This is a genomic window from Janthinobacterium sp. SUN211, from assembly GCF_030587315.1.
GTDB lineage: Bacteria > Pseudomonadota > Gammaproteobacteria > Burkholderiales > Burkholderiaceae_D > Janthinobacterium > Janthinobacterium kumbetense.
This window is the reverse complement of record NZ_JAPWIC010000002.1, coordinates 403,574-517,073: the sequence shown is the minus strand read 5'-3', so window position 1 is coordinate 517,073 and position 113,500 is coordinate 403,574. Positions and strand designations below refer to the sequence as shown.

Annotated in this window: 111 protein-coding genes (2 of these 111 cut by a window edge); 67 read left to right on the top strand and 44 right to left on the bottom strand. The window is 62.6% G+C overall.

Features of this window, described 5'->3' with window-relative positions:
* From coaD to O3301_RS08030, 5 genes are all read right to left on the bottom strand, one after another.
* On the bottom strand, positions 1-1,039 hold the 5' portion of the coding sequence (coaD, locus tag O3301_RS08050; protein WP_305056061.1) for a pantetheine-phosphate adenylyltransferase. It extends 107 nt beyond the left edge of the window; the window shows 1,039 of its 1,146 coding nt (coding positions 1-1,039); it begins with the start codon at positions 1,037-1,039; its stop codon lies beyond the left edge, outside the window.
* An 87-nt stretch (positions 1,040-1,126) separates the two neighbouring features.
* Positions 1,127-2,467, bottom strand: coding sequence for an ATP-binding protein (locus O3301_RS08045; RefSeq protein ID WP_289911481.1), 1,341 nt, complete (start codon positions 2,465-2,467; stop codon positions 1,127-1,129).
* Positions 2,468-2,469: 2 nt separating this feature from the next.
* Positions 2,470-3,129, bottom strand: coding sequence for a response regulator transcription factor (locus O3301_RS08040; RefSeq protein WP_034783312.1), 660 nt, complete (start codon positions 3,127-3,129; stop codon positions 2,470-2,472).
* A gap of 51 nt (positions 3,130-3,180) precedes the next feature.
* Positions 3,181-4,695 carry a Do family serine endopeptidase gene (locus O3301_RS08035; protein WP_305056060.1) on the bottom strand — a complete coding sequence of 505 codons (1,515 nt, stop codon included), beginning with the start codon at positions 4,693-4,695 and terminating at the stop codon, positions 3,181-3,183.
* A 278-nt stretch (positions 4,696-4,973) separates the two neighbouring features.
* Entirely contained in the window at positions 4,974-5,435 is a 462-nt protein-coding gene (locus O3301_RS08030) for an Hsp20 family protein (RefSeq protein WP_099666924.1), read from the bottom strand.
* 221 nt (positions 5,436-5,656) lie between these two features.
* Here O3301_RS08030 and O3301_RS08025 point away from each other — a divergent pair, with 221 nt between their 5' ends.
* Positions 5,657-6,007 (top strand): hypothetical protein, encoded by a 351-nt coding sequence (locus O3301_RS08025; protein ID WP_099668403.1) that lies wholly within the window; start codon positions 5,657-5,659, stop codon positions 6,005-6,007.
* Between the two features lie 196 nt (positions 6,008-6,203).
* Here O3301_RS08025 and O3301_RS08020 read toward each other — a convergent pair whose 3' ends face one another.
* From O3301_RS08020 to imuA, 4 genes are all read right to left on the bottom strand, one after another.
* Positions 6,204-6,962: a S9 family peptidase gene (locus tag O3301_RS08020; RefSeq protein ID WP_305056059.1), complete on the bottom strand. Its 759-nt coding sequence runs from the start codon at positions 6,960-6,962 to the stop codon at positions 6,204-6,206.
* Positions 6,963-7,046: 84 nt separating this feature from the next.
* The gene (locus O3301_RS08015) at positions 7,047-7,751 is read right to left on the bottom strand and encodes a glutathione S-transferase N-terminal domain-containing protein (RefSeq protein ID WP_305056058.1); all 705 of its coding nucleotides are present in this window, start codon (positions 7,749-7,751) and stop codon (positions 7,047-7,049) included.
* Between the two features lie 79 nt (positions 7,752-7,830).
* Positions 7,831-9,318 carry a DNA polymerase Y family protein gene (locus O3301_RS08010; protein ID WP_305056057.1) on the bottom strand — a complete coding sequence of 496 codons (1,488 nt, stop codon included), beginning with the start codon at positions 9,316-9,318 and terminating at the stop codon, positions 7,831-7,833.
* Positions 9,248-9,958, bottom strand: coding sequence for a translesion DNA synthesis-associated protein ImuA (gene imuA, locus O3301_RS08005; protein WP_305052876.1), 711 nt, complete (start codon positions 9,956-9,958; stop codon positions 9,248-9,250). The genes O3301_RS08010 and imuA overlap by 71 nt, the downstream gene beginning before the upstream one ends.
* A 205-nt stretch (positions 9,959-10,163) precedes the next feature.
* Here imuA and O3301_RS08000 point away from each other — a divergent pair, with 205 nt between their 5' ends.
* Positions 10,164-11,429 carry a putative Na+/H+ antiporter gene (locus tag O3301_RS08000; RefSeq protein ID WP_099666919.1) on the top strand — a complete coding sequence of 422 codons (1,266 nt, stop codon included), beginning with the start codon at positions 10,164-10,166 and terminating at the stop codon, positions 11,427-11,429.
* Positions 11,430-11,495: 66 nt separating this feature from the next.
* Here O3301_RS08000 and O3301_RS07995 read toward each other — a convergent pair whose 3' ends face one another.
* The 3 genes from O3301_RS07995 to O3301_RS07985 form a co-directional block, all read right to left on the bottom strand.
* Positions 11,496-13,535, bottom strand: coding sequence for a GNAT family N-acetyltransferase (locus tag O3301_RS07995; RefSeq protein ID WP_305056056.1), 2,040 nt, complete (start codon positions 13,533-13,535; stop codon positions 11,496-11,498).
* An 83-nt stretch (positions 13,536-13,618) separates the two neighbouring features.
* Positions 13,619-14,833, bottom strand: coding sequence for an MFS transporter (locus O3301_RS07990; protein ID WP_305056055.1), 1,215 nt, complete (start codon positions 14,831-14,833; stop codon positions 13,619-13,621).
* A gap of 305 nt (positions 14,834-15,138) precedes the next feature.
* Entirely contained in the window at positions 15,139-16,335 is a 1,197-nt protein-coding gene (locus O3301_RS07985) for a PHB depolymerase family esterase (protein ID WP_305056054.1), read from the bottom strand.
* 239 nt (positions 16,336-16,574) lie between these two features.
* Between O3301_RS07985 and O3301_RS07980 the strand changes: the two genes are divergently transcribed.
* A complete protein-coding gene (locus O3301_RS07980) occupies positions 16,575-17,165 on the top strand; it encodes a PRC-barrel domain-containing protein (protein WP_305056053.1) in 591 nt (196 codons plus the stop codon).
* 48 nt (positions 17,166-17,213) lie between these two features.
* On the opposite strand, the gene hrpA is transcribed toward O3301_RS07980, so the two are convergent.
* Entirely contained in the window at positions 17,214-21,428 is a 4,215-nt protein-coding gene (gene hrpA, locus O3301_RS07975) for an ATP-dependent RNA helicase HrpA (protein WP_305056052.1), read from the bottom strand.
* A 56-nt stretch (positions 21,429-21,484) separates the two neighbouring features.
* Here hrpA and argA point away from each other — a divergent pair, with 56 nt between their 5' ends.
* Complete coding sequence (gene argA / locus O3301_RS07970; RefSeq protein WP_046685875.1) at positions 21,485-22,795, top strand: amino-acid N-acetyltransferase; 1,311 nt, start codon at positions 21,485-21,487, stop codon at positions 22,793-22,795.
* A 47-nt stretch (positions 22,796-22,842) separates the two neighbouring features.
* Here the strand turns inward: argA and kdsA are convergent, their stop codons facing one another.
* The gene (gene kdsA / locus O3301_RS07965) at positions 22,843-23,688 is read right to left on the bottom strand and encodes a 3-deoxy-8-phosphooctulonate synthase (RefSeq protein ID WP_034750794.1); all 846 of its coding nucleotides are present in this window, start codon (positions 23,686-23,688) and stop codon (positions 22,843-22,845) included.
* Positions 23,689-23,907: 219 nt separating this feature from the next.
* Between kdsA and O3301_RS07960 the strand changes: the two genes are divergently transcribed.
* Positions 23,908-24,180: an oxidative damage protection protein gene (locus tag O3301_RS07960; RefSeq protein ID WP_034750797.1), complete on the top strand. Its 273-nt coding sequence runs from the start codon at positions 23,908-23,910 to the stop codon at positions 24,178-24,180.
* Between the two features lie 119 nt (positions 24,181-24,299).
* Entirely contained in the window at positions 24,300-24,872 is a 573-nt protein-coding gene (locus tag O3301_RS07955) for a DUF6622 family protein (protein ID WP_369812190.1), read from the top strand.
* A 32-nt stretch (positions 24,873-24,904) separates the two neighbouring features.
* Here O3301_RS07955 and rpiA read toward each other — a convergent pair whose 3' ends face one another.
* Positions 24,905-25,582 (bottom strand): ribose-5-phosphate isomerase RpiA, encoded by a 678-nt coding sequence (rpiA, locus tag O3301_RS07950; protein WP_305056050.1) that lies wholly within the window; start codon positions 25,580-25,582, stop codon positions 24,905-24,907.
* A gap of 206 nt (positions 25,583-25,788) precedes the next feature.
* Between rpiA and O3301_RS07945 the strand changes: the two genes are divergently transcribed.
* The 21 genes from O3301_RS07945 to O3301_RS07845 all read left to right on the top strand — a co-directional run bounded on the left by O3301_RS07945 (position 25,789) and on the right by O3301_RS07845 (position 43,510).
* Entirely contained in the window at positions 25,789-26,157 is a 369-nt protein-coding gene (locus O3301_RS07945) for a response regulator (RefSeq protein ID WP_077407710.1), read from the top strand.
* Positions 26,158-26,159: 2 nt separating this feature from the next.
* Positions 26,160-26,786: a chemotaxis protein CheC gene (locus tag O3301_RS07940; protein ID WP_034786994.1), complete on the top strand. Its 627-nt coding sequence runs from the start codon at positions 26,160-26,162 to the stop codon at positions 26,784-26,786.
* A gap of 5 nt (positions 26,787-26,791) precedes the next feature.
* Complete coding sequence (locus O3301_RS07935) at positions 26,792-27,763, top strand: sensor domain-containing diguanylate cyclase (RefSeq protein WP_289898622.1); 972 nt, start codon at positions 26,792-26,794, stop codon at positions 27,761-27,763.
* Between the two features lie 150 nt (positions 27,764-27,913).
* Positions 27,914-29,581 carry a sensor histidine kinase gene (locus O3301_RS07930; protein ID WP_305052886.1) on the top strand — a complete coding sequence of 556 codons (1,668 nt, stop codon included), beginning with the start codon at positions 27,914-27,916 and terminating at the stop codon, positions 29,579-29,581.
* Positions 29,578-30,279 (top strand): response regulator transcription factor, encoded by a 702-nt coding sequence (locus tag O3301_RS07925; RefSeq protein ID WP_305052887.1) that lies wholly within the window; start codon positions 29,578-29,580, stop codon positions 30,277-30,279. The genes O3301_RS07930 and O3301_RS07925 overlap by 4 nt, the downstream gene beginning before the upstream one ends.
* Positions 30,280-30,535: 256 nt before the next feature.
* Positions 30,536-30,682, top strand: a complete 147-nt coding sequence (locus O3301_RS07920) for a hypothetical protein (RefSeq protein ID WP_158300249.1) — start codon at positions 30,536-30,538, stop codon at positions 30,680-30,682.
* Between the two features lie 70 nt (positions 30,683-30,752).
* The gene (locus O3301_RS07915) at positions 30,753-30,935 is read left to right on the top strand and encodes a Flp family type IVb pilin (protein ID WP_305052888.1); all 183 of its coding nucleotides are present in this window, start codon (positions 30,753-30,755) and stop codon (positions 30,933-30,935) included.
* Positions 30,936-31,028: 93 nt separating this feature from the next.
* Positions 31,029-31,202, top strand: coding sequence for a Flp family type IVb pilin (locus tag O3301_RS07910; RefSeq protein WP_305052889.1), 174 nt, complete (start codon positions 31,029-31,031; stop codon positions 31,200-31,202).
* Positions 31,199-32,269 (top strand): phosphatase PAP2 family protein, encoded by a 1,071-nt coding sequence (locus tag O3301_RS07905; RefSeq protein ID WP_305052890.1) that lies wholly within the window; start codon positions 31,199-31,201, stop codon positions 32,267-32,269. The genes O3301_RS07910 and O3301_RS07905 overlap by 4 nt, the downstream gene beginning before the upstream one ends.
* Entirely contained in the window at positions 32,266-32,853 is a 588-nt protein-coding gene (locus O3301_RS07900; RefSeq protein ID WP_305052891.1) for a prepilin peptidase, read from the top strand. Before O3301_RS07905 ends, O3301_RS07900 begins: the two co-directional genes overlap by 4 nt.
* A gap of 40 nt (positions 32,854-32,893) precedes the next feature.
* Entirely contained in the window at positions 32,894-33,514 is a 621-nt protein-coding gene (locus O3301_RS07895) for an isoprenylcysteine carboxylmethyltransferase family protein (protein WP_305052892.1), read from the top strand.
* 30 nt (positions 33,515-33,544) lie between these two features.
* Complete coding sequence (locus tag O3301_RS07890) at positions 33,545-34,891, top strand: ATP-binding protein (protein ID WP_305052893.1); 1,347 nt, start codon at positions 33,545-33,547, stop codon at positions 34,889-34,891.
* Positions 34,888-35,721, top strand: a complete 834-nt coding sequence (cpaB, locus tag O3301_RS07885) for a Flp pilus assembly protein CpaB (RefSeq protein WP_305052894.1) — start codon at positions 34,888-34,890, stop codon at positions 35,719-35,721. The genes O3301_RS07890 and cpaB overlap by 4 nt, the downstream gene beginning before the upstream one ends.
* Positions 35,722-35,769: 48 nt before the next feature.
* Entirely contained in the window at positions 35,770-37,563 is a 1,794-nt protein-coding gene (locus O3301_RS07880; protein ID WP_305056049.1) for a type II and III secretion system protein family protein, read from the top strand.
* 10 nt (positions 37,564-37,573) lie between these two features.
* The gene (locus O3301_RS07875; RefSeq protein WP_305056048.1) at positions 37,574-37,864 is read left to right on the top strand and encodes a pilus assembly protein; all 291 of its coding nucleotides are present in this window, start codon (positions 37,574-37,576) and stop codon (positions 37,862-37,864) included.
* A 38-nt stretch (positions 37,865-37,902) separates the two neighbouring features.
* Positions 37,903-39,093, top strand: coding sequence for an AAA family ATPase (locus O3301_RS07870; protein WP_305056047.1), 1,191 nt, complete (start codon positions 37,903-37,905; stop codon positions 39,091-39,093).
* Positions 39,090-40,475, top strand: coding sequence for a CpaF family protein (locus O3301_RS07865; protein ID WP_369812179.1), 1,386 nt, complete (start codon positions 39,090-39,092; stop codon positions 40,473-40,475). The genes O3301_RS07870 and O3301_RS07865 overlap by 4 nt, the downstream gene beginning before the upstream one ends.
* Before the next feature lie 11 nt (positions 40,476-40,486).
* Positions 40,487-41,464 carry a type II secretion system F family protein gene (locus O3301_RS07860; RefSeq protein ID WP_305056046.1) on the top strand — a complete coding sequence of 326 codons (978 nt, stop codon included), beginning with the start codon at positions 40,487-40,489 and terminating at the stop codon, positions 41,462-41,464.
* A 22-nt stretch (positions 41,465-41,486) separates the two neighbouring features.
* Entirely contained in the window at positions 41,487-42,419 is a 933-nt protein-coding gene (locus O3301_RS07855) for a type II secretion system F family protein (protein ID WP_305052899.1), read from the top strand.
* Between the two features lie 235 nt (positions 42,420-42,654).
* A complete protein-coding gene (locus O3301_RS07850) occupies positions 42,655-43,161 on the top strand; it encodes a transposase (RefSeq protein WP_305056045.1) in 507 nt (168 codons plus the stop codon).
* 4 nt (positions 43,162-43,165) lie between these two features.
* Positions 43,166-43,510, top strand: coding sequence for a hypothetical protein (locus O3301_RS07845; protein WP_305056044.1), 345 nt, complete (start codon positions 43,166-43,168; stop codon positions 43,508-43,510).
* A gap of 108 nt (positions 43,511-43,618) precedes the next feature.
* On the opposite strand, the gene O3301_RS07840 is transcribed toward O3301_RS07845, so the two are convergent.
* From O3301_RS07840 to edd, 6 genes are all read right to left on the bottom strand, one after another.
* Positions 43,619-45,001, bottom strand: coding sequence for a vWA domain-containing protein (locus O3301_RS07840; RefSeq protein ID WP_305052900.1), 1,383 nt, complete (start codon positions 44,999-45,001; stop codon positions 43,619-43,621).
* Between the two features lie 50 nt (positions 45,002-45,051).
* Positions 45,052-45,639, bottom strand: coding sequence for a TadE/TadG family type IV pilus assembly protein (locus O3301_RS07835; protein WP_305056043.1), 588 nt, complete (start codon positions 45,637-45,639; stop codon positions 45,052-45,054).
* A complete protein-coding gene (locus tag O3301_RS07830; protein ID WP_305056042.1) occupies positions 45,639-46,121 on the bottom strand; it encodes a TadE family protein in 483 nt (160 codons plus the stop codon). The genes O3301_RS07835 and O3301_RS07830 overlap by 1 nt, the downstream gene beginning before the upstream one ends.
* Before the next feature lie 200 nt (positions 46,122-46,321).
* A complete protein-coding gene (locus tag O3301_RS07825; RefSeq protein WP_305052903.1) occupies positions 46,322-46,834 on the bottom strand; it encodes a Rhs element Vgr protein in 513 nt (170 codons plus the stop codon).
* Positions 46,835-47,022: 188 nt separating this feature from the next.
* Positions 47,023-47,652 (bottom strand): bifunctional 4-hydroxy-2-oxoglutarate aldolase/2-dehydro-3-deoxy-phosphogluconate aldolase, encoded by a 630-nt coding sequence (gene eda / locus O3301_RS07820; RefSeq protein ID WP_035821279.1) that lies wholly within the window; start codon positions 47,650-47,652, stop codon positions 47,023-47,025.
* A 3-nt stretch (positions 47,653-47,655) separates the two neighbouring features.
* Positions 47,656-49,569 (bottom strand): phosphogluconate dehydratase, encoded by a 1,914-nt coding sequence (edd, locus tag O3301_RS07815; RefSeq protein ID WP_305056041.1) that lies wholly within the window; start codon positions 49,567-49,569, stop codon positions 47,656-47,658.
* A 336-nt stretch (positions 49,570-49,905) separates the two neighbouring features.
* Between edd and pgi the strand changes: the two genes are divergently transcribed.
* Together pgi and O3301_RS07805 are read left to right on the top strand one after the other, a co-directional pair.
* Positions 49,906-51,570 carry a glucose-6-phosphate isomerase gene (pgi, locus tag O3301_RS07810; protein WP_305056040.1) on the top strand — a complete coding sequence of 555 codons (1,665 nt, stop codon included), beginning with the start codon at positions 49,906-49,908 and terminating at the stop codon, positions 51,568-51,570.
* 14 nt (positions 51,571-51,584) lie between these two features.
* A complete protein-coding gene (locus tag O3301_RS07805) occupies positions 51,585-52,481 on the top strand; it encodes an SMP-30/gluconolactonase/LRE family protein (RefSeq protein ID WP_305056039.1) in 897 nt (298 codons plus the stop codon).
* Positions 52,482-52,552: 71 nt separating this feature from the next.
* Here the strand turns inward: O3301_RS07805 and O3301_RS07800 are convergent, their stop codons facing one another.
* Entirely contained in the window at positions 52,553-53,506 is a 954-nt protein-coding gene (locus O3301_RS07800; RefSeq protein ID WP_070281275.1) for a chemotaxis protein, read from the bottom strand.
* A 171-nt stretch (positions 53,507-53,677) separates the two neighbouring features.
* Here O3301_RS07800 and O3301_RS07795 point away from each other — a divergent pair, with 171 nt between their 5' ends.
* The 3 genes from O3301_RS07795 (at position 53,678) to O3301_RS07785 (ending at position 56,606) form a co-directional block, all read left to right on the top strand.
* Entirely contained in the window at positions 53,678-53,971 is a 294-nt protein-coding gene (locus tag O3301_RS07795) for a hypothetical protein (protein ID WP_305056038.1), read from the top strand.
* Between the two features lie 96 nt (positions 53,972-54,067).
* On the top strand, positions 54,068-55,540 hold the full coding sequence (zwf, locus tag O3301_RS07790; RefSeq protein WP_034750861.1) for a glucose-6-phosphate dehydrogenase: 1,473 nt from the start codon (positions 54,068-54,070) through the stop codon (positions 55,538-55,540).
* Positions 55,541-55,751: 211 nt separating this feature from the next.
* Positions 55,752-56,606 carry an SIS domain-containing protein gene (locus tag O3301_RS07785; RefSeq protein WP_034750862.1) on the top strand — a complete coding sequence of 285 codons (855 nt, stop codon included), beginning with the start codon at positions 55,752-55,754 and terminating at the stop codon, positions 56,604-56,606.
* Between the two features lie 163 nt (positions 56,607-56,769).
* Here O3301_RS07785 and O3301_RS07780 read toward each other — a convergent pair whose 3' ends face one another.
* Positions 56,770-57,390 (bottom strand): DUF3304 domain-containing protein, encoded by a 621-nt coding sequence (locus O3301_RS07780; RefSeq protein WP_305056037.1) that lies wholly within the window; start codon positions 57,388-57,390, stop codon positions 56,770-56,772.
* Here O3301_RS07780 and O3301_RS07775 point away from each other — a divergent pair.
* The gene (locus O3301_RS07775; RefSeq protein ID WP_289916794.1) at positions 57,389-57,628 is read left to right on the top strand and encodes a hypothetical protein; all 240 of its coding nucleotides are present in this window, start codon (positions 57,389-57,391) and stop codon (positions 57,626-57,628) included. The genes O3301_RS07780 and O3301_RS07775 overlap by 2 nt on opposite strands.
* Before the next feature lie 140 nt (positions 57,629-57,768).
* Here the strand turns inward: O3301_RS07775 and O3301_RS07770 are convergent, their stop codons facing one another.
* A complete protein-coding gene (locus tag O3301_RS07770; RefSeq protein WP_305056036.1) occupies positions 57,769-58,392 on the bottom strand; it encodes a DUF3304 domain-containing protein in 624 nt (207 codons plus the stop codon).
* Between O3301_RS07770 and O3301_RS07765 the strand changes: the two genes are divergently transcribed.
* The gene (locus O3301_RS07765; protein ID WP_289916800.1) at positions 58,391-58,615 is read left to right on the top strand and encodes a hypothetical protein; all 225 of its coding nucleotides are present in this window, start codon (positions 58,391-58,393) and stop codon (positions 58,613-58,615) included. The genes O3301_RS07770 and O3301_RS07765 overlap by 2 nt on opposite strands.
* Before the next feature lie 156 nt (positions 58,616-58,771).
* Here O3301_RS07765 and O3301_RS07760 read toward each other — a convergent pair whose 3' ends face one another.
* The 8 genes from O3301_RS07760 to O3301_RS07725 form a co-directional block, all read right to left on the bottom strand.
* Positions 58,772-59,395, bottom strand: coding sequence for a DUF3304 domain-containing protein (locus O3301_RS07760; protein WP_305056035.1), 624 nt, complete (start codon positions 59,393-59,395; stop codon positions 58,772-58,774).
* A gap of 235 nt (positions 59,396-59,630) precedes the next feature.
* Positions 59,631-59,774 carry a hypothetical protein gene (locus O3301_RS07755; RefSeq protein ID WP_305056034.1) on the bottom strand — a complete coding sequence of 48 codons (144 nt, stop codon included), beginning with the start codon at positions 59,772-59,774 and terminating at the stop codon, positions 59,631-59,633.
* The gene (locus O3301_RS07750; RefSeq protein WP_305056033.1) at positions 59,771-60,394 is read right to left on the bottom strand and encodes a DUF3304 domain-containing protein; all 624 of its coding nucleotides are present in this window, start codon (positions 60,392-60,394) and stop codon (positions 59,771-59,773) included. Before O3301_RS07750 ends, O3301_RS07755 begins: the two co-directional genes overlap by 4 nt.
* A gap of 67 nt (positions 60,395-60,461) precedes the next feature.
* Positions 60,462-62,696: a DUF2235 domain-containing protein gene (locus O3301_RS07745; protein ID WP_305056032.1), complete on the bottom strand. Its 2,235-nt coding sequence runs from the start codon at positions 62,694-62,696 to the stop codon at positions 60,462-60,464.
* Positions 62,632-63,087, bottom strand: coding sequence for a DUF3304 domain-containing protein (locus O3301_RS07740; protein ID WP_289903939.1), 456 nt, complete (start codon positions 63,085-63,087; stop codon positions 62,632-62,634). The genes O3301_RS07745 and O3301_RS07740 overlap by 65 nt, the downstream gene beginning before the upstream one ends.
* A 146-nt stretch (positions 63,088-63,233) precedes the next feature.
* Positions 63,234-63,689, bottom strand: a complete 456-nt coding sequence (locus O3301_RS07735; protein WP_305056031.1) for a DUF3304 domain-containing protein — start codon at positions 63,687-63,689, stop codon at positions 63,234-63,236.
* Between the two features lie 40 nt (positions 63,690-63,729).
* Entirely contained in the window at positions 63,730-64,659 is a 930-nt protein-coding gene (locus tag O3301_RS07730; RefSeq protein WP_305056030.1) for a DUF4123 domain-containing protein, read from the bottom strand.
* A 13-nt stretch (positions 64,660-64,672) separates the two neighbouring features.
* Entirely contained in the window at positions 64,673-67,531 is a 2,859-nt protein-coding gene (locus tag O3301_RS07725) for a type VI secretion system Vgr family protein (protein WP_305056029.1), read from the bottom strand.
* Positions 67,532-67,738: 207 nt separating this feature from the next.
* Here O3301_RS07725 and tal point away from each other — a divergent pair, with 207 nt between their 5' ends.
* Positions 67,739-68,674 carry a transaldolase gene (gene tal / locus O3301_RS07720; RefSeq protein WP_305056028.1) on the top strand — a complete coding sequence of 312 codons (936 nt, stop codon included), beginning with the start codon at positions 67,739-67,741 and terminating at the stop codon, positions 68,672-68,674.
* A 75-nt stretch (positions 68,675-68,749) separates the two neighbouring features.
* Here the strand turns inward: tal and O3301_RS07715 are convergent, their stop codons facing one another.
* Positions 68,750-69,628, bottom strand: coding sequence for a hypothetical protein (locus tag O3301_RS07715; RefSeq protein WP_305056027.1), 879 nt, complete (start codon positions 69,626-69,628; stop codon positions 68,750-68,752).
* 203 nt (positions 69,629-69,831) lie between these two features.
* Between O3301_RS07715 and O3301_RS07710 the strand changes: the two genes are divergently transcribed.
* The 3 genes from O3301_RS07710 to O3301_RS07700 all read left to right on the top strand — a co-directional run bounded on the left by O3301_RS07710 (position 69,832) and on the right by O3301_RS07700 (position 74,064).
* The gene (locus O3301_RS07710) at positions 69,832-70,905 is read left to right on the top strand and encodes a patatin-like phospholipase family protein (protein WP_305056026.1); all 1,074 of its coding nucleotides are present in this window, start codon (positions 69,832-69,834) and stop codon (positions 70,903-70,905) included.
* 122 nt (positions 70,906-71,027) lie between these two features.
* Positions 71,028-72,746, top strand: coding sequence for a methyl-accepting chemotaxis protein (locus tag O3301_RS07705; protein WP_305056025.1), 1,719 nt, complete (start codon positions 71,028-71,030; stop codon positions 72,744-72,746).
* A 130-nt stretch (positions 72,747-72,876) separates the two neighbouring features.
* Complete coding sequence (locus tag O3301_RS07700) at positions 72,877-74,064, top strand: tetratricopeptide repeat protein (protein ID WP_305056024.1); 1,188 nt, start codon at positions 72,877-72,879, stop codon at positions 74,062-74,064.
* 18 nt (positions 74,065-74,082) lie between these two features.
* Here the strand turns inward: O3301_RS07700 and hemW are convergent, their stop codons facing one another.
* The 3 genes from hemW to rph all read right to left on the bottom strand — a co-directional run bounded on the left by hemW (position 74,083) and on the right by rph (position 76,805).
* Complete coding sequence (gene hemW / locus O3301_RS07695) at positions 74,083-75,357, bottom strand: radical SAM family heme chaperone HemW (protein WP_305056023.1); 1,275 nt, start codon at positions 75,355-75,357, stop codon at positions 74,083-74,085.
* The gene (gene rdgB / locus O3301_RS07690) at positions 75,354-75,938 is read right to left on the bottom strand and encodes an RdgB/HAM1 family non-canonical purine NTP pyrophosphatase (protein WP_099666881.1); all 585 of its coding nucleotides are present in this window, start codon (positions 75,936-75,938) and stop codon (positions 75,354-75,356) included. The genes hemW and rdgB overlap by 4 nt, the downstream gene beginning before the upstream one ends.
* 138 nt (positions 75,939-76,076) lie before the next feature.
* Positions 76,077-76,805, bottom strand: a complete 729-nt coding sequence (rph, locus tag O3301_RS07685; RefSeq protein WP_034787067.1) for a ribonuclease PH — start codon at positions 76,803-76,805, stop codon at positions 76,077-76,079.
* 302 nt (positions 76,806-77,107) lie between these two features.
* Here rph and O3301_RS07680 point away from each other — a divergent pair, with 302 nt between their 5' ends.
* On the top strand, positions 77,108-77,998 hold the full coding sequence (locus O3301_RS07680; RefSeq protein ID WP_289903925.1) for a YicC/YloC family endoribonuclease: 891 nt from the start codon (positions 77,108-77,110) through the stop codon (positions 77,996-77,998).
* Between the two features lie 6 nt (positions 77,999-78,004).
* Here O3301_RS07680 and O3301_RS07675 read toward each other — a convergent pair whose 3' ends face one another.
* Positions 78,005-78,415 carry a DoxX family protein gene (locus tag O3301_RS07675; protein WP_251350732.1) on the bottom strand — a complete coding sequence of 137 codons (411 nt, stop codon included), beginning with the start codon at positions 78,413-78,415 and terminating at the stop codon, positions 78,005-78,007.
* 210 nt (positions 78,416-78,625) lie between these two features.
* Between O3301_RS07675 and gmk the strand changes: the two genes are divergently transcribed.
* The 3 genes from gmk (at position 78,626) to O3301_RS07660 (ending at position 81,886) form a co-directional block, all read left to right on the top strand.
* Positions 78,626-79,264, top strand: a complete 639-nt coding sequence (gmk, locus tag O3301_RS07670) for a guanylate kinase (RefSeq protein ID WP_099666877.1) — start codon at positions 78,626-78,628, stop codon at positions 79,262-79,264.
* Positions 79,265-79,317: 53 nt separating this feature from the next.
* Positions 79,318-79,521, top strand: coding sequence for a DNA-directed RNA polymerase subunit omega (rpoZ, locus tag O3301_RS07665; RefSeq protein WP_010400723.1), 204 nt, complete (start codon positions 79,318-79,320; stop codon positions 79,519-79,521).
* 82 nt (positions 79,522-79,603) lie between these two features.
* Positions 79,604-81,886 (top strand): bifunctional (p)ppGpp synthetase/guanosine-3',5'-bis(diphosphate) 3'-pyrophosphohydrolase, encoded by a 2,283-nt coding sequence (locus tag O3301_RS07660; protein WP_289903921.1) that lies wholly within the window; start codon positions 79,604-79,606, stop codon positions 81,884-81,886.
* 55 nt (positions 81,887-81,941) lie between these two features.
* Here O3301_RS07660 and greB read toward each other — a convergent pair whose 3' ends face one another.
* A complete protein-coding gene (gene greB, locus O3301_RS07655; RefSeq protein WP_289898644.1) occupies positions 81,942-82,508 on the bottom strand; it encodes a transcription elongation factor GreB in 567 nt (188 codons plus the stop codon).
* Between the two features lie 115 nt (positions 82,509-82,623).
* Between greB and O3301_RS07650 the strand changes: the two genes are divergently transcribed.
* From O3301_RS07650 to O3301_RS07595, 12 genes are all read left to right on the top strand, one after another.
* Positions 82,624-83,211, top strand: coding sequence for a hypothetical protein (locus tag O3301_RS07650; RefSeq protein WP_289898645.1), 588 nt, complete (start codon positions 82,624-82,626; stop codon positions 83,209-83,211).
* A 17-nt stretch (positions 83,212-83,228) separates the two neighbouring features.
* On the top strand, positions 83,229-84,737 hold the full coding sequence (locus O3301_RS07645) for a sensor histidine kinase (RefSeq protein WP_305056022.1): 1,509 nt from the start codon (positions 83,229-83,231) through the stop codon (positions 84,735-84,737).
* A gap of 23 nt (positions 84,738-84,760) precedes the next feature.
* Positions 84,761-85,408 carry a response regulator transcription factor gene (locus O3301_RS07640; protein WP_077407788.1) on the top strand — a complete coding sequence of 216 codons (648 nt, stop codon included), beginning with the start codon at positions 84,761-84,763 and terminating at the stop codon, positions 85,406-85,408.
* A gap of 201 nt (positions 85,409-85,609) precedes the next feature.
* Positions 85,610-87,181, top strand: coding sequence for a GGDEF domain-containing protein (locus O3301_RS07635; RefSeq protein ID WP_077407790.1), 1,572 nt, complete (start codon positions 85,610-85,612; stop codon positions 87,179-87,181).
* Between the two features lie 340 nt (positions 87,182-87,521).
* Positions 87,522-88,985, top strand: a complete 1,464-nt coding sequence (locus O3301_RS07630) for a flagellin (RefSeq protein ID WP_289898647.1) — start codon at positions 87,522-87,524, stop codon at positions 88,983-88,985.
* 84 nt (positions 88,986-89,069) lie between these two features.
* Entirely contained in the window at positions 89,070-89,441 is a 372-nt protein-coding gene (locus O3301_RS07625) for a flagellar protein FlaG (protein WP_305056021.1), read from the top strand.
* Positions 89,442-89,671: 230 nt separating this feature from the next.
* Complete coding sequence (gene fliD, locus O3301_RS07620) at positions 89,672-92,353, top strand: flagellar filament capping protein FliD (protein ID WP_289898648.1); 2,682 nt, start codon at positions 89,672-89,674, stop codon at positions 92,351-92,353.
* 22 nt (positions 92,354-92,375) lie between these two features.
* Entirely contained in the window at positions 92,376-92,822 is a 447-nt protein-coding gene (gene fliS / locus O3301_RS07615) for a flagellar export chaperone FliS (protein WP_077407797.1), read from the top strand.
* Between the two features lie 3 nt (positions 92,823-92,825).
* Complete coding sequence (locus tag O3301_RS07610) at positions 92,826-93,152, top strand: flagellar protein FliT (protein WP_099377935.1); 327 nt, start codon at positions 92,826-92,828, stop codon at positions 93,150-93,152.
* 53 nt (positions 93,153-93,205) lie between these two features.
* On the top strand, positions 93,206-94,366 hold the full coding sequence (locus O3301_RS07605) for a flagellar hook-length control protein FliK (protein WP_289916837.1): 1,161 nt from the start codon (positions 93,206-93,208) through the stop codon (positions 94,364-94,366).
* Complete coding sequence (locus O3301_RS07600) at positions 94,359-94,685, top strand: EscU/YscU/HrcU family type III secretion system export apparatus switch protein (RefSeq protein WP_099666872.1); 327 nt, start codon at positions 94,359-94,361, stop codon at positions 94,683-94,685. Before O3301_RS07605 ends, O3301_RS07600 begins: the two co-directional genes overlap by 8 nt.
* 25 nt (positions 94,686-94,710) lie before the next feature.
* Positions 94,711-95,457 (top strand): flagellar brake protein, encoded by a 747-nt coding sequence (locus O3301_RS07595; RefSeq protein WP_099666871.1) that lies wholly within the window; start codon positions 94,711-94,713, stop codon positions 95,455-95,457.
* 143 nt (positions 95,458-95,600) lie between these two features.
* On the opposite strand, the gene fliE is transcribed toward O3301_RS07595, so the two are convergent.
* Positions 95,601-95,903 carry a flagellar hook-basal body complex protein FliE gene (gene fliE, locus O3301_RS07590; protein ID WP_230539976.1) on the bottom strand — a complete coding sequence of 101 codons (303 nt, stop codon included), beginning with the start codon at positions 95,901-95,903 and terminating at the stop codon, positions 95,601-95,603.
* 337 nt (positions 95,904-96,240) lie between these two features.
* On the opposite strand from fliE, the gene fliF reads away from it, so the two are divergent.
* The 13 genes from fliF to fliR all read left to right on the top strand — a co-directional run bounded on the left by fliF (position 96,241) and on the right by fliR (position 107,574).
* Positions 96,241-97,956 (top strand): flagellar basal-body MS-ring/collar protein FliF, encoded by a 1,716-nt coding sequence (fliF, locus tag O3301_RS07585; protein ID WP_251350721.1) that lies wholly within the window; start codon positions 96,241-96,243, stop codon positions 97,954-97,956.
* Positions 97,949-98,947 (top strand): flagellar motor switch protein FliG, encoded by a 999-nt coding sequence (fliG, locus tag O3301_RS07580; RefSeq protein WP_077407811.1) that lies wholly within the window; start codon positions 97,949-97,951, stop codon positions 98,945-98,947. Before fliF ends, fliG begins: the two co-directional genes overlap by 8 nt.
* 43 nt (positions 98,948-98,990) lie before the next feature.
* The gene (locus tag O3301_RS07575) at positions 98,991-99,692 is read left to right on the top strand and encodes a flagellar assembly protein FliH (RefSeq protein WP_305056385.1); all 702 of its coding nucleotides are present in this window, start codon (positions 98,991-98,993) and stop codon (positions 99,690-99,692) included.
* Between the two features lie 89 nt (positions 99,693-99,781).
* Positions 99,782-101,098, top strand: coding sequence for a flagellar protein export ATPase FliI (gene fliI / locus O3301_RS07570; RefSeq protein ID WP_233516143.1), 1,317 nt, complete (start codon positions 99,782-99,784; stop codon positions 101,096-101,098).
* Between the two features lie 32 nt (positions 101,099-101,130).
* Positions 101,131-101,571, top strand: coding sequence for a flagellar export protein FliJ (gene fliJ / locus O3301_RS07565; RefSeq protein WP_077407817.1), 441 nt, complete (start codon positions 101,131-101,133; stop codon positions 101,569-101,571).
* A 19-nt stretch (positions 101,572-101,590) separates the two neighbouring features.
* Complete coding sequence (locus O3301_RS07560) at positions 101,591-102,892, top strand: flagellar hook-length control protein FliK (RefSeq protein ID WP_305056020.1); 1,302 nt, start codon at positions 101,591-101,593, stop codon at positions 102,890-102,892.
* 186 nt (positions 102,893-103,078) lie between these two features.
* Positions 103,079-103,591, top strand: coding sequence for a flagellar basal body-associated protein FliL (gene fliL, locus O3301_RS07555; protein WP_099666868.1), 513 nt, complete (start codon positions 103,079-103,081; stop codon positions 103,589-103,591).
* Positions 103,592-103,597: 6 nt separating this feature from the next.
* Entirely contained in the window at positions 103,598-104,584 is a 987-nt protein-coding gene (fliM, locus tag O3301_RS07550; protein WP_034754035.1) for a flagellar motor switch protein FliM, read from the top strand.
* 48 nt (positions 104,585-104,632) lie between these two features.
* On the top strand, positions 104,633-105,067 hold the full coding sequence (gene fliN, locus O3301_RS07545) for a flagellar motor switch protein FliN (RefSeq protein WP_034754038.1): 435 nt from the start codon (positions 104,633-104,635) through the stop codon (positions 105,065-105,067).
* Positions 105,064-105,657 (top strand): flagellar biosynthetic protein FliO, encoded by a 594-nt coding sequence (fliO, locus tag O3301_RS07540; RefSeq protein ID WP_305056019.1) that lies wholly within the window; start codon positions 105,064-105,066, stop codon positions 105,655-105,657. The genes fliN and fliO overlap by 4 nt, the downstream gene beginning before the upstream one ends.
* Positions 105,658-105,664: 7 nt before the next feature.
* Positions 105,665-106,423, top strand: a complete 759-nt coding sequence (gene fliP / locus O3301_RS07535) for a flagellar type III secretion system pore protein FliP (protein ID WP_369812189.1) — start codon at positions 105,665-105,667, stop codon at positions 106,421-106,423.
* A gap of 10 nt (positions 106,424-106,433) precedes the next feature.
* Positions 106,434-106,703, top strand: a complete 270-nt coding sequence (fliQ, locus tag O3301_RS07530) for a flagellar biosynthesis protein FliQ (RefSeq protein ID WP_035821365.1) — start codon at positions 106,434-106,436, stop codon at positions 106,701-106,703.
* Between the two features lie 16 nt (positions 106,704-106,719).
* On the top strand, positions 106,720-107,574 hold the full coding sequence (gene fliR, locus O3301_RS07525; protein ID WP_289903910.1) for a flagellar biosynthetic protein FliR: 855 nt from the start codon (positions 106,720-106,722) through the stop codon (positions 107,572-107,574).
* Between the two features lies 1 nt (position 107,575).
* Here fliR and O3301_RS07520 read toward each other — a convergent pair whose 3' ends face one another.
* The 5 genes from O3301_RS07520 to flgJ all read right to left on the bottom strand — a co-directional run.
* On the bottom strand, positions 107,576-108,835 hold the full coding sequence (locus O3301_RS07520; protein WP_305056018.1) for an MFS transporter: 1,260 nt from the start codon (positions 108,833-108,835) through the stop codon (positions 107,576-107,578).
* Between the two features lie 48 nt (positions 108,836-108,883).
* Entirely contained in the window at positions 108,884-109,336 is a 453-nt protein-coding gene (locus O3301_RS07515) for a MarR family winged helix-turn-helix transcriptional regulator (RefSeq protein ID WP_369812178.1), read from the bottom strand.
* Positions 109,337-109,491: 155 nt separating this feature from the next.
* Entirely contained in the window at positions 109,492-110,733 is a 1,242-nt protein-coding gene (gene flgL, locus O3301_RS07510; RefSeq protein WP_180278709.1) for a flagellar hook-associated protein FlgL, read from the bottom strand.
* A 52-nt stretch (positions 110,734-110,785) separates the two neighbouring features.
* Complete coding sequence (gene flgK / locus O3301_RS07505; protein WP_099666860.1) at positions 110,786-112,753, bottom strand: flagellar hook-associated protein FlgK; 1,968 nt, start codon at positions 112,751-112,753, stop codon at positions 110,786-110,788.
* Positions 112,754-112,841: 88 nt separating this feature from the next.
* Positions 112,842-113,500 carry the 3' portion of a flagellar assembly peptidoglycan hydrolase FlgJ gene (gene flgJ, locus O3301_RS07500; RefSeq protein WP_289911195.1) on the bottom strand. 268 nt of this gene lie beyond the right edge of the window, so only the last 659 of its 927 coding nucleotides appear in the window; its start codon lies off the right edge, out of view; it ends in the stop codon at positions 112,842-112,844.

The window sequence follows — 113,500 nt, the reverse complement described above, 5'->3', positions numbered from 1 at the left end:
CGCACAAATGCTGCAGCGCCAGCCCCCGCTGCTCGTTGAAGCGCACGGGGTCCACGTGCGCGTATTCGCGGCCGATGGCTTGCGTGTAGGCCTGGTACACCTCGTCATCCTGGCCCAGGATGGCCAGGTCGGCGCTGAGCATGGCGTCTTTCAGCGGGTGGCTGATGCCCGGTCCCTGGAAATGGTCGGTGACGCGTATCAATTGCGCCACATCAAGGTTGTCGCCCGCATCGAGGCCGCTGGCCAGCCACAGCTGGGCGCTCGCCTCTTCGCTGGAATACAGGGCATCGTCATCGTGGCTGTAGACGGCGTCGTGGAACCAGAACGCTTTCTTGACCAGCGCGCTGTCGCGCTTGGGCGCATAGGTATTGTCGGCCCACACGCGGATTTCGGACAGGCCGTGCACCAGGTGGTCGAGGTTGTGATAGTGGCGGTCCGCGCCGCCATACGCCTGCGGCCCCGTCAGGTGGGCGAACCAGTGATCAGCCAGCGCGATGTCGGCATCGGACGCGGTGGCGTAGTTCCACAGCGCTTCCCACTCCTTGCGCAGGCAATCGAGTATCCACGCCTGATAGGCCGGGCCAGGGACGAATTTCTTCATGGTCCAGTTCCAGCCCACGGGGCCTTCCAGCGCCTTGACGAAGCTGGAACTGACGGAGCCGAGGTCGCGCGGCGGCATGACGAAAATCGTCTTGGCGCCCTGCAACACGTCCACATTCGTTTGCTGGATCAGGTTTTCATAGTCGAAATCGGCCGTCGTGCGGATGCCGCGGATCAGGTAGTCGCAGCCATGCTTTTTCGCCGCGCGCGCCGTGTAGTCGCCCTTGACGATAACCACCTGCACATTGTCCCAGCCGCACTCGCGCGCGCTCTGCTCGATGATGCGCTTGCGGTCTTCGGCGGGAAATTGCGGCTTCTTGGCGGGGTTTTGCGACAGGAACACGATCACCTCGTCGGCGAGCGAACGCGCTTCGCCGATCACCCACATGTGGCCGTTGGTGATGGGGTCGAGGGTTCCTGAAAATCCGATCTTCTGCATGCTGCGCTCCGTGGTCTGGTTCTGCTTGTTTCGCAGACAATATAGGGCCACGGCGCGCGCGTCAATGCAACATGCCAAAGATCATGGTCAAAATGCTCTTTTTGCGGCTTGCGGGAATTCCACGCGCACGCACAGGCCGCCCAGGCGCTCGGATTTGTCCAGCACCAGGCGTGCGCCATGGCGTTCGGCGATGGCCTTGATGATGGCCAGCCCCAGGCCGCTGCCGTTGGCGTCCGTGCCGGGCACGCGGTAGAAGCGGCTGAAGACGCGCTCGCGCTCTTCGGGCGGGATGCCGGGGCCGCTGTCTTCCACCGATAACGTCACGCCGACGGGACTGGCGCGCAGGTCGATGTCGACCGTGCCGCCCTGCGGCGTGTACTTGATGGCGTTGTCGACCAGATTGCGCAGCATGATGTTGAGCGCATCGGCCTGCCCCGCCACCTTGGCCGGGTCCATGTGATGCAGGCCCAGGTCGATCTTGCGCGCCTGCGCGATGCCGGCCATGTCGCCCAGCGCGCGCTTGACGACATCGTTCAAGTCCACCGCCTGCAGCTGGTCGCCGCTGGCAGCGCTCGCTTCCTGGCGCGCCAGCACCAGCAGTTGCTCGACCAGGCGCGTGGCCCGCTCGATGCCGGCGCTCACGCGGGAAATCGCCAGGCTGCGTTTTTCTTCCGATTCGGCCCGCTCCAGGCTCAATACCTGCAGTTTCAGGGCCGCCAGCGGCGTGCGCAATTCATGGGCGGCGTCGGCAACGAAATGCTGCTGCGCGTCGAACGCCGTTTTGACGCGCCCGAACAGCAGGTTCAGCTCATGCACGAGGGGCCGCACTTCGTCGGGCAAGCCCGCTTCCGAGACGGGAGACAGATCGTCCGCCTGGCGCGCCGCCACCTGCTTGCGCACGCGCGAGACGGGCGCCAGCGAACCGCTGACGACCCACCAGACGACCAGCATCAAAATAGGCGCCATCAGCGCGATGGGCCCCACCGTGCGCAGGGCCAGGCTGCCGGCCATGCGCTTCCTGACGGCCATGTCCTGGGCGATCTGCACGGTCTGGGAACTGGTTTGCACGGAAAAGATGCGGTACGTCGTGCCGTTGGCTTTCACGTTGGAAAAGCCCAGCACGGCGCGCTGCGGCAATTCCGCGCGCGTGATCGAGCGGAAGACCTGCACGCCGTCCGGCGTCCACACCTGCACCACCATGTCGTTGTTGACAGGGTCGGCCGGCAACGCTTGCGCATGGTTGGCCAGCGGCGCGCCGGAGCGCAGCGACAGGGCCATCTGCTGCATGTGGTAATCGAAGATCTGGTCGGCGTCGTACAGGGCGCTGCGGTAGGCGATCGAGGCTTGCGCCAGGGCCGCCATGATGATGGCCGCCAGCAAAAACCACAGCAGGCGGCCGCGCAGCGAATGCGTCACCGTGACCTTCATCCTCATGCCTTGGGCACCATGTAGCCGAGGCCGCGCACGTTCTGGATCAGGTCGCTGCCCAGTTTCTTGCGCAAGCCATGGATATACACTTCCACGGCATTGCTGTTGACTTCATCTTTCCAGCTGTACAGCTTTTCTTCCAGTTGCGCACGCGACAGCACGATGCCGGGACGGGCGATCAAGGCTTCCAGCACGGCCCATTCGCGCGCCGACAGGTTGACCGGGTGGCCTTCGGCGATCACTTCGCGCGTCAGCGGATTGATGGAGACGCCCTGGTGTTCGAAGATCGGTTCCGGCCGCCCCGAGGCGCGCCGCAGCAGGGCGCGTATGCGCGCCAGCAATTCGTCGAGGTCATACGGCTTCAAGACGTAATCGTCGGCGCCCGCGTCGAGACCCGCGATGCGCTGCTCGATGGCGTCGCGCGCCGTGGCCACCAGCACGGGCGTGTCGAGCTTACGCAAGCGCATTGAGCGCAGCACGTCGAGGCCATCCTTGCGGGGCAAGCCCAGGTCCAGCAGCACCAGGTCGTAGGTTTGCGTCTGCAGGGCCGTATCGGCCATGTCGCCATCCTTGACCCAGTCCACCGCGTAATGCTCGGCGCGCAGCAAATCGAGCACCACCTCGCCGATCATCGTATCGTCTTCTACCAGCAATAAGCGCATGCCCTACTCCTTCATCTTGACTGTTTTATCGACCTTGCATCCTGCGCCAGATCAACCGAGGCGCACGGGAATGAAGATCTTATCGGGGCCGCGCTGTATCAGCAAGGCCACCGACTTGGCGGATTTTTCCACCACGTCGCGCACCTGCTCGACCGTGTTGACGGGACGGCCATTCACCGACAATAGCACGTCGCCCGGCTGCACTCCGGCATTCGCGGCGGCGCCGCCCGCGTCTTCCACCAGCAGGCCGGCGCTGATGCCCGCCTCGCGTTTTTCATCCGATTGTAACGGACGCAGGGCCAGGCCCAGCTTTACCTTGCCGGCGGCGCTGTCGCTCTTCGCCACTTCGGCCACCTTGTCGGCCGCATTGCCCAGGGTTGCCGTCAGGCTGACGATCTTGCCGTCACGCCAGACATCCATGCTGATCTTGTCGCCTGGCAAAGACGTGCCCACCAGCGCCGGCAAGTCGGCCGAGCCGATGATGCGCTGGCCATTCACCTTGCGCACCACGTCGCCCGACTTCAGGCCAGCCTTGTCGGCCGGGCTGCCCCGCTCCACGTTGGCCACCAGCGCGCCTTCCGGCGTGGCCAGCTTGAACGAGTCGGCAAAGCCCTGGTTGACTTCCTGCACCGTCACGCCCAGCTTGGCGTGGCTGGCCTTGCCCGTTGCAACGATCTGGTCCTTGATGCGGCCGGCCAGGTCGATGGGGATGGCGAACGACAAGCCCTGGAAGCCGCCCGTCTGGCTGTAGATCTGCGAATTGATGCCGACCACTTCGCCGCGTGTGTTGAACAGGGGGCCGCCCGAGTTGCCGGGGTTCACCGCCACGTCCGTCTGGATGAACGGCACATTGCTGTCGTCCGGCAAGGAACGGCCCTTGGCGCTGACGACGCCAGCCGTCACCGTGCTGTCGAAGCCATAAGGAGAACCGATGGCCAGCACCCATTCGCCCACTTTCAGGTCGCTCGAGTGGCCGAGCGGCACGATGGGCAGGTTGTTGGCGTCGATCTTCAGCACGGCGATGTCCGTCTTCGGATCCGTGCCCAGCACCTTGGCGCGGAATTCGCGGCGGTCGTTCAGCTTGACGGTCACTTCGCGCGCATCGCGCACCACGTGGGCATTCGTCATGATGATGCCGTCGGGGCTGACGATGAAGCCGGAACCGAGGCCGTGCGTAGGCACGTCGCGGCCGCCGCGCTGCCCGCCTTGCGGGCCCTGGAAGCGGCGGAAGAATTCGAGGAAGGGGTCGTTACCGAAGTCGTCATTGCCGGCCTGGGCCGATGGATCGTACGCCACCTTGGTGCTGCCCGTGACGCTGATATTGACGACGGCCGGGCTGTTGCGCGCGGCGATCTGGCTAAAGTCGGGCAAGGCCACCAGCGGCGCGCTTGCTGCAGGCGCCACGGCGGCGGCCACGGGTGCGGCGGGAGTGCCTGCGGCGGCATTCGCGCCGGCATTGTTCTGATGCATCACCATGGCGCCACCGGCGCCCAGCACACCGATCGCGGCCAACGCGGCTACGGTGCGTTTGATTTTCAGCGATGCGGTATTCGTTTGCTGTTCCATGAATTGCTCCTCATTCAATGAGATTTTGATGTATGCAATAGTGGGCCACGAGTCTTAGGCGGTGCTTAACATTTTTCCATTTGGAAACAGGCATTTGCGCCTTTAAGCGGGGTTTAATCTTGCGTATCATGGGCAACCAATGGAAGCCCTGAATGCGGCCCGAACGGGCTCCGGACGTGACACTGGCCGGATTGACCGGCCAGTATTTTACTGCATGGGGAGGGAATATTCCCTCCCGCCAATGCCGGCGCGTGGCGCCGAAATCAGCTCAGCTCAGCTCAGGCTGCCTGGCGCTGTTCCAGCGCGCTGACGGTGGCGCCAGTGGTGGTGCCGATCTCGATCTTGCGCGGCTTCAGCGCTTCCGGCACTTCGCGCACCAGGTCGATGGTCAGCATGCCGTTTTCAAACGTGGCGCCCGTGACTTTCACGTGGTTGGCCAGCTGGAAACGCTGTTCGAAATCGCGGGCAGCGATGCCGCGGTGCAAGAACGTGCGCTCGACGCCATCTTTCTGCTTGCGGCCCGTGACGTGCAGGGAATCGCGTTCCGTGATGATGTCGATCTCTTCGCGCGAGAAGCCGGCCAATGCCATCACGATGCGGTACTTGTCTTCCGATACGAGTTCGATGTTATAGGGCGGGTAGCTGGGCTGCGCATCGGCGCGCTGTTCGTTGAGCAATTGTGCTAGGCGGTCGAAGCCGATGGCAGAACGGTACAGGGGAGCAAGGTCAAAAGTACGCATGATAAATATCCTTTTCATTAAAGCGATAAGAGGGGCGGACCTCACCATGAGCATCCGCCTGTTACCGATATACGGCCTGCCAACGCCCTTTCAAGGCCTTGAAATTGGCAAAAAACGCCCCAGACGGCAAAGAATTTGTAAGAAATTTTTACATGCCCCATCCAGGGATGGGTTGCATGACGCCCCTCATGCAGGGTCGGCTTTTGGTGTATGCTGGCGGCATGAACAATGACACCGACATCCAGCTCAGCGGCCCCTTCAAGGCCACCGACGGCTCCGGCCGTGCCCACGACATCAAGGCCATCCGCATCTTCGACGAAGGCTACGGCATCATCGACGTCTACGTCGATTTCGCCGCCCCGCTCGAAGCGGGCGCCTGCAAGGACAAGACCCTGGTCGGCCACATCCTGGCCCGCCTGCGCAGCCTTGGCTATGTAGGCCCCGACTTCGGCCATGGCGACCTGGGCTTGCAAGACAAGAAACTGATCGTACTGGAAGCGCCCGAGGAATTTTCCGCCTTTGCCGTGAGCAAGGGCTGGAAGGATCTATCCGCCGAATTTGACGAAGACTGAGAACACCTGACCAAATCTACTGCGCGTCGCGCTTTGCGGCCGGCGATGCTCACCGTGCTTTAGCACGGCTGCGCTTCTCGGCCACAAATCACTGCCGCTCGCTACGATTTTGTCAGGTGTTGTAAAGTACCAATAGTATCCGCGCCGCGCCAGCTTCTGCTGCCGCGGCGTTTTTCATGGGCGACCGCTTGCTTGCTTAGCTGATATAGCGCGCGCTCCAGGCAGCGATGACGTTGGCGACATAGGCCGCGTCGTCGCGCCCCGTCAACAGGTGGTCGGCATCGTCGAGCGAAACGAAGCTTTTCGGGTGCTTGGCGGCCGTAAAGATCTCCATCGCGTTCGACAGGCTGACCGTCGTGTCGTTCGGCGCGTGCATCACCAGCAAGGCGCGGCGCAGGCCGGCGATGTGGTCTTTCAAACTGTGGCTGCCCGCGTCGTCGACGAATTGCTGGCGGATGCGGAAGGGACGCCCTTCCAGCTGCACCAGCGCTTCGCCTTCGGCGGCGATTTGCTCCAGGTGCTCGCTGAACATGCGCGTCACGTAGGCGGGCGTGCTGGGCGCGGCCAAGGTGGCGATGGCGGTGGCTTCCGGCACTTGCGACGCGGCGGCCAGCACGGCGGCGCCGCCCAGGCTATGGCCGATCAGCAATTGCGGCGCGGCATGTTTTACCCGCAGGAAATCAGCAGCGGCAACCAGGTCGTCCACGTTCGACGAGAAATTGGTGGCGGCGAACTCGCCTTCGCTGGCGCCCAGCCCCGTAAAATCGAAGCGCAGCACGGCGATGCCGTGTTCCGTGAGACCTTGCGCGATGCGCCGCGCAGCCAGCACGTCCTTGCCGCAGGTAAAACAGTGGGCGAACAGCGCATAGGCGCGGATGGCGCCGTCAGGCGCATCGAGCCGCGCCGCCAGCACATGGCCATGCGCGCCGGGAAAATCTTGCCGGGTGGATTTCATTGTCTCAGATCAAAGCTGCCGCGCAGGGCGGCCGAAGGCGCATTGTAGCGCCGCCCGGCCGCCGCCGCTGGCGGCTGGCAAGCTTCAATCACGCTTGGGAATATCCACGCCCCTGGCAACGGCTGGCCTGGCAAGGAAGGCGTCCAGCGCGCGCTGCACGTTCGGGAAGTTGGCAAAGCCGACGAGGTCGCCCGCGCCATAGAAACCCACCAGGCAGCGCACCCACGCGAAGATGGCGATGTCGGCAATCGTGTACTGGCTCCCCATGATCCAGTCGCGGCCCTGCAGGCGCTGCTCGAGCACGCCCAGCAGGCGCTTCGCTTCGCCGATATAGCGTTCCAGCGGCCGCTTGTCCTCGTAATCCTTGCCGGCGAATTTGTGGAAGAAGCCCACCTGGCCAAACATGGGGCCGATACCGCCCATCTGGAACATCAGCCATTGGATCGTTTCATAGCGCAAGCCCGCGTCCTGCGGGATGAACTTGCCCGTTTTCTCGGCCAGGTACAGCAGGATGGCGCCCGACTCGAACAGGGCCAGCGGCTTGCCATCGGGACCGTCCGGGTCGAGGATGGCGGGAATCTTGTTGTTCGGATTGAGGGACAGGAAGGCGGGCGACAGCTGGTCGTTTTGCTCGAAGCTGACCAGGTGCGGCTCGTACGCCAGGCCCAGCTCTTCCAGCAGGATGGAGACCTTGATGCCGTTCGGCGTCGGCAGCGAGTACAGCTGCAAGCGCTCGGGATGCCGGGCAGGCCATTTTTGGGTGATGGGGAAGTCGGAAAGTTGGGACATGAAAATCCTTTTGAGGTGTATGACGTGGCACAAGCAGGCAAGTATAGCCAAGCATGACAGTTTCAGCAGGACAACGCATTCAGCCAAACAAGCCATGCAAAAACCAGCGCGGCGCGGCATCTTCTCCGCTGCCGGCGATGCGTTCGCGGTAGACCCAGTAATGGGCGTGATCGAGTCCTTCGGCAATGAAATAATCGCGCGCCTGCGACTGCCCCCACCAGCCCGCCTCAATGCGTTCGGCGACGGACACCATTTTCAACGGCGAGCCATAAAACGGCCGGTGTTCGCGCATCAGGAGGGCGATGGGCTGGGCCAGCAGCCAGCCGGGACGGGGCATGCTGGACAAGCCGGGCGGCAAGTCCGGCTGCGCGTTTTGTGCGCCTGGCTTGGCCGGCAGCGGCAGCCACTGGTTGGCCGCCTCGGGGCGATAATCGGCGCGCGGCGCCGCCTGCAAGACATTCTCGGCGCCCAGGCGCGCCACCAGCAATTCCAGCAAGCGCTGGCGCTCCTGCGGCGTGCCGCCCGGCTCGGGAAACAGGGTGTCGCTGGGCGGCGCCATCGGCTGCACCTGCAGCGCTTCCAGGGTGAGGCCGATCACGGGCGCGTCCAGCACCAGCTGCGCCAGGCGTTCCTTGAGCAAGCGCAATAAATGCTCGTCGCGCCAGACGGCCTCGCCCAGGGCCAGGTCGATGACGGTGGGCGGGCGCGCCACCCTGCCCCGCTCGTGCGCCAGCAGCAATTGGATGCGTTCGACGGCGAATTGCCGCGCGCACAACCAGCCCGTCATTTGCTGCAGCAGGCGGCGCGCGCCGAACAGCAGCGCTTCCGCGTGCTCCACGCGGTCGAACAGTTCCAGGCTGGCGCAAAACGTGGGCGGCGCTTCGAGCCACAGGTACAGTTCCGTGCCGTGGCCATGCGCATCGTCGAGCATGTCGAGCAAGGCCCCGCCGCAGCGGCGCTGCAAGCCGGGCCGCGGCAAGTGGCGCAACTGTCCCAGGGTGCGGCAGCCGATGCCGTCCAGCCATTCCAGCCAGGGGCGCGCGGGCGGCAGCAAGGCGCATGGCAAGCCGTCGAGACGGCGCACCAGGCTCTCCATGCCCAGCACGCGGCTCCGGCGCGTCCCGGCGCGCGCCAGCAGCCAGGCGCCGCGCGCCGTGGGGGCGCACGACAGCTGAGCCGTGTAGCCCAGCGCGCGCAAGCTGGCCGCAATCTGCCGGCACAGGGCGCGCACGCCCCCGAACAGGCGCAGGCTGGCGCCCGCATCGACGAGCAGGGTCGCTTCCTCGCCCTGCGCCACCAGCGGCGAATATTGCAGCAGCGCCAGCGCCACCGCTTGCAGCGCCTGCGCCTCCAGTGCCAAAGAGCGCTCGTGCAGGCGCGCCTGCGGCGCCAGCATCAGCGCGCCCGCGCGGCGCATGCCCGGCCGGATGCCCGCCGCCCGCGCCAGCGGCGACACGGCCATCACTTGCTCCTGCTCCAGCACCACGCCGAGAAGGTCAGCCGACCAGCGCGGGCAAAACACTTCGAGCGGGAGCCGGGGCAGGTACAGGCCGATCCAGAGTCGCATGGCGTAGCAGTAATGAAGGAGGTTGCAGGGGCAGGAACAGGGGCGCGTCGCGCTGCGGTCCCCGGCGCTTGATGAAGCCGATCTCGATGCCGCCGGCGGCCGGGCGCACGGACAGGCGCAGCGGCGCCGGCGACGCATCCTGCGCGCCATGCAAGGGGCGCAGCATGCAGAACAGGGTGTTGCCGGACTGCGCGGCCAGGTGCAGGCGGCGCAGGCTGTCGGCGCGCACGTGCGGCTGCCAGAACAGCAAGGCGCCGCACGTGCCGCTGCGCAAGATGTTTTCCGCCGCCCACAGGGCATCCTTGCTGCCGGCGCTCTTCAGCCACAGCAGTTGCGACGGCGCCAGCCCCTGCGCGGCCAGGGCCAGCGCCTGCGGCGGGTGGGGCGGTTGCAGCAGCACGATGGGCAAGCCGGGCAGCTGCGCCAGCGCGGGCGCCAGCAGCCGCACTTCGCCGCTGCCCGGCTGCTGCACCAGCAGATCGATGAGACTGCCGCAGGGCCAGCCGCCGCCGGGCAGCTGCGCGGACAGGGCGGCAAAGCCCGTGTCCAGGCAGCGCGTGGCGCCCTGCCCCAGCTGCGATGCGCGCCACAGGGACGGGTGCAAGGCTTCCGGCGAGGCCATCAATTGGGAATGTTGCATAATTGAATATGAAGATGAATACTGTATGCATATACAGTACTATCCAGTCCCCCTTTTGGCAAGGCATATCTGCGCATCCCCATCCGGGGGCCGTCCCGCGACGTCCGAAAAACACCGTTTTTCACATCGATTGCTGTACCATAAGCACTCTCCTTACCGCTCGGCAATGCACCGGGCGGCTTCCTCCGTCCATAAGGAAACGCATTTGACCACCATCCAACTCATCAGCGCCATCGTCTTCGGCCTCGCGCTCATCCATACCTTCGCCGCCAAGTCGTTTGAAACATTATCGCGGCGCCATCCCCGCCATGCGGGCTTGCTGCATTTGCTGGGCGAAGTGGAAGTCGTGTTCGGCTTCTGGGCTTTCATTTTGATCATCATCATGGCCTTTGTCTCGGGCGGCGATGCGGCCATCGAGTATGCCGAGTCGCGCCATTACACGGAGCCGCTGTTCGTCTTTGTCGTCATGGTGGTGGCCGCCTCGCGCCCCGTGCTCGACGCCGTGCAGCGCCTGTTGAAGGGCGTGGCGCGCGTGATGCCGCTGCGCACGGAACTGGCCCTCGTCTGGCTGGGCCTGGCGCTCGTGCCCCTGACGGGCTCCCTGATCACGGAACCGGCCGCCATGACCCTGGCCGCGCTGATGCTGGCGCCGCAAATCTTCCGCCCGGGCATCCCTGAATGGCTGAAATACGGCGCGCTGGGCGTGCTCTTCGTCAACGTTTCCATCGGCGGCACCCTCACCTCGTACGCGGCGCCGCCCGTGCTGATGGTGGCCACCACGTGGAACTGGGACAGCGCCTACATGGCCACCCACTTCGGCTGGAAGGCCGCCATCGCCGTGCTGGTCAACGCCACGGGCGTGAGCATCTTGCTGCGCAAATATCTGCACAGCAACACCTCCGACATCAAGCCGAAGGCTGGCGAAGTGGAAGCGCCGAAAGTGCCGCTGGCCGTCAGCCTGGTGCACATGATCGTGCTGGCCGGCGTCGTCACCCTGGCGCACCATCCCGTGCTGTTCATCGGCCTGTTCCTGTTCTTCCTCGGCTTCGTGCAGGCGTATGAGCGCTATCAAAGCCCGCTGATCCTCAAGGAAGGCTTGCTGGTCGGCTTCTTCCTGGGCGGCCTGGTGGTGCTGGGCGGCATGCAGCAATGGTGGCTGCAGCCCATCGTTTCCAGCCTGAAACCGCTGGCCCTGTTCTTCGGCGCCCTGGGCTTGACGGCGATTACAGACAATGCAGCCCTCACCTACCTCGGTTCGCTGATCGTCGGCATGACGGACGAAGCGAAATACATGTTGATGGCCGGCGCCGTGGCCGGTGGCGGCCTGACCGTCATCGCCAATGCGCCGAACCCGGCCGGCGTGGCCCTGCTGCGCCGCGGCTTCAAGGATGAATCGATCGGCGCCGTCGGCCTGCTGGCGGGTGCCCTGCTGCCGACGGCCGTGGCGGGCCTGGCCTTCCTGGCCCTGTAAGACACTACACGGGGCGGCTGCCGGCCGCCCCTGTTCTCCCTCGTTCTCCCTCCTCAGTTACCTTCCTCAGTTTCCTTCATACACGAGGAAATGCAGCCGGTCATAGAACAGGCTGTAGGCATAGTCGAACGTGCCCACGCTGCGAAAACCCTTGTGCAGATACACTTGCAGCGCTTCGCTCTTTTCCCACACCGTCAGGGTGATGCGCGCGCAGCCCTTGCGGCTGGACAGGTCGCGGATCTCATGGAACATCTGCCTGAATAAACCCTGGCCCCGGTATTTTTCGTCGATGGCCAAGCTGCTGACGAAACAGTCGTCGGCGCGCGCATGCGCGAGCACGAAGGCGTCATACGCATCGTCGAGCGCCTTCATGTCATCGCGGTAATACGAGACGGCGCCGCAAGCCTGGAACTCGTCCATCGTCGCGGCCGTAAAGAAGCCGATGAAGCGCCCGTCCTCGTCATGCAGGCCGTGGATGTGCGCCAGGTACGGGTCGATGTTCTGCCGCCGCTGCAATTCGACGAACTGCAGATTGAGTTTATTGCCGAACGAACAGTATTCCAGGTAGCTGGTGGCAAACAGCAATTTGGCCATGCGGTTCTTTGCCTCGTCGCCCAGCAGTTCTCCCGGCACCAGCGTGAGCGGCGCATGCGACAGCAAGCCCGCCTGAGCCTGAACTTCGTCGCCGGACGGGGCGGTATCGCCGGCGGTTGGCATGCGGCTGCCGTGGCGGCCCACGGTGGGGCGCCAGAAGTTGCCGGCGGCAATATGCTGCGAACGATGGGCCAGCAGGTAGCGGCAAAAAACGTCATTCACGCGGTCGAGCTGCGGATCGTCCGACAGCACCGAGTAATAGTGGAAATGCTCGATATCCGCCCGCAATTGGGCAGCATACGCCATGCGCGGCACTTCCTCGATATTGAACACGTCGACGATATTGGGCAAGATCAAAGGATCGTCGAGTTGCCAGCCGATTTCGTCGAGCCGCGCCACGCAGCGCGCATACGCGCGCCGTTCCTCGTCGCTCAAGGGGATGTGCATGTCGGTAATGATATCGTCCAGCAGGCGCATGCCGCGGATGCCACCCGCCACCGCTTCCCGCGCGCCGTCATACAGCACGCAATAGCGCTGGTAAAACTCGGCATGGCTGAGCAGGGTCACGCCCAGGTTTTTCTTCCATTCGGCATAAAACTGGCCGAACAGCCGCGCCTCGAATTGCGGGCAGGAACGGGGAATCTGCGCATCGATACCCGCATACGCGCGGTTCACATTGCGCTGGATCACACGCAGCGCCGCATCGTTCTTCTTGGCGATCAGCATGCCCGTTTCATCGAGAAACAAATTCATCCAGCTGACATGCCGGCGCTCTTCGCTGTCATCATCCTTGCGCTGGAAATAATCGGGCACTTCCGGCTTCATCAGGAAAATCGTCGCCGGATTGTGCGGGATCGTATCCACATCCATATACAGGCCGCCGTACTCGCACATGATGAGGATGCGGAAATAATCGGACAAGGTGGCGAAGTAGCGCTGCGTATGCAGGGTATCGAGGATATCGAAGCGGGCCGGCGCGAAGTCCAGCGCCAGCGCGCGCAGCGAATTGATATGCAGGGTCGTGCCGCCGATGTCGTAGCGGCCTATCGTGTAGCGCCCGGCGCCGCCCGTGGGGCTGAAGCGCTCGTCATCGCGCAACTGCTGCGCGTCCCACACCCACAGGATGGAAACATACGGCGCGCCGCCGTTGCAGCGCACGTCGTCGAGCGCCGCGCCCCACTGCTGGACCGCCTCGCAGGCGATGGCCGGCAAGGGTCCGCCCATCCAGATGCGGTGCAGGTAACGCTCGTCCTCGCCGAGCGCGCGCGTGGGAATGCAGCTGAGCGAGGAACAGCTTGCCGCATTGAAATGGTTGAAGTTCAGGGCGACGAAGCTGCGCAGGGCCGCGATGCCCGCCTGGTGCTCCGCGGCCAATTGCTCCAGGTCGCTGCCGGCCGGCCGGACATCGGCCAGGGTGATGTAATCGAGTTTCAGCCGGTTGATGCGAAACTCGTATTCCAGGTTGAAAATCTTTGCTTGATCGTGTTTCGAGGCCAGGTCATCTATTTTCATGGGCGCACCATTTTCCGCAGGAGAGTGTCAATAAACGTCGCAGGAGGTAAAACAAGGTCGACAACATGCGCATCGTTGCGCCATCAGTGCCGGGCGAGCAGCACCTCCCTTTCCCGGCGTCCCGCCATGCCCCGTGTGAACAGCAGCAGGCAGGCCGTGATGACCACGATGACGGGGATATTCAGCAATGCATACGTTTCCAACGCATAGCCGAAGCGCTGGCACAGCACGTTGTACAGCTGCAGCCAGGCGGACAGATAAATGCAGTACAGCAAGCTCATGGCGGCCGTCGTCAAGGTCATCGATTCCCTGCTGGCCGTGAGCGCGCTGCGGATCAGGGCGCCGTTGAACAGGCCGAAGCCGATGGAATAGACAAACATGCAGGCCGCAAACACGTCGACGTGATGGCGGCCCGCGCCGGCGCCCAGCATGCCGGCGGCCGCGATCAGCCCGCCCAGGCGCAACAGGGACACGAGGGGGAAATCCTGGCGCAGGCGCTGGATGGCGATGCTGCTGAGAACGAAACCGGACAAGATCACGCATTGCAGGGCGATATACGTGGCGTAGGAGGCGCCCATTTCCTGCAGCACGAAGAGGGGCGAAAAGCCGATCCAGGCCGTCAGGGGCACGGTGGCCAGCCCGGCCGTGAACATGCCGAACATGAAGCGCCGATTGCTGAAAATAGCGCCATAGCTGCGCGCGATGGCGCCCAGGTCCAGCCGAGCGACCGGCGCCGGCGTGCGCGGCATGGTCTTGCACAGGCCCAGCAAGGACAGCAGCGCCAGCAGGCCGGAGAGGAAAAACACGTAGCGCCAGTCCAGCCGGCTGATGATGGCGCTGCCGAGGATGGGACCGGCCAGGGGCGCGAGGATGGTGGTGCTCGACAGGATGCTGCTCAGCTTGACGGCCGCCATGTCGTCGAACAGTTCATGGATCATGGCATAGCCGACGAAGATGAAGCAGCAGCCCATGCCCTGGATGAAACGCGCGACGAGAAATTGCTCGATCGAAGCGGTCAATGGCACGGCCAACGTGGCCAGCAGGAACAAGGTATTGCCGGTCAACACGAGCTTGCGCTTGCCGATGGCGTCGGCCAGGGGCCCCAGGAATATCTGCAGGGAACTGCCGCCCAGCAGATACAGGCTCAGGGACAAGGGGACGAATTTCGCCTCCGCCTGGAACTCGCCGACGATGCCCAGCATCGCCGGCATGATCATGTCGTTCGACAGATAGATATTCAGTTCAAAGACGAGGAAAAACGCAAAAAACCACAGCAACTGCTTGGACTTGATGGACATGGCGCGTTCCGTAACGTGGGTGGCTGCCGTCAGTGCGTACCGGCTGTCGGGGCATGGGACGGCGGACACGACTTCACTGAAAACGTGTACCAATTGTATACCAGTTAGTATTTTTAGCGCCTATTTTTGTGATTTTTAAATACCGCAGCAATACCACTTAATGAAAAACCGTGCTGCTGCGGCATTGGAAATCGGCGCCGGAAAGGGCGCGGCCGGCGTGCCGGCGTGCGGCAGCGGCCCTGCGAGGAAGGGAAGAACGATGCGTACCAGTGCCTGCGCACCGTTGCGGCGCGCGGCACGGCGGCTTATCGGCGGCGGTGGCTGGCGAAGAAATCGAGCAGCATCTTGCTGGCGTCGGGCTTGGCCTTGTCGTTGAACGGCAGGCTGGCGTCGCCGCCGCTCCAGGCGTGCTCGAGGTGCTCGACCTGCGCCACGCGCAGCAGCACCTGCTTGTCCACCTGGTAATCGTGCAGCGCATACGCATGGGCCGGATTGCGCCCGCCCGCCGCGCCGCCAGGCAGGCGCTGCGCCGTCACCACGGTATCGACCGGCAAGCGGTTGACGCGCACGCTCTGGCGCACCAGTTGCGTCTGGTTGATGGGCCGCACCACCTTGTCAGCCAGCCCTTGCAGCAGGATGGTGGGCAGGCGGGGAAACGCGGGCTGGCGCACCAGCACTTCATCGATGGCCGCGTCGGCGCGGGCGGCCGCGCCATGCTGCATCACGCCCAGCGCGCCGATCAGGTTATGCCCGGCGCCAAACACGGGCCCGGAATGCAGGCCCAGCGCGGCGAACAGCTGCGGGTGGTTCAGGGCCACGATATGCGCCATGCCGGCGCCGGCGGAAATGCCGCAGATATAGATGCGCGCGCGGTCGATCGCATAGCGGGCCGCCACCTGCTCGATGGCGCCGACGATCAGGCGCACGTCGCCGCCGCCGTCCTGCGTCAGCTTGTCGTACCACTTCCAGCAGCGGCGTGCGTGCGAGCGCAGCGATTGTTGCGGATACAGCACGGCATAGCCCTTGCGCTCGGCCAGGCGGTTCATGCGCGTGCCTTCGGCAAATTGCGTGGCGCTCTGCTCGCAGCCGTGCAGCATCACCAGCAGCGGCCGGCCCCGGCTGCGCATGGCGGCGCTCGGCGCCTTCTCGGGCAGGTACAGGAAATATGGCAGGCGCCGGCCCGGCAACTGCCCCAGTTCCGGCAACGGCGCATAGTGGGCGGCCAGCCACTTGCCCGGCGGGGGCGCCGTTCGCTTGCGCACGCGCGGTGGCGACAGGGGCGTGGCGAAGGGCGCCAGGGCGGGCAGCGCGTCGCTGGCGGGCCTGGCGCGCGGCTTGTGGCTCGCCTGCGTGGTCTTGGCCACGACCTTGCTGCGGGCTTTGGCCTTGGGCTTGGCCGGCACGGGCCCGAACAGCACCTTGGCCAGCTTGCTGGCCGTGCGCTGCTGCGCCTTACCGGCGCGCAGCAGCCCGCGCAGCCATTTGGTGGCGGGCTTTACCATGGCAAGCGGCGCGCATGGCGTGGTGGAGCGTACCGCAAGTTCATCCCACTGCATCGTTGCATCGTCAGCATGTGCGGCCTCCTCCGTAGAATGCATAGAGTACCGCAATTGTCTGGCAACACCGTACGTTTGCACACGGATAAAAGTGCCGCTGGCACGATTGAGGCAGATCAAGCGCGACCTCGTGCGCATGCTTAATCTGGATGTTCGATCCGCACTTCACCAGAGGAGAGAACACCATGAGCTATCTGGACCGCGACATCCTGGGCATGTACCGCAACCACGACGGCCCGGGGCCGGCACTGATGGGGGCAGATACCCTGCTCGGCGACGATGTCTACAATCACAACGACGAGGAGCTGGGCGACATCAAGGAAATCATGCTCGACATGCGCACGGGCCAGATCGCCTATGCCGTGCTGTCCTTCGGCGGCATCCTGGGCATGGGCGACAAGCTGTTTGCCGTGCCCTGGGAACGCCTGACCCTGGACACCGTCAACAAGCGCTTCCTGCTCAACGTGGACAAAGACCTGCTGAAAGACGCCCCCGGCTTCGACAAGAACAACTGGCCCGACATGGGCAGCGAAGCATGGAACCAGCAGATGGAAGCCTTCTATGGCAGCGGCACGCGCTACGGCAGCGGCGCCATGGCAGGCAGCCGCATGCCATCGGGCAGCGACCTGCGCGGCGGCGCCAGCCTGCAATCGGGCAGCGAAGGCAGCATGTCCGGCACCTCCATGAGCGGCAGCCGCGCCGGCACGGGCAGCAGCCAGGGTGACTCGCGCTCATCGCTCGGCGATGATGAGCAGGATCAACGCCGGCCGGACTAGCGGTAAAACCGCGTCATGCGACCTACGCGTGGGCCGGGGGCAAAAAACCTAGCGCTGCATGGACTCCCATACCTTTTGCAGGCGCTTGGCCGAAACAGGCATCGGCGTGCGCAATTCCTGCGCGAACAGCGACACGCGCAGCTCTTCCAGCATCCAGCGGAAGTCGACCAGTTTCGGGTCCGTGTTCTTGCCAGCCTGGCGGTCCTTGGTCTGGCGCACATACGGCGCGGCCGCCGATTGCCACTCGGCCATCAACTTGGTGTCGCGCGCTGGGTCGGCGCGCAGCTTTTCCAGGCGCACATTGATCGCTTTTAAGTAACGGGGGAAATGCGCCAGCTGCGTGTACTCGTTTTCCGTCAGGAAACGCTTATGCACGAGTCCCTGCAGCTGCGACTGGATATCGGTGGCCGCCGCCGCAGGAATATTCTGCAGGCGCTTGGGCAAGCCGTGGAATTCCGTCAGTACTTGCGACAGCAAACGGGCGATTTCATTGACCAGCAAGACCAGGCGCGACTTGCCTTCCGCCTGGCGCTTGGCGAACGAGGCGGCGTCCAGCGGCAGCGGATCTTGCAGGCAAGCAATATCGAGCGCCTTGTTGATGATTTGCTCGCGCAACTCTTCCTGCGAACCGAGGGCCATGAATTGCATGCCCATCTGCTGCAAACCGGGGATGCTTTTCTCGACGTACTTGATCTGCTCCTTCATTTGCAGCGCGAACAGGCGGCGCAACCCCACCTTGTGCGTGCGGGCGGCCACCGTCGGGTCATCGAACACTTCCAGGTCGCAATGCGTGCCCTTGTCGACCAGCGCGGGGAAGCCGATCAGGGTCAGCTTGCCTTGCACGATTTCGAGCAACTCCGGCAATTCGCCAAAGGTCCAGCCCGTCAAGCCCATGTGCTGCGAGACGGTGGCATTGCCTGATGCCGGCGCCGCAGCAGCGGCTGCGCCCTTGGCCGGCGCGCCGCCCTTGCCAGCGGCAGCAGCGGCACCCTGCGCTTGCGCCTGCAGCCGCGACGCCACTTGCGCGCCCGCCACCTTGGCACCGGGCGTGCCCGTGCCGGACACGCCCGACACTTCGGCCAGTTTCTGGAAACTCTGGCGCGCCTGGCCGCCGAATTCCGCTTGCAGGGTGGCCAGGTTGCGGCCCATGTCCAGTTGGCGGCCATGCTCGTCGATCACCTTGAAATTCATGAAGTGATGGGCAGGCAAGGTTTCCGGCTTGAAATCCGTCGTCAGCACATTGATCGTGATCTGCGTGCGGATGTCGAGGATGATGGCGTCGATCAGGTCGCCGCGGCCAAACACGCCCGCTGCATGCACGCGCTCGCAGAACTTGGCCGCGTAATCGGGCAGCGGCACGCAGTGGCGACGCAGCTTTTGCGGCAGCGATTTGAGCAGCAGATGCACTTTTTCCTTCAGCATGCCCGGCACCAGCCATTCGCAGCGTTCGCGCGGCAACTGGTTCAAGGCATACAGGGGTACCGACAACGTCACGCCATCGCGCACGCTGCCCGGCTCGAAGTGGTACGTGAGGCCCATTTCCAGGCCCGTCACGGACATGGTTTTCGGGAACAGGTCGGTGGTCACGCCGGCCGCCTCGTGGCGCATCAGCTCTTCGCGGTTCAGGTACAGCAGCTTCGGATTCTCGCGTATGGCCTCTTTATGCCATTTCTCGAAACCGGCGCCATTGCACACGTCCGCCGGCAGCAATTTGTCGTAGAAGGCGGCGATCAGTTCATCGTCGACCAGCACGTCCAGGCGGCGCGATTTGTGCTCGAGGTTTTCGATGTCCTTGATCAGTTTATGGTTGTGCGCAAAGAACGGCGCGCGCGTGTCGAAGTCGCCGCCCACGAGCGCATCGCGGATGAAGATTTCGCGCGCTTCCGGCAAGTTGAAATTGCCGTAATTGATGCGCCGCTGGCTGTACACCACCAGGCCATACAGAGTAGCCCGCTCGGACGCCGTCACCTGCGCCGAGCGTTTTTCCCAGCGCGGCTCGCCCCACGATTTCTTCAGCAGGTGCTCGCCCACCTTTTCCAGCCATTCGGGCTGGATCTGCGCCACGCAGCGCGCGTACAAACGCGTCGTGTCGACCAACTCGGCCGCCATGATCCACTTGCCCGGTTTTTTCAGCAGCGAGGAGCCGGGCCAGATATGGAACTTGATGCCGCGCGCGCCCAGGTAGCCCGCGCCCGGCTCGTCCTCTCCCTTGAAGCCGATATTGCCCAGCAAGCCAGTCAGCAAGGCCATATGCAGATTATCATAGGTGGCCGGTGCTTCGTTCAGGCGCCAGCCCTGTTCCTTGACGATGGTCAACAACTGCGAGTGCACGTCGCGCCATTCGCGCAAGCGCATCTGCGACAGGAAATTCGTGCGGCAATTGTCTTGCAGTTGGCGGTTGGTTTTCTTGTGCTCGATGGCGGACTCGAACCAGCGCCAGATTTTCAGATAGCTGAGGAATTCCGATTTTTCGTCGGCAAATTTCTTGTGCGCCTCGTCGGCCGCCTGCTGATGCTCCATCGGGCGGTCGCGCGGGTCTTGCACGGACAGGGCAGAGGCGACGATCAGCACTTCCGTCAGGCAGGCGTTGTCGAGCGCGGCCAGGATCATGCGGCCCACGCGCGGGTCCAGCGGCAGCTTGGCCAGCTTGTTGCCCAGCGGCGTGAGTTTATTGACTTCATCGACGGCGCCCAGCTCCTGCAGCAGCTGATAGCCGTCGGCCACCGCGCGCGCCAGCGGCGGCTCGATGAAGGGGAAGGTTTCCACGTCCGTCAGGTGCAGGGATTTCATGCGCAGGATGACGGCCGCCAGCGAGGAGCGCAGGATTTCCGGCTCCGTGAATTTCGGGCGCAGCAAATAATCCTGCTCTTCGTACAGGCGGATGCAGACGCCGTCGGCCACGCGGCCGCAACGCCCGGCGCGCTGGTTGGCGGCCGACTGGGCGATCGGCTCGACCTGCAGCTGTTCCACCTTGTTGCGGTAGCTGTAGCGCTTCACCCGCGCCAGGCCCGCATCGACCACGTAGCGGATGCCGGGCACCGTCAGCGACGTTTCCGCCACGTTGGTAGCCAGCACGATGCGGCGCGCATTGCTGGTTTTAAAGACGCGCTCCTGCTCTTCGGCCGACAGGCGGGCGAACAGGGGTAAAATTTCCACGTGCGGCGGGTGGTGCTTGCGCAGCGCTTCGGCGCAGTCGCGGATTTCGCGCTCGCCCGGCAAGAACACCAGCACGTCGCCCGAACCGATGCGGCACAGCTCTTCCACGCCATCGACGACGGCATCCATCAAATCGCGCTTTTCGCGCGCGGCAGCCGTCCTCTGGCCAGGTTTGTCAGGGTTGGCGGCACCCGGCATGGCCACCTGTTCGCGCTCCACGGGGCGGTAGCGCACTTCCACCTGGTACAGACGGCCCGACACTTCGATCACGGGCGCCGGTTTTTCCGGCGTGCCAAAATGGCGCGCAAAGCGTTCCGCGTCGATGGTCGCCGAGGTGATGATGATTTTCAGGTCGGGCCGGCGCGGCAGCAGCTGCTTCAGATAGCCGAGCAGGAAGTCGATGTTCAGGCTGCGTTCGTGCGCTTCATCGATGATGATAGTGTCGTAATTTTTCAACAACGGGTCGGTCTGCGTCTCGGCCAGCAAGATACCGTCCGTCATCAGCTTGACGGACGCGCCCTTCGTCAAGGTGTCGGCAAAGCGGACTTTAAAGCCGACCGTCTCGCCCAGCGGCGTGCCCAGCTCCTGCGCGATGCGCTTGGCCGTCGACGAGGCGGCGATACGGCGCGGCTGCGTGTGGCCGATCAAGCCCTTCTGTCCGCGTCCCAGTTCCAGGCAAATCTTCGGCAATTGGGTCGTCTTGCCGGAACCCGTCTCGCCCGAGACGATGATCACCTGGTTTTCCGTCAGGGCCTTGGCGATTTCCGCGCGCCGGCCCGAGACGGGCAAGTCTTCCGGATACGTGATCGGCGGCAGCGGGTTGCGGAAAGCCTTTTCCGCTTCGCGCGCGGCGCGGGCAGCGTCGCGGGCTTCGCGGCTTTCCTGCCCCTCGCGCGGCGGGCGCGCGGCCTGGGGCTTGCCCTCTCCCGATCGCTGCTGCTGTTGCTGTTTCTGCTGTTCCGCGCGCGGAGGCTGCTGCCTTTGCTGGCTCACGGGCGGGCGTGGACGGCCCTGCGCAGGCGTGGCGGCAGGCGCGGAAACATCCCCGCTGGCGGGCACATTTGCAACGGTGGAAGGAGGGGAAGACTTATTGCTGGCTGAAGACATTGTTTTTTACAGGTATTTTAAGCGCGCACATCGCGCAGCGAATTATAATGCGCTTAATGGAAAACCCTACCCAATTCGTCCAATGGCTGCGCTCAGTCGCGCCCTACATCCACGCCTTTCGCGGCAAGACCTTCGTGGTCGCCTTCCCCGGTGAACTCGTCAGCGCCGGGGCGCTGCAGGTGCTGGCCCATGATTTGTCCCTGCTGCATGCGCTGGACATCAATGTCACCGTCGTCTACGGCTCGCGGCCGCAGGTGGCGGAACAACTGGCCTTGCGTAACGTCGAAGGCCGCTTCCACAACGGCGTGCGCATCACGGACATTGCCGCGCTGGAATGCGCGAAGGAAGCCGCCGGCGAGCTGCGCCTCGATATCGAGGCCGCGTTCAGCCAGGGCTTGCCGAACACGCCCATGTCGCATGCGGCCATCCGTATCATTTCCGGCAACTTCATCACGGCGCGCCCGCTGGGCGTGATCGATGGCGTGGACCTGGAACTGACGGGCATCACGCGCAAGGTCGACGCCGAAACCATCCATTCCATCCTCGGTTCGGACGGCCTGGTGCTGCTGTCGCCGCTGGGCTTTTCACCCACCGGTGAAGCGTTCAACCTGACCATGGAAGACGTGGCCTGCAGCGCCGCCATCGCCCTGCACGCGGACAAGCTGATTTTCATCACCGAAACACCGATGATGGAAGACGCGACGGGCGTGGAAATCCGCGAACTGTCATCGCACCAGGCCGAAGCCGTGCTGATGGCGGGCTTCTTGCCCGACGCCACGGCGTTTTACCTGAAACATTGCGTCAAAGCATGCCACAACGGCGTCGAGCGCTCGCACATCGTGCCGTTCTCGATGGATGGTTCCGCCCTGCTGGAATTGTTTACCCATGATGGCGTGGGCACCATGATCAGCCATGAAAACCTGGAAAGCTTGCGCCAGGCCACCATCGAAGACGTGGGCGGCATCATCAAACTGATCGAACCGCTGGAAGCGGACGGCACTTTGGTGAAGCGGGGCCGCGAGCTGATCGAGCGCGAAATCGATTATTTCTCCGTCATCGAGCATGACGGCGTGATCTTCGGCTGCGCCGCCCTGTACCCGTTCCCCGCGCAAAAGATGGCAGAAATGGCATGTTTGACGGTGAACCCGGAAGTGCAAGCCCAGGGCGACGGCGAACGCATCCTGAAACACATGGAAAACCGCGCCCGCGCCGCCGGCCTGAACAAGCTGTTCGTGCTGACCACGCGCACCTCGCACTGGTTCAAGAAACGGGGCTTCGTGCCGGCCACGGTCGACGATTTGCCGAAGGACCGCCAGCATATGTATAACTGGCAACGTAAATCCCAGGTGCTGATCAAGACACTGTAAAACTGAAAAAGCCCGGCATGCCGGGCTTTTTCTTTACTGAAACATCATTACTTGATGTTCAGCGGGGCAAACGACTTGACCAGGTCGTCGAGCGCCTTCAATTGCGCCAGGAACGGTTCCAGCTGGTCCAGCGGCAAGGCGCTGGGGCCGTCGCAGCGGGCGTTGTCGGGATCAGGGTGGGCTTCCAGGAACAGGCCGGCGATGCCGACAGCCAGGCCGGCGCGGGCCAGGTCCGCCACTTGCTGGCGACGGCCGCCCGAAGCGGCGCCGCCGGGGTCGCGTTGCTGCAGGGCATGCGTGACGTCGAAGATGATCGGCAAGTCGTCGCACGTCTTCTTCATGACGCCAAAGCCCAGCATGTCGACCACCAGGTTGTCGTAGCCGAGGCAGGTACCGCGGTCGCACAGGATCAATTGATCGTTGCCCGCTTCCTTGAATTTCTCGACGATATTGGCCATCTGGCCAGGACTGAGGAATTGCGGCTTCTTGATGTTGATGACTTTACCGGTTTTCGCCAGGGCCACGACGAGGTCCGTCTGGCGCGCCAGGAAGGCGGGCAATTGCAGCACGTCCACCACTTCGGCCACCTGCTGCGCCTGCCATGGTTCATGCACGTCGGTAATCACGGGCACGCCGAACGCCGCCTTCACGTCCTGGAAGATGCGCATACCTTCTTCCAGGCCCGGACCGCGGTAGGAATGGATCGATGAACGGTTGGCCTTGTCGAAACTGGCCTTGAACACATATGGAATGCCCAGTTTTTGCGTGACGCGCACGTATTCTTCGCAAGCGCGCATGGCGAGATCGCGCGATTCGAGCACGTTGATGCCGCCAAACAGCGCAAAGCTGCCTGTATTGCTGACATCGATGCCATGGACTTTCACTGAGGTCATAGGGATTCCATATTGGTTAATTGCTACTACTTGGTTGGAAGAGGCGCCGCCAGCGGCTGGCGCGATAAGGCATCTTACTAGCTAGGGCGGCGCAGATCAAATTTGATCCAGCGCAAGGGCGCGGCAAACGGCTTGTCGCCAAGCCGCGACGGCCCCGCGAGGGCAGGCGCAAAGTGCCTTATAATCACGCTTTATCTCTACACTGATTCAGGAGCACAGATGGCCCGCACGATCCACTGCATCAAACTCAACAAGGAAGCCGAAGGACTGGATTTCCCGCCGTACCCGGGCGAACTGGGCAAGAAGATTTACGAATCCGTGTCGAAGGAAGCGTGGGCTGCCTGGCTCAAGCACCAGACCATGCTGGTCAATGAAAACCGCCTGAACCTGGCCGACGCGCGCGCCCGCAAATACCTGGCCACGCAGATGGAAAAGCATTTCTTCGGCGATGGCGCCGATGCGGCCATGGGTTACGTTCCACCTACGGAATAAGCTTTATCGCTTGCCCGTGACCACGTCACGGGCAGTTACGCCTTCGTTTCACGCCGTTCCCCGCCGTTTCACGGCACCGCCTTCCCGTTTCGTCGCAAGCCGCTCGCCGCCCACGCCGCCTGCTGGCACAGTACGTCCATCGACAACCTCACACCAAGGCGGACACCATGTTGCAGCAAATCTTCAGCCACACTCCCCTCTACGTCTGGGCCATCCTGGGCTTTCTCGTCTACCGCGGCGTGCTGGCCAGCCGCGCCCGCGAAGTGACCTTGCGCAAGCTGTGCATCATTCCGCTGGTCATGCTGGCCCTGTCGCTGAGCGGCGTACATGGCAGTTTCGGCTTGGCCGGCGTGGCGCCGTTCGCCTGGGTCGCCGGCGCCCTCGCCGGCGCGGCACTGGCCTGGATGCTGACCGATGCGCGCAAGATAGTCGCCATTCCCGAACGGGGCAGCGTGCAGCGCCCCGGCAGCTGGGTACCCATGATCTTGATGATGAGCATTTTCTGCATGAAATATGCAGTCGCCGTGACCCTGGCCGTCGCCCCCGCCTATGCCCATGCGGCCAGCTTCATCGTACCTGTCTGCCTCGCCTATGGCTGCTTCAGCGGCATCTTCCTCGGCGGCTTGCTGCGCACCGTGGCCGTGTACCGCCAGGCACACATGACAAGCGGCCCGCAAGGGGCCGCCGTTTAACACATCTATGCCGGCGAACGCCGGCTATCATCTTAGTACGCCAGGGTACGCACGCCATCCGGCATGCCCAGCAGGCAAACGTTGGCGCCGCGCACGGCGAACAGGCCGACAGCGATGACGCCGACGATCTGGTTGATCTGCTGTTCCAGCGCCACCGGGTCGGCAATTTTCAAGCCCAGCACGTCGATGATCTCGCCGCCGTTATCCGTAATGAACGCTTCGGTGGTGCCTGCCTTCAGGCGCAGGCGGGGCGTGCCGCCCAGCGCGGCCAGCTGGCGCGACACGGCGGCGCGCGCCATCGGCACCACTTCCACCGGCAGCGGGAAGGCGCCCAGGGTTTCCACCAGCTTGGAGCCGTCGGCGATGCAGACGAACTGTTTGGATACGGAAGCAACGATTTTTTCACGCGTCAATGCCGCGCCGCCGCCCTTGATCATGGCGCCGCTGGCCGTGATTTCATCGGCGCCGTCGATGTAGACGGCGATCGACTCGACATCGTTCAAGTCGAAGACGGGAATGCCATGGCCGGCCAGGCGCGCGGCCGTCGCTTCGGACGACGCAACCGTGCCTTTGATGCTGTCCTTGATCTTGGCCAGTTCATCGATGAAGAAATTGGCGGTGGAACCGGTGCCGACGCCGATGATTTCACCTTTTACTACGTAGTCGATGGCGGCGCGGGCTACGGCTTGCTTCAATTCGTCTTGGGTCATGGCATTCAGGCTAAAGTGAGGAATGGCGCTATTTTAACGGATTGCCAGCCCGGCCAGCCGGCCATCATGACCGACAAGGCGCCGCGATACAACAGGCAAGCGCGAAAACCTTGCCCTAAGGCAATTGCGCGTCCATTTACACTCTATGCCCTTTAAAATATGCGAAAATGGCACGATTGACCGATATGACGTTTCAGGAATAGCACATGAATCACAGTAAACAGGTACTTGTTGTCGATGACAGCCGGGTTTCACGTTTGATGTCGCATCAGTTCATCCTCAGCAAACATGCCGACTGGCAAGTGATTGAGGCGGCGACGGGTGAGGAAGCCCTGGAGAAAGTCAAGACCGCCACCCCTGTGCTGATACTACTGGATGTCAACATGCCCGGCATGGGCGGCATCGCGGCGGCGGAACAATTGCGCGCGCTGTGCCCGCAGACGCACATCATTCTCGTCACGGCCAATGTGCAGAACGCCACCCGCAACCGCGCCAGCGAACTGGGCGTCGGCTTCATGGAAAAACCGATCACGGAAACGCGCATCCACCAGCTGATCGAATCACTGGGACTGTGAGCATGGTCAATCTTTCCGAACTCGAGAATGATGCCCTGGTAGAGATATTCAACATCGGGGTGGGCCATGCGGCGGCGGCCATGAGCGAGATCGTGAATGAAGAAGTCACCATGTCGGTGCCGTCGATCACCTTCCTGAACCGTGCCGACGCGGCCGCCTTGCTGGGCAGCAAGAAGGATGGCGAACGCATCTGCGGCGTCAGCCAGCATTACGATGGCGCTTTCGCCACCGAAGCCATCCTGATGTTTCCCGAGGACAAGAGCCTGGAAATCGTGCGCCTGATGGTGGGCGACGCCATGCCGCTGCAGGAACTGACGGAGATGGAACAGGAGGCGATGAGCGAGATCGGCAACATCATCCTCAACTCCTGTGTCGGGACCCTGGCCAACCTGTTCGACAGCGAACTGCATGGCTCGCTGCCCCTGTACCACGTGGGCACCAGCGCGGAAATCCTGTCCTCGTTCGGCGGCCAGGATGACGAAGCCGTCGTGCTGATGCTGCATATCGACTTCGTGCTGTCCAAGCACCAGATCCATGGCTATGTGGCCTTCGTGCTCGACCTGTCCGCCCTGCACGACCTGAAACAGCAGGTCAGCCGCTACCTGGCCAAGGTCCTGGGACAGGCGTGACGATCATGCCGGATGCATTGCATCGACTCGCCCTGCTCGAGAGCATACTCGGCGCCGTGAACCTGGGCGCCATCGTGCTCGATGAACAGCACCGCATCGTGCTGTGGAACAGCTGGATGGCGCGCCACTCGGCCCGCCAGGCCGACGCCGTGCTGGGCCAGGATTTCTTCGCCGTCTTCCCGGAAATGCGGCACAAGCGCATCGATTCGGCCATCACCCAGGCCCTGCGCGACAATTTCCAGTCGCTGCTGTCGCAAACCCTGCACAAGGCGCCGTTTGCGCTGTACACGCATGGCGCGGCCACGGGCGGCAACGACGCCGAGGAACGCATGCAGCAAGCCATCGCCGTCACACCGATCAATTTACCCGATTCGCCGCGCCACTGCCTGATCCAGATCAATGACGTCACCATCGCCGTGGGACGCGAAAAGCTGCTGCGCGAACAGACCATGGTCTTGCGCTCGCAAACCTTTTCCGACGGCTTGACGGGCATCGCCAACCGCCGCCACTTCGACGTGGCGATCGAGAAGGAAGTGCGGCGCGCCATGCGCACCAGCAGCCCGCTGTCGCTGCTGATGATCGACATCGACCATTTCAAAGATTACAACGACCATTACGGCCATCAGCAGGGCGATGATTGCCTGATCCGCGTGGCGGCCGAGCTGGCCGCCATGCTGCAGCGCCCCACCGACTTGCTGGCCCGCTATGGCGGCGAAGAATTTGCCGCCATCCTGCCCGATACGGACGCGGCGCAGGCACTGCGCATGGCCGAGGCGATCCGCCAGCATGCGGCCGACCTGCGCATTCCGCATGCCAAGACGGGCAATGAAGTCAAGCACATCACGGTTAGCATCGGCATCGCCACGCAGTACCCGCAGCAGCCGCTGGCCATCTCCGCCCTGATCGGCGCCGCCGACCGCGCCTTGTACCAGGCCAAGGGCGCCGGGCGCAACCGCGTGATGGCGCAGCCGCTATAAAAAAAGCAACGCAGAGCAAATGATTCCAGTAGACATCTTTACGGCGTGTGCGTAGACTCGTCACTGATTGCAGCAACAATAACAAGAATTTATCTGTGGTATCTATCCCTGCGCATGGCCCACCCATGCGGGACATGGCCAGGAGCGCTTGTGAATCTCGATCCTCCCCTCAAATCCGGCTTGCCGGGTGCCGGCATGGATACGACCATGGTGAACGGCATGCGCCTGCTGCTGTCGAGCGCCACCTTGCTGACCCTGTTCATCGACCCCGAAAGCGCCGGCAAACTGAGCAATATCACCTGGCTGATCTTTTCCGCCTACACCATGCACAGCCTGTTGCTCTATGTGCTGGCCCTGCTGGGCTTCAGCCTGCCGCAGGACATCCTGCTGTACTGGCTGGACGTGACCTGGTATGCGCTGATCGTGTTTGCCACCAGCAGCCACAACAATTTATTCTTCCTGTTCTTTTTCTTTGCCATCCTGACCTCGTCGTTCCAGCGGGGCTTCGAGGAGGGCGCGCGCATCACCCTGGCCTCGGCCGGCCTGTTTGCCGCCACCGCCCTGTTCGGCGAAACGGATGCTGAACTGTCGCGCCTGCTATTGCGCACCACCTTCCTGCTGGCGCTCGGCTACATGATCGCCTACTGGGGCGGCTCGGCCATCACCCAGCGCAGCCACCTGGCGCTGCTGCGCGATGTCAGCCAGCTGTCCAATCCGCGCTTCGGCGTCGACCAGACCATCACCTCGGTGCTGGAAAAAACCCGCAGTTATTTCAACGGCCGCAGTTGCCTGCTGATCATGCAGGACAAGGGCACGCGGGTCTGGTCGCTGCGCAGCGTGATTCATACGGGCACGGGCGTCGTGCATACGAGTTCGTTCCTCAGCGACGACGCGGCCAGCCCCCTGCTCGCTTTCCCGTACGACAAGATCGCCCTGTACAACCAGCCCGCCGGCCGCTGGCTGCCATGGTCCGGCGGCGCGCGCATGCTCGAGCCCGACAGCGGGCGCTGGCTGCGGCACGACGACGCGGCGGGCGGCCGCCTGGCCGAACTGCTCGAAGCGCACGCCTTCATCAGCGCACCGCTGCCCTTGCGCAATGGCAAAGGCCGCATCTTCATCGTGTCCGCCACCAGCATGAGCAAGACGGACGCCCTGTTTCTCAGCCATATCGGCGCGCAGGCCTTTCCCGTCATTGAAAACATCGATCTGCTCGACCGCCTGGCGTCGCAGGCGGCCTCGCGCGAGCGCGAAAAGATCGCGCGCGACTTGCATGACACGGCCGTGCAGCCGTATATCGGCTTGCGCCATGGCCTGGCCGCCCTGCGCAACGAAGCCACACCGGGCAACCCGCTGCTGCCGGAGCTGGAAAAGCTGATCATCATGTCGGGCCAGGTAATCGCCGACCTGCGCAGCTACGCGCGCACGTTCAAGAACGGGCAGGTGCAAAGCGAGCCGGAACTGCTGGTCGCGCTGCGCCGCCAGGCCACGCAGATCCGCGAATTCTATGGCATCGACATCGCCCTGCATATCGAAGGCGACCTGCACATCAACGACCGCCTGGCGGCCGAAGTGTTCCAGATCGTCAACGAGGGCATGAGCAATATCCGCAAGCATACGTCGGCGCGCCACGGCGCCGTCAAGCTGACCTGCGTGCAGGGCGCGCTGCACATCAGCATCGACAACGAATGCGCCGCCGCGCACGTCCCCGACTTCCTGCCCGACTCGCTGGCCGAGCGCGCCGCCGCCTTAGGCGGCACCGCCCGCGTCACGCATGGCATGCTGGGCAACACCTCCGTGCAGATCGAGATCCCCATATGAATGACTTACGCCACATCCCTCCGGCCGGCCATGTCATCAGCGTCATGCTGGTGGACGATCACAAGACCATGCTGTGGGGCCTGGAGCGGCTGATCGGCGGCGAGCACTCGGGCATGCGCGTGGTCGCCACGGCGTCCGACAGCGCCGAGGCGCTGGAGCAGGCGAAGGCGCTGCAACCGGATGTGATCGTGCTGGACCTGGACCTGGGCGGCATCAGCTCGCTGGCCATCCTGCCCGCGCTGGCGCAATGCGGCAGCACGCGCGTGCTGGTGCTGACGGCCAGCCACGACCAGGCCATCCTGGACCAGACGGTACTGAAAGGCGCGCGCGGCATCGTCAGCAAGGACGCGCCGGCGGAGATGGTCTTGAAAGCCATCGAAAAGGTGTACCAGGGCGAACTGTGGCTGGAACACGCAATGCTGGGACGTATGCTCACCCATCTGACGCAGCCCGGCGGCGGCTCGGCGCAAGCCATCGCCATCGCCAGCCTGACCCTCAAGGAAAGGAAGATCATCGCCGCGCTGGTGCACGGCAGCGGCACGCCGGCCAAGCTGCTGGCGGACCAGCTGTTCATCTCCGAACACACCTTGCGCAATCACCTGACGTCGATCTACCGCAAGCTGGGCGTGTACAACCGCCTGGAACTGTACGCCTACGCCACCAAGCACCAGCTGGGCCAATTGCCGCCCGGCGCCTGACGCCGCTACCCCCCCCCGCACGGCCACTGCACGGCCGCGCACGCCCTCCCCCCGCAGCCCCCTGCGCCAACCACCGGCATGGCCTCCCTTCGCCCGCGCGCGCCCAACTCGACCATGACAATTGTCACGAAAAAAACAAGCAGTTCCTCCTCACGATAAAAGGATGTTCTTCTGATGTAGATCAAGGTGCCGACTTCTATAGTGGCTCTACCGGAGTGCAAATCACCGCGCGGCCCACCACGACACGGAGCACAGCATGCGCTTTGACAAGTTTCTTCCGACAGCCCTGATCACCTATTTGCAGGGCAAGGAAAAGGCTGCGTTCTACCGCTATGCACTTGTGGCGGCCCTCATGGCGGTGGTCTGCATCATCGGACTGCTGGCACTGGGCGAAAGTCCATGAGTGCGCCAGGAAGCAACGCTGCCATGCCGTTTTACCCACCGCTGTACCTTAACCACCACCAGGAGTTGTCATGAACCTCATCAAAAACTTTATCCGCGAAGAAGATGGCGTCACCGCAATCGAGTATGGCCTGATCGCCGCCCTGATCGCCGTGGTGATCATCGCTGCCGTCACCATCGTCGGCACGCAGCTGAAAAAGACATTCAGCACCATCGGCACCAAGCTCACCGCCGCCAACACCGCTGCCGCCTGAGCACGGTACTCCGGGCTGGCACGTCGCCAGTCCGGTTACCGCCAGGTCAACGCCACAGGCAAGTTTCCCCTGCTCACCTATCAGAGGCCCATCGTGAAAACTCTTTTCAGCCGTTTATCCGACGAGTCCGCCGTCACGGCGATCGAGTACGCGCTGCTGGCGGGCCTGATCGCGGCAGTGCTGGTGATCACGATCACCCTGCTCGGTGACCAGGTCCGACTGCTGTTTGTCTACGTCAAGGACCAAGTGGTCCTGGCCCTGTCATGAATACCCTGCGCGCCTCGCTGCGCAGCCACCGCGCCCTGCTGCTGATCGTGCTGCTGTATGCCGCCGCCGCGGCACTGCTGGCCGGCGGCCTGCCCAGCGCCTCGGACACCCTCAACGTGCTGGCCGGCTTCCTCGTGGCCATCCTCACGGGTCCCGTCTTCATCCTGTGCGGCTACACAATCCGCGTCATGGTGGTGAAACGCCCGCACCGCCTGTGCCACTATCTGTACCACGATCTGCGCCGCTACCTGAGCAACGAGCGCCTGCTGCACGCGCTGCCAGCCATGCTGCTGATCCCCATATTCGCCTCCAGCTTCACCGTCTTCAAGGCCGCCATCCCCCGCCTGCATCCGTACACCTGGGATGCCAGCCTGTCCGCCTGGGACATGGCGCTGCATGGCGGCAAGGCCCCATGGGAAAGGCTGCAGCCGCTGCTGGGCCACCCGCTCATCACGGGCCTGCTCAACTTCAGTTACCACTTCTGGTTCTTCCTGTTCTACGCCATCCTGTACTGGCTCATCCTCGATACCCGCCGCCCGCTGCTGCGCATGCAGTTCCTGCTCAGCTTTGCGCTGACCTGGATCGCCCTGGGCAGCATCCTGGCAGTGCTGTTTGCCTCGGTCGGCCCCTGCTACTACGGCCACCTGCATGCCAGCGACCCGTACGCGCCGCTGATGGCCTACCTGCATGACGCCAACCAGCACGTCCCCGTCTGGGCCCTGCAAGTGCAAGACATGCTGTGGCAAGGCTATCAAAGCAAGGGCACGAACGGCGAATTGGGCATCTCCGCCATGCCCAGCATGCATGTGGCCACGGCCGTGCTGATGGCGCTCATGGGCTGGAAAGTGAGCCGCGCCGCCGGGCTCGCCCTGTCCGCCTTCGCCGTGCTGATCCTGCTCGGCTCCATCCACCTGGGCTGGCACTATGCGCTCGACGGTTATGTGGGCGCGGCCGGCGCGGCGCTGGTGTGGCGCCTGGTAGGACAGCTGCTGGGCAGCCAGGCCGCGGCACCCGCCATGAACCTGTCCACGGCGCCCTGCCTGAGCAAGGGAGGACTGACATCATGAGCGCCCGCCTGCCCATGCTGCTGTGCCTGGCCGTGCTGGCCACCCTGCTCGCTGCCGCGCTGTGGCACGACCTGCGCACGCGCCGCATCCCCAACCAGCTGGTGCTGTGGGGCACGCTGGCGGGGCTGATCCTGAACAGCTTCGTACCATCCGGCAACGGCCTGTTCGACGCCTCCTTCGGCGGCCTGGGCCTGCTGCAGGCGCTGGCCGGCGCCGGCGCCGGACTGGCCCTGCTGCTGCCCATGTACCTGCTGCGCGCCCTCGGCGCCGGCGACGTCAAACTGATGGCCATGTGCGGCGCCTTCCTCGGCCCCGATGCGGTGCTGGAAGCGGCCCTGCTGACCTTCCTGTGCGGCGGCGTGCTGGCCCTGGCCGCCGCGCTGGCAGGCCGCCGCCTGCGCCTGGTGCTGCGCAACACCTATCACATGATGCTGGGCGCGCTGCTGCACAGCATGGCCGGCGGCGCCGCCACGATCGCCGAACCGCCGCCAGCCACCGGCAAGCTGGCCTACGCCTTCGCCATTGCCAGCGGCACCGCGCTGCAGGTGTTCCTGCAATACCACCATCTGTGGAGCCTGCGCTGAAACGCGCCGCTCCGACGACCAGCCACCACAGGACCCGACCATGCACACCCTCGCCACCCTCTGCCACTCGCGCCACGCCAGCCTGTTCACCAGCATCGCCATGGCTTGCCTGTGGACCTTCTTCGCCAGTGCCCACGTGGTGGGCTACCTGCACGGCGGCGACTGGAGCTATTTACTGTTCTGCGCCGCAGAAACCCTCGCCGCCCTGTTCTTCGTCGTGCGCTCGGCCCCCGTCAGCGTCTCCACCGATGCGGGCGACTGGCTGCTGGCCATCGGCGCCACCTTCGCCCCCTTCCTGCTCTCGCCCGCCGATATGGCCATCTGGCCCGGCGCGCGCTACCTGCTGGCCCTCGGCAGCCTGCTGCAGATCGCCGGCCTGCTGTCGCTGAACCGCAGCTTCGGCCTGGTGGCGGCGCAGCGCGAAATCAAGACGGGCGGCGCCTACCGCGTGGTGCGCCATCCGCTGTATGCCAGCTACCTGATTTCCCTGAGCGGCTACCTGCTGGCCAATACCTCGCCCGAGAATGGTGTCGTGTACGTGCTGGCCATGCTGATGCTGGTGGCGCGTTTGCTGCGCGAAGAGCGCTTCCTGTCTACCGACGTGCGCTACCGCGTGTACATGCGGCAAGTGAAATACCGGCTTCTGCCATTCATTTTCTGACTTCGCCATCCGGCAAAAGGAGCGATCATCATGCCCGATACCTACCCAGAAGCGCCCGCAGACGGCAGCATCATGCCGGCCATGCAGCGCGCACCGCGCAACGTGGCTGAAACAGGCCTGCCCTTCCTGTTCCTGGTGGAACTGCTGGTGAAGGTCATGTTCTTGCGCGGCCAGATCGGTTTGCCGGCCCTGTCGTCCCATGTAAAACTGGGCGCCGGCGTGCTCGAACCGCTGCTGACCTTCATGCGCGCCGAAAAACTGTGCGAAGTGCAACGCAACGGCTATAGCGGCACGGACGCCGACCAGCACTATCACCTGGGCGACCAGGGCCGCCTGCGCGCAGCCGACTATTTGCGGCGCAATGCCTACAGCGGTCCCGCCCCCGTCACCCTGGCCCACTACAGCGCGCAGGTACTGGCGCAAAGCGTGGCGCACATGCACGTCACGCGGGAAACCATGATGCAGCAATTTCATGACGTGGTGGCCTGCACCTCGGTGCTCGACCAGTTGGGCGCGGCCATGAATTCGGGCCGCGCCCTGTTCCTGCACGGTCCCGCCGGCAGCGGCAAGACGTATCTGGCCGAGCGCCTGCACGGCTTGCTCAGCGGCACCATCGCCCTGCCGCACGCGGTGATGGTCGATGGCGAAGTGCTGCCCTTCCTCGATCCCATGCTGCACACGCTGGCCACCGACGTAGCGCCGCCGGCCGACCCGCGCTGGGTACGCGCCTGGCGCCCCACGGTGCTGACGGGCGGCGAACTGACGCTCGACATGCTCGACCTGCAATTCGATCCCGGTGCCCGCCTGTACCAGGCGCCGCCGCACCTGAAGGCGAACAATGGCATCTTCATCATCGATGACCTTGGCCGCCAGCGCTGCTCGCCCGTGGAACTGATGAACCGCTGGATCGTGCCGATGGCGCGCCGCATCGATTATCTGTCGCTGCACACGGGCTACAAATTCCCGGTGCCCTTCGACGTCATCGTGGTCTTTTCCTCGAACCTGGCGCCGCAGCAGCTGGCCGACGACTCCTTCCTGCGCCGTATCGGCTACAAGATCCATGTCGGCGAATTGAGCGGCTACCACTACGAAGCCGTGTTCCGCCACGTCTGCGAACAATTCGGCATGACCTTCAACCATGCCGCCTACCACTACCTGTTGCAGCTGCACGGCCAGCACGCGCGGCCCCTGCTGGCCTGCTATCCACGTGACATCCTGGCCCAGCTGTGCGACATGGCCCGCTATGAGGGCCGCCCGCCAAGGCTCGAAGCCGACGCGCTGCACTGGGCCTGGAACAATTATTTCGGCGCCGCCGACGGCTCCGCCGGCATACAGAACGGACCGGCTGCGGTCCTGCATAAAGGAGTATCAAAATGAGAAACGCACGCGCTCTGACGATGATGGCCTTCGCGGTCATCCTGGCGTTCGTGGCGGTCATCGTGGCCGCTCGCTGGATCAATGCCCAGGCTTCGGGCAATACCAACAAGGTCGCTGTCGCCCTGGTCGACATCAGCCTGGGCGCACGCATCGCGCCGGAAATGGTGCGCATGGTCGACTGGCCCAGCAGCGCACTGCCGCCGGGCGCCTTCAACGACCCGAAACTGCTCGATGCGCGCGTCACGCGCACCAGCATCCAGCTCGGCGAACCGATCATGGAAAGCAAGCTGGCGCCCCCCGGCACCCAGGGCGGCCTGTCGGCCGTGGTGGGCGAAGGCAAGCGCGCCATGACGGTGCGTGTCAATGACGTGGTCGGCGTGGCCGGTTTCGCCCTGCCCGGCAACTACGTCGACATTCTCGTCAACACGCAGGATGACGTGGCCAAGACGGGCTCCGGACGCGACCCCAGCATTTCAAAAATCGTGCTTGAACGCATCCTCGTGCTGGCCATCGCGCAGGAATCGAACCGTGACGACACCAAGCCCAAGGTGGTCAATGCAGTGACCCTGGAACTGACGCCCGACCAGACGGAAAAACTCGACCTGGCGCGCAGCGTGGGCACCCTGTCGCTGGTGCTGCGCAACCAGATTGAAGACAAACCCGTCAACACGGAAGGCGCCACCAAGACCAGCCTGCTGGACGCCAAGGTTGCCGCCCAGGTAGCCGCCCCCGCCCCCCGGCCAGTCGTGCGCCGCCGCATGGCGCAAGGGCCAACCGGGCCGCAAGTCGATGTCATCAAAGGGCTGGAACGCAGCTCCCAACAATTCTGAACAACGCCACGCTGATCGTCATCCGATCAGCACCACGAGGAGCATGCCATGAATACCATGAGCAAACTGAGCACAGCAAACGGAGGCCGCATCCTGCGCATGGCACTCGCCATCGCCGCCATCGGCGCCCTGATCCCGGCCGCCCATGGCGAAGCAGGCGCGCCTGCCACGTCGCCGGGCCTGTCGACCACGCCGCCGGGCGCCACGGCGTCGGCATCAGCTGCGGCTGCGGCAACCACGCCGCCGCCCAAGGTCGTGCGCCGTGCCCCGCGCATGAAACCCGTGGCGCAGCAAGCCATGCTCGATACGGCGGGCGGGCGGGCCGACCTCAGCCGCAACATGGCCCTGGCCGAAGGCAAGTCCACGCTGATGCACCTGCCGTTTCCCGTTGCCCGTGTCTCGGTGGGCGATCCGCGCATCGCCGATGTGATCCTGCTCAATACCACCGATGTCTACCTGCTGGGAAAATCCGTGGGCACGACCAACCTGATCGTGTGGAACCGCAACAATGAAGCGAGCATCATCGACCTGTCCGTCAGCATCGACGCCAGCCTGCTGCAGGCGCGGCTGGCCGAACTGCTGCCGAATGAAAAAGACCTGCACGTGACGGTGGCCGGCGACACCTTGATACTGTCGGGCGTCGTCAGCGACACCGTCAAGGCCGACCAGGTGATGTCGCTGGCAAACGCGTATGCGCAGCGCGGTTCGCGCCCCGCAGCCGGCGCCGCCGCTGCCGGTGCGGCGCCCGCCGCGGCCGGCGCCGCGCCCGACCCTTCGGGCGGGCCATCGGCCTCGCCGCGCGTGATCAACCTGATGGCGATCGCCGCGCCACAGCAGGTGATGCTGGAAGTGAAGGTGGCGGAAGTGTCGAAAACCCTGGTCGACCAACTGGGTGCGAACCTGGGCCTGAGCAAGACCATCGGCGGCTGGACCTATTCGCTGCTGTCGAACTTGCTCAGCAACAATCCCAGCAGCATCGGCGCCAGCAACAGCCGCAATGGCAATTTCCTGGGCCTCGATGCACAAAAGCGCGATGGCTTGATCAAGGTACTCGCCGAACCGAATATCATGGCCATCAGTGGCCAGGAAGCCAGTTTCCTCGCCGGTGGCAAGATCTTCATCCCCGTCAGCCAGACCAACAATGGCGGCACGCCCACCATCACGCTGGAAGAAAAAGAGTTTGGCGTGGCCGTCAAATTCACCCCCACCGTGCTCGAAGGGGGGCGTATCAACCTGAAAGTGTCGCCGGAAGTATCTGACCTGAACAAGGAAGGCATCGGCATCACGGCCACCGGCATTTCGACCACCGCCATCCTGCCTTCATTTACCACGCGCCGCGCCACCACCACGGTGCAGCTGTTCGATGGCCAGAGCTTCGCCATCGGCGGCTTGATCAAGAACAATGTGACCAGCAATATCAAGGCCTTGCCGGGTCTGGGCGAAGTGCCCGTGCTGGGCGCCCTGTTCCGCAGCACGGACTTCCAGACGGATCGCTCGGAACTGGTCTTCATCATCACGCCGCACCTGGTCAAACCGCTGCCACCCGACTACAAGCTGCCCACCGATCCGTACGTACAGCCTACGCGCGGCGACATGTTTATCCAAGGCAAAATGGAAGGTACAACGCCAGCGCCACAGCCAGCGCCGGCACCGATGCCGATGCCAGCGCCAGCGTCTGCTCCACCGCCGGCAGCTCTGGCCGCCCCCGTACCGCCAGCCCTGCCGGTAGCCATGCCCGTCGCCACACCGACGGCAGGTAACAACGACGTGCCGCAATACCGCGCCGTGCCGAAAGCCGATGCGGGCACGCCGTCGGCCAGCGTCATCGATGATCTCAAATAGGAGCATTCCCATGAAAACCTTCGCAACCACCCTGCCCCGCTGCCTGCTGTGCGCTGCGGCGATCAGCGCGCTGGCCGGCTGTGCCGCAACCACCACCCCCGTACTCGACAGCCATTTCGGCGAGTCGGTGACCTTGCTCAAGCAGCAGCAAATCCTGTATCCGGAAGCCGTCTCCAACCGCAATCCCGTGCTGGGCCTCGATGGCAAGGCCGCCGTCAGCGGCTACAAGCTGTACCAGAAATCCTATAGCGCACCCGATCCGATTCCCGATGTGCTGACGATCGGCGTGAGCAAACGCTGAACCGTGCCCCATCCACCCAGCCACTGCCGGAGCCTGCCGTGAAAATCTTCATTATCTCCAGTAACGAAAAACAACTGGCCGCGATGACGGCGCTGTTGCGCGAGCGCCATGCAGGCGACGATATCGACAGCGCCGTCGGCAGCCTGGAACGACTGGCCGGCACGGCTGAAATGGCCGCACCAGACGTGCTGTTGCTGACGCAGCCCTTCATCGACGATGCCGATCTGGTGCGCATCGAACGCCTGGCCAGCCGCCAACCCGCCATGGCCATCATCCTGCAGTGCCAGCACCAGGGCAGCGACTTCCTGCTGCAAGCCATGCGCGCGGGGGTACGCGAAGTGCTGCCGCAAGCAGACAACGGTGCCGCCCTGAATACGGCGCTGCAGCGTATCGAGGACAAGAGCGCGCGTCACGAGCGGCGCGACGGCAAGATTATCGCCTTCGTCTCGTGCAAGGGCGGCAGCGGTGCTACCTTCCTCGCCGCCAACCTGGCGTATGCGCTGGCGCAGGACAACCAGCGCGTGGCGCTGTTCGACCTGAACCTGCAGTTTGGCGATGCGGCGCTGTTTGTCTCGGATCAGAAACCGGCCGCCACGCTGTCGCACGTGGCACAGCAGATCCACCGCCTCGACCCCTCCTTCCTGAACGCCAGCATGGTGCAGGTGACGCCGAACTTCAGCATCCTGGCAGCTCCCGAAGATCCCGGCCACGCAAGCGACATCAAGCCCGAACACATCGACCAGCTGCTGCATCTGGCGCGCCACGAATACGACTTCATCGTGCTCGACACAGGCCGCGGCCTTGATGCCATCAGCGTACGCGCGCTCGACCACGCCGACATGATCTGCCCCGTGGTGCAGGCAACCCTGCCCTACATCCGCGATGGCAAGCGGCTGCTGCAGGTATTCCAGTCGCTGGAATACCCCGCCAGCAAGATCCACCTGATTCTGAACCGTCATGCGGGTGCCGATGAAATCCGCGGGCGCGACCTGGAAGCGGCCTATGGCCACCGCATCTTCCATGCCATGCCAAATCACTACCCAGTGGCGGCAGCCTCGGTCAACCAGGGCGTGCCCGTGCTGAAGCTGGCGCCCGGCAGTGCGCTGGCAAAATCATTGCAGGAGTGCGCGCTCAAGCTGGGCGGCACGCGCGCGGCCAGTACGCCCGGCCTGTTTTCACGCCTGTTCCAGCGTAGCCGGCCCATTCATCTTCGAGGGGAAACAGCATGAGCATCGACATCAATGGCGCCAGCCCCAGCCTGCGCGAACGCCTCGGCAGCGCCCCGGGCGCGAACAGTAATACGGCCTTCGGTGCCGTGCGCGGCGGCAGTATCGACAACCCCGCCTACCAGGAACTCAAGCAGCACGTGCACCAGTCCCTGCTCGACCGCATCGACCTGGAAGGCATGCAGCGCCTGTCCCAGGAGCAGATACGCGACGACCTGAAGATCCTGGTGGGGCGCTTGCTGGAAGAAGACAGCGTCGTCATCAACGACCTGGAACGGCGTACCCTGGTGCGCGACATCCAGGACGAAGTACTGGGCTTCGGGCCGCTCGAACCGCTGCTGAACGACCCGTCGATATCGGATATCCTCGTCAACACGCACCGCCAGGTATATGTCGAACGCCATGGCCAGCTCGAGCTGAGCAACGTCCGCTTCACCGACGATGCGCACCTGATGAAGATCATCGACAAGATCGTCTCGCGCGTGGGGCGGCGCATCGATGAATCGAGCCCCATGGTCGATGCGCGCCTGCCCGACGGTTCGCGCGTCAACGCCATCATCCCGCCGCTGGCCATCGACGGCCCCGTGATGTCGATACGGCGCTTTTCAGCCCAGCCGCTACGGCTTTCCGACCTGGTCGAGCATCACAGCCTGACGCTCGAAATGGCGCAAATCCTGCAGGGCCTGGGCAAGGCCAAGATCAATATCCTGATCTCGGGCGGCACGGGCAGCGGCAAGACCACCATGCTGAACGCGATATCGGGCTTCATCAGCGGCACCGAGCGCATCGTCACCATCGAGGATGCAGCGGAACTGCAAATGCAGCAGCCGCACGTGGTACGCCTGGAAACGCGGCCAGCGAACATCGAAGGCAAGGGCGAAGTGACGCAGCGCGCGCTGGTGCGCAATGCCCTGCGCATGCGGCCCGACCGTATCATCCTCGGCGAGGTGCGCGGTGCCGAGGCGCTCGACATGCTGCAAGCGATGAATACGGGCCATGAGGGTTCGATGGCCACCATCCATGCCAACACGCCGCGCGATGCCTTGACGCGGCTGGAAAACATGATCAGCATGGCGGCCTCCATGTTGCCGGGCAAGGCCATGCGCCAGCAGATCAGCGCAGCCATCGGTGTGGTGGTGCAGGTGGCGCGCCTGACGGACGGCAAGCGCAAGGTGGTGTCGATCCAGGAAATCACGGGCATGGAAGGCGAGATGATCACCATGCAGGAAATCTTCACGTTCCGCCAGACGGGCGTGGCCCAGGACGGTGCCGTCAGCGGCCACTTCCAGGCCAGCGGCGTGCGTCCCCGTTTCCTCGATCGCCTGCGCGCCTTCGGCGTCGTCGTGCCGGAAAGCCTGTTCGATCCCAACCGCCAATACCATTGAGGAGCCACGCCATGGACTACAGTTATTACGTCTTCGGGGCACTGATCTTCATCGCCGTGGTACTGCTCGTCACGGGCCTGTACCAGAGCTGGAACAACGTGCGCGGTCCGGAATCGGAACGGGTGGCACGGCGCCTGCGCGTGATGTCGGCCGGCGCCCACGCGGGCGAGCAGAACACGTCGATGATCAAGCAGCGCCTGCTCAGTGAAACGCCGGTGCTGCAGAAATTATTATTGGAAGTGCCCCGCGTGCATGCACTCGACCGCCTGCTGGAACAGTCAGGATTGACGTGGAGCGTGGCGCAGTGGGCCATGCTGGTGTTGCTGGCCTTCCTCATCGGTCTGGTTGGCGCCAGCCTGATCAACCTGCCCTGGCTGCTGCGCCTGCTGGTAGCGGCCGCCTGCGCGCTGCTGCCCTTTTACTACATCGAGCGCGCCAAGGCACACCGCCTGCAGCGCATCGGCCAGCAATTGCCAGACGCGCTGGAACTCATGAGCCGCGCCCTTCGCGCCGGGCATGCCTTTCCCACAGCCCTGAAGATGGTCGGTGAGGAAATGAACGCGCCGCTGGCCGACGAATTTCGCATCGCCTTCGACGAAGTCAACTTCGGCATCGCCATGCCGGACGCGCTGATGAACCTGGCCACGCGCGTGCCCAGCACGGACGTGCGCTATTTCGTCATCGCCGTGCTGATCCAGCGCGAGACGGGCGGCAACCTATCGGAATTGCTCGACAGCATCAGCCACATCATCCGCGAGCGCATGAAGCTACTGGGACAGGTACGCGTGCTGTCAGCCGAGGCGCGCCTGTCGGCGTGGATCCTGGCGCTGTTGCCATTTGGTGCGGCAGCCATGATTCAGCTGACCAACCCCACCTTCCTGGAGCTGCTGTACCGCGATCCCGGCGGGCAGAAAATGCTGGGTGGCGCCCTGTTGCTGATGCTGCTCGGCGTCATCTGCATGCGTAATATCATCCATATCCGGGTATGATTTTTTTGAGGGGAACGACATCATGACTACCATGCAAATGGGCTTTCTCGGCTTGCTGTTCGTCGCCGTTTTCGCCGGTGCCATGTTCGTGCTGCTGCTGGCCGTACCCGACCCGCTGCGCCACCGTATCAACAGCGTGGGCGCGGCCGGGACGGGCGGCGCCCGCCACTGGCTGACGCATTTCGTCAAGCTGAGCGGACCGCTGGCGCGCCTGTCCCTGCCAGAAGAAGGTTGGGAGACGTCGAAAATACGCCTGCGTTTCATGCATGCGGGCCTGCGCCATCCCTCCGCCCCCCTGCTGTATTTTGGCGCCAAGACAGCCCTCGCCGTGGGCCTGCCTGTGCTGCTGTTCCTGGGCCTGAGCTTGGCCGGCGTGCATTACAGCGGCACGGCATTACTGCTGTGGCTGCTGCTGGCCGCCGGTTTCGGCTACTACCTGCCGAACGGCTGGCTGAACCGCCGCATCCGCCTGCGCCAGCGCGATATCTTTGAAAGTTTTCCCGATGCGCTGGATCTGATGACGGTCTGCGTGGAAGCGGGCTTGGCCATGGATGCGGCGCTGGCGCGGGTGGCTTCCGAAATCACGCTGAAAAGCGCCGTGCTGGCCGAGGAACTGCACCTTCTGACGCTGGAATTGCGCGCCGGCAACTCGAAGGAACGAGCCTTGCGCAACCTCGCCCTGCGCACGGGCGTGGAAGATGTCGATGCCTTGGTCGCCATGCTGATTCAGGCAGAACGCTTCGGCACCAGCATCGCCGCTTCCCTGCGCGTGCAATCTGACCAGTTGCGCACCAAGCGCCGCCAGCTGGCCGAGGAGCAGGCTGCGAAAATTGCCCTGAAGCTACTGTTTCCCCTGATCTTCTTCATCTTCCCTTCGCTGCTGGTCGTCCTCATGGGACCAGCCTTCCTGCAAATCTATCGCGTATTGCTGCCTGGCATGGCCGGTGGCAATTAGGGCCGCAGCCTTCCCGCCTGCTCCCGGCAGTCAGCGCTGCCGGGGGCCAAAGATATCCCCCACCACTCCAACCGCCATTTGCCTGTTCTCCTGCCGCCTCCCTGGGTAGCGGGTAGTAGCGGGTAGGGTCAGGTCTGCCATTCAGACACGGTCTCAACTGTGCAAGAAGACCTCCTGTGCACGACATCTGAGCGAGCGCAACATTCTCAAGTGCGGATCGATTATCGTTGTCCGCATGACGCGACCTCTCCGACTCGAATTTGCGGGCGCCCTCTACCATGTGACTTCACGAGGCGATCGCCACAAGGAAATTTATCGAGACGATACCGACCGTATCGCCTGGCTGCGCGTGCTTGGCCTGGTTTGCCAGCGACATCACTTTATCGTGCATGATTTTTGCCAGATGAGCAATCACTATCATCTGCTGATTGAAACAGCTGAAGCCAATTTATCGCAAGGCATGCGCCAGCTAAATGGCGTGTACAGCCAGCATTTCAACCGGCTGCACCGCCTTGTCGGCCACCTCTTCCAGAGGACGAGACAAGGCTATTTTAGTGCAGAAAGAAAACTATCTACTGGCGCTGATCCGCAGTATTGTCCTCAATCCCATCCGGGCGCGCATGGTGTCCTCGCTCGATGCCTGGCACTGGAGCAGCCATCATTACTACATCCGCGAGGCGGCGCCTCCTTGCTGGCTAGAAACGGATTGACTCCTGCGGCAGTTCGGTGCCAGGCGCAATGAGGCCGTGGCCGCCTACTGTCGTTTCGTGCTGGCCGGTATGGGCACGTCAAACCCACTTGCCCACATTCGCCATCAAGTTCTGCTTGGCAATGAAGCATTCGTCGCAGTACAGCAGCAGTCGCAACGCTCCGGCGAACTCAGGGAAACGGTGATGGCCGAGCGGAGAGCGGTGGCGCTGTCATTGGCGGCATATCGCAGCACCTATGCAAATAGAGATGAGCCAATGGCACGCGCGTATCTGTCGACAGCCTATACCATGCCGCAAATCGCCACCGCTTTTGGCGTGTCAACCAGAATGGTCAGCCGGGCACTGTCCGCGTTTGAGAGCATCAAGAACACCATTGACTAAGGACGAGTTCGTGTCCGAATGGCAGACCTAACCCTCTACTCTGCAAGTGCAAAGGCAATAAAAAAGGGCCGGAGGGGACATCCGGCCCTGGCCATCTGTTTTCCGTATCTACATGCTGATACGCAAAATGGCCGAAGCAAGTTTCTCGAAGCAGGGTTTCAACTCGTCGGAATTGGCTGCATGACAATAAATGCCAATGGGTTGACCGGCGCCCGCCTTCACACAGCGCGACAGGGCATCCGGCGTGTTGGCCATGCACTTGAGGATGTCTTCGCCCTTGTCGCTGGGAGCAGGGCCATTGGCATTCGTCAGCTCACTGCCCAGGCCCAGGGTGAACACATACATACCCTCGCTGCGGGCCTTGCTGGCAACCGCCTCAAGCAGGTTGCGCGAGGCCCTGTTGACATTGATCCAGGTGGCCGAATTGCTGCTGGTATCGTTTGTGACCGCACGTGGCGTGGCCGTGATGACGGGAAACTCCTGCAGGGCCGGCAGGTTGGTCGGATTATGCGCGTTATACCATTGCGGCAAGGCGGCCGCATCGAGATTCTTGACAATGTTTGAACCCTGGTTGCACTTGCCGGCAGCTGTCGTGCCCTGTTTGTTGATCAGCCACAGGCCGGCCGGCGTCCCGGTGCTGGTACCGTCGCCCGTCACCAGCGAGCCTGGCGTGGTGCAGTCGGCCGGAGTCTTGAACTTGAAGACGGAAGAAATCGTATTGGGCGAACCGTCGGAAAAAAACACGATGACGCGCAGGCTGGAGCGGTTGGCAAGAGCGATGCTGTTGAGCTGGTCGCGCCCATTCCACATGCCTTCGGCCGAATTCGTCAAGCCGTCAAACGAATACTTGCCTATGGTCGTCTTCATTCCCGCTTGGTCGAAACCGCGCGCCACCTTGCTGATCGGCGTATCGACCTCGGCGCCGTAGGAAAAATGGATCAAGGCCATGCGGTCCAGCGCCGGATTGAATTTGCTGAGAAACAGCTGCGCACTGCTGATGACGGTGGAGCCGACGGGCGACAGCGAGCCCGAGGTATCCATCACGAAGGCCAGATCCAGGTCCTTGCGAATAGTTTGCGCCGCGGCGCTGACTGTCAGCAAATTGAACCCCAGCACACGCATCAGGGTCACGGGCACGACGGCAGTGGCCGCCGCATCGATCGTCACCTTGCCGGCATCAAAGGTCACGGTGGGATCGTTGAAAGTGGGCGTTGCCCCCAGGTAGCCAGTGGGAAAATTCGCGGCAAAGAACTTTTGCGCCGCCGCCTGGGCGCTGGCCCGCTGCGCCGCCTCGCCAACGCCTTGCGTGACGGCGCGCGCAGCGGCGATGCTGGCCGCATCGACGGCCGCATTGAGCTTGGAACGGATGATGAAGCCCAGGCCGGAATCGATGGCCAGCCCCACTGCGCCGATCAGCACCACCATTGACAAGCCGATGACGATCAGAACTTGCCCCTTTTGTTTTCCATTCCGCCTGCGTATGCTTTTCATGATGTTCTCCCAGCGCCTGCATGTGCGCCTGCACAATGATGACAGCGTGTCTAAAAAATGGTTTTGGCGTACAAATTGCCGCTCAGCTGGGGCGTTTGCGCACCAAAGCCCAGACTCATGCCGGCAAACAGGATATTGGCGCGATACAGTCCCTCGACGACATAAATGACTTCGCCATTGGCCAACTGGTTGCTCATGGCATCGTTGATGGGCGAACCCGCGCTGGGAATGCTGGTGCATTTGCCCGTGCCGTCGCTGGCCCAGCTGCTGCAGCTCCATACCTTGCTGGCCTGCTGCGGCCCCTGGATCCAGCGGTAATGTTCGAGAATGACGTTTTGCTTGCCGGGGCCATTGCCCATGATCTTGCTGATGTACATGCTGCCATTGCTGGCCATGTCCAGCGGCGGCGTCGTCATCGCCAGCGCCGTCATGATGGTTTGCGGGTCTTGCGACGAGCGCGAGGCCAGGTTGGCGCCTTCGCGGCTCAGATTGGTAAGGATCATGTCGCCTTGCACGATGCGCGCCAAGTCAAAGACGGGTATCGCCATCATCAACAGGAAAGGCAGGACCAAGGCGAATTCCACAGCGGCCACGCCCTGCTGGCTGCGCGCGCGTGCCAATAGTTTGGATGGTGTCATCAGAAAGCCTCGTTACGCATGGTGGCAGCGACGCTGAACGAGTACTGGCCGGGCGCGCTGGTGGACGTTTTAGGATTGAGCAAAGCCATCAAGCGCCATGCGGGGGTGATGACGGGCCAGGTACAGTTCACCTGTAGCACAACGATATCGCCCGCCGCGCCAAACATATTGTTGTTGTACGCGGATGGCGCTTGCGAGACGCCATTGACCACTACCACGGGGCTGACCATGGTATACAGGCCCACCGAACTGTCTTTGATCTTTTGTAGCACAGCCTCATAGCGCTGCTTGTTGGCGCTGGCGGGATCGAGGTTGTTCTGTCCCGTGATGGAGTAACGGGCTCCTTCGCGCACCGCGTACTGCATCGTCAGGTTAACCCAGAACATGACTCCCAGTTCCATGATCATGGCGATGAGAAAAAAAAGAATAGGGGCGATCAAGGCAAACTCCACCAGCGCCGCGCCGCACGATGGTTTTTTCATTCGCAACATTCCCCTACAGTTGTTTCTAGTCTGCATAATTTACTCGCTTGGACAGGTTGCTCTCGGTCTTGTGCCGACGTTGCAATAAAACTAAATAAATTGTTCTTTGTATAATTTAATTTAGGTAATGCAAAGCCGAAAGTCAAGGTCTGAATATGCAGAAATTTATGCGCGTAGGAAAATTCGCGGGGGAAAGAAAATTAGCGCGGCAGCAAGGCGCGGTCACGTGGATCGAGCAAGAAGCCCTGCAGGATCTCCTGCAGTTGCGGCAGCTTCGCCACATAGGCGGGGATGCCCAGCTGGCGCGCGCCGAAGTAGTGGGCGATGAGGTCGCCCTGCTGTTCCATGTTGAAGTCGGACAAGACGCCGCCCGCCTGCGCGTCGTAGCGGTAGGCGCGCTGCCGGATGTAGCCGCCGCACAGCGCCAGCAACACGCCATGCAGCAGCACGCTGTAGCCGAGCTGGTATTGCCACACATGCACCATCTCGTGGATGAAGAACAGCTTGCCGCCGTTGCCTTCGCGGGAAAAATCGTCGCGGTACTGGGCCGGCATGAAGTGCAGGCTGCCGCGCGGCGTCATCGCCGTGTTCTGGTCCTGCAAGCCGAATGGTAGAAAGGAGCCGCGCACGACGCGCACGCGCGCGTAGTCGATGGCGCCCTGGAAGACGCTGCGGGCCATGGCGGTTTCGCCGATGGTGAGGGGACGGCGCAAGACGCGCATAAGAAGAGGAGAAGAAAGCGCGGCAGGCATGCAAGCCTGCCGCATTATCAAAGCGTCAAGTTCCTGACAGAAGCGTAGCGAGCGGCAGCGATTTGTGACCAAGAAGCGCAACCGTGCTGGAGCACGGTGAGCATCGCAGGCCGCAAAGCGCGACGCGCAGTAGCTTATGTCAGGTACGACTAAACCGAGCGCAGGCCGCTGGCTGCCTTGGCGATTTCCGTGATGCGGTCCCAGTTGCCGGCCGCGATCGCGTCTTTCGGCGTCAGCCACGAACCGCCCACGCAGGCGACGTTCTTGCACGCCAGGAACTGCGATGCCGTCTCTTGCGAGATGCCGCCCGTCGGGCAGAACGTGATGTCCGGCAGCGGGCCGTAGATGGCGTTGAGCATGCCGATGCCGCCCGCCGGCACGGCCGGGAACAGTTTCAGCTGCTGGAAGCCGTTTTCACGCGCGGCCATCACTTCGCCCGGCGTCATCACGCCTGGCAGCAGGGGCAAGCCGCTGCTTTTCGCCGCCGCCACCAGGGCGGACGTCAGGCCTGGCGAGACGCCGAAGACGGCGCCCGCATCGCGCGCCTGGGCGAATTCCTCGGGACGGGTCAGGGTGCCCACGCCGACGATGGCACCCGGCACTTCCGACATGGCGCGGATCGCTTCGAGGCCGTGTTTCGTGCGCAGGGTCACTTCCAGCACGCGGATGCCGCCCGCCACCAGCGCGCGCGCCAGCGGTACGGCGTGTTCAGGATCGTCGATCGCAATCACGGGGATCACGCTCGAGGTGCGCATAATTTCCAGTAGTGTCATGGTCATCTCTTATTTCCTAGCCAAAAAGTCTTCATCGGAACCCGGTACGGTATCACCGACATTGTCGGCGTCGTGCAAGGCGACGGTGGTGGGAATCGGCGACGGCAGGCCGAAGGTGGTGGCACCCTCTTCCGCCGCGCTGACGGTGGAACGGAACATGGAAAACAGCTCGCGGCCCATGCCGATGTGGTTCGGCGACAGGTCGGCCGTGACCAGCGAGCGGGCATGCCAGACGTCGGCCGGCACCAGCGCTTCGAGCACGCCCGTGAAGGCGTCGAGGCGGATGATGTCGCCATCGCGCACGAGGCCCAGCGGGCCGCCGGCGAGGATTTCAGGCGAGACGTGGATGGCGGCCGGCACCTTGCCCGACGCGCCCGACATGCGGCCATCGGTGACCAGCGCCACGTGACGGCCCGCATCCTGCAGGTTGGCCAGCGCCGGCGTCAGCGCATGCAGTTCCGGCATGCCGTTGGCGCGCGGGCCCTGGAAGCGCAGCACGGCGACGAAGTCGCGGTCCAGCGATCCCGCCTTGTAGGCGGCCATGAACTCTTCCTGCGAATTGAACACCAGCGCCGGCGCTTCCACCGTGCGGTGCTGCGGCTTGACGGCCGACACTTTCATCACGGCGCGGCCCAGGTTACCTGCGACCAATACCATGCCGCCGTCCGGCGCGAACGGGTTCGAAGCCGGGCGCAGCACGTTTTCGTCGGCACTGGCAGCCGGTGCATCTTTCCAGAAGACCTTGCCGTCTTCGCCCAGGAACGGCTCCATGCAGTGCGCGCGCAAGCCATGGCCCAGGATGGTATTGACGTCTTCGTGCAGCAAGCCCGCGTCCAGCAATTCGCGGATCAGGTAACCGGTGCCGCCGGCCGCGTGGAAATGGTTCACGTCGGCGTCGCCGTTCGGGTAGATGCGCGTGAGCATCGGCACGATGGCCGACAGCTCGTTGAAATCGTTCCAATCGATGACGATGCCGGCCGCCTTGGCGATGGCCACCAGGTGCAAGGTATGGTTGGTCGAACCGCCCGTGGCCAGCAAGCCCACGACGGCGTTGACGATACATTTCTCGTCGACAATATGGCCGACCGGCAAGTAATTGGCGCTTTGCGCCGTGATGACGGCGGCGCGCTGGGCGGCGGCGGCGGTCAGCGCATCGCGCAGCGGCGTGTTCGGCGTGATGAAGGCGGCGCCCGGCAAATGCAGGCCCATCACTTCCATCAGCATCTGGTTGCTGTTCGCCGTACCGTAGAAGGTACAGGTACCGGCGCCGTGGTAGGCTTTCGACTCGCCTTCGAGCAAGTCTTCACGCGTGGCCTTGCCTTGCGCATACAGCTGGCGCACCTTGGCTTTTTCCTGGTTCGACAGGCCCGACGTCATCGGACCGGCCGGCACGAAGACGGCCGGCAAGTGGCCGAAGTGCAGCGCGCCGATCAGCAGGCCCGGCACGATCTTGTCGCACACGCCCAGGTACAGGGCCGAGTCGAACATATTGTGCGACAGCGCCACGGCCGTCGACATGGCGATGGTGTCGCGCGAGAACAGCGACAGTTCCATGCCCGGCTGGCCTTGCGTCACGCCATCGCACATGGCGGGCACGCCGCCGGCGAACTGGGCAACAGCGCCCACTTCGCGCACGGCTTGCTTGATAATCTGCGGGAAGCCTTCAAACGGCTGGTGCGCCGACAGCATGTCGTTGTACGAGGAAACGATCGCCACGGACGGCTTCTTGTACTCCTTCAGCGACAGCTTGTCGTTGGCGGGAAAGGCGGCAAAGCCGTGCGCCAGGTTGGTGCACGACAGGGCGCCGCGCTGCACGCCCTGGATGCGGGCAGCATCCAGGTGCGCCAGGTAGGCGCCGCGCGATGGCCGGCTGCGCGCGATGATGCGCGCTGTTACGGATTCGACTACTGGATGCAGCGCCATATGGATTTCCTTAAAAATGAGTATTTCGTGAAATTTTACTACAAAACGACGAAGAAGAAGCACTCTTGCGTGGGCCAACAACACAAATAAGCCGCGGATTGCGGCGTATCAAAGCAAACCCGGTCAATATCGCGTATCAGCACCGGCCAACCCCTCCCTTGTATACCACTGGCGCAATCGCTAAAAAAAGCACAACAAAATCAGCGTCACATCACAAACTGTAGTGAAATTACGTTTTTCTGATGTATTATTCTCACATCAACGCCGGATCCGCAGTTCGCCACCCCGAACGCGCCGCGCTCCTTTCAACCGAGACAAGCACCCAAGCCGACCGCCATGCGCCAGCCAGCACCTACTCCTGCCATCACCGCCACCGCCAGTTTCCAGTCCCTGCAAGCGCACAGCACCAGCCTGCGCGACGTGCATCTGCGCCAGCTGTTCGCGGCCGACCCCGCGCGCTTTGCCAGCATGACGGTGGATGCGGCCGGCCTGCTGCTCGATTACTCGAAGAACCGGGTCGACGCCACCGCCATGGGCCTGCTGATGGACCTGGCCCGCGAGCGCGGCGTGGAAGCGCAGCGCGAAGCCATGTTCACTGGCGAGAAAATCAATCTTACCGAACATCGGGCCGTTCTGCATACCGCCTTGCGCGCGCCGCGCGGCACGAAGCTGGTGGTCGATGGCCAGGATATCGATGCCGACGTGCAAGATGTGCTGCAACGCGTCAAGGCGTTTACGGACAAGGTGCGCAATGGCAGCTGGCTCGGCTACACGGGCAAACCGATTTGCGACATCGTCAACATCGGCATCGGCGGCTCGGACCTGGGCCCGAAAATGGCGTGCCTGGCGCTGCGCTCCTACGCCAACCCGGGCCTGGAAATGCACTTTGTTTCCAACGTCGACGGGCACGACATGGAAGCAACCCTGTCGAAAGTCGACCCGGAAACGACGCTGTTCATCGTCGCGTCGAAAACCTTCGTTACGGCTGAAACCATGCTCAACGCCAACACGGCGCGTGCCTGGTTCCTGCTCGAAGGCGAAGAAAGCGACTTGGCCAAGCATTTTGTGGCCGTCTCGACCAACACGCAAGCCATCGTCGACTTCGGCATTTCGCCGGACAACATGTTCCCGTTCTGGGACTGGGTCGGCGGCCGCTATTCCGTCTGGTCGTCGATCGGCCTGGCCGTGGCACTGTCCGTCGGCTTTGAATACTTCAGCGATTTCCTCGCCGGCGCGCATGCAATGGACCAGCACTTCCGCCAGGCCCCGCTGGAACAGAACATGCCCGTGGTGCTGGCCATGGTGGGTTTCTGGAACCGCCAGTTCCTCGATTGCGGCTCCGTTTCCATCGCGCCTTACCATCAGGACTTGAGCCGCTTTGCTGCCTATCTGCAACAGTTGGACATGGAAAGCAACGGCAAGCGCGTCACCAAGGATGGCGTGCCCGTCGACGTGCCGACCGGCCCCGTCATCTGGGGCGATTGCGGCACGAATGCGCAGCACGCGTATTTCCAGCTGCTGCACCAGGGCACCGACATCACGCCCATCGACTTCATCGCCGCCCTGCGCGCCACGCACGATTTGCCCGGCCATCACGACGCCCTGCTGGCGAACTGCTTTGCCCAGTCGGAAGCCTTCATGACGGGCAAGACGGGCGAGGAAGTGCGTCTTGACTTGCAGGCGCAAGGCTTGCCGGACAGCGAGATCGAAGCGCTGGTGCCGCACAAGACTTTCCCCGGCAACCGCCCCAGCAATACCATTTTGATGGACCAGCTGACCCCGACCACCCTGGGTGCCCTGATCGCGCTGTACGAACACAAGACCTTCGTGCAGGGCGTCTTGTGGAATGTCAACAGTTTTGATCAGTGGGGTGTGGAACTGGGCAAGGTACTGGCCAAGAAAATCCAGGCCGAACTGACGGGCGAAGCCCGTCCCGACCATCACGACAGCTCGACCAATGGCTTGATTGCCCTGGCGAAAGCCGCCAAGGCGGCGTATTAACTTAATTGAGGTTTATGAACATTTACGAAATCAAAGTAGTCAGCGACAAAGCCATGCAAGTGGGCGAATGCCCGCTATGGCATGGCAAGGAAGCGGCCCTGTACTGGGTCGACATCGATGGCCGCGCCGTGCACCGCCTGCACCCCGCCAGCGGCAAGCATGAACAGTGGAGCATGCCGACGGAACCATCGGCGCTGGCCATCAACGCGGGCGGCGGCCTGGTCGTGGCCTTGCGCAGCGGCTTTGCCCACCTCGACACGAAGACGGGCAGCCTGGCGGAAATCGCCCCGGCGCCGTTCGACATGGCCACCACGCGCTTCAACGATGGCAAGGTCGACCCTGCCGGACGCTTCTGGGTCGGCACGATTTTCGAGCCGCGCAACGCCGATGCGGCAGAAATGTTCGTGCTGGAAAAGGGCAATGTGCGCAAGGTCTGGTCGGGCGGCATGACCGTATCGAACGGCCTGGGCTTTTCCCCGGACAAGCGCACCATGTACCACTCGGATACCACCACGCACCGCATCGACCGCTTCGATTTCGACGCGGCAAGTGGAGCCATTTCCGCGCCGCAACCATTCCAGCGTTTTTCCACGGACAAGAAAGCCTTTGATTACGGCGGGCGCCCCGATGGCGCGGCCGTCGACAGCGAAGGCAATTACTGGTCGGCCATGTTTGAAGGCGGCAAGATCTTGCGCTTCGCCCCCGATGGCCATCTGCTGGGTGAAATCGCCGTGCCCGTGCGCTGCCCCACCATGGTGACGTTCGGCGGCCCCGACCTGCGCACCTTGTACATCACCAGCGCCAGCCATAACCGCTCGGCCGAGGAAATTGCCAACCACCCTTTGAGCGGCCACGTGCTGTCCGTGCGTGTGGACGTGGCGGGACAGCCGGAACACCTGTATCAGGCGTAATCGTTTGCCCGCATAAAAAAAGCGCCGGACCCTCGCGGGTACCGGCGCTTTTTCACATGCGAGCGCGCAAATCAGCGCGCCAGCACTTTACGGATCGTCTCCGCCAGTTCAGCCGCCACAAACTTGGCGACATAACCATCGGCACCCACGCCCTTGACGTGGTCTTCGTTGGTCGACCCCGTCAGCGACGAGTGGATCACCACGGGGATGTTGGCGAAGCGGCCATCGTTCTTGATGTTGCGCGTCAGGGTAAAGCCATCCATTTCCGGCATTTCCAGGTCGGTCAGCACCAGCGCGACCTTGTCTTTCGCCGTCTTGCCTTCCGTGGCGGCCTGGGCCGAGATCGCCTGCAGGCGCTCCCACGCTTCCTTGCCCGTCTTGGTCATGATGAAAGGCACGCCCATCGCTTCGAGCCCTTTCTCGATCAGCGAGCGGGCCAGCGAGGAATCGTCGGCCGCGAGGATCACGGCGCCGGCCGGCAAGCGCACTTGCGGGCCGATGCTGTTCTCGTCCACGTCCGGGTCACCCGACGGCAGCACGTTGCGCAGGATTTGTTCCACATCAAGCACTTGGGCCAGACGCGTCTTGTCCGTGTCGCCATCGAGGCGCGCGATGCTGGTGACGAGGCCGCCGCCGACGCTCGATTCAGCCGACAGCACCTGATTCCATTCCAGGCGCACGATTTCATCGACCTCTTCCACGGCAAACGCCTGTGTCGAGCGGGCAAATTCGGTCACCATCAGGATCTTCAAACCATTACTCTTGCAGCCGACCGCCATCGGCAAGTCGATCACGGGCACGATCTGGCCACGGATGTTGACCACACCCAGCATGTGGGGGTGCGAACCGGCCACGGCCGTGATGGCCGGCATTTCCATGATTTCACGGACTTTGAACACATTGATGCCGAATAGTTCGCGGCTGGTCGAGTGATCACTGGTGCCCAGCTTGAACAGGAACAGTTCGAATTTATTATTGCCTGTCAGGCTGGTGCGTTCATCGACATCTTGCTGCATTGAATTCATTGTGTCCCCTTGAGCCGTCTTGTAAAGTTAAGTCGCCTGCCCTGATGCTGCGGACAGTGCGGACTGCACGTCGCATGGACGTCGGATGGCGGGTTCGGGGCATGGCCGGCGCTAGCGGTGCAGTGTATATCGTACAATTTCTTACAACCAATAGTTGCTATCGATTCGAGCTTGAATTATACGGTTTTTTACTTTCTTCAAAGCTACTTTACGCTGCCAACAGCGATCCTGACAGTATTTCTTGATTTGCTTGTTGCTACAGCGCAAATGATGATGGAGAGAATCGAAAATTTCCCTGGCAACCATGGTTGCTTTGAAAAGCCAATGCAAAGCAGGACGCTGCGCCGGCGCCGGCGAACGGCATATAATGGCCGTGCCGGCATCGCTGGCATGCATACCGGGCAAAATGGCGACGGCAGCGGAGGGAATGTAGTAAAATTTCTTGCAATTGCCTGTTCTACGTAGTAAATTTACACCATCGATTATAGTAGCGACAGACTGGCACTTCCGGTCGGCTTCCTCCCCGCTCCGGCCCTTTTACTTTTGCGACGACACTCACTTATGGCACTTACCGATTTTGACCTGGTCCTGTTTGGCGGCAGCGGCGATTTAGCAATGCGCAAGTTGTTGCCTGCAATGTATGCGCGCGACGTCGCGAACGATTTGCCGCCGACGGCGCGCATCATCTGTGTGGGCCGCCAGGACAGCGGCCAGGATGCTTTCCTGAAAATGGTAGAGACCAACTCGCGTCCCCACATCAAGGCCAGCACCCTGAATGCCGCCACCTGGAGCAAATTCTGCGCGCGCATCGTGTATGTGTCGCTCAACGCCAGCGATGCGGCCACGTACGCACCGCTGGTCGAAGCGCTGCGCGGCGATGCCGACCTGACGCGCGTGTACTACCTGGCGACGCCGCCGCATTTGTTCGCCCTCATCTGCGACAACCTGGAAGACAACGGCCTGGTGACGCCGAATTCGCGCGTGGTCCTGGAAAAACCGCTGGGCCGCGACCTGGCCAGCGCCAAGCAGATCAATGCCGAAGTGGGCAAGGTCTTCCAGGAATCGCAGATTTACCGCATCGACCATTACCTGGGCAAGGAAACCGTGCAGAACTTGCTGGCCCTGCGCTTCGGCAACATCCTGTTCGAACCGCTGTGGCGCCGCGAATGGATTTCCGACGTGCAGATCACCATCGCCGAAAAGCTGGGCGTGGGCAACCGCATGGGTTACTACGACACCTCGGGCGCGCTGCGCGACATGCTGCAAAACCACTTGCTGCAACTGCTGTGCATCGTCGCCATGGAACCGCCGACCTCGATCGCGCCGGACGCCGTGCGCGATGAAAAACTGCAAGTGCTGCGCTCGCTGAAAAAATTCACGCCCACCACCCTGGCGCAGAACATCGTGCGCGGCCAGTACCGCGCCGGCCACGTCGATGGCGCCACCGTGCCGAGCTACCGCGACGAGCCGGACGCGCCGGAACACTCGCGCACCGAAACCTTCGTTGCCCTGAAGGCGGAAATCGACACCTGGCGCTGGGCCGGCGTGCCGTTCTACCTGCGCACGGGCAAGCGCATGGCCGACAGCCTGGCCGAGATCGTCGTGCGCTTCAAGCAGATTCCGCACTCGATCTTCAACCAGCCGACGTCCAGCTTCCAGCCGAACTGCCTGGTGATCCGTTTGCAGCCGGACGAAGGCTTGCGCATGAACCTGATGGCGAAAACCCCAGGCGACGGCATGCGCTTGAAACCGGCGGAACTGGAACTCGATTTCCGCGAATCGTTCAAGACCCCGCGCATGGACGCCTACGAGCGCCTGCTGCTCGACGTCCTGCGCGGCCAGCTGACCCTGTTCATGCGCGGCGACGAACTGGAAGCGGCCTGGGAATGGGTCGAGCCGATTCTCGACAACTGGGAACAGAACGACAGCGCGCCGATTCCCTACACGGCCGGCACCTGGGGCCCCGCGGCCGCCAGCGCCCTGATCGGCCGCGATGGCTTGCAGTGGCGTGAAGAGGCGCTTCCTGAAGACTAGTTTGGAAGCGCAAGGAGTCTGGCCTTGCAAGGCCAGACCGTTACGCAGGCGTGGAGCGGTGCTCCACGAAACCCCTGCTTCACCCCTGCCAGAAGACTAGTTTGGCAACGCAAGGAGCCTGCCCATGCATGGACAGGCCGTTACGCAGGTGCGGAGCGGTGCTCCGCGAAACCCCTGCTTCACCCCTGCCAGAAGATAGAAGACTAATTTAATGCTGCTTGATTCCATCCGCACCCAGCTCGATTCGCTCTCCAAATCGGAGAAGAAGGTTGCCCTGGCCGTGCTTGACCAGCCTAACCAGACGGTCAGCCAGAACATCACGGCGCTGGCGAAAAGCGCGCAGGTGTCGGAACCGACCGTGGTGCGCTTTTGCCGCACTCTGGGCTACGACGGCTGGCATGAATTCAAGCTGAAGCTGGCGCAGGGCCTGGCCCTGGCCATGCCGGGCGCGAACGAGCAGCCGGCGCAGGACGACCTGGCTGCCGACCTGGTGAATAAAATCTGCAGCCGCTCGATCAACACCCTGCTCGACCTGCGCAACAACCTGAACCCGGAAGCGATCCAGCGCGCGCTCGACATCCTGTCGCGCGCCAGCAAGATCGAATTCTATGGCCAGGGCACGTCGGGTATCGTGGCGGCCGACGCGCAGCACAAGTTCTTCCGCTCGGGCGTGCCGACGGTGGCTTACAGCGACCCGAACATCCACAGCATCGCCGCAGCGCTGCTGCGCGGCGGCGACTGCCTGGTGGCCATCTCGCAGCGCGGCAACAGCCCCGCCTTGGTCCGCTCCGTGAAACTGGCGCGCCGCGGCGGCGCCGACGTCGTCGTGCTGGCCCCGTCCGGCACGCCGCTGGCCGACCTGGCGACCGTCCTGATCCCGATCGACCTGGTCTTCAACACCGACCCCTACACCCCGATTTCCGCCCGCCTGGCCTACCTGGTGGTGATCGACGTACTGGCCGTGGGCCTGGCCCTGCAACGAGGACCGGAGTTCCGCAAGAAGATGCAGAACGCGCAGAAGGCGCTGCAGGAATTCGACATGCAGTTCGACTCCTTCATCGGCTGATCCCCCCATCGGCTCTAGCCTCGCTGGAGCCTCTGCTTTGTGCGACAGGCATCAAGGCGTATTAATTTCACAATTTCTTTCATCTCAACAGTTCCGTCAAAAAAAACGGTCTTTGTCAGATGGATCAATTTTGTCAACAGAATAGCTTTCGGCTAAAAAGCAGTCATGGATTTCCTTCCAGACTTTGGATGAGTTTTCTTTGGAATTCAATAATTTCTTGAGTCTCCTTTATATCTTCAACTGACAAAATATTGATGTCACGTAACAACACCCTTTCCAACGTAAGTAAGGTCGCTTTTTCCCTCTTCAATTTTTGTCTGCGACGCTCATCCCGATACTCCTTCGTCGGCACCGGATACCCCTTGATTTTTCCCGGCCACTCCGGCCGGCTCGGTCCGTAATGCGACGCCACGGCGCCCACGCTGCCATCTTCATAGACGATCAGCCAGATATCACCTCCCTTCCCATCCGGATACGGTGGAATGCTGACCGTCTCGCGATGAAAGGTCGGGTCCGGGGACAACTGATATACCACCACCACCTTCAAATCCGCATGCCACTTTTCCGGCACGCTGAAACAGCATATCGATCCGCCCTGCCCGTATGGACGGATCGAATCGCCACCGCCGCCGCTGTTGGTATTGCCAGGATTTTCAACCGCGATGTAATCGACTTCGCGCGCAGAATAATTCAGCGCCTGAATGCTCGCAGCCATGGCGAGGCCGGGTAAACACGCGGCCAGCAAGAGACCTCCCCATAGTTGCCTCTTGAGTAAGGTATTCATGATTTCATCCCTATGCATCAATGCCAAGACTCAGAGCGCGTACCTTGGCGCCATTGCTAACGGTCAGTTGCGCATCCAGTTTGCATTGCCAAACGTCACTGCCATGCGTATCTTTACCACCGGGAAATGCACGATACAAGCGCGCCACATTGCTATGAGAATGAAATGCCATATCCCGTTTCATATTATTATTGGTGCCGTCGAAAAAGAAGTCGAAAAACAGATTGACATCACATGACGAAGGGAAACCTGGAAGTGGGCACTCACGATCCATTGCAAAACCGCCAAGAACTTGTTTTTCATTTTTCGCATTAAAAAAGCAATGAAATCAGAAGGGTCATTTTTTATGACTGGATAAATATCAACCAAAAAAAGCAGTCATTTATCATTTTCCTCAAGAAAATTAATAAGCTTTTTACTATATTCAATTGCCCCCTTCAATCTCATCAACTCTACAGGAGTTAGGTCGCTCACATCGCCATCTAATGCATTCTCCATAGAATGTAGAACAGCCTTTTCTCTTTTTATCTTTTCCTTGCGGCGTTCATCCCGATACTCCTTCGTCGGCACCGGATACCCCTTGATTTTTCCAGGCCACTCCGGCCGGCTCGGTCCGTAATGCGACGCCACGGCGCCCACGCTGCCATCTTCATAGACGATCAGCCAGATATCACCTCCCTTCCCATCCGGATACGGTGGAATACTGACCGTCTCGCGATGAAAGGTCGGGTCAGGGGACAACTGATAGACCACCACCACCTTCAAATCCGCATGCCACTTTTCCGGCACGCTGAAACAGCATATCGTGCCGCCCTGCCCGTATGGACGGATCGAATCGCCACCGCCGCCGCTGTTGGGATTGCCAGGATTTTCAACCGCGATGTAATCGACTTCGCGCGCAGAATAATTCAGCGCTTGGATGCTCGCGGCCATGGCGAGGCCGGGGAAACACGCGGCCAGCAAGAGGCCTCGCCAGCAATGGTGCTTGAGTAAGGTATTCATGATTTCATCCCTATGCATCAATGCCAAGACTCAGCGCGCGTACCTTGACGCCATTGCTAACGGTCAGTTGCGCATCCAGTTTGCATTGCCAAACGTCACTGCCATGCGTATCTTTACCACCGGGAAATGCACGATACAAGCGCGCCACATTGCTGTGCGAGTGAAACGGCACATCCCGCTCCATATTATTGTTGGTGCCGTCGAAGAAGAAGCCGAAAAATAGATTCGCATCGCATGAGGGAGGAAATCCTATGGAAGGGCATTCTCTTTTTTCAGTAATTTTTTCAATTTTTGACAGTTCTTTTTGCCTGTCAAAAAACTGAATTAAACCCGATGGGACATTTTTATTAGCGGGATAAATATCAGCAAAAAAATGCCGTCATGGTTTTATATCCTCAAGATATTTTATAAGACTTTTCTTTCGCTCAATTGAATCTTTAATACCAATAATCTGATCATTTGACAACGCACTAGTATCCTCTGTCAAACCCTTCTCCATAGCGCTCAACCAAGCCTTTTCTCTTTTTATCTTTTCCTTTCGACGCTCATCCCGATACTCCTTCGTCGGCACCGGATACCCCTTGATTTTTCCCGGCCACTCCGGCCGGCTCGGTCCGTAATGCGACGCCACGGCGCCCACGCTGCCATCTTCATAGACGATCAGCCAGATATCACCTCCCTTCCCATCCGGATACGGTGGAATGCTGACCGTCTCGCGATGAAAGGTCGGGTCCGGGGACAACTGATAGACCACCACCACCTTCAAATCCGCATGCCACTTTTCCGGCACGCTGAAACAGCATATCGATCCGCCCTGCCCGTATGGACGGATCGAATCGCCACCGCCGCCGCTGTTGCGATTGCCAGGATTTTCAACCGCGATGTAATCGACTTCGCGCGAAGAATAATTCAGCGCCTGAATGCTCGCGGCCATGGCGACGCCGGGTAAGCATGCAGCCAGCAAAAGACCTCGCCATAGTTGTCTCTTGAGTAACGCATTCATGGTTTCCCCCTATGCATCAATGCCAAGACTCAGCGCGCGTGCCTTGACGCCATTGTTAACGGTCAGTTGCGCATCCAGTCTGCATTGCCAAACATCACTGCCATGCGTATCTTTACCACCGGGAAATGCACGATACAAGCGCGCCACATTGCTGTGCGAGTGAAACGGCACGTCCCGCTCCATATTATTGTTGGTGCCGTCAAAAAAGAAACCGAAAATTGGATTCGCATCGCATCTAGGGGAAAGCCTGTGGTGGGAAATTCCCTTTTTTGACTAAATCACCTAATATTTTCAGTTCTGTCTCGTCATCAAAAAACTTAGATAAATCTGCTGACTCATTTTTTTCAGCAGAATAACTAGCGGCAAAAAATTCAGTCATGGATGCATTCCCTCAAGGCTCTGAATGAGTTTCTTCTTATATTCAATTACATCCTTTAATTCATCAATTTCAGTGGCCGTCATCTTATTACTATTACGTTCCAATCCTTTTTCCATAGTATCTAACCATTTTCTTTCCAATTCTATTTTTGCCTTACGACGCTGTGCCTGATACTCCTTCGTCGGCACCGGATACCCCTTGATTTTTCCCGGCCACTCCGGCCGGCTCGGTCCGTAAAGCGACGCCACGGCTCCCACGCTGCCATCTTCATAGACAATCAGCCAGATATCACCTCCCTTCCCATCCGGATACAGTGGAATGCTGACCGTCTCGCGATGAAAGGCCGGATCCGGGGACAGCTGATAGACCACCACCACCTTCAAATCTGCATGCCACTTTTCCGGCACGCTGAAACAGCATATCGATCCACCCTGTCCGTATGGACGGATCGAATCGCCACCGCCGCCGCTGTTGGTATTGCCGGGATTTTCAACCGCGATGTAATCGACTTCGCGCGAAGAATAATTCAGCGCCTGAATGCTCCCGGCCATGGCGACGCCGGGTAAACATGCAGCCAGCAAGAGGCCTCGCCAGCAATGGTGCTTGAGCAACGTCGTCATGATGTCATCGCTATCTATAAAATCGCCAAATGAATCTACCCGGCTCCAGCCGCGCTGAAATCACGCCCTATGCGAGCGCCTCGATCCGCGTTGCATAGCGCTGCTGCGCCAGGTAAATCTCTTCATCGGCTTTGGCTTGCGCAATATCCTGTGTTAAGTTTTCACTCCACACGAATTTTTCGGGTGTTTCTTCCGCCTGGATGCCGGCCGTCGGCATGCGTTGCAGTTCCTTCTCGTGCACGCTTTTCCGGAAAAAGCCGCTTTGCGGGTAGTAGCCACGGCGCAAGATATAGCCGCCACCCTCGCGACGCGTATAGGTTTGCGTGGTGATCACCGCACTGCGCATGTCGGCGCTGTCGGCATCCGTACGGATCGGATAGGGAGTGCCGTACTGCGCTTCCTTGACCAGCGTCTCCTCTTCCGGCGTCAATGCTTCGCCATTCTTCTGTTTCAGTTGCGCGGCTTCGGTCTTCCGGCTCAGTTCATACGCGCGTTTATAAAAGCCTTCTTCAGGCGGTTTATCGGCGAACGAGGCGAGCTTGGCCCGCTTGTCGTATTCCGTCACTTCGCCCGCCATATAGAATCCGGCCAGGGAATCGTGTACATAGTCGTCAAAAAAACGCATCACTTCGGGCGGCAGCGGTTTGGGGTGATCGAATATGTCGAGCGCCCAAGCTTCCCAGTCATCCAGCGGTGTATGATTTTGCGCGCGATAGTATTGCCAGTGATTGATGCGCGCAATATCCCGGGCGCTGAACGGTTTATCCTCATCGCCATGACGAAAGGCTTTGCGTGCGCGCAGCGCTTCCAGATCGCCTGCCAGCAAGCGGTTGTAGGAACCCAGATCCTCCCGCTCTTGCGCGTTGGCCGCATTGAAGCTGGCCGTGGCTTCCAGGGTCTTGACGCGCACGGCGCGCCAGCGGTAATACAGCTCCATATGCTTGCTCAGCAAGCCGCCTTGCTTGTTAAGCTCGGCGGTATAAGCTTCCCATGCCTTGGCAAGCTCTTGACTGACCTGGAAATCAACTTGTACCGTAGCCTCGAGTTCGCTGAACGGCCTCAAAGGTACGCCCTTGAGGCGCGCCTCCTTGAACATATGTGCCAGCGGGATTTGCGACAGCAAGGCCGCTTGTCCGCCACGCCCCTTTCCCTGCTCGCCCGGACCATAGCCGCCTCCCACGTCGGAGTGCACGCCAGGAAAATATACTTCCTCGATTTTCCCTGTCAGGCGCGTGACAGGAAAATTCATGCGCTGCTCATGCGTGGCAATGCAATGCAAGCCTGCCTGAACGCAGCGAGGCAGCGGCTTGAGCAATTCGTTGGCCCAGGCCCAATGACCATCGAACATCGCGCCAGGAGCGATCGTGGTTTTCGCTACAGACGCCGAACTGCCCACGGTTGCCACCGTGTCGAATACGCCAAGAAAATCGATGCTGGCTAGGATGCCGGCAAACTCCTGCACCTTACCTTCGCGTGGCGTGAGCAAATCGGCAAACAGCTGGCAAAACGCCACCGCCTCGGCGGCGCCACGCGAAAAACCGAACACCGACAAGGTCAGCGATGGAATATGCGGCTTGGGTTGTGCCGCCACCGCCACTTTGAGTTTTTCAATATGCTCAGCGAACCAGTCCGAGTGGGTCATGAAGCGCTCCCTGCCGGTTGAGGGATGCGGTACCTTTTTGTGGCCTACGGCATTATCATAAGTACGGGCAAGTTCGCCAGCCTCATCTGATTCATACATTAACTTACCAACAACAGTCAGATGAACTGCATTTAAAACCTGCAACAACCCCCATATAATACGCGGCTGCCCTCCTTTGGCAAAAGCCTTCCCCTCGTCCGACTCAGTCAATTCACCAATTTCCTTAAATGGCGTTCCGACGCCAGGAATATAATATCGGAAATAACCGGCATCCCGCTTATCAGATGGAAAACTCGAAAATAGCCGCGCCACATTGCTATGACTGGCGCTATTGGCGTCAACTACAGCATTACTTATAGGAATAGGCTTCTTTGTTTTAGGGTCGAGCACGCCCGTTCTAACCCCATTTCTATCGCGTTCCAAGTTATTATTGGTTCCATCAAAGAAAAGCCCAACCCTCACTGGAATACTGCACGGCGCACCATCTTTATTAGCACATGCCTCCTTCGCAATTTTTGATTGTTCTTTCGTCGACGGATTCAAAAAAAAATCGACGGGAAACGGCGCGGAATTGGGAGTTTCGCTGATCATAATATCAAGGAATATTGGCAGGTTTTCCGGAGTGAAAAATAGGATGATTTTTACTATGGCCGTCCACATTTGACACAACCACTCTCACCTCGTCATTGGGAAAAAAATGCATATAGATATCTCCTGGCCTATCATATTTCTCCACTTCCACCATTTTTTCTTTAATAATATGTTTTAGTCCATCCGGCATATCCCACCGCACCCGAACCATCATTCCCGGATACCACACTCTCGGGATAGAGGCGCAACAGATTTCTGCCCCCCCCGCCCCCCATCTGGCCATATCCGCACCTCCGGCCCCATCCACCGACGCGGAGTAAATGAAATTCCCGGTATGATTCACAATACCCACCTGCGCTGTCGCGGTAGGACTTGGGCCAGCTTGCTCAGCCTGCCTGGCCTTAAACGCGCAGCCGCTCAGCAGCAAGGCCGCACCAAGATAAATAATCCATTTCATCATTTGCACCTTATAAAAAATACCACGCCATTTTTCATTTTACTGCCACATATGACAATAGAAAACATAGAACTCCCACGTGTCGCAAATGGTTTAAGAAAAACCAGGAAAATGTGCAAGAGTGGAGTTTCATTGATCGCAATAAACCTCTAAGGATTGATATTTCCCGGCTTTCCATAGTGACGTATTGGATGAGCAGTGCTATATCCGGGATAAACTGAAACCACAACCCTAACTTCGTCGTTTGGAAAAAAATGGATATAAATACTTCCTGTTTCATCGTATTTTTCCACTTCCACCATTTTTTCTTTGACAATATGCGTATGTTCTTCTGGCATATCCCACCGCACCAGAACCATCATTCCCGGATACCACACTCTCGGGATAGAGGCGCAACAGATTTCTGCCCCCCCCGCCCCCCATCTGGCCATGTTGGCGCCTCCGGCCCCATCCACCGATGCGGAATAAATGAAATTCCCGGTATGATTCACAATACCCACCTGCGCTGTCGCGGTAGGACTTGGGCCAGCTTGCTCAGCCTGCCTAGCCTTAAACGTGCAGCCGCTCAGCAGCAAGGCAGCGCCAAGATACATAATCCATTTCATGATTTTCCTTTTATAAAAATAGGCAGTTGAAGGAACAAGGCTAGGCAGCCGAGCGCGCCTGCCAGAAATCGTCGGGCAGCGTGTCGAGTTCGGACAGGTAATTCGCTCCCTGGCGCGTCCGCCGCAACAGGCTGGCCATCGCAGGATGCAAGGTAAAATCATCGGCCAACATCAAGGCCAGGGCGCTGAAATGCTGACGCTGGCCAGCCGCTTCGATGCCGCTGGCGCTTGCCACTAGTAAATGACGCGCCACGCGCGCGTGGCACTCGGCCGGGGTGCCGAAATGAAACAGGTCCGGCTGCACATCATGCAGATTGGCCAGGATGGCATCGGCTTCGGCGATATCCACCAGGGCTGCGAAGGCGGCGTCACTGAGGGGGAACTTGTCAAACTCCGCCGGAACGGGACTGGGCAGCGCCTCGCCCTGCCAACTGATCAGGGAACCATCGCGCTGCACCGACCACCAGCGGTAGATGGGGCTCAGCAAATGCGCATATTGGGTTTGCGTCAAGGCCGCCAGCAAGGCCGGCAATGTGCGGCTATCGGCCCAGCGCACAGGCCATTCGACGGTGTCTGGCGTGATGGCAATCAAATAGGGGCGCAGATGCTGCTCCAGCCGGTCGATATCGAGCGTGCTGGCGATGATGCTGAGCATGGGCTTGCCCGCGCACAGCGAGAACAGGCGCTGCAGCCACTCGGCCTGCTCGCTGCTTGCCTGTGGCGCCGCCATTAAATGCGGTGCGGCACTCTTGAAGTTTTGCAGCGAGGTGTGCGCATACAGCGACTGGCGCCGCAAGCGGCTCGGGTAGCGCTTGGTGAAAAACTCCTCATCGCAGGCGCCGTCCAGCAGCGCCAGCAAGTGCAAGGGCTGGCCGCCGTTCGCCACCGCCGCTTCCTCACGCAAGGCTTGCAGTTGCTGCGCGATCTGCGCTGGAACCGCAGGGTCAGGAAGATCGATGGCAAAATACATCAGGATTCCTTTTCTAGGCTGCCGTGGGCGCGACAAACGGGCTGCCGCTACGCAACGCCGCCAGCAGGCACGCCTTGCAGACGCTGGCAGGCAGCGCCGGCAATGGATAAGCGAGCCGTTCCGGCCCGATAAAACTCTTCTTGCCGGCATGCACCGTGATCTTGCCCGGACACTGCACGGTGATGTTGCCGCCCTCGATCGTGATGTTCGCCCCGCCCGCCGTCGACAAACGGATGCTTTTCGCCGCCGCCCAGTCGATGTGCGCGGCGGCACTGACGATGTTGACTTCCTCGCGCGCCTGCACGTTGAGCACGTCGGCCTGCGCCTGCAGGTCGATGGCCTGTTTGGCGGCGATCAATTGCAGGCCGATATTGTTCTCGCCCGCCTTGACGACGCCGGCCAGCGCGCCGATGGCCTGGCCGCTGTGCACGCGCAACTGGCCGCCGCCGACGAACTGGGTGTCCAGACCGCTCATCAAGGAGGTGGTTTCGCCGTTCGCCAGCTGGATATCCTGGCCCGCCAGCACGCCCAGGCCGGCGCGGGCGGCGATGGCGATGATGGCGTCGCTGCTGTGCGGCAACTTGTCGTCGCCGGGGCTGGTCGGCTTGCCCGCCGCGTCGCGCCTGGCGGCGGCAGTATCGTCCTGGCTCAGCATGCCGGAGACGCTCGTCAAAAACGCCGGCAAGGGCGACGCCTTCTCGTCGAGCACGCTGGCATTCGCCTTGGCCGGCCCCAGGTGGCTGGCATACGCGACCGTCTTGTGCGTGACGGCGGCGGCGCTGAAGGTTGCGCCCAGCTTGGCCGCCTGCTTGAGCAAGACCATGCCCGGCGCATTGTCGCCGGCCGGATCGCGCGCCTGCGCGTCGTGATTGACGAGGTAGCTGGAAATCAGGAGGCCGGCGCCGGCCCGCACGGCGCCGTAAGCGTCGGTGCGCAGCTCGGCGCCCGTGCCGCGCAGGCTGCCCCGGTAATTGTCGGCCGCATGGATCAGGTGGCCAAGATTGAGTTCGCTTGCCGCATGGCTGCTCTTGAGCTGGATGCGCCCCTGCTGGTCGGTATCGTCGAACAGCAACTGGTTGTAGCCGGCAGCGCCGAATTCCTTGCTGCGGATACCCCACTGCGCCGCGCCGTTGCGGTGGCCGGTGCTGCCGCCGGCCGCGCCATGCCAGACCGGGCTGTTGCCGCCGGCCACGTTGCCCTGCGCCGACGGCGCATGGTCGCGCGCCGGTTCGAAGACACTGGCATCCGCGGGCTTGTCCGTGATGCCGCCCGGCGAGGGCGCGACGCCGCCCTCGCCCTGCCCGTTGTACAGGGCGCCGACGATGATGGGGCGGTCGATATCGTTTTCCAGGAATTGCACCAGCACTTCCTGGCCGATGCGCGGCAGGAACTGGCTGCCCATGCCGCCGCCTGCCGAGCGCTGCGCCACGCGTATCCAGCAGGTGGCGCCGCCCTCCTGCTGCCAGTGGAAACGGATGCGCACCCGGCCCAGCTTGTCGCAATGGATCTCGCTGCCGCCGCTGGCGCTGGCGCTGGCGCCGCCGTCGGCACCGACGACGATGGCGCTCTGGCTGCCGCGGGCCGTCGGCTTCGGATGGTGGCGCGCGTCGTTGTCGCCATGTACAGGACGCCATGGCGTCGCCGCGGCGATCATCTCGATGCAGTTGGCGTAACCGCTGGCTTGCGCCTGCGCAATCGCGGCGGCAAAGTCGGCAAAGCCGTCGCCCAGCCCGGGCATGGCTTCGTCCAGCAGCTCGGGCACTGGGCCGAACAGCTCAGCCAGCGCCTGGGAGGCGGGCGCCGGCAGGTTGTTGATGCCGATGCTGGCCACCCGGAGCACGACATAGTCGGACGCGGCGCCATCGGCCTGCGGCAACGGTCCCTGCGTCAGGGTAAACCGCGTGCCGGCGCGCAAGGTGCGTACCGTCGAGCGCGCCTGCCACAACTGGGCGCGCGCTTCGCGGGCCTGCATCTGCAACGCGACATAGTGCTGTGCCTGCGCGCCATTTGCATACCAGTACTGGCCCGGCGTATCGTAGCTTTCCAGCACCGGCGCATGCTTGCCGCCGATGGCCATATTCGTCGGCACGCTGGCGGCGACCACCTTCTTCGCCTTGTAATCGTAGCTCAGCACGCTGCTCAGCCCGACGTGCAGGCTGCGCCGCGCGCACAACGCCTGCACGCTGTCGCTCGCTTCGCCGGCCCTGGCGCCATGAAAGCGCAAGCCGCCGCCTTGCGCGCTGCTGGCATCCTCGGGCGTGGCGCAGGGCTGGCTGCTGTCGGCGAACAAAATCAGTGTGTGCTCGTCGAAGCGCCAGGCGATGCCCTCTTCCGTCAGCAGCCGGCGCACGAAATCGAAGTCCGATTCCCGGTACTGGCAGCAATAGCTGCGCTCTCCCGCCTGCTCCATGCACTGCGCCACCTCGTCGCTCCATTGCCACAGGGCAAGCGGCGCATAGGCTTGCAATACCTCGTCGACGATGGCCGTCACGCTCCGATCTTGCCAGACGCGGCTGTTACGCACTTGCGTCAGCAACCACAGCCAGGGCGTGATGCGCAGCCGGTAGCGCGCCAGGCCGCCATTGCTGCCCAGCATGGCCGCTGCGCTGATATAGCCGGAAAACTGTGTGCGCGTGCCGTCGGCCAGGCTGATTTGCAGGCTGGCCGGCTGTCCCAGCAAGGAGGCCAGCGCAACATCGGCATTCGTGGACAAGGCGATAATCTCGCGCACGCCAAGCTCCTGCAGCCGTTCATCGGCGGCAAAGGCTTCGACCAGCAAACCGCTGTCCTGGCCATCGTCGCCGATGGCCAATGCATACAGGCGCGTCGCGCCATTGAAGGCGGCTACCGCGCTAACGATATCTTGTGTCAAAGGATGCTCTTCATCTGGAAAGTGGCATCGCACATTACTTGTCAAAACAATGTGCAAAATAAACAAGTCCAGGCAATTATGCGCGAGTTCTTAAAAAAGCAAGATTCAATTGAACAAGGAGTGCGCGGGCAAGACAATAGTCGCTGCTTCGGGCAAGGGATTCGGTACAATACTCCGGCAAGCCCATTCACTCTTTCCCGTGCAGCCATGAACCAACTCGAACAACTGAAGCAATTTACTACCGTGGTGGCCGACACCGGCGACTTCCAATCGATCCAGGCTTACACGCCGCGCGATGCGACGACGAATCCGTCGCTGATCCTGAAGGCCGTGCAAAAGGATGAATACAAGCCGCTGCTGGAAAAGGCCGTGCGCGACCATCCGAATGCCTCCACCGCGGAAATCATCGACCGCCTGCTGATCGCCTTTGGCGTGGAAATCCTGCAAACCATTCCCGGCCGCGTCTCCACCGAAGTCGATGCGCGCCTGTCGTTCGACACGGAAGGCACGGTGGCCAAGGGCCGCGACCTGATCGCCCTGTATTCGAACGCGGGGATTGCCCGCGAACGCGTGCTGATCAAGATCGCCTCCACCTGGGAAGGCATCCGCGCCGCCGCCATTCTGGAAAAGGAAGGCATCCGCTGCAACATGACCCTGCTGTTCTCGCTGGCCCAGGCCATCGCCTGCGCCGAAGCGGGCGCGCAACTCATTTCGCCGTTCGTCGGCCGCATCTACGACTGGTACAAGAAATCGACGGGCATCGACTACATGGGCGCGGAAGACCCGGGCGTGCAGTCGGTCCGCCGCATCTACAACTACTACCGCAAGTTCGGCTACAAGACCGAGGTGATGGGCGCGAGCTTCCGCAATACGTCGCAAATCCTCGAACTGGCCGGCTGCGACCTGCTCACCATCAGCCCCGACCTGCTGCAACAGCTGGCCGACAGCGATGCGCCGGTGGAGCGCAAGCTGAGCGCCGAAGCGGCGCCATCGACCAACATCGTGCAAATGTCGCTGAACGAAGAAGCCTTCCGCTTCATGATGAATGAAGACGCGATGGCGACGGAAAAACTGGCCGAAGGCATCCGCGCCTTCTGTGTCGACTCCGGCAAGCTGAAACAGATGATCGCGGCACTGCGCTAATCGCGATAATTACGACGGACGAAAAAAAAGCGGCGCCGTGCAGTGCACGGACGCCGCTTTTTCATGCCCGCGCGATCAGGAGCAGCGGAATGTCGCCATGCCCTGGTAATTGGCGCCATTCGCCAGCTGCGCCTTGTAAGCGGCAATCAGCAGATAACGGCCAGCGCCGCCGTCGCCCAGCATCAGCTGCGCTCCCGTACCACTCGACAGATAGTTGCCGGTGATGCTGCTGGATGCCGCCGAGCCCATGCTGGTGGAAGCCGTTACTTTGCCCGTGCTGCCGCCGGCGCTGGCGTCGATGGACAGCACCACCTTGGCACCGGAGGCATCGAACGAGACGCTGGCCGTGCCGCTGGCCGTGCCGAAGTAAGCGCTCGACGAGACGCTGTTGCCGCCCGTATAGCTCGGCGCCGTGAACGCGCCCGCATCGCAGGTCAACGTGCCGGTCGCTGGCAGTGCGGCGAGCACGTTATAGGCGACGTAATGTGCGCTGGCATTGTTGCCGGTCAAGGTCGTGGCACCGGAACTATAGCTGAACGCGCCCTTGAACCAGCGGCCCTGCGCGAAGGCGGCGTCACCGCTGATTTCACGCGTCACGGACGGGTTGCCCGTCAGGAAAATGCCGCCGATAGTGCTCAAGGCACCGGAGGCATCCTGTACCACCAGGCTGGCCTTGCCACTGCTCTGCAAGCCGATCGACGTAAAGATGAAACGGCTGTTGTCGCCATTGACGAAACGGGCGCTGACGGTGCCCGTGTTTTCGCCAGTGGCCGTCGGCGTGACAGGTACCACTGGCGGCGCAACAGGCACCACTGGCGGGGCAACAGGTGCCACAGGCGTCACGGGTGGATTCACGGCGACTACCGGGTCAGTTGGGGAGGACGAGCCGCCACCGCCACAGGCAACGAGAGAGCCGGCGATCAGGGTCAAAACAAAAGCGTGATTCAGTTGCATACGATTCCGATAAAAAAGCAAGACATAAGGAATCCTTGGCACATGCCAAAAATTCAACGTCCAATATTATGCAACATTTCTCAAGAGAATGGTTGCCTTAAAGAAATTTATTAATACTAACAATGTGACTATAACGAGCGCGACTGTGTCGTGACGCCACGCTGGCGGTAAAATAGCTGGCCATACGCCGTCAACAACTACGCATGCAATCACCGATCACCATCCGCCTGGGCCGCCGCGCCCGCGCCCGCATCGCCGACAACGGCTTGCGCGCGCTTGACGTCGCCATCGTCCCTGCCGCCGCGGGCGGGCCAAAAGGCTTGATCCTGCACCAGTTCGATTGCTGGCTGTTCGGCGACTTCCTGGCGCAAGCGCCGCGCCCGCGCCACTTCGTCGGCGCCTCGATCGGCGCCTGGCGCATGGCCGCCGCCGTGTTCCCGGACCCGGTGGCAGCGCAGCGTCGCCTGGTGCGCGAATACGTGGGCCAGCGCTACCCCGACAAACCCGATGCGGCACACGTCAGCCGCACCTGCCGCGCCCTGCTCGACGCCGTCCTCGATGGCCAGGATGCGCAGCTGCTGCAGCACACGCAGCACAGCCTGTCCGTGCTGGCCGTGCGCGGCATCGGCGCGCTGGCGCAGCCGGGTAAATGGCGCGACCGGCGCGGCTTCCTGCTGGCGGCCGCCGGCAACGCCGTGGCGCGCGCGCGCCTGGCCGCATCGCTGGAACGCGCGGTGTTCCATGCGGGGCCGGACGGCGCCAGCTGGCTGCGCTCGCGCTTCGACGCCTTTCAATCCCATTTCGTGCCGCTGGCGCAAGACAACCTGCGCGACGCGCTGCTGGCCTCCGGTTCCATCCCGCTGGTGCTCGATGCGGTCACGGACATCGCCGGTGCGCCGCCGGGGCGCTACTGGGATGGCGGCCTGGTCGACTACCATCTGCACCTGCCCTACCAGCGCGAACCGGACCTGGTGCTGTACCCGCATTTTGCCGACCATATCGTGCCGGGCTGGCTGGACAAGGCCATGCCCTGGCGCCGCGCGCGCAGCGGCGATAGCGCGCTCGACAACATGATCCTCGTCTCGCCCTCGCCCGCCTTCGTGGCCAGCCTGCCCAACGGCAAGCTGCCGGACCGGCGCGACTTCGCCCATTACGGGCAAGACCACGCGGCGCGCATGCGCGACTGGCGCCGCGCCATCGCGGAAAGCGAGCGCATGGCGGCCGCCTTCGCCCGCTGGGCCGAGCAGCCGGACCTGCGCCAGGCGCTCGATCTGTAGCACGGGCGAGACTGCAACAGGCGCCAAAACAAGCGCGCTTTTCCCTCGCCTATTGGTCACTTATCAGTGCATACTATGTCGCACAGGCAACCTTCAATCCCTCTGCGACAGGAGTTCCGACCATGCACGCCCTCTCCCACCTTCGTATCGGCACGCGCCTGGCTGCAGGCTTCGCGCTGGTGCTGCTGCTGTCCGTGATCTCCACCTCGTACGCGCTGTACAGCGCCCATGTGAATGCCGAAGCGACGCGGCAAATGATGGAAAAGCCGCTGGCCAAGGAACGCCTCGTATCGGACTGGTACGTGCTGATTTACTCGGCCATCGCACGCACCTCGATGATCGCCAGGAGCACCGATGAAACGCTGTCGAACGTATTTGCCGACACCATCGCCGACAGCACGAAACAGGGCAGCGAACTGCTGAAGAAAATCGAGGCGCTGCTCGACAGCGATGAAGAAAAAGCCATCTTCAAGTCGTCCATCGCCGAGCGCGTCAAATACCAGGATGCCAAGACCCTGGTCATGAATGCGCGCAAGGCGGGCAATGCGGCGCAGGCGGAAAGCACCTACCGCGACAGCTTTGCGCCGGCCGCCACCAATTACCAGAACAACGTCAAGGCCCTGCTGGCGCAGCAGCGCCAGGCCATCGACGCCACGGCGCAAGCCATCGAGGCGGCCAACGAACGCAGCTTCACCCTGCTGCTGACCTTGTGCGCGCTGGTGGTGGCCCTGGGCAGCGTCTGCGCCTGGCTGATCACGCGTTCGATCACGCAACCGCTGAAGGCCGCCGTGAAGGTGGCCGAAACGGTGGCCGACGGCGACTTGCGCACGCATTTCGGCACGCCTGCCAGCAATGAAATCGGCGACCTGATGCGCGCGCTGCACGGCATGAACGAGGCACTGCGCAAGGTGGTGTCGGAAGTGCAGACGGGCACCAATGCGATTGCCACGGCGTCGGGCGAAATCGCCGCCGGCAACCAGGATTTGTCGGCGCGCACGGAACAGCAGGCCAGTTCGCTGGAAGAGACGGCGTCGTCGATGGAAGAACTGACCAGCACCGTGAAGCAGAATGCGGACAATGCGCGCCAGGCCAACCAGATGGCGGTGGCCGCCTCCGGCGTGGCCGAACGGGGCGGCAGCATCGTCAGCCAGGTGGTCGACACCATGGGCGCCATCGATACGGCATCGACGAAAATCGTCGATATCATCGGCGTCATCGACGGCATCGCCTTCCAGACGAATATCCTGGCCTTGAACGCGGCCGTGGAAGCGGCCCGGGCCGGTGAGCAGGGACGCGGCTTTGCCGTCGTCGCCACGGAAGTACGCAGCCTGGCGCAGCGCTCGGCGGCGGCGGCGCGCGAAATCAAGACCCTGATCGGCGACTCCGTGGAGCAGGTCAACAACGGCACGCGGCTGGTGCAGCAGGCCGGCAACACCATGGGCGAAGTGGTCGACAGCGTGCGCAGGGTCACCGACATCATGGCCGAGATCACTGCCGCCAGCGCCGAGCAAAGCATGGGCATCGACCAGGTCAACCAGGCCATCGCGCAGATGGACCAGGTGACGCAGCAAAATGCGGCCCTGGTGGAGGAAGCGGCGGCCGCCGCCGAAAGCATGCAGGACCAGGCGGCGCGCCTGGCGCAAGTGGCGGCCGGCTTCCAGCTCGAACACATGGCCGCGGCGGCGCCGGTACGCGCCGCGCGGCCAGCTGCCGCCCAGCTGGCCAAGCCGGCGGCCAGAAGCACACCCGCCAGGCAGCCAGGCAGCGCGGCCAGGAGCGCGCCTCCTGCACGCAAGCCCCAGGCGCAGGTGGCGGGCGAGCAGGATTGGGAAGAGTTCTAAGGCTGACGGCGGCGCCAGTTGAAAGGGTTTGACAGCGCCCTGGCGCGCGAGGATACTTGTTTCAGGTGGCATGGCGCACCACCGGCAGCAATACGTGTTGCGCCTGACATCGTTCTGCGGGAGCACGAACATGAAATGTATCCGCCGCGTCAGCGCACAGCTGCGCCTGGGCTTCCTGTCCCCCTTGCTGCTATGTGCAGCCATTGCCGGCTGCGCCACGACACCCGCCACCCCGCCTCCGCCCGACCTGTTCAACGATGCCAGCTTTGCCGCACCCGCCGTGCCGGTCGACCCGCAACAGGCGTTCGCCATGAGCGAGGCCATGCGGTACTACCTGCGTGTCGATGTCGCGCGCGAGGCACGCAACAAGAATCCCCGCCGCGCGCTGGCCGAGGCCCTGCGCAACAGGTCCGGGCTGCAGCTGGAATACGATGCCGCCATGACGCGCACGGCGGCCCAGGCGTTCGACGCGCGCAGCGGCAATTGCCTGTCGCTGGTGCTGATGACGGCCGCGCTGGCCAAGGAAATGGGGCTCGATGTGCACTACCAGCTGGTCCTGGGAGAGGAAAGCTGGAGCCGCAGCGGCGGCATGTATTTCGTTGCCGGCCATGTCAATCTCGCGCTGGAACGCCGTGCCGTCAGCAATACCGTCGGCTACGACGCCGATGCCATCCTGCTCATCGACTTCCTGCCAGGCGAAGACCTCGCCGGCCAGCGCACGCAGCAAATCAGCGAGGCGACCATCCTGGCCATGTATCTCAACAATCGCGCTGCCGAAACCATGGCCAGCGGCGAGCTCGATCAAGCCTACTGGTATGCGCGCGCTGCCATCCTGCAAGACCCCACGTTTGCGGGCGCCTTCAATACGCTGGGCATCATCCAGCTGCGCCACGGCGACACCGAACCGGCGCGGCGCACGCTCGCTTACGCACTGGAACGCTCGCCATCGAATACCGTGCTGCTGTCCAACCTGGCGCAGGCACTCGACGGCCTGGGACGCGCGGGCGAAGCGCAGCTGCTGCGGCGCAAATTGCTGGCCCTGCAGCCAGAGCCGCCCTTCCACTTTTTCAACCTGGGCCAGCGCGCCATGGAGGCCGCCGACTATCAGGAAGCGGCACGCCTGTTCAAGCGCGAAATCGCGCGCGACCCCTACTACCATGAATTCCATTTCTGGCTGGCGCAGGCGTATGCGCGCATGGGCCAGCTGGCGCAGGCCGGACGCCAGCTGGAACTGGCGATGGACAACAGCACCACGCGCAGCGAGCACGGGCTGTACGCGGCCAAGCTGCAGCGCCTGCGCGCCGCCGGCGCGCATTAGCAGGCGCCATTAAGGCAGTCAGTCTTCCAGGAACATCTGCTGCAGGTCGTTCAGGAAGGACAGTCCCAGCGCCGTCGGGCGGATGACCTGGTGGTCGCGGTACAGCAAGCCTTTGCCTTCGGCCGCGTTCAGCGGCTGCTCGATGGCGTTGAGGGCCAGGCCCGTGCGCTCGGCGAACAGGTTCGGCGAAAATCCCTGCGTCAGGCGCAGGGTATTGAGCATGAATTCAAAACCCATTTCCTCGCGCGCCAGTTCGCGCTCTTCCTGCACCGGCTTACCGGCGATGACCGCGTCCATGTAGGCGCGCGGCTGCTTGTAGCGTGCCTGGCGCAGCACGCGGTGCGGAAACGAAATCTTCGAGTGGGCGCCTGCGCCGATGCCCAGGTAGTCGCCGAATTCCCAGTAATTGCGGTTGTGCTTAGCCTGGCGGCCCGGCTGTGCATAGGCCGACACTTCGTAGCGGCCATAGCCCGCCTGCGCCGCGCGCGCGGCCACCATGTCGGCGATGTCGGCACTCTCGTCGTCGTCCGGCAGCACGGGCGGATACTTGGCGAACAGCGTGTTCGGCTCCAAAGTCAGGTGGTACAGCGACAGGTGCGGCGGCGCGAACGACAGCGCCGTTTCCAGGTCCTGCTGCGCCTCGGCCAGGGTTTGCGTGGGCAGCGCATACATCAGGTCGAGATTGAAATTATCGAAGTTCGCGTGCGCGATCTCCACCGCGCGGCGCGCTTCGTTGTCGTCATGGATGCGGCCCAGCGCCTGCAGGTGACGGCCGTTGAAACTCTGGATGCCGATCGACAGGCGGTTGATGCCGCTGGCCCGGTAGGACTTGAATTTTTCCGCTTCGAAGGTACCCGGATTGGCTTCCATGGTGATTTCGCAATCGGGCTCCAGGGGCAGCAAGGTGCGCACATCCGACATCAGCCGGTCCAGGCCCGCCGCCGACATCAGGCTGGGCGTGCCGCCGCCGATGAAGATGGTGTGGATCTTGCGGCCCCAGATCAGCGGCAGCGCCATTTCCAGGTCCAGGCGCAGGGCCGCCAGGTATTCGGCTTCCGGCAAGTCGCCGCGCACCTCGTGCGAATTGAAGTCGCAATACGGGCATTTCTTCACGCACCACGGGAAATGGATGTACAGCGACAGCGGCGGCAGGGCCGTCAGGTTCAGCGCGCCCGGCTGCAGGTATTTCAGGGCCGCCCCGGCCGCGCCGGAAATGCCTTCCTGCGGCACGGGAGCGGTATGGGGCTTGGCTGCCGACTTGGCAACGGCGCCCACCAGTTTGATCGGGATCATCGCAGCTTTTCCACCAGCGCGCGCAGGGCCTGGCCACGGTGCGACAGCGCGTTCTTTTCATCGGACGTCAGTTCGGCCGCGCACTTGCCCAGCGCGGGAATGAAGAAGTGCGGATCGTAGCCGAAGCCGCCGTTGCCGCGCGGCGCGGCAATCATCTCGCCATTCCAGCGGCCGTCGGCGATCACCGGCTGCGGGTCGTCCGCATGGCGCACGTAGACCAGCACGCAATAGTAGTACGCGGACTTGTCGGCATGCGCCTCGAGGTCGGCGATCAGCTTGGCGCTGTTGGCGGCATCCGATTTCGGCTCGCCGGCATAGCGGGCCGAATACACGCCGGGCGCACCACCGAGCGCATTGACGCACACGCCGGAATCGTCGGCCAGCGCCGGCAAGCCCGTCAGGCGCGACGCGTGGCGCGCCTTTTGCAGGGCGTTTTCAACGAAGGTGTGGAATGGTTCGTCGCTTTCCGGCACGGCGTACTCGCCCTGGGCGTGGACGGAAAAACCGATGGTCGAGAGCAGCTCGTTGAATTCCTTGAGCTTGCCGGCGTTGTTGGAGGCGAGGATGAGGCGTTGGGTCATGTCAGTAGTCCGGTTGAAGTGCCGACATTGTAAACCTTTTGCGCCCCCCTCACCTCGCCCCAAAGGTGCCGCAAGAAGCGGCAGCTGTGGGCTTTTTGCCCGGCGCGGCGGGCCAGCGGATGTAAATCTGTGTAAAGATCAGATCCCCAATGCCTGCTTCTGCAGGGCGATCAGGTCGGCGATGCCGCCCTGCGCCAGGTCCAGCAGGCGGTTCATGCCGGCGCGGTCAAAGGCGGCGCCTTCGGCCGTGCCCTGCACTTCGATGAAGTGGCCCGCTTCCGTCATCACCACGTTCATGTCCGTGTCGCAGCCCGAGTCTTCCACGTAGTCCAGGTCCAGCACCGGCATGCCCTGGTAGACGCCCACCGAGATGGCGGCGACAAAGCTTTTCACGGGAATAGCGGCGATCGCGCCGCGCGCCTGCAGCTGGGAAAACGCGTCATACGCGGCCACCATCGCGCCCGTGATCGACGCCGTACGCGTGCCACCATCGGCCTGGATCACGTCGCAATCGAGGTGCAGCGTGCGTTCACCGAACGCCTGCAAATCGAAGGCGGCGCGCAGCGAGCGGCCGATCAGGCGCTGGATTTCCTGCGTGCGGCCGGACTGCTTGCCGCGCGCCGCTTCGCGGTCCATGCGCGTGTGCGTCGAGCGGGGCAGCATGCCGTATTCGGCCGTCAACCAGCCCTGGCCCTTGCCTTTCAGGAAACCCGGCACCTTGTCTTCGATGCTGGCGGTGCAGATGACCTTGGTGTCGCCGCACTCGATCAGCACCGAGCCTTCGGCATGCTTGGTGTACTGGCGGGTGATGCGGATGGCGCGCAGCGCGTCGACGGCGCGGCCGCTCGGGCGGGATTCAAATGTCATGGGATGTCCTGTGTGATTGGGGTTGCGGCAGCGATTTTACCACCGCGCGTCCGTCTATTTGCAGTCATGCAACAGCGCAAGACGCAATGGCAGGCGGCGCACACATGATCCCTACAATCCTGCCCCACCAAACACAATTTTCTTTACAATGCCGTAAAACGCACACTATTCAGCAATTTTCAGGCCATCAGACCATGCGGTTCTGTTTTTGCGGCGCGGGCGGTATTGCCTGCGCTGGCTGATTAAGTGTATAAGTGACTGTATACAAGACCAAATCGGGGAATCCTTTGAGCATTTCAAGCATGACAGGCTACGCGGTTGCCACCAGCGAAGGTGCTGCAGGCACACTGACAATTGAAATCAAGAGCGTCAACTCACGCTTTCTCGACCTGCAATTCCGGATCAACGACGATCTGCGGGCCCTGGAGCCTGACTTGCGCGCCGCCGTCATGTCCGCCATCACGCGCGGCAAAGTCGAGGTACGCCTGAGCTTTGGCCGCAAGGCCGCCACAAACGGCACGCAGGCGCTGAACCTGCCCCTGCTGACCGAACTGGCGCGCCTGCAAAACGAAGTGGGCCAGCATTTTGTCTCCGCCCCCGTCATGACGGTGGCCGAACTGCTGCGCTGGCCTGGCGTCATCGAAGAAGCGCAAGTGGGACAGGAATCCCTGCAGGCGGATGTGGGCGCGCTGACCAAACGCACCGTGGCCGCCTTCGTCGACAGCCGCAAGCGCGAAGGCGCCGCGCTCGAAGCGGTGCTGGTGTCGCGCATCGAAGCGATGGAAGCCATCGTCAAGCGCATCACGCCCCTGATTCCGCAAGTGGTGGCGGCCTTCCAGCAAAAAGCCATCGAGCGCATGCAGGACGCGCTGGGCCTGGCCAGCCAGGGCTCGAATTCGGCCCTGTCGCGCCAGGACGCCATGGAACGCATCCGCCAGGAAGTCATCCTGTACGGCATCCGCATCGATGTATCGGAAGAACTGGCGCGCCTGTCGGCCCACCTGGGCGAAACGCGCCATATCCTCACCAAGGGCGGGCAAGTGGGCAAGCGCCTCGACTTCATGATGCAGGAACTGAACCGCGAAGCCAACACGCTGGGCGCCAAGGCGTCCGTCAAGGAACTGGCCGACGCCTCGATGGACTTGAAACTGCTGATCGAGCAGATGCGCGAACAGGTGCAGAACCTGGAATAAACCCCGTCAGGCCAGGCGCGCTCCGGCGCGCCCCTGGTCGCTGGCGGCGATGACGACGCAGGCGACAAACAGCACGATGCTGTATTCCACGCCGCCGGCGCCATGCTCGCCCACGAACCAGCCCTTGGCCGCATGCACGATGGCAATGCCGCCGATGCAGATCACCATCAGTCCGGCCGCCGCCCAGCGCGTGTATTTGCCGACGATGAGCAAACTGCCGCAAACGATCTCGACGACGGTAATCGCCCACACCACGGCCAGGCCGTAAATAAACCCCTTGTCTTCCAGGAAACCGGCAAAGCGGGGAATGGTGCCATTGGCGATGCGCGTGATGGCGTGCGCCATGAACATCACAGCGATGGCCACGCGCAGCAACAACATGGCCTGGGCGGAACTGAGAAACGGGAAATTCTTCATGCGCGCATCCTGTCAGTAGAATAGTTATTGAGAAAAAACCATCCAAATTAGATAACTATTTCCTCAGGATAACAAGCAAAATATGCACAAGCGGGGCGGCGAGGCGCATCGCGGGGCTGGCTCGCCGCCTTGCCTCTTGGTAAAATACCGAATTGGGCGGCACCCACGCAAGCGCAAACGCCGCCATCACACGCAAATGGAAAGATCCGCATGAGCCACCCTACCGCCTTCTCCGGCAGCCTGTTCGTGGTCGCCGCGCCCTCGGGCGCCGGCAAATCGACACTGGTCAATGCATTGCTGGCGCAAGAGCCCGGCATCAAATTGTCGATCTCGACCACCACGCGCGCCCCCCGTCCGGGCGAGCAGCATGGCCGCGAGTACTATTTCACGACGGCGGAAGACTTCGTCGCGCGCGCCGAACAGGGCGAATTCCTGGAATGGGCGGAAGTGCATGGCAATTACTACGGCACTTCGCGCATCATGGTGGAGCAGCAAATGCTGGCCGGCACCGATATCCTGCTGGAAATCGACTGGCAGGGCGCGCGCCAGGTGCGCAAGCAATTCCCCCGCGCGGCCGGCATTTTCATCCTGCCGCCATCGATCGATGCGCTGGAAGAACGCTTGAACAAGCGCGGCCAGGACGAGCCGCACGTGATCACGCGCCGCCTGCTGGCGGCCGGCGGCGAAATCGCACACGCTCCCGAGTTCGAGTATGTTATTATCAATGAAGAGTTTACGGTCGCTTTGTCCGAACTGAGCGCGATCGTGAGAGCGGCCCGTTGCCGGTTTGCGCAACAAGCGGCCCGCAACGCATCGCTATTCGCCCAGCTGGGCCTGCACGCAGAGTAATTCGCCTGCACGCCAGTTCACACAGCACCACGCAAAAAATTTTAGGAGTTACTATGGCCCGTATCACAATCGAAGATTGCCTGAAGCAGATCCCTAACCGTTTCCAGCTGACCCTGGCTGCGACTTATCGCGCACGTCAGTTGCTGCAAGGCCACACCCCTAAGGTGGAAGCCAAGGACAAGCCTACCGTTGTTGCACTGCGTGAAATCGCTGCCGGTAAAGTCGGCATCGAAATGCTGAAAAAGGTCCCGATGTAAGTGGGAACCCGCGTGCCGGAACAGTGCTGACCCCTGGTTCTACCGTATCCTTTATTCACACTGTGAAGCAACGCGACGTTTTATGAGTCTGACCCCAGCCGACACGACTTCCGCAGCATTGCCGCCCCTGGCCTCGCGCCAGGCGGCAAAATCGCAGGGCGCAACCACGCCCGGCGTCGGCACGTCCGGCAGCAACATCCCCGCAGTACCGCCAGCGCCCGCCCTGGGCGTGGCCTCCGTCAGCCACCTGGCCGACAAGCTGGCCGAATACCTGTCTCCCGCCGACCTGAAGAAAGTCAAGGAAGCCTACCGCTTCTCCGACGAAATGCACCTGGGCCAGATGCGCCGTTCGGGCGAGCCGTATATCTCGCATCCGATCGCCGTCGCGGAAATCTGCGCCGACTGGAAGCTCGACGCACAAGCCATCATGGCCGCCCTGCTGCACGACGTCATGGAAGACCAGGACGTCAAGAAGGAAGAATTGATCGAGCGCTTCGGCGCCCCGGTGGCGCATCTGGTCGACGGCCTGTCGAAGCTGGAAAAGATCGAATTCCAGAGCCAGATCGAAGCGCAGGCGGAAAACTTCCGCAAGATGCTGCTGGCCATGGCGTCCGACGTGCGCGTGATCCTGATCAAGCTGGCCGACCGCCTGCACAATATGCGCACCCTGGACTTCATGACGGCGGCCAAAAAGCGCCGCATCGCCAGCGAGACCATGGAAGTGTACGTGCCGATCGCGCACCGCCTCGGCCTGAACAACATCTACCACGAGCTGCAGGACCTGTCGTTCTCGCACCTGTATCCGATGCGCTACCGCACCCTGGCGAAAGCCGTCAAGGCGGCGCGCGGCAACCGGCGCGAAGTGGTCAACAAGATCATGGAAGCCGTAAAAAGCACCTTGTCCATGGCCGAGCTCGATGCCGACGTCACGGGCCGCGAAAAGACCCTGTACGACATCTATAAGAAGATGCGCAGCAAGCACTTGTCGTTCTCGCAAGTTCTGGACGTGTACGGCTTCCGCGTAGTGGTGGGCAGTTTTGCCGACTGTTACGTGACCCTGGGCACCCTGCACAGCCTGTACAAGCCCATGCCGGGCAAGTTCAAGGATTACATCGCGATCCGCAAGCTGAATGGTTACCAGTCGCTGCACACGACCGTCATCGGCCCCTACGGCACGCCCGTCGAATTCCAGATCCGCACGCAGGAAATGCACCGCACGGCCGAATCGGGCGTGGCGGCGCACTGGCTGTACAAGAGCGGCGAATCGAACCCGTCCGACCTGCAGCAGCGCACGCATGCCTGGCTGCAATCCTTGCTCGACATCCAGCAACAGACGGGCGACTCGGCCGAATTCCTCGAACACGTCAAGGTCGACCTGTTCCCCGACTCCGTCTACGTGTTTACGCCAAAGTCGAAGATCATCGCCCTGCCGCGCGGCGCCACGGCCATCGACTTCGCCTATTCGATCCATACGGGCATCGGCGACCAGACCGTGGCCGTCAAGATCAACAACGAAACCTCGCCCCTGCGCACCGAGCTGCACAACGGCGACATCGTGGAAATCATCACCGATTCCTCATCGCGCCCCAGCCCGACCTGGCTGTCGTTCGTGCGCACCGGCAAGGCCCGTTCGGCCATCCGCCACCATTTGCGCACGATCAACCTGCCCGAATCGATCGCCCTGGGCCAGCAACTGCTGTCGCAGGCGCTGCACGCGCTGAACATTGACGCCGACCTGCCGGTGCCGCTGGTGGAACGCCTGCTCAACGAATCGAGCGCCAATTCCATGGACGAGCTGTACGCGGACATCGGCATCGGCAAGCGCATGGCCACCCTGGTGGCGCGCCACATCTTCGGTTTGATCGGCGGCGAAGCGGCCAGCATGCCGGTGGAACACAATAGCGGCAGCGAACTCGACCCCGTCACCATCTGCGGCAGCGAAGGCGTCTCCGTGCAGCTGGCGCCGTGCTGCCTGCCGATTCCCGGCGACCAGATCATCGGCCAGCTGCGCCGCGACCAGGGCTTGCTGGTGCACACGAGCGACTGTTCGCAAGCGAAGCGCCAGCGCGCCAAGGAACCGGACCGCTGGATCGCCGTGCGCTGGGGAACGGAACTGAACCGCCGCTTCGACTGCCGCATCAAGGTGCTGATCAACAGCGAACGGGGCATCTTGGCGAGAGTCGCCGCCGAAATCGGCGAATCGGACGCCAACATCATCTACGTGGGCATGGACGAAGACAAGGACAACGTCCTCGACCAGCTGCGCTTCACCGTGCAGGTAAAAGACCGCGTCCACCTGGCCGCCCTGCTGCGCAATGTGCGCCGGGTCGCCGGGGTCAATCGGATATTGCGCGAGCGCAACTAGAAAACGGCTGGCCAGATTCTCTGCCCAGCCGTTTTTTCATGCGGAACACATCAGTTCAAGTCTCCCCCGGCGCCGGATACGTCACTTCCAGCAATTCCAGTTCCTGCTCGCCCAGCGGCGTGTTGAGGGTGATCACGTCGCCTTCGCGCGCCTTGGTGATGGTGCGGGCCATGGGCGAGACCCAGCTGATCTTGCCGTTCAAGGGGTCGAATTCATCGATGCCGACGATGGTGATGGTGTGCGTTTCGCCGTCGCTCGTGCGGTAGGTGACGGTGGCGCCGAAAAACACCTGGTCGTTGCCATGGTGCACGCTGGGGTCGACGATGGCGGCCAGATCCATGCGTTTCGTCAGGAAGCGGATGCGGCGGTCGATTTCGCGCAGGCGCCGCTTGCCGTAGATATAGTCGCCATTTTCCGAACGGTCGCCATTCGACGCCGCCCAATGGACGATGCGCACCACTTCCGGACGGTCGACGTCGATCAGCTGCAGCAGCTCATCCTTGATGCGCTGGTAACCGGCCGGCGTGATGTAGTTCTTGGCGCCGGCGGGAATGGCCAGCGCCAGCGCGGCCGCTTCTTCATCGTCGTCGTTGTCGGATTCTTTTACAAAGGCTTTATTCATCTGTCTATTGTAGCCCCGCCAGGGAGCCACGGGCACACGGGATGCGGGGGCAAACGGGCTTTTTTGACGTATCATCGTGGCAATCGCGGCAAACCTGCGCCGCACACGGAGACGGATGAAAAAATTCTACAGAGTCAGGCGCTGGCTGTTCGCGCCGCTGGTCTACCTGGCTGCCATCTTCCTGCTGATCGAGGAATGGCTGTGGGCGACGGGCGCGCGCCTCATGCAGGTGATCGCGCAATTTCCGCCCCTGCATGCGCTGGAAGCGTGGATCAAGCGCCTGCCGCCGTACTGGGCGCTGGCCATCTTCGTGCTGCCGGCCGTGCTGCTGTTCCCCGTCAAGCTGCTGGCCCTGCTGGCCATCGCGCGCGGCCATGCCTTTTCCGGCATCGGCGTGATCGTCATCGCCAAGCTGGGCGGCGCGGCCGCCGTGGCGCGCCTGTACAGCCTGACGCGCCCTACCCTGCTCAGTTTGCCATGGTTTGCCCGCTGGCATGGCCTGTTCATGGAAACCAAGGACCGCTGGATCGCCCGCCTGCGCGCCACGCGCCCCTGGCGCCGCGTCAGCCGCCTGTCGGCCGCGCTGGGCCGCGCCCGCCGTGCCTGGTGGCAACGCTTGCGCAAGGGCACGCCAGGACGCCATAATTCGCGCCCGGCCAGGGTGCTGCGCCGCTTCGCCGCCTTCTGGCGCGCCCGCCGCTGATGAAGAAAGGCCACTCCATGCACGACACTCCCCGCCTGGCCCCCGCCATGCGCGCGGCGGCGCCGGAAATCTACCTGTACGACGCGGCCAGCTTGCAATTGCTGGACGCCAACGATGCCGCCTGCGACAACTTGCAGTATGCGCGCAAGGAATTGCTGGCGATGACGCCCTTCACCCTGGCGCCGCAGCTTGACGCGCAGCAACTGGCCGCCGTGCTGGCGACCCTGGACGACAGCATCGGTGCACAAGCCCTGCTGCACGTGCAGCAGCGCCGCCGCGACGGCAGCCTGTATTCGCTCAGCCTGCACCTGTCGCGCGCCAGCCGCCACGGACGCGCCCTGCTGCTGGCCGAAGGCGAAGACTTGCGCACGCCGCAGGCGACGGCAGCCGCCCTGGCGCAGGTGCAGTCGCGCTTCAACGCCATCGTCTCGAATACGCCGGGTCTCGTGTACCAGTTCTGCCTGCATGCGGATGGGCGCGCCGCCTTCCCCTACCTCAGCGATGGCTGCCAGGCCCTGCTGGGCTTGGGGCCGGCGCAGCTGCACGCGCGCCCGGAACTGTTTTACCAGTTGATCCTCGCCGACGACCGCGCCTCGTACCTGGAATCGATGCAAGCGTCGAAAAACGCCTTGTGGAGCTGGAACTGGGAAGGCCGCATCTGGATCGATGCCTGGAAGGATGTCAAATGGATCAACCTGCGCTCCACGCCGCGCGCGCTGGCCGATGGCACGGTGCAGTGGGAAGGCATCATGACGAATATTACGGAAAGCCGGCTGGAACAGAGCGAAGTGCGCCAGTCGCGCGCCCGCCTGGCCGAGCTGACGGCGCATATCGACAAGGTCAAGGAACACGAACGCACGCGCCTGGCGCGCGAATTGCACGATGACCTGGGCGGCAATTTGACGGCGATCAAGATGGCGCTAGCCATGCTGGCGCGCCGCCTGCCGCCGGACGACCGGCAACTGCAGGAAAAGGCCGACTATGTCGATGCCCTGGTCGACCGCAGCATCGACGCCGTGCACCGCATTTCGCTGGACTTGCGCCCCTCCATGCTGGACCTGGGCCTGGTCGCCGCGCTGGACTGGCAAGTGAAGGAATTCGCGCGCCAGGCCGGCATCGAATGCCAGTTCATTTCGAACCGCCAGCACATCGAACTGGAGCTGGACCAGGCGACCAGCCTGTTCCGCATCGCCCAGGAGGCGCTGACGAATATCGCCAAGCATGCACAGGCGAGCAAGGTCTGCGTGCGCCTGGCCCGCCAGCGCCAGCATATCAGCCTGTCGATCGCCGACAATGGCGTCGGCATGCGCCTGTCCGACCGCGCCAAGCCGCAATCGTTCGGCATCCGCGGCATGGCCGAACGGGCCAGCGCGCTGGGCGGCGCCCTGAGCCTGATGGACGGGCCGGACGGCGGCACCATCCTGAGCATAAAAATCCGGCTGACCACGCCGCGAGAGGCGATAATAGCGGCTGCAGCCAGTGCGCCCGCGCACAGCGGGCCGCCACCAGAAGCGGCCAGTGGGTGAATTAGATAGGAAACAACGCAGTCATGAAAGAAAAAGCCACCATCCGGGTATTCATCGCCGACGATCACGCGATCGTGCGCGAGGGCTTGAAGCAAATCCTCGCCGATACGAAGGACATCATCGTGGCCGGCGAGGCCGAAAATGGCCACGACGCCATCAAGCTGTTCCGCGGCTCGAAATGCCAGGTGTTGCTGCTCGACATCTCCCTGCCCGACCGCAGCGGCATCGAGGTGCTCAAGCAGATCAAGAAGGAAAAGCCGGAACTGGCCGTGCTGATGCTCTCCATGCACCGCGAGGACCAGTACGCCATCCGTTCGCTCAAGGCGGGCGCGGCCGGCTACCTGACGAAACAGAGCGCGCCGCGCGAACTGGTCACGGCCATCCGCCAGGTGGCGCAAGGCTTGAAATACATCAGCGCCTCGCTGGCGCAGGAACTGGCCAACACGGTGGGCGACGACCACGAAACGGCCTTGCACGACACCTTGTCGGACCGCGAATACCAGACCCTGGTCATGATCGCCTCGGGCAAGGCCGTGGGCGCCATCGCCGAAGAGCTGAAATTGTCCGTGAAAACCGTCAGCGAATACCGCGCCCGCCTGCTCGTCAAGATGAAACTCAAGAACAGCGCCGAACTGACGCATTACGCCATCCGCAACCAGCTGGTGGATTGACGGCAAAGCGGCATGCCCGCTGGCATCGGGCGAATTGACAGGACTTCTCCTTGCTTCTCGCACAATAAGTTCTTTGCCAACTCGCATATCATGAGGATAATTAGAAATATCTAAAAAGGCTGTGCCTACATGTCCAGTAAATTGCCAACTTCACCAGCAAGCGCTCCCGCCGGCGCCACGAATACCGCCGCCGCTGCGGCGATGAACCCTGCCGATATCGCCCGCGAAGCGTTTCGCCGCCTGGCCACGCGCCGCATCGCCCCCACGCCAAGCGCCTACCGCGATATCTACAATGAAATCGCCGGCATCAGCGAACCGGCGGAGACGCCCGGCGCGCCTGCCGCGGTCCTGGCCGCCAGCGCACCCACGGAGAGTGGCGCGGAAAACGTCCTGACGCAGTTTGCCGCCAAGATGAGCGAATCGGCGGGCGAACTGGGCGACTTTGGCCGGCGTTTCCAGCGCGCCCTGAAAGCGCGCGACTGGGACAGCTATGCGCGTACCCTGGCGCAACTGGCGGAAAAACAGGTGAAGAAAGGCGGCGGCATCGAATTGCCGCCCCTGCCGGACGGCGAACAGACGCGCACCCTGCGCGAGTTGCTCAGCCGCACCCTGGGCTTTGCCGTCGCCACCTTGCTGACGGGCACGCCCGCGCTGGTGGAAGAGGCCGAATCGCTGGGTGCGGCCATCAAGCTGGCCCACACGGAAGAAGCGCTGAACGAAGCGGCGCTGCGCCTGAAACAGCTGTGCTACCAGATCGAACTGAAAAGCGGCGACACGGCCGAGCAGCAGGAATTGCTGCTGCGCCTGTTCAAGTTGCTGCTGGACAACGTCAGCCAGTTGCTCGACGACGACAGCTGGCTGCGCGGCCAGGTCGATGCCGTGCAAAACCTGATCGCCGGCCCGCTCGACCAGCGCGCGCTGGAAGACGCCACGCGCAGCCTGAAGGAAGTCATCTACAAGCAAGGCCAGCTCAAGCACAGCCTGTCCGACGTCAAGCTGACGGTCAAGAACATGATGATGACCTTCATCGACCGCCTGGGGCAAGTGGCGGCCAGCACGGGCGACTTCCATGAAAAGATCGGCGGCTATTCGGAAAAGATCAGCCAGGCAGAAAATATCAGCGAACTGAACAGCGTTCTCGACGAAGTCTTGCGCGAAACGCGCATGGTGCAGAACGAAGCCTTGCGCGCACGCGACAAGATGGTGCTGGCGCGCCAGGAAGTGCAGGATGCGGAACAGCGCATCCACACCCTGGAAGCCAAGCTCCAGCATATGAGCGAACTGGTGCGGGAAGACCAGCTGACGGGCAGCCTGAACCGCCGTGGCCTGGACGACGTGTTCGAGCGCGAGACGGCCCGCTCCGACCGCCGCGGCACGCCGCTGTGCATCGCCATGCTGGACCTGGACGATTTCAAGCGCCTGAACGACACCTACGGCCACCTGGCCGGCGATGCCGCCTTGAAACACCTGGTGAAGATCGTCAAGGAAACCCTGCGCTCGATGGACGTCATCGCCCGCTTCGGCGGCGAGGAATTCCTCATCCTGCTGCCGGAAACCACGGTCGAGGCGGCCTCGTCGACGATGACGCGCTTGCAGCGCGAGCTGACCCGGCATTTCTTCCTGCACGACAACGAAAAAGTCTTGATCACCTTTTCCGCCGGCGTGGCCTTGCGCCTGCCCAACGAAGACCAGGCCGAGCTGGTCAAGCGCGCCGACCGCGCCATGTACCAGGCCAAGCAGACGGGCAAGAACCGCGTGGTGGTGGCCGACTAAGCCCGGTCCGCTTCACGCCATGCAGTCCCGCCAACCGGCCGGACGGCATTTTTCATGGCAAAAACAATAACATTCATCGCCTTCCCGCCTTCCGCCGGCGTCCGCGCAATATAAAAATAAAACTATTTTTACCCTCAAGTTTCTTTAAATCATGTCGTCTAGCGCGCGGCCGGCGGCAAACTGAAGGGCTAAAAATTAAAATTTAAAGCACTTTTCGCCATAAATTTTCCCGCAGAGCAACCGTTACCCTAAACAACAGCGGCTTGATTGTCCCGGAACAGCGGGGCAGGCCAAAGTGACTAGCACATAGCGCAATGTAGTACCTGTTTGGAGAATTATCATGGCTGCAGTAATTAATACCAACATCTCGTCCCTGAATTCGCAACGCAACCTGTCGACCTCGCAGTCGGCCCTGAGCACCTCGCTGCAACGCCTGTCCTCCGGCATGCGCATCAACAGCGCCAAGGATGACGCCGCTGGTCTGGCAATTTCCGACCGCATGACGTCGCAAATCCGCGGCATGACCCAAGCCACCCGCAATGCAAACGACGGCGTCTCGCTGGCCCAAACGGCTGAAGGCGCGTTGGCAAGCTCGGGCGACATCCTGCAACGTATCCGCGAACTGGCCGTGCAATCGTCGAACGCCACCAACTCGGCCAGCGACCGCCAGGCGCTGCAAACAGAGGTAGGCCAACTGGGTTCGGAACTGAACCGCATCGCCACCACGACTTCGTTCAACGGCCAGGCGCTGCTGGACGGCACCATGGGTACGGCCAACTTCCAGGTCGGCGCAGATGCCAATCAGCTGATTTCCGCCAGCGGCGCGAACTTCCTGACCAGCACCTACGGCAATAACCGCGTGGAAAATGATGCGACCGCCGTCCTCGCCACCTCGGCAACGGCAACGGCAGGTTCGGTGGTCGTCGCCGGCGCACGCGGCACATCCACCGTCACCACCAAAGCCAACGACAGCGCGCAAGCCATCGCCGCCAGCGTCAACAAGGTTAGCGCCGACACGGGCGTCACGGCAACGGCAAAAACCGCCACCAGCCTGAAACTCGGCTCCACCGAAGCGTACTCGTTCACCCTGGTGGGCGACAATACGGCCACCGGCAAGGAAGCGCAGATTTCCTTCTCGGTGGGCGCAGGCCAGTCGGCTTCGGACTATGCGGCAGGCATCAATGCAATCAATGCGCAAACGTCGAAAACCGGCATCACCGCCGAATACGATGCATCGACCAGCAGCATGAAACTGACGCATGCTGACGGCGCCGACATTGCCATCAAAAACACGGCAGCTGCCGGTAACACGGTATTCAATATCGACTCCTACAAGGCCGACAAAACCTTGACGGGTTCGGCGTTCGACGCAAAAGCCAATAACGCGGTCGCCGTCGCCAACGGCACCGTTACCTACGATGCGCCGGGCAGCTTTGCCATCACCGACACGTCGGGCTTGAAAGCCACGAACAAGACATCGGACTTGAAATCGGTGGCTTCGCTGGACGTGACGTCGTTTGACGGCGCCCAGTTGGCACTGAAAATTGCCGATGCAGCACTGGCAACGGTGAACGGCCAACGCGCCCAGTACGGTGCTTTGCAATCGCGCTTCTCGTCGGCGATTTCCAACCTGCAATCGACCACGGAAAACCTGTCCGCATCGCGCAGCCGCATCGTCGATACCGACTTTGCATCGGAAACGGCCAACATGACCCGCGGCCAGATCCTGCAACAAGCTGGTACGGCCATGCTGGCACAAGCAAACTCGCTGCCAAACGGCGTCCTGAGCCTGCTGCGTGGCTAATCCCTGATTAGTAGCGCAACAGCGTAGGACTCTGATTCCCCTGCCGGATTTTTTCGGCCGGGGAATTTTCACTAGGAGAGCACCATGACTATCGACACGATAGCGGCCGCCTCCGCGGCCCGGATAGACAAGAGTTACGTGTCTGCGGACACGCCGCCGGCGCGTCCGGCAACGCCACGTTCAGCAACGGAAAACGGCACGGCTGCACCACAGCAAGCCAGCAAGGAACCCAGCCGCGAGCAGTTGAACAAGGCGGTATCGGAGCTGAACCAGTCGTCGCAAATAAAAACGCAAGGCATTGAATTTTCCATCGACGAAGACAGCCAGCGCACGGTGGTCAAGGTCATCGACCAGGAAACCAAGGAAGTGCTGCGCCAGATTCCCACCAAGGAAGCGCTGGAATTGGCCAAGACCTTTGACTCGGCCAAGGGTTCGCTGATCCGCCAAAGCGCCTGATGATGGCATGGCACACGGACATGCGACATCGCGGCAGCAGGCATCAGCATGACCACGGGGTTCGGTAGCCTGGCTATCCGGCCCCGTTTTTTATTGCAACTCGTACAATATTTTCCTATCTCTTCCCCGCTTTTTTGCTCCCGCTGAAAACAACGCGGTAAATCCCCCTCTCAAGTCCTGATTGATTCTGCCGATAACAGCTTATATTAGCGTTTTCCTAGGAGTATTCAGTGGCCATCACACCTACCCTTTCATCCATAGGCATCGGCGCCGGCGCCAGCGGCCTGGATGTGAATGCCATCATCGACAAGCTGATGACGGCCGAAGCCGCGCCGCTGGGTACCTTTGACAAGAAAACGGCCTCGTACCAGGCCAAGCTCAGCGCGCTGGGCACGCTGAGCGGCGCCGTCAGCACTTTCCAGGGCTCGTTGTCAGCGCTCACCAACTCAAGCAACTTCCGCGCCGTCAGCGCCACGCCGTCCGATCCACTGGTGCTATCGGCCAGTGCCGGCGCCAAGGCCGTCGCCGGCAGCTATAACATCAATGTTTCCCAGCTGGCCCAGGCGCAGACGCTGACGTCGGGCGGCATGGCCAGCAAACTGTCGACCATCGGCAGCGGCGCCAAGACCACGATTTCCTTCCAGCTGGGCTCACTCGCCGGCGGCACCTTTGGCGTAACGGGCACGACACTGAGCGGCAGCACCCTGCTCACGGGCGTAAGCAACGGCTCGCTGATCATCAATGGCACGGCCATTCCGACGGACGCCAGCACCAAGAGCGCACGCGCACTGGCGGACGCCATCAACGCCAAGAGCAGCACCACGGGTGTGACAGCCACGGCCCAGCCGACGGCCAGCAACGCCACCATGTTCAACGGTTTCGGCAATATCGAAACGGGCGCGGACGGCACCTACTCGCTGTCGATAGGCGGCATCGAGATCGTGACCCAGGGTAACGGCGTCGCCGCAGGCGCCGGCATTACGGCCGCGTCGCTCGACACGACGCTCGAAGGCCCGAATGCCGTCTCGAATGCACTGGCCGCCGCGAATATTACCGTCACCGGCAAGGCCGCCGACGGCACCCTGAAATTTACGCGCGCCGACGGCTCCAACCTCAACATCGAGGAAGTGGTGACGGGTTCCGTCAAGGGCGGCATCGGCCATGCATCGAACTCGGTCAATGACGGCTCGAACGTAACGATTGCCAGTTCGATTACCCTGGCCTCGGGCAACGCCAGTCCCATCGTCGTCGGGGGGAGCAATCCTGCCGCAGCAGGGCTGACCGCGGGCACGGGCGGCAGCTACATGAACACGAACTTTACCCAGGATGGCACGCAGGCGACGGGTTCGGTGGTGATCGATTCCACCAACAACAGCTTGCAAGGCATACGCGACGCCATCAATAACGCCGGCCTGGGCGTCACCGCCAGCATCGTTTCCGATGGCACGGACAAACCGTATCACCTGGTGCTCAGTTCGACCAAGACAGGCGCCAATTCGGCCATGAAGATTTCGCTCAGCGGCAGCGATGGCCAGCCCGCCGACAGCGCCCTGAACGACTTGCTGTCGTACGATGCGGGTGGCACGCAAAACCTCAAGCAGAACAGCGCGGCGCAAAACACCATGTTCAGCGTCAACGGCATCGCCATCACCAGCAGTTCGAACAACGTCGATACGGCCATCGAAGGCGTCACCTTGGGCATTACCAAGATAGGCACGTCCAGCCTGTCGGTGGCCAAGGATACAACGACGGTCAAGACCAGCATCACTGCCTTCGTCAAGGCCTACAACGAGCTGAACACTTCGATCGGCAAGATGACAGCCTACAATCCCGAAACCAAGACGGGAGGCATCTTGCTGGGGGATTCGACCGTTCAATCGATACAAAGCCAGTTGCGCCGGCAGCTGGGCGCACCGATTACCGGCTTGAGCAGCGGCATGAGCAATATGAGCCAGGTGGGTATTTCATTCCAAAAAGATGGCAGCCTGGCCTTGGATTCCAGCAAGCTTGACAAAGCCATCAGTACAAATTTCAATGATATCGCCGGTCTGTTTTCAGCCATCGGCAAGGCCAGCGACAGCAACGTCGCCTTCACCAGTTCGACGGCCGCCACGAAGCCCGGCACCTATGACCTGAGCATCACGACAATGGCCAGCCAGGGTTCGCTCACGTCCGACGGCGTGCTGGCAGCCAGCACCACGATTGCCAGCGACACTACCTGGAATATCACCCTCAATGATACGGATCCCAGCTCCGCCAAGAATACGGCCCAGGTGTCGATACCGGCGGGCACCTATACTCCGGCGCAGATGGCATCGCTGATACAATCGTCGATCAACGGGGTGAAGGCTTTTTCGGACATTGGCTCAACGGTCTCCGCGTCGATCGACGGCACCGGCAAACTGGTCCTGGTGTCGAGCCGCTATGGCTCGGTATCGAATCTGGCCTTGAGTAACGGCAAGGGGACCGGTATCGAGACCCTGTTTGGCACCGCCAAGCCCGTCAAGGGCGCGGACGTAGCCGGCACCCTTGGAGGGCAACCGGTCGTCGGTTCCGGCCAGAGCCTGACGGGCGCACCCGGTTCGCCAGCGGAAGGCTTGAAAATTGAAGTGACCGGCGGCACCACCGGTTCGCGCGGCACGGTCAGTTTCTCGCAAGGCTATGCCTATCAGTTGAACAACCTGGCCACGTCCTTCCTCGGCACAAAAGGCATGATCACCGGACGCACGAGCGGCATCAACGAAACCCTGAAGTCGATAGCGGCGCAGCGCGACAAGTTCAGCGAGAAGCTGACCGACATCGAAGCGCGTTACCGCGCGCAATACTCGCGCCTGGATGTGTCCCTGAATAAATTGCAGGGCATGCAAACCTATTTGACCCAGCAGCTGGCCGCCATCGCCGCCAACCGTTAAGCCCATTCATCAGGAGAATTACATGTTTGGAACCCAACAACGCGGCGTCAACGCCTATGCCAAGGTCGGTCTGGAAACGGGCATCGTTTCGGCCTCGCCGCACAAGCTGATCGTGATGCTGTACGACGGCGCCCTGGTGGCCGTGCTCAGCGCGCAGATGCACATGAAATCGGGCAATGTGCCGGAAAAAGGCAAGTCCATCTCGAAAGCCATCCAGATCATCGACAATGGCTTGCGCGCCAGCCTGGACAAGGAAGCGGGCGGCCAGATCGCCGAAGGCCTCGACGCCCTGTATGAATACATGAGTGCGCGCCTGCTGACGGCCAACCTGCACAACGATATTACCCTGCTGGAAGAAGTGCAGCGCTTGCTCACCGACTTGCGCGAAACCTGGAACGCCATCGGCGCCACTCCCGCCGCCATGCCTGGCGCCGATCTGAAACGTATGCCCAGCCTTGCGAGCGCCTGACCCATGATGACGAATCAAGAAGTCCTGACCACCTACGAAGCCATGCAGACCCTGACGGGCCAGATGGTGACCGCCGCCACCAATGCCGACTGGGATGCGCTCGAAGCGCTGGAACAGCGCATCAGCACGCATGTGGCCGCGCTGAAGGCGAATGAAGAAAAAGTCGTGCTGGAAAGCGCTGGCCGCCAGCGCAAGGTCGCCCTGATCAAGCAGATCCTGGAAGACGACCGCAAGATCCGCGACCTCACCATGCCGTGGATGGCGCAATTGTCCAAGCTGATCAGCAGCACCGGCACCGAGCGGCGCCTGGCCAACGCCTACGGCGCGTAAGCGCCCACGGGGCAAGGTCCGCTATCATGTTGCCGAAGATGGATGCAATCGGCATGACGCCCTTGACCCCGATCAAGGGCACTCGCCCGGCCGACACCGTCGCCGACCCGCGCCAGGCCGAGTTCCAGCGCTCGCTGCAGGGACTCATCGGCAAATCCATGCAGGGACAGGTGCTGGCCCGCATGGGCGACGGCAGCTTTCTCGTGCGCGTGGCCGGCACGCCGGCCCGCATGCAGCTGCCTGCCGGCGCCCAGCCCGGCACGGAAATCCCGCTGACCTTGATCGGCATCAATCCCCGCCCCTCTTTTCAAATCGGCAATAACCGCGACCAGCCCGCCAGCGCCCTGCTGACGTATGCGGATGCGGAAGCCGAACCGGACGCCGCTGAAACGCGCGGTCCCCAGCCCGGCGCCGCCCAGGCGGGCACGCGCGCCAGCAGCACGGCCGCCACCCTGCTCAGCCGCGCGCCCCTGACGCCGGCCAATCTGCTGCCCGCCCTGGCTGGCGACACGCCCGCGCCCGAGCTAAGCACCACCGCGCGCGCCATCAGCACCGTGCTCAGCCAGGCGGAAAGCGTGCCCGGCGCGCCCCTGTCCCTGGTCGGCAAGACGCCGCTGATGACCACGCCGGGCGCAGCTCCGGCCCAGGTGGCGCAAAAACTGCAGGAGGCGGTGGGCAGCAGCGGCCTGTTCTATGAATCGCATGTAGCCGAATGGGCCGAAGGCAAGCGGCCGCTGGCGTCGCTGCTGCTGGAGCCGCAGATGCAGAAGGCGGCACAGGGCGACGCGGCCAGGACGGGGACCGACCTTGCCTCGGCACAACTGATCAATTTGCAGCTGCATACGCACGAACAGGCGCGCGTGCAGTGGCAGGGCGAAGCGTGGCCCGGCCAGAAGATGCAGTGGGATATCAGCAAGGATGCGCCGGAAGGACAGCAGCACGATGGGCGCGACGGCGACGGGGAAGCGACGGCCTGGCGCAGCAACGTGCGCTTCCAGTTTCCCCTGCTGGGCGACCTGGCCGCGCACGTGGTCTTGCAGGGCGGCCGCGTGGCCATCCAGCTGCAAGCAGGCAGCGAAGGCAGCGCCGACACCTTGCGCCAGCATGCGGCGGCACTGGAAGCGTCGCTAGCCGCGGCCGGCTGGCCATTGACGTCGCTGACGATCGCCGGCAAGCCGGACGCCGCCGGGCCAGCGGAAGCGGACGATGCTTGACGACACCAAGCGCAAGGTGCCGCAGACGGCCGTCGCGCTGGCCTACCAGAGTGGCGCGCCCGCCCCCAAGGTGGTGGCCAAGGGCAGCGGCCTGATCGCGGACCAGATCATCAGCACGGCGCGCGAACACGGCGTCTTCGTGCATGAATCGAAGGAATTGGTGGCGTTGCTGATGGATGTCGACCTGGACCGCCAGATTCCGCCCGGCCTGTATCGGGCGATTGCGGAACTGCTGGCCTGGTTATATCATATTGAATCTGCGAATGGCGGGCCCATCCCGCCGCCGCCCGACACCAGCATCAACCTCACCGATACATAGACAGGCATCAATGCAAGCACATATTATGGATTCCGGCCTCGAAAACTGGCATGATTTTGAAGTGGAATCGCGGCGGGAAATCATCGCCTTGCTGCGCAGCATAGGCGAAAAGAACCAGCTGATCCGCATGCTGATCCACGGTGAATCCGATGTGTGCGTCACGTCCATCCTGGAAGTCGATGCCGACCACGATAGCGTCATCCTCGACCGTTCCGTGAATGCCGACCAGAACCGGCGCATGGTGGCCGCCAAGGGCATTTCGTTTGAAACCTCGCTCGACAAGATCCGCATCCTGTTTGCCAGCGCCCTGGTGGAAGAGTGCAATTACGGCGGTACGCCCGCCTTGAAAATTGCTATTCCAGAAACACTGATCCGCTTGCAGCGGCGCGAGTATTACCGCATGACTACGCCCGTGAGCAATCCCGTGCGCGTGGCGATTCCCCTGCCGCCCTCGCTGGGCGGCGCCGACACCCTGTTCCCGCTGGCCGACATCAGCTGCGGCGGCATCGCCATCCTCGACAATAAACTGATGCTGGGCGAAACCATCGGCCGGGACTATCCCGGCTGCCGCATCGACTTGCCCGACGTCGGCATCGTCACCGCGACTTTGCAAATTCGCAACTCGCTGGACATGACCTTGCTGAATAATAAACTGAACCGCCGACTCGGCTGCCAGTTCGTCGACCTGCCGCGTAGCATGCTGGCGCATGTGCAGCGCTATATCACGCGCCTGGAGCGCGAGAGAAACGCCCGCATGGCGGGGTTGGGTTAACACCTTACCAACCTACTGCGCGTCGCCATTTGCGGCCTGCGATGCTCACTGTACTAGAGTAAAGTTCCGCTTCTCGGCCACAACTGGCTTCCGCTCGCTACGGTTTGTAAGGCGTTCGTGACGTACCAATACACTTGCCTGTATCAAACCTGCATATTCATAATTTCATGATATGCAGAAACTAATTTATTCCGCACCTGCACCGTCGCCTGGAATTCGATGCTCGACTTTTGCATCGACACCATCACGTCCGACAGGCTGACCTTTTCGTCGCCCATGGTAAAGCGCTGGCCCAGTGCGGACGAGGCTTTTTGCGCGCCGCTCACGGAGTCGAGCGCGCTCTTGAAGGCATCGGCGAAATTCACCTTCGCCGCCGGCATCTCGGTCTGGATCGCCGGTATTTTCGCCTCCGGCCGCGTGGCCGCCGACTTCAGTTGCGCGATCATCGCCTCGATCCTGCTGCTATCGATACCGCCTGTTTTCACTTTGCCTCCCGATTCTGGTGTGCTTCGTAACTGTTCCATGCCTGTTGCACCCAGAGAACAAAACCCTGGCTTGCAAGGCAACGACGGGTACAATAACTTCCGTCACATGTTGCCAGGGTTCCACAATACCAGCGCCAACGCCAGCCGCTCGGCCGAGCAGGCGGCAAAAGCGCCTTCTATTTGGACGATTGAAGCGCGTGACAGTGGCGGATAATTCTGCATATCGCCCAATCCTCCCGAGGAAGCGGCCCCCACGCACCACCCAATACACGTAAATACACCGCCCTGGAAGGCAATCATGGCTGTAGCCGAAGAAATCGATGTGAACCGCATACCGCCGGAACCGGCGCCTGCCCGCTCGCCCGTGGAGTCCGTACAAGCGTTCGCCAAGACGCCGATGGGCAAGAATTTCCTGCGCGGCCTGGGCGTGGCGGCACTGGTCGCCATCGGCGTGGCCCTGTACATGTGGAACCAGCCGCCCGAATACAAGGTCCTGTTTTCCAACTACACGGACCGCGACGGCGGCGCCATCACCGCATCGCTGGACCAGCTGGGCATCAAGCACAAGTTTTCCGAAGGCGGCGGCGCCATTCTCGTGCCATCCGAGCAAGTCCACGACGCGCGCCTGAAACTGGCCGCGCAAGGCTTGCCGAAGGGCGGCAACGTGGGTTTCGAGCTGATGGAAAACCAGAAGCTGGGCGTCTCGCAATTCCTGGAACAGGTCAATTTCCAGCGCGCACTGGAAGGCGAACTGGCGAAATCGATCGAATCGGTGTCCGCCGTCGACACGGCGCGCGTCCACCTGGCCCTGCCCAAACCGTCCGTCTTCGTGCGCGAACAGCAAAAACCGACGGCTTCCGTGCTGCTGAACCTGCACCCGGGCCGCGGCCTGGACCAGCTGCAGGTGAGCGCCATCGTGCACCTGGTGGCGTCCAGCGTACCGGAATTGCTGCCAATCAATGTCACCGTGGTCGACCAGGCCGGCACCCTGCTGTCGAACCAGGAAAAGGACAAGGACCGCGCCAACGGCATCAAGAGCCTGGACCCGAACCAGCTGAAGTACGTGCAGCAATTGCAGCAAAGCGTGATCAAGCAGGTCGAATCGATCCTGTTGCCCATCGTCGGCGAAGGCAATGTGCGCGCCGAAGCGACGGCCGATGTTGATTTTTCGCAAAGCGAGCAGGCGGCCGAAACCTACAAGCCGAATTCCCCACCGGAAGCGTCCACCATCCGCAGCCAGCAGACGAGCGAATCGACGGGCGCCGGCAATGCCAACCCATCCGGCGTGCCGGGCGCGCTGTCGAACCAGCCGCCAGGCGTGGCCACGGCGCCATTGACGGCCGAGGCGCCGGGCGCCCCGGGCGGCGCGCCGACGGCACCGACACAGAAGGAATCGACGACGAATTATGAAGTCGACAAGACCGTGCGCTACGAACAGAAATCCATGGGCGGCCTGCGCCGCCTGTCGGTGGCCGTCGTCGTCAACTACCGCCGCAGCTTCGACAAGGATGGCAAGGTCACGGTCAAGCCGATTTCCCCAGCAGAAATGATCCAGATCAATAACCTGGTCAAGGAAGCGATGGGCTACAACAAGGAACGCGGCGACAGTTTCAGCGTGGCCAACTCCCCCTTCGACGGCATCGACCGCGCGCCGGAAGGCAAGCTGGAGTGGTGGCGCGACCCCGCCAACTTGCCGCTGGCCAAGGAACTGGCAAAATTCCTCATCACGGCCCTGATCCTGCTGTATATCTTCATCAAGATCGTACGCCCGATGCTGCGCCCGGTCATGCGCAAGATCGACGATTTCGGCGCCCCGCCGCCCGTCATCGAGCCGGAACTGAGCAAGGACGGCGAAGAAAACGAAGTCCTGCTCAGCGAAGCGGAGCTGGAAGAACTGGAAGAAGATACGGCCCGCGGTTATCGCGAAAACCTGGCGATGGCCCGGAAACTGGCGCAGGAAGACCCGCGCGTCGTGGCCAACGTAATCAAAGCATGGATAGGCAATAATGACTGAGACAACGGGACTGCAAAAAGCATCGATCCTGATGCTGGCACTGGGCGAGAGCGAAGCGGCCGAGGTCATGAAATTCCTCGGGCCGCGCGAAGTGCTGAAACTGGGCGCCGCCATGGCCACCATGAAGGGCATCGCGCACGACCAGGTGGTCGAGGTGCTCGACGACTTCCGCGCGCAGACGGAACTCAATTCCACCGTCGGCCTCGATTCGGACGAATACATCCGCCAGGTGCTGACCAAGGCGCTGGGCGACGACAAGGCATCCGTGCTGCTGTCGCGCATCCTGGGCGGCAAGGATGCGTCCGGCATCGAATCGCTGAAGTGGATGGATTCGCAATCCGTGTCCGAGCTGATCCGCAACGAGCACCCGCAGATCATCGCCACCATCCTCGTCCACCTGGAACGCGACCAGGCCTGCGAAATCCTCGGCCACTTTACGGACCGCCTGCGCAACGACGTGGTCTTGCGCATCGCCACCCTGGACGGCGTGCAGCCGGCCGCCTTGCGCGAACTCAACGACGTGCTGACGAAACTGCTGTCCGGTAACGAAAACATCAAGAAATCGTCGCTGGGCGGCGTGCGCGCGGCGGCCGAGATCCTGAACTTCATGAGCGGCGAGCAAGAAGGCTCCGTCATGGACAATATCAAGAATTACGACAATGACATGGCGCAAAAGATCATGGATGAAATGTTCGTGTTCGACAACGTGATCGATATCGACGACCGCGGCATCCAGCTCCTGCTGCGCGAAGTGCAGTCGGAAATGCTGATCATCGCCCTGAAAGGCGCCTCGCAAGAGCTGCGCGACAAGATCTTCAAGAACATGTCGCAGCGCGCCGGCGAGATGATGCGCGAAGACCTGGAGTCGAAAGGCCCCGTGCGCCTGTCGGAAGTGGAATCGCAGCAGAAACAGATCCTGCAGATCGTGCGCCGCCTGGCGGACGAGGGGCAGATTGTCTTAGGCGGAAAAGGCGAGGATTCGTTTGTCTAGTTTAATTCCCAAAGAGCAGCAAACCGCGTACCAGCGCTGGGAAATGACCTCGTTTGGCGACGAGCGTCCCAGCGTGGTGGCGGCGCGCAAGCTGCTGGAACCGGACCCCGAACCCGAATTCGACCCCTTTGCCGAGTTGCCGGAAGAAGAGCCAGCCCCGCCGCTCGAATACCCGACGCAGGAAGAACTCGACGCCATCCGCGAGGAAGCGCGCGCCACGGCCTTCGACGAAGGCCGCGCGGCCGGCTATGCGGAAGGCCATGCGGCCGGGCATGCCGACGGCCACGCCCAGTCGTATGCGGAAGGCAAGGCAGCGTCCGCCGTGGAACTGGCGCACCTGCAAACCATCGCCGTCGATTTCGGCACGGCCGTGCACCAGGCCGACGAGCTGATCGCCAATGACGTGATGGAACTGGCCTTGCAGCTGGCCAAGGGCATGCTGAAGACGGCCCTGCCCGTGCGCCCCGAGCTGATGCTGCCGATGGTGCGCGAAGCCATCGAATACTTGCCTGTACTACAACAACCAGCCTTGCTGATGCTCAACCCGGACGATGCGCAAGTGGTGCGCGACGGCATCGGCGATGAGCTCGACAAGGGCGGCTGGCGCGTCATCGAAGACCCATCCGTGGAACGTGGTGGTTGCAAGATCGACACGGCCAGCAACCAGATCGATGCGCAGACGTCCACCCGCTGGCACCGCCTGACGCATGCGCTGGGCAAAGACCTGGACTGGCTGGCGCCGTGAGCGAGCCCGTCAAAGGCCCTGCTGCCCATGCGGCGCGCTGGCGCGCCTACCTGAGCGACTGTACGGCCGTGGTCGGCTTTGTCGAACCGATGCAGATTTCAGGCCGCGTCACGCGCGTGGCCGGCCTGGTGATGGAAGCCGTGGGCCTGCGCCTGGCCGTCGGCGCCGCCTGCACCGTGCCGCTGCCGAATGGCGGCCGGGTCGAGGCGGAAGTGGTCGGTTTTGAAGGCGAACGCCTGTTTTTGATGCCGCAAAGCGACGTCGAGGGCATCGTGCCCGGCACGCGCGTGTTTTCCGTCGAACCGGCCATTCCCCGTCCCGGCAGCGTGGCGCACCCGCGCCGCCGCCCCAGCGACCGCGCGCGCCACCTGCCCGTGGGTCCGCAACTGCTGGGCCGCGTGCTCGACGGCGCGGGCCGTCCGCTCGACCAACTGGGCCCGCTGCACACGACGGACAGCGCCCCCATCAATGTACGCCCCGCCAATCCCCTGGGCCGCGCACCCATCGTCGATACCCTCGACGTGGGCGTGCGCTCGATCAACGCCATGCTGACCGTGGGCCGTGGCCAGCGCATGGGCCTGTTCGCCGGTTCCGGCGTGGGCAAGAGCGTGCTGCTGGGCATGATGGCCCGCTACACGGAGGCGGATGTGATCGTCGTCGGCCTGATCGGCGAACGGGGACGCGAAGTAAAAGAATTCATCGAGCAGATCCTGGGCCCCGAAGGCCTGGCCCGCTCCGTCGTCGTGGCCGCGCCGGCCGACACCCCCCCGCTGATGCGCCTGCAAGGGGCCGCGTATGCAACGGCGATTGCCGAACATTTCCGCGACCAGGGGCAAAACGTGCTGCTGATCATGGATTCGCTGACCCGCTACGCCATGGCGCAGCGCGAAATCGCCCTGGCCATCGGCGAACCGCCCGCCACCAAGGGCTATCCACCGTCCGTCTTCGCCAAGCTGCCCGTGCTGGTGGAGCGGGCCGGCAATGGCGAGGAAGGCGGCGGCTCGATCACGGCCTTCTACACCGTGCTGACCGAGGGCGACGACCAGCAGGACCCGATCGCCGACTCGGCGCGCGCGATTCTCGACGGCCATATCGTGCTGAACCGGCGCCTGGCCGAAGCGGGCCATTATCCCGCCATCGACATCGAGCAATCGATTTCGCGCGCCGCCCACTCGATTACCACGCACGAACACCAGCAGCAGGCGCGCAAGCTGAAACAGCTGTATTCGCGCTATGAACGCAGCCGCGACCTGATCAGCGTGGGCGCCTACAGCGCCGGTACCGACCCCGTACTGGACCAGGCCATCGCCCTGCATGAAAAGATCGAGGCGTTTTTGCAACAGCAAATCACGGAGCGGGTCAGCATGGACGAGAGCTTGGGGCAACTTACCGCTCTATTCGACTGATTAGGGCTTGCATAGCGGGAATATAATCAGCCATGGCTTCTCCTTCCCAACTTGCAACCCTGATCGACCTTGCCCAGCGCGAAACGGACGACTGCGCCAAGCGCCTGGGCGCGGCCCTGAAAGCGCTCGACGATTGCCGCCAGAAGCTCGACATGCTGTCAGGCTACCGCGACGACTACGCCAAGCGCTTCGAGACAAGCATGAGCAGCGGCATTACGCCCATGGCTTACCGCAACTTCCAGGCCTTCATGGTCAAGCTCGACAGCGCCATCCTGGGCCAGCAGCAGGTAGTCGAGCATGCGCAGGCGCGCAGCGACAATGAAAAGATGCGCTGGCAGTTGGCCGAACGCAAGCGCATGTCGTACACCACCCTGAACAACCGGGCGCAGGAACAGGCGCTGAAGCTGGAAAACAAGCGCGACCAGAAAGCAATGGATGAGCACGCGGCGCGACAAGCCTATTACAAACGCTAAGCAACACTGAGGCAGCATCATGCAAACCCAGCCAACCCCGATTTCCCAGATTGTCTCGCCGAACGCCACGCCGGGCGCCGCCAACCGCAGCCAGCCGACCACCAGCGGCACGGCGGGCGACTTCCAGCGCACCCTGAACCGCCAGATCGAGCAACGCCAGGCCAGCCGCAATATGGCGCAAGCGCAAGTACAAGCGCCTGCGCCGGCGGCCCGTCCTGCCAGCCCTGCGGCCACGCAGGCGCCGGCCCAGGCGCCAGCGAGCGAAGCGAAACCGGCGCCAACGGGTACCGAACAGGCGGCCAGCAGCGAACAGCCGCCAGCGCAGTCCAGCGAGGCGGCCGCGCCCGCCACCGACGACAACACCAGCACCCCGGCCGAGGCCAGCGTACCCGCCGCCCCCGCTACCGCGACAGTCGCGCCGCCAGCCGATCCGGCCGCCGAGATGCTAGCCCTGGTAGGCAGCATCCAGCTGGCCATCCAGCCGCCGGCCGCAGCCGCCAAGGCCGTGCCGGAACTGCCCGCGCGCGCCAGCGTCAAGGCCGACGGCAAGAACCCGGCCACAGGCCCCTTGCTGGCAGCCGGCCAGGGCAGCGGCAAGGCCGCCGCCACCGCCGCCGCGCAAACGGACAGCGGCGACTTTGCCGACAGCCTGGGCCAAGCCCAGGGCAAGACGGCCGCCACACCAGGCGCCAGCGTGCCAACCGGCAAGGCCGAACCTGGCAAGCTGACTATCGACGCCCAGCTGGCAGCCACCGCCAAGGCGGGCGCCGCCGTGGCCGAACCGATCATCAAGGAAACACCTGCCGACCTGAGCCGCCTGGCGGCCCAGTTGCAGCCGGGCGCGCTGCAGCAGGCGGCGGCCGCCGTGGCCGTGCCGGCCGACAAGCTGACGGGCCGGGTCGGCACGCCGGCCTGGGACCAGCAGCTGGGACAGAAAGTCGTGTGGATGGCGGCCGGCGGCGACCAGAGCGCCACCCTGACCTTGAATCCGCCCGACCTGGGACCTGTGCAAGTGGTACTGACAGTCACCAATGACCAGGCCGATGCCGCCTTCATGTCAGCCCAGCCGGAAGTACGCCAGGCGCTGGAAGCGGCCATGCCGCGCCTGCGCGAGATGATGAGCGAAGCGGGCATCGCCTTTGGCAGCGCCACCGTCTCGGCGGGCACGCCGGAACAGCAGGACCAGGGTAACCGGGAAGCATCCGGCGGACGCCGCGGCAATGGCCAGGGCGGCGGCGTAACGGGTGGCGAGATCGCCATCACGCCGGCGGCAGGCGGACGCAGCAGGCCCAGCCTGAGTGCCGTGGATACCTTTGCCTGAGGACAATTCGTCGTCCGCCAGCCGCTGGCGCGCCCCCTGACGTAACTTTTCGTCTAAAAACAGCGAGTTGAGGGCGCTTCCGCCCTCTTTTCACTGCATCCTTCTGCGCAGAATTTGCCGATAATGACATAATGGCGTCGTGATCCACTTCCATGCACTCGAGTACCATTGAAAGCAAATCCAAAAATGAAAGCAGATCCGAAAGCAGATGCAGGCCTGGCTCCCGCCGGCGCCTCGAAAAAGAAGCTTCTGATCATCGTGCTGGCCTCGGTGCTGGTGGCTGGCAGTATCGGTGGCGGTGCCGCCTGGTATTTCCTGCATGGCAAGGCCGATAAAGAAGAATCGGCGCCCAGCAAGAAAAAACATGCCGCTTCCAAGGCAGGTCCGCCCGTCTTCGTGCCCATCGATGCCTTCACCGTCAACTTGCAGCCGGAAAATGGCGAGCAATACCTGCAAATCGCGTTTACCTTGCAGGCCAGCAGCCCGGAAGAAATGGACTTGATCAAGGTCAACATGCCGAAAGTGCGCAGCCGTTTATTGCTGCTGCTGTCCGGCAAGAAGGCGTCCGAACTCAATACCGTGGAAGGCAAGCAGCAACTGGCGGCCGAAATCATCAATCAGGTGAACCAGCCGTTCGAGGACAAAGGGCCGGAGCAGGACGTGACGGACGTATTATTTACCGCATTCATCATTCAATAAGCAGCCATGGCCGATAATTTCCTCTCCCAGGAAGAAGTCGATGCCCTTCTGAAGGGCGTCAACGGAGACCAGGACGACGCGCAGGCGCCGGAAGATGTCACGGGAGTTCGTACCTACAACCTGGCAACCCAGGAGCGCATCGTGCGCGGCCGGATGCCAACGTTGGAAATTATCAACGAGCGTTTCGCCCGGCTGCTGCGCGTGGGCCTGTTCAACTTCCTGCGCCGCAGCGCCGAAGTGTCGGTCGGTTCCGTGCGCGTATCGAAATACAGCGAGTTCATCCGTAATCTGGTGGTGCCGACCAATCTGAACCTGGTGCACATGAAGCCGCTGCGCGGCACGGCCTTGATGGTCTTCGATCCGGGCCTCGTGTTCTTGCTGGTCGACAACCTGTTCGGCGGCGACGGACGCTTCCATACGCGCGTCGAAGGGCGCGACTTTACGCAGACGGAGCAGCGCATCATCCTGCGCATCCTCGACATCGTCTTCGAAGCGTACACCAAGTCGTGGGAGCCGGTCTTCCCCGTCGAGTTCGAATATATCCGTTCAGAAATGAACACGCAGTTCGCCAACATTGCCACGCCGAACGAAGTGGTGGTGGCGTCCACGTTTACGGTGGAATTGGGCTCCGTTTCCGGACAAATCCACTTTTGCATGCCGTATTCGATGATCGAGCCGATCCGCGATTCGCTGACCTCCAGCCTGCAGGGCGAGGCGCTGGAAGTGGACAAGCGCTGGATCCGCCTGATGACGCAGCAGATCCAGATCGCCGAAGTCGAGCTGGTCGCTTCGCTGGGCACGGCGCGCGTGTCGTTCGATGAAATCCTGAACATGAAGGTGGGCGACATCATCCCCCTGAATATTCCCGAACTGATCGCCGCCACCGTCGACGGCGTGCCCGTGATGGATTGCACGTACGGCGTGTTGAACGGACAATATGCGCTGAAGGTTGAAAAGTTGCTGGCTAACGCCGATAACATGAACAATCATTAAAAAATACCCGGGCCGCTGCGGCCCGCATCTGTACAACAGGAGAAACACATGTCTGACAACCAAGACGACCAAAGCGCGGAAGACGATTGGGGCGCGGCCATTGCCGAGCAGGCCAAGGCGGAAGCCGAAGCGCTGCAAAACCAGGCCGCCAATACGGCCAGCGCGGCCAGCGCCGCCGTGTTCAAGGACTTTTCCAAGCAGGCATCGAAGTCGGAAACGCACAACGATATCGATTTCATCCTCGATATCCCCGTGCAGCTGACGGTCGAACTGGGCCGCACCAAGATCGCCATCAAGAACCTGCTGCAACTGGCGCAGGGTTCCGTGGTCGAGCTCGACGGCCTGGCCGGCGAACCGATGGACGTGCTGGTGAACGGCTGCCTGATCGCCCAGGGCGAAGTGGTGGTGGTGAATGACAAGTTCGGCATCCGCCTGACGGACATCATCACGCCTTCCGAACGCATCCGAAAATTGAATAAATGAAGCCTGGCCTGTTGATTTCCACTGTGCTGCCGTTCCTGGCGGCATGCAGCATCGCGCACGCCGAACCGGCATCGGCGCCGGCGGCCAGCGCCGCCAGCGCTTCCGTCGCGGTGGCAAGCGAGGCATCGCCAGCCGCCACGGCGCCGGCCGCCTCAGCTGCAACGGCGGTGCCGGCCTCCGCGCCTGCCGCCGCCCTGCCCGCCATGCCGCCCGGCGCGCCGATGACGATGGCGCCGACCAGTTCGGCCGGCAGCTTGCTGCAAACCATCTTCGCACTCGTGTTCGTGCTGGCCCTCCTGATCGGCCTGGCCTGGTTCATGAAGCGCTATGGCCCCAAGGTCATGGGCGGCAACAGCAAGATGCGCGTCGTCAGCTCGCTCAACCTGGGCGGACGCGAACGCATCGTCCTCGTCGAAGTGGCCGACCAGTGGATCGTCGTCGGCGCCTCGCCCGGCAGGATCAACGCGCTGGCCACCATGCCGCGCCAGGAAGGCGACTTGCCGCAACTGGCCACGGCGCAAAACGGCCCCGCGGCCGCCAATTTTTCCGAGTGGCTGAAACAGACCATCGAAAAACGCAATGGGAAATAAGCAGCAGATGGCGTGGACCACCTTGAAGACTCCCCTGACCTGGCTGCTGGCGGCCGCCGCCCTGGCCTTGCCGCTGTGGGCGATGGCCCAGCCGGGCATCCCGGCCTTCAACAGCACGCCGGCCCCGGGCGGAGGCCAGAATTATTCGTTGCCGGTGCAGACGCTCATCCTGATGACGTCGCTCACCTTCCTGCCGGCGGCCCTCCTGATGATGACCTGCTTTACGCGCATCATCATCGTGCTGTCCCTGCTGCGCCAGGCCATCGGCACGCAATCGGCGCCGCCCAACCAGGTGCTGGTGGGGCTGGCCCTGTTCCTGACCCTGTTCGTCATGGGACCCGTGTTCGACAAGATTTATACGGATGCGTATCTTCCTTATCAGGAAAACAAGATCACCATGCAGCAGGCGATGGACAAGGGCGTCGATCCCCTGAAAACCTTCATGCTCAAGCAGACACGCCAGGCCGACCTGGCCCTGTTTGCCAAGATGTCGCGCTCGCCGGCCCTGCAAGGTCCGGAAGACGTGCCGCTGCGCATCCTCGTGCCCGCCTTCGTCACCAGCGAACTGAAAACGGCGTTCCAGATCGGCTTTGCCATCTTCATCCCGTTCCTGATCATCGACATGGTGGTCGCCAGCGTACTGATGTCGATGGGGATGATGATGATGTCGCCGGCGACGATCTCGCTGCCGTTCAAGCTGATGCTGTTCGTGCTGGTCGATGGCTGGCAGTTGCTGCTGGGCTCGCTGTCTCAGAGTTTTTACTAGGGGAAATACGATGACACCCGAAAGCGTCATGACCCTGGGCCGCCATGCGATGGAAATCACCCTCATGGTGGCCGCGCCCATGCTGCTCGTCGCCCTTATCATCGGCTTGATCGTGAGTATTTTCCAGGCGGCAACGCAGATCAACGAGGCGACCCTGTCCTTCATCCCTAAGCTGGTCGGCATTTTCGTCGCCCTCGTCGTGGCGGGCCCCTGGATGCTGTCCGTCATGCTCGACTACATGCGCCAGGTCTTCACGGGCATCCCGAACCTGGTGGGCTAGTGCCGCGCTTGTTGCCATGCTGACCCTGTCCAGCATCGAACTCAATACCTGGATCGCAGCACTGCTGTGGCCGCTTAGCCGCATCCTCGGCCTGATCGCGGCCGCCCCCCTGTTCGGCAACGCGGCCGTGCCGGCCACCGTCAAGGTGAGCCTGGGCGCCCTGCTGGCCATGATCATCGCCCCCACCGTGCCGGCCTTGCCGGCCGTCAACCCAATGTCCTTGCCCGGTTTATTGATCCTCACGCAGGAGATGCTGGTGGGCCTGGCCATGGGCTTTTCCATCCGCATCGTGTTTTCCGCCATCGAAATGGCCGGCGAGATCAGCAGTCTCACCATGGGCCTGGGCTTCGCCTCGTTCTTCGACCCGCAAACCAAGGGCAGGTCTTCCGCCATCAGCCAGTTCCTCGTCATGCTGGCCACCTTGATGTTTTTGACCGTCAACGGCCACCTGGTCTTGCTGGCGGCCCTGGCGGAAAGCTTTGTCAGCCTGCCGATTTCATCGAGCCCCATCAGCGGCGGCGGCTTCCAGCAATTGGCGGCGTGGGGTGGGGAAATTTTCCGTTCCGGCCTGCAAATTTCGCTGCCCATCATCGCCGCCCTGCTGCTGACCAACGTAGCCCTGGGCATCTTGACGCGGGCCGCGCCGCAGCTGAACATCTTCGGTATCGGTTTTCCCGTCACCCTGGGCGTGGGCTTGCTGGTGATCAGCATGGTCCTGCCCTACCTGGCCACGCCCTTCCAGAACATGTTCCTGCGCGGCATAGAAACGGCGCGCCTGCTGCCGCGCGGCTTTGCCACGCGCGACCGGCCGCCGCCGCCCGCGCCGCCGAATCCCTTGCGCCCTCCGGCGCCGGCCGCGCCGGCACGCTGACTCACCGCGGGTCGCTGCTCAGCGCCGCGCGCCAGCGCCGCACGTCGACGTTCAGGCGCAACTGGTGATGCTTAACCAGGTAGCGCACGCCGACCAGCGCCGCCGCCAGGCCCGACAAGGCGGCTATGCCCAGCGCCCAGCGCGGGCCGAAGGTGTCGGCCACCCAGCCCACGATGGGCGCGCCCAGCGGCGTGCCGCCCGCCGAGATGGCCAGCACGATGGCCATCACCCGGCCCCGCATGGCGGGCGCCGTCGACAGTTGCACGCTGCTGTTGACGCTGGTGGTAAAGGTTTGCGCGGCGATGCCGATGACTACCAGCATCATGCCGAACAGCCAATAATTGGGCATCACGGCTGCCAGCGCGCTGGCCAGGCCGAACAGCGCAGCGGCGCCCAGCAGCAAGGCCAGCGTAGGCTGGCCGCGCCCGGCCGCCAGCAGGGCGCCGGCCACGGAGCCGCAAGCCATCACGGAACTGAGCACGCCATACTGGCCGGCGCCCGCATGGAAGGCCGTCACGGACATGGTCGACAGGAAGATGGGGAAATTCAGGCCGAAGGTACCGATCAGGAACAGCATCAGCAAAATGGCCATCAGGTCGGGCCGCTGGCGCACGTAGCGGAAACCCTCGCCCAGACTGGCCCGCGTGGCCTTCAGGCGCGGCGCGCGGCGCAGCAATTCCACGCGCAGCAGCAACAGCGAACCGATCACGGCCGCAAACGAGACGGCGTTGATGATGAAGACCCAGCCGCTGCCGACGCTGCTGATCAGCAAGCCGGCCACGGCCGGGCCCAGCATGCGCGCCGCATTGAACGAGGTGGAATTGAGCGCCACGGCATTCGTCAAGTCTTCCTCGCCGACGATTTCGGCCACGAACGTCTGGCGCACGGGCGCATCGAAGGCCGTCACGCAGCCCAGCAGGAAAGCAAACACATACACGTGCCACAGTTGCACGAGGCCGCTGATGCACAGCAAGCCCAGGCCCAGCGCCAGCAAGCCCATGGCCGCCTGCGTACACAGCAGCAATTTCCTGCGGTCGAGCAAGTCGGCCGCCATGCCCGTCAGGGGCAGCAACAGCAGTTGCGGGCCGAATTGCAAGGCCATGACGATGCCGACGGCGCTGGCATTGTGCTGCGTCAATTCGCTCAGCACCAGCCAATCCTGCGCCGTGCGCTGCATCCAGGTGCCGATATTCGACACGAGAGCGCCGCCGGCCCAGATACGGTAATTGGGTATGCGTAGCGAACGGAATGTGTTGTTCATCTGGGCGTGCGGGCTCCTTGCCGGGGTCGTGGTGGAAAATTCAGCGGATCACTCCGCCAAGCGTTTGAGTAATGCCACCGCACGGTTCAGTTCGGTGACTTCGTCCGGCGTGAGCCGGGTTTCGATGGTGCGCGCCAGCCAGTCTTCGCGCGCGGCACGGCTGGCCGCGATCCAGACGCGGCAGCTGTCCGTCAGGGTCAATATCGTCTGGCGTCCGTCTGCCGGGTCGGGCGACCCCGTCACCATCCGCGCCTCGGTCAGCGCCAGCACGGTGGCGGCCATCGACTGGGGCCGCATGCCTTCGGCGCGCGCCAGGCTGCTGGCCGTGGCGGGGCCGTCGCGTTCAAGACGGCTGAGCACGGATGCCTGCGACATGCTGACATCGCCCAGGTGCGCCTCTTCGCGCAGGCGGCGGCGCAGCTTGCCGACCAGGATGCGCAATTCGCCGGCCAGTTGCAGAACTTGTTCGTGGTCTTCTTGCGGGGTGGTCATGGCAGTCATGTAGTGGATCAACGGCCTCCACTATAGCAGATATGCAGATAGACTGCACAGTTTGCCTGTATATCTTGCCAGAACGGCCATCTTGCGGACGTAAAAAAGCCGGGGCGGGAGATGTCCTCCCTGCCCCGGCTTGCCGGTTATCCGATGCGGGCCGCTTAGCTGATGTAATTGAACAGCGACAGGCCCGAGATCGAGGTAAACGACTTCTGCGCCGCCTGCAGGGTGATCTGTTGCTGGCTGAACAGGGAAATCGCCTTCACCATGTCCAGGTCCTGCAAGCCCGACAGGGTGCTCGCATATTGCAGGTCGAGGTCGTCGCCGGCGCTGTCGAGCGTGTCAAGTTCCTTCAGGCGCGAACCGACTTCCGCGCGCACCGACAGCACGTTGTCGTAAGCCGTATCGAGGATGTCGTGCGCCGCGTTCAGACCGGCCGTCAGGCGCGCCTGTCCCGCGTCGCCCGAGGCCGGCTGGCCCAGCACACCGATCAGGTTGGTAATCGTGCTAAAGATCGATTCCTTGCTGCTGGGCTCCAGGGTGAATTTGTCCAGGTCGGCCGGCTTGCCCGCGACATTGACTTGCTGGCCGTCAAAGTTGATGGCATCGCCCGACTTGTAGGCCACCGGCACGGCCGGATTCGGGATGGTCTGGCCCAGGGTCACGTCCGTCACGGTATAGGTCGTGACGGCGGCGGTGCCCGTGCCCGTCACCTGGAAATCGATCGAGTACTTGTGCCCCGTCAACTTGGTGGGATCGGTGACGGTGCCGCCGGAAATGATGCCGGCGCCGCCGCGCGTGAAGTTGCCCGGATCGGCCGCCGTGGTGAACTTGCCGTTGCCCGTCAAATTATTCTCGAACACGGCCGCGCCCGAATCGCTGGTGGCCAGGTAGCGGGCCGAGCCCACTTGCAGTTCGCGCTGCCCCTGGTCACCTGCGTAGGTGGCGCCGCCCGGCGTCTGGCTGAACGGTTGCGTCGTCGACTTGTAGCCGCCGAACAGGTAGCCGCCCGCGTTGTCGGACGTGTTGGCGATGCCCAGCAGGTCCGTCAAACGGCCCTGCAGTTCCGTGGCCAGGCTCTGGCGGTCGACATCCTTCAAGGCCGGATTACCGGCTTTGAGCACCAGTTCCTGCACGTCGGCGAGCAGCGAGGTGGTGCTGGCCAGGGCCAGCTCTTCCTGCGAGAGGAAATTCTTGGCGTTCGAGCGGTTCGTCACGAATTGCGTGTTGATCGTTTGCGACTGCGTCACTTCCAGCGCGCGCGCCGAGGCGATCGGGTCGTCGGCCGGCGTCAGGTTGCGGCGATTCGCCGACAGCTGCATCTGACTACGGTTCAACGCGCCCTGCAGGTTGTTCAGCTGCGTGCTGCCCGCGTCATAGATCATTTTGGTACTGATGCGCATGATGCTGCCCTTCCTGATAGCGGCGGGGCGCTAAGCGCCGCCGCTTGAATAATTAACGTCCGAGGCCGATGACCACGTCGAACAGGGTGCTGGCGATCTGCATGACCTTGCCGCAAGCCTGGTAGGCTTGCTGGTAGCGCAGCAGATTGGCCGCCTCTTCATCGAGGTTGACGCCGGAGACGGCTTGCTGCTGCGTGCTGGTTTGTTGCAACAACGCAAGACTGGCCAAGCCGCTGACCTGTACTTCGCGCGTCTTGTTGCCGACAAAACTGACGGTTTCCGCGTACGAACCCTGGAACGTGGCCTTGCCGCCGTCGAGAATGTTTTTCGTCTGCAAGCCCGCCAGCAGGGAGGCATTGCGGTTGTCGCCCACGCCGCCCGAGTTCGGCCCGATGGTGAACTTATCGCCCTGCGCGGGCGCCCCCGTCATGTTGACGTTGATGCCGCCAAAGCTGAAGCTGTCGCCTTCCGTGTACGGGATGTTCGCCGTCCCGGCCGGATACGTGGTGGTGGCGCCATTCAAGCCTTTCACGGTCACGGCCTGGCCCGCGGGGAAACCCGACAGCGAAGTGGTCGCCTTGTCGTACGTCAAGGTGACGGGGCCCGTCAAGGCGTTGCCTGGCGTCAAATACGCCTTGTCCACGCTACCTGCGCCCAGCTTGCCGCTACCCGTGTTGCTGACGGGCGCAGCCGTGACGATGGGCGCGCCGGCGGCCAGCTTGTTGCGGTCGGTAATCGCCACGGCCAGGTCGGAAGCGCCGTGCGCCGTCGGCCTGACCATGAAGTTGTCGCCTTCGGCGGCCGCGCCCGAGATCGAGAAATCCACGCCGTCGATGGTTTGCGGCACGGTTTGCGGATACGGGTTGATGGTCGTTTTCGCGCCGTCGCTCTGGCGCGTCACCACATAATTGGAGCCGTCATACTTGACGGCATAATCGCTGGCCGTCAGCTTGGTCGGATCGCTGACCTTGGCCGACAGAACGGTCGTGCTGGTCGCATTGTTGCGGTAGTCGGCGCCGATGACGGGATCGGGCAACTTGAAGAAGTCGGTCCCCATGTCGCCATTCAAGTCCTGGCCCAGCTTGTGCTGCTCATTGAAGGTGGACGCCAGTGCGATGGCGACCTTGCCCAGCGAATTCTGGATGCGGTCCAGGCTGCCGCTGCGGAATTCCAGCAAGCCGCCCAGCGCACCGCCGCTGAGGGAGCTTTCCGACAGTTTGCTGACGCTCGAGCCCGTCACATAGCCGATGTCCAGGCGGTTCGGGTCCGTCGGCGACGGTGTGGTGGCCAGTTCAAAGTTCTTGTCGCCCACCACCAGCGGCTGGCCCGAGCCGATCGAAACGGTAATCGAGTTGCCGGCGCCAGGCTGAACAGTTGCCTTGACGTATTTGTTCAGTTCCGTGATCAACTGGTCGCGCTGGTCCAGCAAATCGTTGGGCTGATTGCTTTCATTCACGGTCAGGTTGGTAATCGAGGTATTCAGTTCCGCGATCTGCTTGGCGTAGGAATTGATCACCTTGACGTTCGACGTGATCTGCGAATTGACGCCGTCGCCGATCTCCGTCAGGCGCGCGCTGAGGCCCTGGAAACGGGCCGTCAGCGAGTTTGCGCTCGACAACAATGCCTGGCGCGACGAGACGGACGAGGGATTCGAGCTGAAATCCTGCACGCCCTTGAAGAAATCGGCCATCGCCGGCGACAGCCCGGCCGTCGGGTCCGCCAGCATATTGTCGATCTGGGTGATCTGCGTGTAATACGCGTCGAGCGAACTGGTGGCCGACTGCGCGGCATTCACCTGGGCCGCCATGAAACCGTCGTACTGGCGCTTGACTTGCGATACCTCGGTACCATTGCCAACAAAGCCATAACCGGCATTGTTGAACTGCGCCGTCTGCTGCAGCACCACCTGGCGGTTGTAACCGTCCACGTTGGCATTGGTGATGTTATGCCCGGTCGTCGACAGGCCCACCTGCGCTGCAAGCAAACCGCTCTTACCGATGCTGAGTAGATTCGAAGTCATGGTGTCTTATTGGTTACCGTCAAATGTATTTACGGCAGCCGCGGCGAAAACTTGAAGCGCGCGGCTTGCACGGGGGCAAGGCGGGGCGTCAGCCGACCAGAGAATTTTTAATGATTTTTGTCAATTTGGCAGCGTAATTCGGGTCCGTCGCATAACCGGCTTTCTGCAAGCCCTGGGCGAAGGTGCTGGCGTCGCCCGCGCTGGCCAGGACTTTTTCGTAGCGTTTGTTGTTGGTAATCAACTGCGCATAATCCTTGAAGCTGTCGGCATAGCTGTCATAGGCGCGGAATTTTTCCACCTTGCGCTGCGCCTTGCCATTCACGTATTCCGTGGTGACGGCTTCCGTGACCTTGCCCTTCCAGTCGCTGGAAGCCTTGATGCCGAACAGGTTGTGGCTGCTGCTACCGTCGCGGCTGATGATTTCGCGCTTGCCCCAGCCCGTTTCCAGCGCCGCCTGGCCCAGCATGAACTTGGCCGGGATGCCCGTGGCGCGGCTGGCTTCTTCCGCATGCACGCCCAGCTTTTCCTGGAAGGCGCGCACGTGCGGCGCCTGCGTGGCGTTGGCCTTGTCGCTCAGGGTCTTGCCGCTGGCGGCGGCGCTGCCGCTCCCCTCGGCGAGGGCGCCCTGCTGCTGGCGGAAGGCGGCCAGCGCCTGCGCCATGCTCGAGGAACGGGGCGACGGCGCTTCGGCGCCATCGGCGGCCAGCGCCTGGTTCGACGACGACAATTGGCGGATCAGCACATCCG

Coding starts and splice junctions, on each gene's coding strand:
- O3301_RS07645 (WP_305056022.1), top strand. CDS start 83,229: ATGCACGACACTCCCCGCCTGGCCCCCGCCATGCGCGCGGCGGCGCCG.
- O3301_RS08040 (WP_034783312.1), bottom strand. CDS start 3,129: ATGCGCTTATTGCTGGTAGAAGACGATACGATGATCGGCGAGGTGGTG.
- O3301_RS08030 (WP_099666924.1), bottom strand. CDS start 5,435: ATGCGTACTTTTGACCTTGCTCCCCTGTACCGTTCTGCCATCGGCTTC.
- hrpA (WP_305056052.1), bottom strand. CDS start 21,428: ATGTCTTCAGCCAGCAATAAGTCTTCCCCTCCTTCCACCGTTGCAAAT.
- O3301_RS07890 (WP_305052893.1), top strand. CDS start 33,545: ATGCCCGATACCTACCCAGAAGCGCCCGCAGACGGCAGCATCATGCCG.
- O3301_RS07605 (WP_289916837.1), top strand. CDS start 93,206: ATGACGCCCTTGACCCCGATCAAGGGCACTCGCCCGGCCGACACCGTC.
- fliP (WP_369812189.1), top strand. CDS start 105,665: ATGGCGTGGACCACCTTGAAGACTCCCCTGACCTGGCTGCTGGCGGCC.
- O3301_RS07575 (WP_305056385.1), top strand. CDS start 98,991: ATGACCTCGTTTGGCGACGAGCGTCCCAGCGTGGTGGCGGCGCGCAAG.
- rdgB (WP_099666881.1), bottom strand. CDS start 75,938: ATGACCCAACGCCTCATCCTCGCCTCCAACAACGCCGGCAAGCTCAAG.
- O3301_RS07840 (WP_305052900.1), bottom strand. CDS start 45,001: ATGAAAAGCATACGCAGGCGGAATGGAAAACAAAAGGGGCAAGTTCTG.
- gmk (WP_099666877.1), top strand. CDS start 78,626: ATGAGCCACCCTACCGCCTTCTCCGGCAGCCTGTTCGTGGTCGCCGCG.
- O3301_RS07830 (WP_305056042.1), bottom strand. CDS start 46,121: ATGAAAAAACCATCGTGCGGCGCGGCGCTGGTGGAGTTTGCCTTGATC.
- fliE (WP_230539976.1), bottom strand. CDS start 95,903: ATGATCGCGCAACTGAAGTCGGCGGCCACGCGGCCGGAGGCGAAAATA.
- fliL (WP_099666868.1), top strand. CDS start 103,079: ATGAAAGCAGATCCGAAAGCAGATGCAGGCCTGGCTCCCGCCGGCGCC.
- O3301_RS07630 (WP_289898647.1), top strand. CDS start 87,522: ATGGCTGCAGTAATTAATACCAACATCTCGTCCCTGAATTCGCAACGC.
- O3301_RS07995 (WP_305056056.1), bottom strand. CDS start 13,535: ATGAAAATAGATGACCTGGCCTCGAAACACGATCAAGCAAAGATTTTC.
- rpiA (WP_305056050.1), bottom strand. CDS start 25,582: ATGACCCAAGACGAATTGAAGCAAGCCGTAGCCCGCGCCGCCATCGAC.
- O3301_RS07755 (WP_305056034.1), bottom strand. CDS start 59,774: ATGACTGAATTTTTTGCCGCTAGTTATTCTGCTGAAAAAAATGAGTCA.
- rph (WP_034787067.1), bottom strand. CDS start 76,805: ATGACATTTGAATCCCGCCCGAGCGGCCGCGCCGTCGACGCGCTGCGC.
- O3301_RS07680 (WP_289903925.1), top strand. CDS start 77,108: ATGACAGGCTACGCGGTTGCCACCAGCGAAGGTGCTGCAGGCACACTG.
- O3301_RS07940 (WP_034786994.1), top strand. CDS start 26,160: ATGGTCAATCTTTCCGAACTCGAGAATGATGCCCTGGTAGAGATATTC.
- O3301_RS07835 (WP_305056043.1), bottom strand. CDS start 45,639: ATGACACCATCCAAACTATTGGCACGCGCGCGCAGCCAGCAGGGCGTG.
- cpaB (WP_305052894.1), top strand. CDS start 34,888: ATGAGAAACGCACGCGCTCTGACGATGATGGCCTTCGCGGTCATCCTG.
- O3301_RS07650 (WP_289898645.1), top strand. CDS start 82,624: ATGAAAAAATTCTACAGAGTCAGGCGCTGGCTGTTCGCGCCGCTGGTC.
- O3301_RS07780 (WP_305056037.1), bottom strand. CDS start 57,390: ATGAATACCTTACTCAAGAGGCAACTATGGGGAGGTCTCTTGCTGGCC.
- rpoZ (WP_010400723.1), top strand. CDS start 79,318: ATGGCCCGTATCACAATCGAAGATTGCCTGAAGCAGATCCCTAACCGT.
- fliJ (WP_077407817.1), top strand. CDS start 101,131: ATGGCTTCTCCTTCCCAACTTGCAACCCTGATCGACCTTGCCCAGCGC.
- O3301_RS07775 (WP_289916794.1), top strand. CDS start 57,389: ATGATTTCATCCCTATGCATCAATGCCAAGACTCAGAGCGCGTACCTT.
- O3301_RS07855 (WP_305052899.1), top strand. CDS start 41,487: ATGACTACCATGCAAATGGGCTTTCTCGGCTTGCTGTTCGTCGCCGTT.
- kdsA (WP_034750794.1), bottom strand. CDS start 23,688: ATGACCTCAGTGAAAGTCCATGGCATCGATGTCAGCAATACAGGCAGC.
- zwf (WP_034750861.1), top strand. CDS start 54,068: ATGGCACTTACCGATTTTGACCTGGTCCTGTTTGGCGGCAGCGGCGAT.
- O3301_RS07760 (WP_305056035.1), bottom strand. CDS start 59,395: ATGAATGCGTTACTCAAGAGACAACTATGGCGAGGTCTTTTGCTGGCT.
- O3301_RS07915 (WP_305052888.1), top strand. CDS start 30,753: ATGAACCTCATCAAAAACTTTATCCGCGAAGAAGATGGCGTCACCGCA.
- O3301_RS08035 (WP_305056060.1), bottom strand. CDS start 4,695: ATGGAACAGCAAACGAATACCGCATCGCTGAAAATCAAACGCACCGTA.
- O3301_RS07925 (WP_305052887.1), top strand. CDS start 29,578: ATGAATGACTTACGCCACATCCCTCCGGCCGGCCATGTCATCAGCGTC.
- fliF (WP_251350721.1), top strand. CDS start 96,241: ATGGCTGTAGCCGAAGAAATCGATGTGAACCGCATACCGCCGGAACCG.
- O3301_RS07705 (WP_305056025.1), top strand. CDS start 71,028: ATGCACGCCCTCTCCCACCTTCGTATCGGCACGCGCCTGGCTGCAGGC.
- fliM (WP_034754035.1), top strand. CDS start 103,598: ATGGCCGATAATTTCCTCTCCCAGGAAGAAGTCGATGCCCTTCTGAAG.
- fliG (WP_077407811.1), top strand. CDS start 97,949: ATGACTGAGACAACGGGACTGCAAAAAGCATCGATCCTGATGCTGGCA.
- O3301_RS07980 (WP_305056053.1), top strand. CDS start 16,575: ATGAGCTATCTGGACCGCGACATCCTGGGCATGTACCGCAACCACGAC.
- O3301_RS07900 (WP_305052891.1), top strand. CDS start 32,266: ATGAGCGCCCGCCTGCCCATGCTGCTGTGCCTGGCCGTGCTGGCCACC.
- O3301_RS07660 (WP_289903921.1), top strand. CDS start 79,604: ATGAGTCTGACCCCAGCCGACACGACTTCCGCAGCATTGCCGCCCCTG.
- O3301_RS07700 (WP_305056024.1), top strand. CDS start 72,877: ATGAAATGTATCCGCCGCGTCAGCGCACAGCTGCGCCTGGGCTTCCTG.
- hemW (WP_305056023.1), bottom strand. CDS start 75,357: ATGATCCCGATCAAACTGGTGGGCGCCGTTGCCAAGTCGGCAGCCAAG.
- O3301_RS08045 (WP_289911481.1), bottom strand. CDS start 2,467: ATGAAGGTCACGGTGACGCATTCGCTGCGCGGCCGCCTGCTGTGGTTT.
- O3301_RS07850 (WP_305056045.1), top strand. CDS start 42,655: ATGACGCGACCTCTCCGACTCGAATTTGCGGGCGCCCTCTACCATGTG.
- greB (WP_289898644.1), bottom strand. CDS start 82,508: ATGAATAAAGCCTTTGTAAAAGAATCCGACAACGACGACGATGAAGAA.
- O3301_RS07735 (WP_305056031.1), bottom strand. CDS start 63,689: ATGAAATGGATTATGTATCTTGGCGCTGCCTTGCTGCTGAGCGGCTGC.
- O3301_RS07520 (WP_305056018.1), bottom strand. CDS start 108,835: ATGAACAACACATTCCGTTCGCTACGCATACCCAATTACCGTATCTGG.
- O3301_RS07805 (WP_305056039.1), top strand. CDS start 51,585: ATGAACATTTACGAAATCAAAGTAGTCAGCGACAAAGCCATGCAAGTG.
- O3301_RS07860 (WP_305056046.1), top strand. CDS start 40,487: ATGGACTACAGTTATTACGTCTTCGGGGCACTGATCTTCATCGCCGTG.
- fliS (WP_077407797.1), top strand. CDS start 92,376: ATGTTTGGAACCCAACAACGCGGCGTCAACGCCTATGCCAAGGTCGGT.
- O3301_RS07715 (WP_305056027.1), bottom strand. CDS start 69,628: ATGCAACTGAATCACGCTTTTGTTTTGACCCTGATCGCCGGCTCTCTC.
- O3301_RS07750 (WP_305056033.1), bottom strand. CDS start 60,394: ATGACGACGTTGCTCAAGCACCATTGCTGGCGAGGCCTCTTGCTGGCT.
- imuA (WP_305052876.1), bottom strand. CDS start 9,958: ATGCAACATTCCCAATTGATGGCCTCGCCGGAAGCCTTGCACCCGTCC.
- O3301_RS07990 (WP_305056055.1), bottom strand. CDS start 14,833: ATGTCCATCAAGTCCAAGCAGTTGCTGTGGTTTTTTGCGTTTTTCCTC.
- O3301_RS07785 (WP_034750862.1), top strand. CDS start 55,752: ATGCTGCTTGATTCCATCCGCACCCAGCTCGATTCGCTCTCCAAATCG.
- edd (WP_305056041.1), bottom strand. CDS start 49,569: ATGGCGCTGCATCCAGTAGTCGAATCCGTAACAGCGCGCATCATCGCG.
- O3301_RS07740 (WP_289903939.1), bottom strand. CDS start 63,087: ATGATGAAATGGATTATTTATCTTGGTGCGGCCTTGCTGCTGAGCGGC.
- flgL (WP_180278709.1), bottom strand. CDS start 110,733: ATGCGCATCAGTACCAAAATGATCTATGACGCGGGCAGCACGCAGCTG.
- O3301_RS07985 (WP_305056054.1), bottom strand. CDS start 16,335: ATGGTAAAGCCCGCCACCAAATGGCTGCGCGGGCTGCTGCGCGCCGGT.
- O3301_RS07770 (WP_305056036.1), bottom strand. CDS start 58,392: ATGAATACCTTACTCAAGCACCATTGCTGGCGAGGCCTCTTGCTGGCC.
- O3301_RS07905 (WP_305052890.1), top strand. CDS start 31,199: ATGAATACCCTGCGCGCCTCGCTGCGCAGCCACCGCGCCCTGCTGCTG.
- pgi (WP_305056040.1), top strand. CDS start 49,906: ATGCGCCAGCCAGCACCTACTCCTGCCATCACCGCCACCGCCAGTTTC.
- O3301_RS07710 (WP_305056026.1), top strand. CDS start 69,832: ATGCAATCACCGATCACCATCCGCCTGGGCCGCCGCGCCCGCGCCCGC.
- O3301_RS07880 (WP_305056049.1), top strand. CDS start 35,770: ATGAATACCATGAGCAAACTGAGCACAGCAAACGGAGGCCGCATCCTG.
- O3301_RS08025 (WP_099668403.1), top strand. CDS start 5,657: ATGAACAATGACACCGACATCCAGCTCAGCGGCCCCTTCAAGGCCACC.
- fliN (WP_034754038.1), top strand. CDS start 104,633: ATGTCTGACAACCAAGACGACCAAAGCGCGGAAGACGATTGGGGCGCG.
- fliQ (WP_035821365.1), top strand. CDS start 106,434: ATGACACCCGAAAGCGTCATGACCCTGGGCCGCCATGCGATGGAAATC.
- O3301_RS07745 (WP_305056032.1), bottom strand. CDS start 62,696: ATGTGGACGGCCATAGTAAAAATCATCCTATTTTTCACTCCGGAAAAC.
- O3301_RS07935 (WP_289898622.1), top strand. CDS start 26,792: ATGCCGGATGCATTGCATCGACTCGCCCTGCTCGAGAGCATACTCGGC.
- O3301_RS07765 (WP_289916800.1), top strand. CDS start 58,391: ATGATTTCATCCCTATGCATCAATGCCAAGACTCAGCGCGCGTACCTT.
- eda (WP_035821279.1), bottom strand. CDS start 47,652: ATGACCATGACACTACTGGAAATTATGCGCACCTCGAGCGTGATCCCC.
- O3301_RS07895 (WP_305052892.1), top strand. CDS start 32,894: ATGCACACCCTCGCCACCCTCTGCCACTCGCGCCACGCCAGCCTGTTC.
- flgK (WP_099666860.1), bottom strand. CDS start 112,753: ATGACTTCGAATCTACTCAGCATCGGTAAGAGCGGTTTGCTTGCAGCG.
- fliI (WP_233516143.1), top strand. CDS start 99,782: ATGCAGATTTCAGGCCGCGTCACGCGCGTGGCCGGCCTGGTGATGGAA.
- tal (WP_305056028.1), top strand. CDS start 67,739: ATGAACCAACTCGAACAACTGAAGCAATTTACTACCGTGGTGGCCGAC.
- O3301_RS07945 (WP_077407710.1), top strand. CDS start 25,789: ATGAATCACAGTAAACAGGTACTTGTTGTCGATGACAGCCGGGTTTCA.
- fliO (WP_305056019.1), top strand. CDS start 105,064: ATGAAGCCTGGCCTGTTGATTTCCACTGTGCTGCCGTTCCTGGCGGCA.
- O3301_RS07865 (WP_369812179.1), top strand. CDS start 39,090: ATGAGCATCGACATCAATGGCGCCAGCCCCAGCCTGCGCGAACGCCTC.
- O3301_RS07610 (WP_099377935.1), top strand. CDS start 92,826: ATGATGACGAATCAAGAAGTCCTGACCACCTACGAAGCCATGCAGACC.
- O3301_RS07635 (WP_077407790.1), top strand. CDS start 85,610: ATGAACCCTGCCGATATCGCCCGCGAAGCGTTTCGCCGCCTGGCCACG.
- argA (WP_046685875.1), top strand. CDS start 21,485: ATGGAAAACCCTACCCAATTCGTCCAATGGCTGCGCTCAGTCGCGCCC.
- O3301_RS07675 (WP_251350732.1), bottom strand. CDS start 78,415: ATGAAGAATTTCCCGTTTCTCAGTTCCGCCCAGGCCATGTTGTTGCTG.
- O3301_RS07600 (WP_099666872.1), top strand. CDS start 94,359: ATGCTTGACGACACCAAGCGCAAGGTGCCGCAGACGGCCGTCGCGCTG.
- O3301_RS07730 (WP_305056030.1), bottom strand. CDS start 64,659: ATGTATTTTGCCATCGATCTTCCTGACCCTGCGGTTCCAGCGCAGATC.
- O3301_RS07960 (WP_034750797.1), top strand. CDS start 23,908: ATGGCCCGCACGATCCACTGCATCAAACTCAACAAGGAAGCCGAAGGA.
- O3301_RS07560 (WP_305056020.1), top strand. CDS start 101,591: ATGCAAACCCAGCCAACCCCGATTTCCCAGATTGTCTCGCCGAACGCC.
- O3301_RS08010 (WP_305056057.1), bottom strand. CDS start 9,318: ATGCGACTCTGGATCGGCCTGTACCTGCCCCGGCTCCCGCTCGAAGTG.
- O3301_RS07625 (WP_305056021.1), top strand. CDS start 89,070: ATGACTATCGACACGATAGCGGCCGCCTCCGCGGCCCGGATAGACAAG.
- O3301_RS08020 (WP_305056059.1), bottom strand. CDS start 6,962: ATGAAATCCACCCGGCAAGATTTTCCCGGCGCGCATGGCCATGTGCTG.
- O3301_RS07920 (WP_158300249.1), top strand. CDS start 30,536: ATGCGCTTTGACAAGTTTCTTCCGACAGCCCTGATCACCTATTTGCAG.
- fliR (WP_289903910.1), top strand. CDS start 106,720: ATGCTGACCCTGTCCAGCATCGAACTCAATACCTGGATCGCAGCACTG.
- O3301_RS07515 (WP_369812178.1), bottom strand. CDS start 109,336: ATGACTGCCATGACCACCCCGCAAGAAGACCACGAACAAGTTCTGCAA.
- O3301_RS08015 (WP_305056058.1), bottom strand. CDS start 7,751: ATGTCCCAACTTTCCGACTTCCCCATCACCCAAAAATGGCCTGCCCGG.
- O3301_RS07875 (WP_305056048.1), top strand. CDS start 37,574: ATGAAAACCTTCGCAACCACCCTGCCCCGCTGCCTGCTGTGCGCTGCG.
- O3301_RS07640 (WP_077407788.1), top strand. CDS start 84,761: ATGAAAGAAAAAGCCACCATCCGGGTATTCATCGCCGACGATCACGCG.
- O3301_RS07595 (WP_099666871.1), top strand. CDS start 94,711: ATGGATTCCGGCCTCGAAAACTGGCATGATTTTGAAGTGGAATCGCGG.
- O3301_RS07800 (WP_070281275.1), bottom strand. CDS start 53,506: ATGAATTCAATGCAGCAAGATGTCGATGAACGCACCAGCCTGACAGGC.